Raw genomic sequence first — 115,343 nt, 5'->3', positions numbered from 1 at the left:
CGCGCTGGTGAAAAAGGATGACTGGCTGCCGGAGGAGTACACCCTGCCGCATCCCCACCACTATCAGCAGTATCTGCTGCATGCCGATTCCGGACAGCGTTTTTCCATTGTCAGCTTCGTCTGGGGGCCGGGGCAATCGACGCCGATTCACGATCATCGGGTGTGGGGCGCCATCGGCATGCTGCGGGGCGCGGAGGAGAATCAGCGCTACCGCCTGGACGAGCGCGGCCAGCCGGTGCTCAGCGGCGTTGCTGAACGCCTTTCCCCTGGCGAAGTGGAAAAAGTCTCTTCCCGCGACGGCGATATTCACCGGGTGAGCAACGCCCTCGCGGATAGCGTCTCGATCAGTATTCACGTTTACGGCGGCAATATCGGCGGCGTCAGGCGAGCGGTTTATACCCCGGAAGGCCTCGTCAAACCTTTTGTCTCCGGCTACTCCAACCGCCACTTACCCAATATCTGGGATCTCTCAAAGGATAATTAATATGCCCACCTGTTCTTATCGCCCGGCCGCCCAGCTGCACCAGGCGCTGCTGGACGGCGCCGAGCTGGCGCTGATCGACGTTCGCGAAGAGGCCGACTTTGCCCGCAGCCATCCGCTGTTTGCCGCTAATCTGCCGCTCAGCAAGCTGGAGCTGGATATTTTTCGGCGCGTGCCGCGCCTGACGACGCCGATTACCGTCTATGACGGCGGCGAAGGTCTGGCGGAGCGGGCCGTCGAGCGCCTGCAGAGCTGGGGCTACGAAGATGTCGCCCTGCTGGAAGGCGGCCTGCCGGGGTGGCAGCGCAGCGGCGGAGAGCTGTTCCAGGATGTGAATTCGCCGAGCAAAGCGTTCGGCGAGCTGGTGGAGAGCGAGCGGCATACCCCCTCGCTGAGCGCCGGGGAAGTGCAGGCGCTGCTCGATGGTCAACAGGAGGTGGTTGTCGTCGACGCGCGCCGTTTCGATGAGTATCACACCATGAATATTCCCGGCAGCATCAGCGTGCCCGGCGGGGAGCTGGCGCTGCGCATTGAGGGCCTGATTCCGTCATCGCAGGCGACGGTGATCGTCAACTGCGCGGGGCGCACGCGCAGTATTATCGGCACGCAGTCGCTGCGCAATGCCGGTTTGCCCAATCCGGTCTACGCGCTGCGCAACGGCACCATCGGCTGGACCTTAGCCGGGTTTGACCTTGAGCGCGGCCAGCAGCGGCGTTATGACGCCGATTTTCGCGCCCCAGCCGAACGCGCGGCGGCGGTGAGGCAGCTGGCGGAGCGCGCCGGCGTCGCCTTTATAGACAGCCCAACCCTTCAGCGCTGGCTGCGGCAGCCCGCCCGCACCACTTACCTGTTCGACGTCCGCAGCCCGGAGGAGTACGCCGCAGGCCATCTGCCGCTGAGCGTTAGCGCGCCCGGCGGGCAGCTGGTGCAGGAAACCGACCATTTCGCCAGCGTGCGCGGGGCGCGCATTGTGCTGATTGCCGATGACGAGATACGAGCGCCGATAACGGCGTCCTGGCTGGCGCAGATGGGGTGGGAAGTGGCGGTATTACGCGATGCGCGCGCGGAAGATTTTAGCGAGCGCGGTACCCCCGCAGGCCGCGTACCGCCGGGTCCGCAGGCGGAGGAGATTGCCCCGCATCAGCTGGCGGCACAGCTGAGGGAGCCGGGAACCGTGGTGCTGGACTTTACCACCAGCGCCAACTACGTCGCCCGGCATATTCCCGGCGCTTACTGGCTGGTACGTTCACAGCTGCGCCAGGCGCTGGAGGTGCTGCCTTCCGCCAAGCGTTACGTTGTCACCTGCGGCAGCAGCCTGCTGGCCCGCTACGCGGTGCCTGAGGTTGCAGCGTTAACCGGTAAACCGGTGCAGCTGCTGAGCGGCGGCACGCTGGCGTGGATTGACGCCGGGCTGGCGCTGGAGCATGGCGAGACGCATCTGGCGACACCGCGCAGCGATCGCTATCAGCGCCCGTATGAAGGTACCGATAACTCACCCGCGGCAATGCAGGCCTACCTCGACTGGGAGTTCGGCCTGGTTGAACAGCTGAAGCGGGATGGCACGCACGGGTTTAAAGTATTGTGATGTCCCCCGCTCGCGCTGCGCTTAGCGGGGCTACGGGCTCACCGCCGTCTGCCATACCGTCGCCCGGACAGATGCGCAGCATCGCCTCCGGGGAATTATGACGCACTGCGCTCTGCTCCCGGGGGCGGCGCAAGCGCCTGCCCGGGCTACAGGTCCACCGCCGTCTGCCATCCGGTAGCCCGGACAGATGCGCAGCATCGCCTCCGGGAAATTATGCCGCACTGCGCTTTGCTCCCGGGGGCGGCGCAAAGCGCCTGCCCGGGCTACAGGTCCACCGCCGTCTGCGAACCCGTCGCCCGGGGAAGGGCCGCAATCAGATCTCCGGGGTATTTTTAAAGCCCATCAGCATCAGCATCGGCTCCTGCTGTGAGCCCGCCGGGTCGAAATGATAGCGATTGCCCTGACGGTCGCCGCCGATATACCACGAGATCTCGGTTTTGCCTTCCGCCAGCGCCTTGCGCACCGCTTTATCGACATCCACCATCCGGTATTCGCGTTTGGAATTGAGGTACAGCGACGCCTCCGAGCTGTAGTTGCAGGGCGGGCGATGATTCCAGGTCACGCTGTTCGCGCTCCAGTCGTTGCTCGCCGGATAGAAAAAGATCTGATCCGCGCCGTTGGTTTCCACTTTTCCGCCGTAGATCCGCAGCTGATATTTAAACAGCGAGGCGTCCTGATCCTGCGGCAGCGGCGGGATAGGGAATTTCACCAGCGTCATGGTTTCCGGATTGTGCGTGCGCCCGCCGTTTTGCCAGTTATCGCTGACCACCAGGTTTTCCGGCGCGGGATGGGCAACCGTCGGCGCGGTGCTGTCCACCAGCGCATTCTCCTTCACCGTCGTGAAGCGATACGGCACCGCGCTGCCGCAGTCGATTCCCTTGTTCATGCAGCGCTCGGTCATATAGTGCGCCCCTTCCACCGTCCAGCCGTTCATAAAATCCGCGTGCGCCGTATAGATACTGCCCCAGCGCTCTTCGCGCTTCTCACCGTCCATGATCGGATCCAGGGAGAGCTGAATCTTCGCGGTATCCAGGGATGTAATCTGCGGCAGAACGTAGGCCACATTCATATTCACCGTCGGGATTTTCACCGGATAGTCGCTCGGACAGGCGCCGTTGACGTCGTATGCCGCGTTACTGTGTCCATGAGCCGGTTTGAGGTTGACCCCATCCCAGCAGTTGGGGAACTGAATACCGATATTAAACTGTACCGCATCGCCACCTTTACGCAGCCCACAGACTTCCCCGGCCTGGTTGCTGTAGCCTTTGCCGTTAGCGCACAAAAAGGTGATGCGCGAGCTGGGCGCCGAACCGTGGTGATCGCCCGCCAGCAGTTCGAGACCCGCCGGGAACGGGTGCAGCGGATACTGTTCCACTTTGGTGGTCTGATAGTAGGTTTTTTGATACGCCGGCGTCACCACCTGACCATCCGGCAGCTTCATCGACGGCACCCAGTAGGCGGAACCGTCGGCCTTGTTATCGCAGGTGGTTTCCGGCTGGTCGCGCAGCGTCTGATAGGTGGAAACCGCATCGGTATGGGTATTACCAAAAAAATCATGCCACATGGCCTGATTCGGTTTGCCGAACATCATGATGGCGTCATCGCCCAACGTATGGTGATAAGCGCAGACCACGTGGGCCTGCGGGCCGGCATGAGCGGAAAACGCGCCGGCAACCAGCAGCGGCGCGAGAGTTAAAGTGAACGCGTTCAATTTCATTTTGCAATCCTCCTTGTTTGAAGGAGTGCAGAGATAGCAAACGCCCGCCGATGTTACACATCATCAAACATCATTTCGTCTCATCGGCCCGCCCCATCAGGCTCGCGCATGATCCATGAGTACTGAAATGACTTCGGCGCCGGGAAATGCGTGCGCCGACGAAACGACCCCAGCCGCTGCGGCGTGCAGTAGGTGCAGCTCCCCAGCCACTCCATGTTTTCCTCCGGCACGCCCGCGCTGCGCAGCAGGAGGTGGGCAAAGGCCCGCAGATCGAACCACGCATTGTCGCCCGCGGTCGCTTTCGCCTGCTCCCCCTCCGACGCCGCCTGATGGGACAGGAAGAGCTGCTCCCGATGGCGTTTTGCCAGCTCGCCGGCGGGCATCGCCAGCAGCGCCTGGTAGAAGTCGCCGGTGACTTCATAGCAGCAGGGGTGAATATGCGGCCCGCTCACCACCACCAGATCTTGCGGGTCGACGTGATAACGCTGAAACAGCGCAAGGCTATTTTCGATAATCCCGCTGGCCGCGCCGCGCCAGCCTGCGTGCACGCTGCAGACATAGCGCCCATCGCGCGACGCCATCAGCAGCGGCAGACAGTCGGCGGTCACCACGCCCATCTTTTGCCCGCTGACGGCGGTAAACATCGCATCGGCGTGGGGGCGCTCCGCCTGCGGCGCCCGATACTCATGTACGATATTGCTGTGAACCAGTTTAACCGGCGCCATTTCGCTATAGGGAAAGGCGGCGGTTTCATGAACGTCGAGAAAGGCGTAGCGGATACCGGGGATATCGCTCAGTAAGCGGGATGTAAAAGACATGATGCTCGGAAGAATCAATGGATGATGATTTAACCTATGCCAAAGTAGAGAGATGCGCAAGGCGGATTCCCGGGCTACCAGTCCGGTAGCCCGGGCAAGGCGCGGCTTTACCGCGCCGCCCCCGGGAATCAGCGAAAATGCTCAGGCCAGCGCCGTGCGCTTTTGTCGGCTCATCAGCCAGAACACCGCCGCGCCCGCCAGCAGAATGCCGGGAGCGGACGCGGCCATCACCCCGACGGTGCCGGTGCCCAGCGCCAGCATTTTGCCCGCCAGCAGCGGACCGCTCATCGCGCCGAGACGGCCAATCGCCACCGCCGTCCCTACGCCGGTGGCGCGGATTTCGGTGCGATAGAACAGCGGAGCCAGCGCGTAAAGCACGCTCTGGCCGCCGGTGGCAAACAGTCCGGCGACAAAGCCGGAGAAGAGCATTGCGGTCAGCGAGGACGCGGTCCCCAGCGCCAGCAGCGACGCCAGCATGCCGGTATAGATCAGCAGCGACATCCACAGCGGGCTGAGCTTATCCATCAGCGCCCCCAGCAGCAGCGTGCCGCAGGCGGCGCCGAACTGCAGGACAAACATCACCCCCGCCGCCTCGCTGGGGCTGAACCCCTGGCCGACTAACAGCATCGGCAGCCAGTTGATCAGCATATAGACCACCAGCAGCGTGAAAAAATAGCACAGCCACAGCAGCAGCGTGGCGGTAGCGTTGCCCGGCGCGAGGAGCGTGCGCAGCGGCACGCCCCGCGCGCTGCGCTGAAACACCGGCGATTCCGGCAGCCAGCGCAGCAGCAGCGGCACCAGCAGCAGCGGAACGATACCGCCGATCCAGAACACCGTTTGCCAGGCCGCGGCAAGGCCGAAAAAGCCCAGCGCCGCCGCCAGCGCCGCGCCGATGGGGACGCCGCAGTACATCAGGCTGACCGCCCTTCCGCGAAAGCGGGGGCCGGCGGCCTCGGAGGTTAAGGCAATCAGATTCGGCAGCGCCGCGCCCAGGCCGACGCCGGTCAGCAGCCGGGCCAGCAGCAGCGTGGGATAATTCCACGCCAGCGCGGTAGCGATTGAGAACAGGCCAAAGAGCAGCACCGAGCCCAGCAGAATTCGCTTGCGGCCATAGCGATCCGCCAGCATGCCGCCCACCAGCGCGCCGGGCAGCAGGCCGAGGATCCCGGCGCTGAAAATCCAGCCCATCTGCATTTTATCCAGCGCGAACGCCTGCGCCATGCCTACGGCGGCGATGCCTGCCGCCTGCAGATCCAGCCCTTCCATCAGGGCCACCATAAAACAGAGCCCGACGGTTAACATCAGGCGCGAATTGCTTGCAGTCGTTGTTTGGGTCATAGGGTACCTTTGCGATATCCGGACAAGCGGAGCAGGTGAATGGCGGCTGATACGTTGCCAGCCGCGCGTTGCTTTTATTTGCTGCGGTTAAGCAGATCCAGCGCGACGTCGACGATCATATCCTCCTGACCGCCCACCATCCGCCGCTTGCCGAGCTCGACGAGGATATCCACCGCGCTCAGGCCGTAGCGCCCGGCGGCCGCTTCGCTGTGGCGCAGAAAGCTGGAGTAAACCCCGGCATAGCCCAGCGCCAGCGTTTCGCGGTCAACCCGCACCGGGCGATCCTGCAGCGGGCGCACCAGCTCATCGGCGGCGTTCATCAGAGCATACAGATCGGTACCGTGATTCCAGCCGAGCTTATCGGCGGCGGCGATAAACACCTCCAGCGGCGCGTTGCCCGCCCCGGCCCCCATCCCCGCCAGGCTGGCATCGATACGGTCGCAGCCCTCTTCCACCGCGGCGATGGAGTTGGCCACGCCGAGACTGAGGTTATGGTGCGCGTGCATCCCGGTGGCGGTTTCCGGCTTCAGCACCGCCTTGAGGGCGCGGAAGCGATCGCGAATATCGTTCATGTTCATCGCCCCGCCGGAATCCACCACGTAAATACAGGTGGCGCCGTAGGATTCCATCTTCAGCGCCTGCTGCGCCAGCTGTTCCGGGGAGGTCATATGGCTCATCATCAGGAAGCCGACGGTGTCCATGCCCAGCTCGCGGGCGAAGGCGATATGCTGCGCGGAAACATCCGCCTCGGTGCAGTGGGTCGCCACGCGCACCACCCGCGCCCCGGCCTGATACGCGTTTTTCAGGTCGTGCAGAGTGCCAATGCCGGGTAGCAATAAAGTGGCGATCTTCGCCTGGCTGACCGACTCCGCCGCCGCCTCAATCCACTGCAGGTCGCTGTACGCGCCGAAGCCGTAGTTAAAGCTGGAACCCTGCAGACCGTCGCCGTGGGCCACCTCTATCGAATCGACGCCCGCGCAATCCAGCGCCCGGGCAATCTGGCGCACATTGTCGAGCGAGTATTGATGACGAATCGCGTGCATCCCGTCGCGCAGGGTCACGTCTGAAATATAGAGTTTTTTGCCGTTCATGCTGCTTCTCCCGCCGCGTCGTTCATCGCCTGGGCCATTTTTTCCGCCGTCGCCAGCGCCGCCGACGTCATAATATCGAGGTTACCCGCGTAGGCTGGCAGATAGTGCGCCGCCCCTTCGACCTCGAGATAAACCGCCGTTTTCAGGCCGGAGAAGCGGCCGACGCCCGGCAGGTTTACCGGTTTATCTTCCGGGATGACCTCAAACTGTACCTGCTGCTTCAGGCGATATCCCGGCACGTAGGCCTGCACCGCCGCCGCCATCTCGGCGATCGAAGCGGCAATCGCCTGCTGCGATGCCGCTTCGCTCAGGACATAAACGGTGTCGCGCATCATCAGCGGCGGCTCCGCCGGATTCAGCACGATAATCGCTTTGCCTTTCGCCGCGCCGCCCACTTTCTCAATGGCCTGCGAGGTGGTTTCGGTAAATTCATCAATGTTGGCGCGCGTCCCCAGCCCGGCGGATTTGCTGGCAATTGAGGCGACGATCTCCGCATAGTGCACTTTTGCCACCCGAGAGACCGCCGCCACCATCGGGATGGTGGCCTGGCCGCCGCAGGTCACCATATTGACGTTGCCTTCGGCCAGATTGGCCTCGAGATTGACCACCGGCACGCAGTACGGGCCGATGGCCGCCGGGGTCAGGTCGATCACCCGGATCCCCGGCCTGGCTTCCCGCAGCGCGGCGTCGTTTTTCACGTGCGCTCCGGCGCTGGTGGCGTCAAAAACCACATCGATATCGGCGAATTCCGCCATCTGCATCAGGCCGCCAACGCCCTCGTGCGTGGTGGCGACGCCCATGCGCCGGGCGCGGGCCAGGCCGTCGGACTCGGGGTCGATGCCGACCATCACCGCCATCTCCAGGTGCTGCCCGTGGCGCAGAATTTTGATCATTAAATCGGTGCCGATATTGCCGGAGCCGATAATGGCGACTTTACGTTTACTCATCACTCTCTTCCTCTTTGGCGACAAAGGTCGCCGCCACTGAACCTAAACCGTCGATATGGGCGGCAAAACGATCGCCGGCGGTAATCGCCACCATCGGGCCTAACGCCCCGGTCAGCACGATATCCCCCGCCCGCAGCGGCTCGCCGAGGCTGGCCATTTTGCGCGCCAGCCACACCGCCGCGTTCAGCGGATGGCCAAGACATTCGCTGCCGCGCCCGCTGGAGACCTCTTCCTCGTTACGGGTCATGCGCATCGCGCAGTTTTTCAGATCCAGCCCATCCGGGCGCCGCGCCGGGCTACCCAGCACGTAAACGCCGCAGGAGGCGTTATCGGCGACCGTATCGACAAAGCCAATCGACCAGTCGCGAATACGGCTGCCGACCACCTCCAGCGCGGGAAGCACCCAGTCGATGGCGGCGTACAGTTCATCAAAGGTGGTATCGGCATGCGGCAGATCGCGTTTCAGCACCAGGGCGACTTCGGCCTCCACTTTCGGCTGCAGCACCCGGGAGAACGGCACATCGGCGTTATCGCCGTAGCACATGTCGGCAAACAGGGTGCCGAAGTCCGGCTGGTCAACGCCCAGCTGCTGCTGCACTTTAGGATGGGTCAGCCCCACCTTGCGTCCCGCCACCCGGCGGCCGTTCGCCACGTGGTGCTGCACGTTCATCCGCTGGATGGCGTAGGCCGCTTCCGCGTTGTCAACGCCGAGCGCATCGCGCAGCGGTTCAATCGCCTGGCCGCGGCTTTCCGCCTCACGCAGACGCTGCGCCAGTTGTTCAAGAGATAAGGTTGTCATCAGCACTCCTCAGGTACGCGCCAGAAAATCGAGCACCAGCTGGTTAAAGCTCTCCGCGTGCTCCCACTGCGCCCAGTGGCCGCAGTCGCGATAGATATGCAGTTCGGAACCGTTAATACCCGCCAGCAGGCGCAGCCCGGCGTCCATCGGTACAAAGCGATCGTTACGCCCCCAGACGATCAGGGTCTGCGCGCGGATTTCGCCGAGACGCGGGCTAAAATCCGGGAACTGCTTCGGGTTGGCTTCCAGGCTTTGGACGAAATTATCCAGATGCTCCCGGCGCGACAGCATATTATTGAGGCGCGCTTCAAATAGCGCGTCGGTCAAATCGCGGGTATCGAAGACAAAGATGTTCATCATCTTTTTCAGGTTTTCGATGGTCGGCTCACGGTACAGGCCGTTCAGCAGCTTGATGCCTTCCGTCGGCATCGGCGTAAACAGGCTCATGCCGCCGGTTCCGCCGCCCATCAGCACCAGTTTGCCGACGCGCTCCGGCCAGCTGAGGGTAAAGGCCACCGCGCTGTGTCCGCCCATCGAATTGCCCAGCAGATGCACTTTGCTGATATCCAGCTGGTCAATCACGCTTTTCAGCACCCTGGCGTTCAGGTCGGAACGGGAGCCGCGGTTGACGATAGAATCGCTTTTTCCCCAGCCGGGGCAGTCCAGCAGAATGACCCGGTAGCCCGCCTCGACCAGCGGGTCGATATTGCGGCTAAAGTTGGCCCAGCCGGTAGCCCCGGGGCCAGAGCCGTGCAGCAGGACCACGGTTTCGTCGCCCTCGCCGCAGTCATTAAAATGGATGCGTAATGTTTCTCCGCCCTCTTCCACGTTGAGGAAACGGCTGGTGGCGACTTCGGTTTGCGGTTGGTAGCTCATCATATTCTCCCGTTAATTCAGTTCTGCGCGGCGGCGCTCAGCGAGCCAAATCCGGCAATCCACTCGGGGATTGGTCGGTAATAGCGGCCTTCGCAGCGCCAGCGGCCAAATGCGGATAGCGCGGCAAAGGCGGCCACCCAGGTTTTAATTTCGTGCGTCGATTTCCCGGCCATTGCCGACAGCTCTTCGTTACTGACGGCATCCAGCTCCGCCAGCCGCCCCTGCTCAAGAAGGCTCATAAAGCGGGTATCCCAGACGGGGTTGAGCGGATAGAGCGAGTTCTGGTCCTCGATAAACTGCTTCGCCGCGCTAATGACCCGCTGCTGGCGCAGTTCACGCTCGTCCGGAGGCAGCTGCCTGCCGCTGCCCAGCAGCCGGTCGCGCATATGGGCATCGGCCTTCGCCAGCTCCGGTACCGGCGGCTGATGCGACAGGCCGCCGGAGCCAAGGATTAATACCCGTTTATTGAGGGTGGTCAGGAAGCGGCCAATGGCTTCGCCCAGCATGCGGGTGCGCTGAAAGCCCGGCAGCGGCGACGCCACGCCGTTAATAAACACCGGCAGAACCGGCAGGGTATCCAGCCCGCCGAGCAGGAACTCCAGCGGTTGCGCAAAGCCGTGATCCACCTGCATGCAGTAGGAGACCGCCAGATCGATGCCCTCTTTCATCACCGCGTGGGCGCAGGCCTCCGCCAGCGCCGTCGGCACCGGCAGAACGCCGCTGGCGCTGCTGAAGTCGCCGATAGCGGTCGCCCCGATGCCTAAACAGAACGGCGGCATCACATCGTAGAAAAAGCCGTTGTAGTGATCGGGAGCAAACAGCACCACCAGCTCCGGGTCGAAGGCGGCAATGCGCGCCCGCGCGTCGGCGATGGTGCCGTTCACTTCGTCCAGTACCGCCTGTTCCGGGTCAACGTAGCCCACCAGCGGGGTATGGGAGAGGCAATGAAGATACGCGTTCATATCAGGCCACCTGTTCAATCGTTGTTGCCGCCTGCGCGGAAGCCAGCTGCATCTTGCTCGCCAGCGCGTCGAGCTTTTTGCTCAGGGTTTGCGGGATGGCCACGGTGGCGACGAAGCGGTCCGGACGCACCACGGCAATGGCGGTATCGTGCTGCGCGAACCAGCTTTTCAGGCGGTTTTGCGTATCGCCGATGCGGATAACGCCGGGCACGTTGTCCTGATCGCAATGAATCTGCACCTCCGGCACCACCTGGATAAAGCGCACCCCGACCGCGCGCCAGCGGGCTATTTGTTCATCGTTGAGCCCCCACTGCGGATTACAACCCCAGGCGATAATGGCGAATCTGGCGCCAATCACCTCATCGAGCAGCGTCACCTGCCCGTTTTCCAGCGTCACCTTCGGCTGGATAAACATTTTGCCGACCGGGGACGTTTTGCTTTCGCCTTCCGCCAGCAGCGCGCCGTCGCGATACTGCGGCATTGGCTTGAAACGCATTTCAAGGAAGTAGCGTTTAACCGGCGGCAGATAGTTGAGCAGCCACGAAACGCCGTCGCGCACCGCGCCGTGCCAGCGTTTCGGCGGCGCCAGGACGTTGCCGGCGGTGACCGACAGGTCGATCATCGCTTTGGCGTGATCGCGCCGCTCCTGCTGGTAGCTGTCCAGCAGCGCCTCTCCGGCTTTGCCGTTCACCACCAGCGCCAGCTTCCAGGCCAGGTTAAAGGCGTCACGCATACCGCTGTTGTAGCCCTGCCCCTGCCACACCGGCATGATGTGCGCCGCGTCGCCCGCCAGCAGTACGCGATCGACGCGAAAGCGTTCGGCGATGCGCGCGTTGTGGGTGTAGACGCGCTGGCGAATCAGCTCGACGTTATCCGGGTCCGGCAGCACCTTGCTCAATAGCTGGCGCATCTTGTGCGGCTCGCTGAGCTGGGCTTCGGTTTCACCGGGCATGACCATAAATTCGAAACGCCGTACCCCGTGCGGCAGCGCGGCGGAGACGTACGGGCGCACCGGGTCGCAGCACAGGTAGACGTGCGGCGTCGCCAGCGGATCGTTGGCGATATCAATAACAATCCATTGATTCGGCGCGGTTTTGCCTTCGAAGGGAATATTCAGCGCGCGACGAATGAAGCTGGCTCCGCCGTCGCAGGCCACCAGCCAGTCGGCGCGCACGGTTTCCCGCTCGCCGTCGCTGCCTTTGACGTTCAGGGTGACACCGTCACTATTCTGGCTAAAGGCCTCTACTTCGCGGGAAAACAGGCAGCGCACGTGGGGGAAACGGCTGAGGCCGTCGTACAGCACCGCGTCCACCTGCGGCTGAATAAACGCATTGCGGCGCGACCAGCCAAACTCGTCGGTCATCGGCTGAATATCGGCAAAGCAGCGCCCTTTCGGGGTGAGAAAGCGCATCGCGTGCCACGGCGTAGTATGCGGCAGCACGTTGTCGACCAGCCCCACCGCCTGCATCGCCCGCAGCGCCTCATCGTCGATACCGATGGCGCGGGGATAATCGATCAGCGACTCGAGCTTCTCAATCAGCACGACGCTGACGCCCATCTGCCCGAGGTAGTTGGCGATGGTCAGGCCAACCGGACCGGCGCCGGCAATAGCGACCTGCGCGCTGTGCTGTACCGCGGGTTGGATATCAGGATTGGATGTTGTCATTTTCAAAACCTCACGCTTCGGACAAATTGCCGTCACCGCACAACCTTCAGCAGGGCAATTTGTTAATTAAATGTGAATTTATTTTTATTGTGAGGTCAGTATAGGGTCGGTAATTTGCGCTACAATCAAAACATTACCGGATGTGCACCAGGTGCACATGATTGTTTATAATGATTTTTATTGAGGACGCATGAACGAAAACGCTTCGGCAGATTACAAAACGGTGCGCGGATTGAGCCGCGGATTATTGTTATTAAATTTGTTAAATAAATTCGACGGAGGCGCGACGGTCGGCACCCTGGCCGAGTTTAGCGGCCTGCATCGCACGACCGTCAGGCGGCTGCTGGAAACGCTACAGGACGAGGGTTACGTGCGCCGCAGCCGCTCCGATGACAGCTTTCGCCTGACGATTAAAGTGCGTCAGTTAAGTGAGGGATTTCGTGACGAACATTGGATTTCTGCCCTCGCCACGCCGCTGCTTGGCGAACTGCTGCGCGAGGTTTTATGGCCGACCGACATCACCACCCTGGACGTCGATGCGATGGTGGTGCGCGAAACCACCCACCGCTTCAGCCGCCTCTCCTTCCACCGGGCGATGGTCGGCCGCCGCCTGCCGCTGCTGCTGACCGCTTCGGGATTAACCTGGCTGGCCTTCGCGCCGGAACACGAACGAAGCCCGATTGTTGAGATGCTGGCCGCCCGACCGGAAGCGGAGTATCAGCTGGCGCGCGAGCCGGAAAAACTGGCCGCCATCCTCGCACGCACCCGGCAAAACGGCTACGGCGAAAACTTTCGCGGCTGGCAGCAGGAGGAGAAAATCGCTTCCATTGCCGTCCCCATTCGCCGCCAGCAGCGGGTTATCGGCTGCCTGAACCTGGTCTATATGGCTAAAGCCATGACCATTGACCAGGCGGCGCAAAAGTACCTCGCCCCGCTGCAGAAGGTCGCTACCCGCATAGAAGAACGGATGTCCGATGAAGAGGTGTTTTACCAATAACCTTGTCCATAGGGGTAAATCGCCCGCCAGCCATTGCGCCCGGCTTCGTTATATATTTTAATATACAGCGATTCTTCCTTTGCCGCTGAGCCCATCATGTCCAGACATCCGCGCGTTTTCTTTGCTATGGCGCTGTTAAGCGCCAGCCTGTTCACCGGTCAGGCCTTTGCCGACCGCAACCTCACCGACCAGCTGGGTCGTGAAGTCACCCTCCCCGACCACGTCACCCGCGCCGTGGTGCTCCAGCATCAGACCTTAAACCTGCTGGTGCAGCTTAACGCCGCTGACGACGTTGTCGGCGTCATGAGCAGCTGGAAAAAGCAGCTTGGCCCGCAGTTTGCGCGCTTTATGCCGGCTATTGAGACACTACCGATGCCGGGCGATCTGACGCAGGTCAATATCGAGAGCCTGCTGGCGCTGCATCCCCAGGTGGTGTTCGTTGCCAACTACGCGCCGCCGGCGATGATCCAGCAGATCCAGGGCGCCGGGATCCCGGTGGTGGCGGTCTCTCTGCGCCAGGATGCCGCGGGTGAGAAAAACAAAATGAACCCGACGATGGCCGATGAAGAGCAGGCCTATAACGAGGGGCTGAAACAGGGGATCCGCCTGATTGGCGAAGTGGTCGGGCGTCAGGCTCAGGCCGAAGCGCTGATTCAATACACCTTCAGCGCGCGCAGGCTGGCTAACGCGCCGGTTGCCGATATTCCGCAAAACGAGCGGGTGCGGGTATATATGGCCAATCCGGACCTCAACACCTACGGCTCGGGCAAATATACCGGCCTGATGATGAAGCACGCCGGGGCGCTGAACGTTGCCGCCGCCAGCGTAAAGGGCGCGCGCCAGGTCTCGCTGGAGCAGGTGCTGCAGTGGGATCCGCAGGTGATTTTCGTGCAGGACCGCTACCCGGAGGTGGTCAAACAGATACAAAACGACCCGCAGTGGCAGAGCATTGACGCGGTCAAAAATCACCACGTGTGGCTGATGCCGGAATACGCCAAGGCCTGGGGCTACCCGATGCCGGAGGCGCTGGCGATCGGCGAGCTGTGGATGGCGAAAAAACTCTACCCCTCACGCTACAACAGCGTCGATGTCGAGGCGAAGGCGCGGGAGTACTATCAGCGTTTCTACCGCGTGAAGTGGACGCCGGATGCGTAGTCATCGTCATCCGGCCCTGCTGCAATGTACCCTCGCGCTGGTGACGATCGTGATTGCAATCGCTTCACTCTGCCTCGGGCAGTATCCGTTAAGCCTGGCGGAAGTTTTTCGCCAGCTGGCGCATCTTTCTCCCCTCGACGGCGTCGCCGGCCAGGTGGTGTGGTCGGTGCGGCTGCCGAGGATCGTGATGGCGCTGCTGGCCGGCGGCGCGCTGGGGCTGTGCGGGGCCACCTTACAGGGCGTGTTCCAGAATCCGCTGGTGGACCCGCATATCATCGGCGTCACCTCCGGTTCCGCCTTCGGCGGGACGCTGGCGATTCTGCTGGGGCTGAACGCCGCGCTGATGATGGCCTCGACCTTTCTCTTCGGCCTTGCCGCGCTGATGCTGGTCTATCTGATAGCCGCGCTGCAGGGGCGCGAAAGCACCCTGGTGCTGATCCTCTCAGGCATTATCCTCAGCGGCTTTTTTGCCGCCCTGGTGAGCCTGATGCAGTACCTGGCCGATAGCGAAGAGACGCTGCCGAATATTGTTTTCTGGCTACTCGGCAGCTTCGCCACCGCCAGCTGGCACAAAGTCCTGCTGATGGCGCTACCGGTAGCCTGCGCCGCGATGGTGCTGTTTAAGCTCCGCTGGCGGATTAACCTGCTGGCGCTGGAGGAGAAAGATGCCCGCGGTCTCGGGGTTGCGGTGACCGGGCTGCGTCGCGGGGTACTGGTGTGCTGCGCGGTGCTGGTCGCCGCTCAGGTGGCGGTCAGCGGCAGCATCGCGTGGGTCGGGCTGGTGATCCCGCATCTGGCGCGGCTGCTGGCCGGCGCCGACCACCGGCGTCTTCTCCCTACCGCCTTCTGGCTCGGCGGCGGTTTTATGATCGTCGTCGATGACCTCGCCCGCACGCTGATCCAGGCCGAAATCCCCATTGGAATCATCACCGCGCTGCTTGGCGCGCCGCTGTTCACCTGGCTGCTGGTGCAGTCGCGACGCACAGGCGCGCGCTGATGACCCTTTCCCTACAGTTAAGCAACCTGCTCTACGGCCATAGCCGACCGCTTTTCGCCCCGCTGAACCTGCAGTGCCGTTCCGGCGATATCTGGGCGGTGCTCGGCGCTAACGGCCGCGGCAAAAGCACTCTGCTCGATACCCTGACCGGGGTACTGACGCCGATCGGCGGTGGGTTTACCTGCACGGGCGGTCTCGCCATCGTGCCGCAGCATTTTCGCCCGGCTTTTGGCTGGCAGGTGCGCGACGTGGTGCTGATGGGACGGGCGCGCCACGTTAATCTGTTCGCTCAGCCAACAGCGGAAGACGAACGTGAGGTGCAGAAGGCGCTGGCGCAGCTGGGGATCGCGGTGCTGGCCGACAAGGCGTTTTGCGCGCTGTCCGGTGGCCAGCAGCAGCTGGTGCTTATCGCCAGGGCGCTGGTGGGCGCCAGCCAGAATATCCTGCTGGATGAACCCTGCTCGGCGCTGGATCTGGCCAACCAGCAGCTGGTGCTGCAGCTCATCAGCGACCTGGCCCATCGCCAGAAGCGGACGGTGCTGTTTACCACGCACGATCCGACCCACGCCCTGCAGGTGGCGAACCAGACTTTGCTGCTGCTGCCCGACGGTGAATGGCTGGCGGGAGAATCAGCCGCCGTGCTGACGGAAGCGAATCTTCAGCGCGCGTATGGTTTAGCGGTACGCAAAGTCCATCCCCCCGGGTCGGCGCTGCCGCTGCTGGCTCCGCAGTTTACGATTCGTCGTTGATAGGCAAAAAACCGGCGTCTTTCAGTAAGCGCTGCCCCTCCGCGCCGAGGATAAAGCGGCACAGCCGCTGCGCCCCGGCGCTCTGTTCAATCTGCGCCAGCAGGTAGTCGCAGCGAACATTCCACGCCGGCGGAATAAGCTGCGTGCGCAGATCGCTGCACGCCGCCATCTGCGCGGCATAGTGCGCATAGCCGATAAACAGGTCGGTTAAGTTTTCACGGATCAGCCACGCCCCGGCGATTTCTCCCGCCGGCACCGGCAGCGAGTCGCGGCCGCCTACCAGCGGCCGCGCGCGCGCCATGATGGCGGCACCGACGCCGGGACAGCGCTCTTCAATGTGGGAGAAAAGCTGCCAGGTGTAGTCGCCTGAAGGGTCGCAGCCCGGCGTTGAGGTTGCCAGGCGTAAGTCCGGGTCGCTGAGCAGCGCCAGCCACTCCCGCGTCTCGGTTGTTGCGCCGCGGCGGGCGGTCAGCATCAGCTGATTCCGGGCGAACAGATAGCACGCCCCGGCCAGCCCGGCCTGACGCAGCGCCTGCGGATGTTGGCTATTGGCCGAGGCGAACACCGAGCACGGCTCTCCGCCCTCAATGCGCTCGCGCAGCAGCCCTGCCGGACCAAAATGGACCTCGACCGGGATGCCGGTCTGTTGCTGAAAGCGCGCCAGCAGCGGAATGAAAGCGCTTTTCAGGCTTCCCGCCGCCAGCAGCGTTAGGGAGGGAGTCATAAGAACCATCGCTATATAGTCATAAATACAGCGCTATAATAACGCAGGTTCAGGCCATTTCAGTAGCGAATTTCCGCCAGTTCGCGCAGCTGTTCCGGCGTTGCCACCGGCAGGTTAAAGAACCGCAGATAGGCCGGGATCATTTCAAACAGCATGTCGGTGCCGCGCTGAATGGGGCAGCCCGCCGCCTGCGCCGCCTGCAGTAGCGGAGTGAACTCCTGGGCCATAACCACTTCACCGACAAAGGTGCCCGGCGTCAGGCGCTGCGGGTCCAGCGGCAGCGGATCGCCCTCTTTCATCCCCAGCGGCGTGGCGTTAACCACCAGATCGTGCCCCTGCGGATCGCGCTGCATCAGCGTAATGTCCAGCCGAGGATAGTGCTCAAGCAGACGCCTGGCCAGCGCTTCCGCCGTCTGCGAACAGATATCGTACAGCGTCAGGGCGCTGACGCCCGCCGCCGCCAGCGATGCGGCAATGGCCGAGCCGACGCCGCCGCTGCCCACCACCAGCGCCCGCGCCCCTCGCGTCTGGAAACCTTTACGCGTGATACCGAGGACAAAGCCTTCGCCATCAAACATATCGCCGCTCAGCGTGCCGTCGGCTTCGGGACGGATCGCGTTACAGGCGCCCGCTATCGCCGCCGTTGGGCTAAGATGCTGCACCAGCCCGCAGGTGGCGATTTTGTGCGGCATGGTGACCAGCGCGCCAATAATATTGGTCATCTTAAACAGCATCGGCACAAAGGCGGCGTAATCCTCAGGCTTGACGCCCATCGGCACCACTTTGGCGTCAACCTGCTGATGAACCAACCACGGGTTGTAAATCATCGGCGCTTTAAACTTCGCGGTCGGATAGCCAAGATGCGCTATCAGCCGCGTATTTCCACTAATCACCATTCCCTGCTCCTTTAACAACGACTGCATCACGTTACTGCGAAAGTTCGATACGCTTGACATCGCCCAGGATAAAGACATAAGCCGCCACGCCCAGCAGCGCTGCACCGCCGATATAAATCAGCGCGTAAAAGAAGTTGCCGGAGGCGGCAACAATGAAACCGATAATCAGCGGCGTCAGGATCCCGGCGAGGTTAGCGCAGAAGTTAAACAGGCCGCCGGTCAGACCGCCAAGGCCTTTCGGCGCGATGTCGGAGATCAACGTCCAGCCCAGCCCGACCATCCCCTGACCAAAAAAGGCGAACGACATCACCAGAATTACCGCCAGATCGCTGGTCAGCCAGTTGGCGGAGATAATGGTGCTCGCCATCAGTAGACCGGCAATGATCGGTAGCTTACGCCCGAGGTTCGCCGAGCCGGTGGCCTTCAGCAGCTTATCGGAGACCCAGCCGCCGAACATCACGCCGCCCGCCGCCGCCAGAAACGGCATGATGGCGAAGAAGCCGACCTTAATCCACGGCATATGGCGCTCAGTGGCCAGATAGGTTGGAAACCAGGTCAGGAAGAAGACCAGCACCGTATTACCGGCAAACTGCCCGATGCTGGCGCCGAGAATCTGCCGTTTCGCCAGCAGCTGGCGGATCAGCGGCCAGCTAAAGGCGGTATGCTGCTCTGCGCCGGTGGACATTCCGCCGCCGTTGACGATGTGCTCGCGCTCCAGCTGATTGAGGTGTTTATCCTCATGCGGCTCGCGATAGCAGCGCCACCACACCAGCGCGAACATCACGCCGGCGGCGCCGACGCTAATAAACAGCGCGCGCCAGCCAAAGCTGCCCATTATCCAGAACAGCAGCGGCGCAAAACAGGCCAGCCCGAGATATTCGCCGACGGTATAGACCGCCGTCGCCTTGGCGCGCTCCTGCTGCGGGAACCAGGCGCTCACCACCCGGCTGTTCACCGGGAAACAGGGGGCTTCGCTGACGCCGAGGCCAAAACGGCACAGCAGCAGGGTTTTCAGGCCGACCGCCAGGCCGTGGAACAGGGTGAATAGCGACCACAGGGTCAGCGCCAGAAAATAGGTGACTTTATTACCGAAGCGGTCAAGGAAGATGCCGCCGGGGATCTGCGCCAGCGCGTAGGTCCAGGCAAAGGCGGAGAATACGATGCCCATCATCGCGGCATCAATGCCCAGCTCTGCGGTCAGCTGCGGCGCGGCAATCCCCAGCACCGTGCGGTCGAGATAGTTGATCATGGTGCCGACCGCCAGCAGCGCAAGGATACCGATACGCCGCCGGGAAGGCCGCGCGCCGGACGCGGCGGCGGCCGTCGTGTGATTATGGCTATAAGAGTTCATAGTCGTTTCCTGTCATAGGGTACAGCCGGATGTTGTTATTGTGTTTGCGACGTTGGGTTGTGAACCATTTGCTACATTACTAGGTGTACTGCATTGCTGACAAGCGTACAGCTGCATTTACAGCACCATAAAGTGCGTAACCGTTGCGCCGCTCGGTCAGTTCAAAGAAAAAGCGTCCGGCAGAAAACGGGCGGGTATATAGGTGCAGGAATTCACCGCCGCTTCCGTCACGATCGTAAAGAATTTGATGATTCTTCAGCAGGTTGACCGGAACATCCTCGCCAAAACGGGCCAACAGATCTTCATAGTAGTTCGCCGGGATCGGCAGCGCGTTGACCGCAACCGGAGCCAGGCTGGCGAGCGTGGAGGGTAAATCGTGGCAGGCAAACGCCGCGTGCTGTAAACCTGCTCCCTGATAACAGGCTACCGAACGGGCAATTTGCGTGGCGCGGCTTTACGAAATATTGAGCGCGAGACGAATGTCGCCCTGCGGACTGCGCACCGCCAGGCTACGCACCAGCCCGTAAGGATCGGGCAGGGTCTGCTCATGTTCGAGCGTAAAGCCGAATACGGTGCGGAAAAAGATGATCCAGTTATCGCGGCTGTCCGCTTCCATGCCGAGTGCCAGGTGATCGATACCCCGATAATCGTCGCGCGGCGTGACGTCCGTGCGCAGATGAAAATCGCGGGTGTAGATATCGTCCCCCATCTCAATCAGATAAATAAGGCTGCCGTCCGGGGCGCAAACCGCCGGGATGGGGCTTTCGTTCGGCCCGGCATCGCCCTGCCAGGTGGCGTAGCCTAAGGCGCGGGCGCGTTCCACGATCGCCGCGCTCTGGCTGACGCGCAGCGCCATGGCGCAGAGGGAAACCCCGTGACGCTGGTGAAAATGATCGGCCCAGCTATGCGGCTGGGCGTTAACCACCACCCTCGCCCCGCCGTTGCGCCAGAGGGCGACGCGTTTTGAGCGATGCGTCCCCTCTTCGGCAAAGCCGAGCTGCGTCAGCCTGTGTCCGAGTTCGCCCGCCTGCGCCGGCGTGGCGGCAAACTCGATAAACTCAAGCCCGGCGTAGAGGGGCTGTTCAGCGGGGGAAAACAGCGGCGCCCGGCTTTCCGGCAGCCGCTGACGGACCTGCTCTTCCAGCCACAGCAGCGAGCGATAGCCATCTTTCGCCGTCGCGCCGTTGGGCGATGCGCGGAAGCTGTCGTTAAAGATCTCCAGCGACCAGGGGCCGCAGTAGCCGCGGCGGGTAAGATCGCAGGCAAACTCCACCAGCGGCAGCTGCCCCTGGCCGGGAAAACAGCGGAAGTGACGGCTCCATTCGAGGATATCCATTTTCATCAGCGGCGCGTCGGCCATCTGTACAAAGGTGATTTTTTCCAGCGGCACATCCGCCAGCTGCGCCAGCGTATCGCCGCGCGCCAGCACGTGGAAACTGTCGAGCACGATGCCCAGCGCCGGACTATCGACGCTTTTGACCCGCGCCCACGCCTGATGCCAGCGGTTGACGTGGGTGCCCCAGGCCAGCGCCTCGTAGCCAATCGTGATGCGTTCCCGCTCCGCCAGCGCAGCAAGGGCGCGTAAGTCGGCGACCTGCAGCTCGACGTCGGCGGAACAGTCCGGCTGAACGTTGCTGCACAGCAGCAGGGTGTCGCAGCCCAGCTCGTGCATAAGCGCAAATTTGCGCCTGGCGCGTTCCATGTTGGCGGCGAACTGGGCGCGGCTGGCGCCTTCAAAATCACGAAATGGTTGAAAAAGCGTGATTTTTAGCCCTAAATCTGCCGCCAGGTGGCGGATATCGGCCGGCGTACCGGTATAATAGAGCAGATCGTTTTCGAAGATTTCGACGCCCTGATAGCCCGCCGCTGCGATGGCATGGAGCTTTTCGGGTAAGGTACCGGAGATCGAGACGGTGGCGATGGAACGCAACATAGAGTCCTCGGGTCATTAGCTGACTTAGTGACCTGAATATGTATCATTTGGTTCAAATGCGCCATGATTGGTTGCAAAATTGTGATCAATATGTGTATTTTTTGCATCTCAAGAAAAGGAGCCGTTATGTCCGTCGTTGCTCATGATGAAGCGCAGTCTCTGAAAGAGCGGATCTTCGCCGCCGCCATTACCGTTTTCGCCGAGCATGGACTGTCGGGCGCGCGGATGGAGCAAATCGCCACCGAAGCGCAGACTACCAAACGCATGGTGGTCTACTACTTCAAGACCAAAGAGCTGCTTTATCAGGCCGTGCTGCAGCACGTCTACGCGAGGATCCGCGAAACCGAGCAGCAGCTCGGGCTGGAAAACGTACCGCCGGTAGAGGCGCTGGTGCAGCTGGTGAAGTGGAGCGTGCGCTATCACGCCACGCACGCTGACTATATGCGGGTGATCTGTATGGAAAACATGCAGCGCGGGAAATGGCTGAAAAGTTCAGGTCAGCTGAAACCGCTGAACCGCACCGCCCTGTCGATCCTGGAAGATATTCTTCAGCGCGGGCAGCAGCAAGGGGTGTTTCAGGCAGGGCTGGAAGCGCGCGATGTGCATCGATTGATCAGCAGCTTTAGCTTCTACCAGGTATCAAACTTTTATACGTTCAGCAGCCTCTACCTGGACGATCCGATGCCGGCTATTGATGATGAAGCGATGGTCGCCCACCACTGCGATATTGCCGTCAAGGCGGTTATTCGCTTTGTGATTTCCTGAAGCGCGCGGGAAGCGCCCGGCGGCGGCTAGTTTCCGGAAAGCGCATGGACCACCTTCTCCATCGCTTCCTGCGTCAGCGCGGAACGTTTGATTTTCGGGTTCGCCAGGGCGGTACGCACCACGCCGGCGATAACGATATGCTTTGGTTCCTGACCCAGGTCGCGCATCTCCAGCACGACTTTGCCCACTACGCGGCACATTTCCTGATACAGCGCCTCATCTTTGGCTGTGTTTCCCATTCTATTTCACTCTCAATTTTTCATTATCAATCAAATCATTATTGATATATTTCCTGAGTAAATCAAACCAGCTCCGCGTTTGCGCCTCAGAGACTGCTTTTCCCTGGCAAACTTGTGAATAAACCCGCGTTTCCGCCCTCTTTATCTTGTCAGGTGATGAAAAAATGTGTTGCGCATAAGCGTAGGATTAGTTTGCATTTTGTTAAGTATATAACTATAGAAATGAAACATGGTTTTCATTTTCTTTTTTGGATTTGGCAACGTATAATGCCCAACAAATTCTTATTGAATGGTTTCAGCGCATTGGATTGCATGACTAAACGCATAACACGTTGCCTCTTTTCATGGGCTGAACCGCCAGCACACATTCTTCTGCACGCTCTTTTGTTGTCACCTATCCTTAGAGCGTGGCATAGCAACTTTCGTAATACAGGTTTAACTCTGCGGCAGTGCGCCCACGGAGTCAGATTCCCCATCCCTATCCTTCACAACTTAAAGATTAAACTGTCATGAAAAAGACCAAAATTGTTTGCACCATCGGTCCGAAAACCGAATCCGAAGAGATGTTGACCAAAATGCTGGACGCTGGCATGAACGTTATGCGTCTGAACTTCTCTCACGGTGATTACGCGGAACACGGTCAGCGCATCCAGAACCTGCGCAATGTGATGAGTAAAACCGGTAAGAAAGCGGCAATCCTTCTGGATACCAAAGGTCCGGAAATCCGTACCATTAAGCTGGAAGGCGGCAACGACGTTTCTCTGAAAGCGGGCCAGACCTTTACCTTCACCACCGACAAATCCGTTGTCGGTAATAACGAAATCGTTGCGGTGACCTATGAAGGTTTCACCAGCGACCTGAGCGTCGGCAACACCGTACTGGTTGACGATGGTCTGATCGGTATGGAAGTCACCGCTATCGAAGGCAACAAAGTTGTTTGTAAAGTACTGAACAACGGCGACCTTGGCGAGAACAAAGGCGTTAACCTGCCGGGCGTGTCTATCGCTCTGCCAGCGCTGGCCGAAAAAGACAAGCAGGACCTGATCTTCGGTTGCGAACAGGGCGTTGACTTTGTTGCGGCCTCCTTTATCCGTAAGCGTTCTGACGTCGTTGAAATCCGTGAACACCTGAAAGCCCACGGCGGCGAGAAGATCCAGATCATCTCCAAAATTGAAAACCAGGAAGGCCTGAACAACTTCGACGAGATCCTCGAAGCCTCTGACGGCATCATGGTTGCGCGTGGCGACCTGGGCGTTGAAATCCCGGTTGAAGAAGTGATCTTCGCGCAGAAGATGATGATCGAAAAATGTATCCGCGCGCGTAAAGTCGTTATCACCGCGACTCAGATGCTGGATTCTATGATCAAAAACCCGCGTCCGACCCGTGCGGAAGCAGGCGACGTGGCTAACGCCATCCTCGACGGCACCGACGCAGTTATGCTGTCCGGCGAATCCGCAAAAGGTAAATACCCGCTGGAAGCGGTCACCATCATGGCGACCATCTGCGAGCGTACCGACCGCGTGATGACCAGCCGTCTTGAATACAACAACGACAACCGTAAGCTGCGCATCACCGAAGCGGTTTGCCGCGGTGCGGTTGAAACGGCTGAAAAACTGGAAGCGCCGCTGATCGTTGTGGCAACCCAGGGCGGTAAATCCGCGCGCGCCGTACGTAAATACTTCCCGGATGCCACCATCCTGGCGCTGACCACCAATGAAACGACCGCGCGTCAGCTGGTGCTGAGCAAAGGCGTTGTGGCGCAGCTGGTTGAAGATATCTCTTCTACCGATGCCTTCTATATCCAGGGTAAAGAGCTGGCGCTGCAGAGCGGCCTGGCGCGTAAAGGCGACGTGGTTGTTATGGTCTCCGGCGCGTTGGTCCCGAGCGGAACCACCAATACCGCTTCCGTGCACGTGCTGTAATAATTTACAGGTTAATTAGTATTTCCTTTAAAAGCGCCTCTTCGGGGCGCTTTTTTTTATTCTGGCACTAGCCGCTATTAATAAAAATGCAAATCGGAATTTACTATTTAATGCGAGATTATCTAAGATGAATCCGATGGAAGCGCGCTGTTTTCACTCGCCTTTTTAAAGTTACGTGATGATTTCGATGCTTCTTTGAGCGAACGATCAAAAATAAGTGCATTCAGGTAAAAAAATATTCTCATCACAAAAAAGTTTGTGTAATACTTGTAACGCTACATGGAGATTAACTCAATCTAGAGGGTATTAATAATGAATCGTACTAAACTGGTACTGGGCGCGGTAATCCTGGGTTCTACTCTGCTGGCTGGTTGCTCCAGCAATGCTAAAATCGATCAGCTGTCTTCTGACGTTCAGACTCTGAACGCTAAAGTTGACCAGCTGAGCAACGACGTGAACGCAATGCGTTCCGACGTTCAGGCTGCTAAAGATGACGCAGCTCGCGCTAACCAGCGTCTGGACAACGCAGCTACTAAATACCGCAAGTAATAGTATCTGTGTAATAAAAATGGCGCACATTGTGCGCCATTTTTTTTGCCTTACCTTTTCCCGCCTACTGCACCCTTTTCGCTTCATCTACCGGCGTATTATTCTGTACCGACAGGCTCGACGCGGTGCTTCCGCTAGCCGATACCACCACCGGATATCCTGCCCGCCGGGTCAGCGCGCGTTTAAGCTGCGCCTCATCAACCGCTTTATCCCCCGAGAATTGATGAAACTCCGCCGGAAGCGTATAGGCCATGGTCTGCGCATTGCTGGCCTCATCCGGCGTCAACGGGCGATGAACTTCAACATAGCGCTTACCGTCCGGCTCCACGGCGAACTTGACCGGCTGGTTGATAATCCGTACCGGCGTCCCGCTTTTCACCTGATTGAATAAAGACTGGATATCCGCCGCGTTCATGCGCATACAGCCGGAGCTGACGCGCAGACCCACGCTGTCCGGCGCGCTGGTGCCATGAATCAGATATTCACCGTTACCGTACGCCAGACGGAGCGCATAGCGGCCTAGCGGGTTATTCGGCCCTGCGGGCACGACCGGCGGCAGTTTAATCCCCTTCTCCAGCGAACGGGCGCGGATGCCCGCCGTCGGCGTCCAGGTGGGGTTCGGGATTTTCTGCCCTATGCGGGTCGTCATTTCCGGCGTCTCCAGCCCCTGCTGACCAATCCCCAGGGGATAGACCTGCACCTGATTGACGCCCGGCGGGAAGTAGTACAGACGCAGCTCGGCCAGGTTGACGACGATGCCCTCACGCGGCACGTCCGGCAGCAGCATCTGCGAAGGTATCAGCACCTGAGTACCCGGTTTAGGCTGCACCGGCGCAATGGTATCGTTCGCTTCAAGGATCAGCATCGCCGCCGTATCAAAACGACGGGCAATCGCCTGCAGGTTGCGGTCACCCTCCTGTACCGTCCAGAACTGGTTCTCACCAATCAGACGACTGTTGGCAGGAGGAAGGGGATAATCAACGGCCCAGGCGGCGTGGGACGCGCTGAGGGCGCTCAGAAGGGCAATGGTGATAAGAGAAGCGCGTTTCATACTGAGATTCCTTCTTTCGCTGATAAAACGCCAGGCCTGTTATGCACGACGGGAGGCGAGCCTCCCGTCGTGCATAACAGAATGAAATCTACTGTTTTATTCTAGCTAAGATTTGCTGCTTTCGCGCGAATTGCGCGGATCATGGCTTCCAGTCCTTGCGACCGCGAGGGGGTAAGGTGCTGCGTCAGGGCCATTTTTTCAAACCACGGACGCACGTCAAACGCGGTGATATCTTTGGCCGTCATCTGGTCATAGAGGATAAACACCACCGCGATAAGGCCTTTGACGATGGCCGCATCGCTGTCGCCGCGAAGCGCAATCGCGCCGCTCTGCTCCTGCGTCATCACGATCCACACCTGGCTCTGGCAGCCCTGAATGATGTTCTGCGCGGTGTGTTCCTCCGGGCTCAGCGGCGCCAGGCGCTGACCCAGTTCAATAATATAGAGATACTTCTCTTCCCAGTTCGCACAACGGCTAAAGTTGCGCAGCAGTTTGTCTCTGTCCGGTAACGCCGCCATAGTTGCTTCCTTTAGCTTAATAATTTGTGGATCCGCTGTAGCCCCGCTACCAGTCGGTCCACCTCCTCCGTCGTATTGTACATCGCCAGCGATGCCCGACACATGGCCGGCACGCCGTAGAACGCCATCAGCGGCATGGCGCAGTGGTGCCCGGTCCGCACCGCAATACCGTAGTTATCGAGGAAGCTGCCGACATCATAAGCATGATGTTTGCCGAGATTAAAGGCGATCGCTCCCAGGCGATCTTGCGGGCCGTAAAGGGTTAAATCCGCCACGCTCTCCAGCGCCTGCAGCGCGTAGCGCATCAGGGTCTGTTCATATTCCGCGATGTGCGTCAGCCCCAGCGCGCTGACGTAATCCAGCGCCGCGCCCAGCCCGATGATGCCGCCGGTATTCGGCGTTCCCGCCTCGAAGCGCCACGGCGCTTTTGCCCAGGTCGTGCCTTCCGTCAGGCTGACCGTGGCGATCATCGACCCGCCCCCTTCCCACGGCGCCATCTCCTGCAAAATGTCCTGCTTGACGTAGAGCACGCCGATGCCGGTGGGACCGTACAGCTTGTGGGCGGAGAAGGCGTAAAAGTCGCACTCCAGCGCCTGCACGTCCACCGGATGGTGCATCACCGCCTGCGCGCCGTCCACCAGCACTTTGGCGCCGTGCTGATGGGCCAACGCCGTCAGAGCGGCGATGGGATTTTCGGTTCCCAGCACGTTCGATACCTGGGTAATGGCCAGCAGGCGGGTGCGCTCGTCAAACAGGCCGGGGATCGCATCCAGCTGCAGCGTACCGTCCTGATTCAGCGGGATCACCCGCAGCTGCGCCCCCACTCTGGCGCACAGCATCTGCCACGGCACGATATTGGCGTGATGCTCCATCGCGCTGACGATGATGTTGTCGCCCGCGCCGACGTTGGCGTTTCCCCAGCTGTTCGCTACGAGGTTAATGCCTTCCGTGGTGCCGCGAACAAACACCAGTTCCTCCGCCGAGCGGGCGTTGAGGAACGTCGCCGCCCGCTGGCGCACCTGCTCCATTCTCGCCGTAGCTTCCGCGCTGAGGGTATGAATGCCGCGATGCACCGCCGCATAGCCGTGGCGGTAAAATTCCGCCTCGGCGTTAATCACCGCTTCCGGCTTCTGCGCGCTGGCGGCGCTGTCGAGGTAGGCCAGCGGCTGGCCATTAACCTCGCGATTGAGAAGCGGGAAATCCGCGCGCACGCGTTCCACAGAAAATGTCATGCCTTACCTCCCGGCAAACGCTGGCCAATACGCGCCAGTATCTGCTGCCTGAGCGCCTCATCGTCGATCGCTTCCGTGAGCTCCGCGGCAAAGGCGTAAAGAATCATCTGCTGCGCCGCCTGCTGCGTAATGCCGCGCGAGCGCAGATAAAACAGCTGTTCGTCATCAATACGCCCGATGGTCGCCCCGTGGCTGCACTTCACGTCGTCAGCGTAAATCTCCAGCTGCGGTTTGGTATCCACTTCGGATAAGCGGCCCAGCAGCAGGTTGTTGTTGGTCATCTGGCCGTCGGTTTTGATCGCATGCTGCGCGACGTTAATCAGGCCATTAAACACCGCCCGCCCTTTATCGTTGACGATGGTTTTATGCAGCTGGCGGCTGTTACAGTACCCGACCTGATGATCGAGCCAGGTGCGACTGTCGCAGACTTCGCCGTTGACCGGCATCGCCAGCGAGTTAATCCGCAGGGTGCTGTTTTCCCCCTTCAACTGCGTGCTGGTGTGGTGGCGCAGCACCGAGCTACCGAGCAGAAAACTGCTGCTAAAAGCGGAGGCGTCGCGCCCGAGCGCCAGGTCGTTATGGGCAAAGTGGTAGCTTTGCGCGTTCTCAAACGCCAGCTTGATATGCTGCAGGTGGGCGTTATCCGCCACGGTCATCGTCAGCCTTGCGCCGGTAAAGTGGCGCTCATCGTTAAGGCTCAGATAGTGTTCGATGATGGTCGCCTGCGCGCCGCTCTCCAGCGCCAGATGGTGGCGATAGTGGGCGGTGTTCATTTCATCGCTCGCCAGCCCGCGCGTCAGGTGCATAATCAGCAGCGGTTTATCCGGGCGCTGGTTGCGCCTGACCCGAATATGGGTAACGGTGGTCGCCAGGCTTTCGGTCAAATGCAGAAACACTTCGGGCTGAACGGCGTCAGGCAGCTGCTGACGCTCGTTATCCACCTGCACTTCATAGCCGCTGGCGGCCAGATCGTCGCTCAGGCTCGCGCTAAACTGACCGTCGACAAACACCAGCCGCCATGCCTCTACCGTTAGCGCCAGTTCGTCGCGCCGGGCCGCCGTCAGCGTCTGCGGCTGAGCGGCGACAAAGGTCTGATTCAGTAGCGCGTCCAGCGGGGTATATTTCCAGTTTTCGTGTTTACGCGTTGGCAACCCCAGGCGCAGCAGCTGTTGCAGGTGCTGATGCGCCTGCGGGCTGCGCTGCCCGCTTTGGGACTCAAACAGATGGTGCCACTGCTGCAGCGCGTTACTGCTGTTCGGTAAGCCAGCCATAGCCCTGCTCCTCCAGTTGTTTGACCAGAGTAAAATCGCCGGATTTGACGATTCGCCCCTGGTACAGCACGTGGACGTAATCCGGCTTGATATAATCGAGAATGCGCTGATAGTGGGTGACGATAATAAAAGAGCGCTTGCCGTCGCGCAGGGAGTTGACGCCGTCAGAGACAATCTTCAGCGCGTCGATATCCAGCCCGGAATCGGACTCGTCCAGGATGCACAGCTCCGGTTCCAGCACCGCCATCTGCAGGATATCGTTGCGCTTTTTCTCGCCGCCGGAGAAGCCGACGTTAACCGAGCGGGTCAGCAGATCCTCCGGCATCTTCAGCAGCTTTATTTTGTCTTCCATCAGGTCCTGGAAGTCAAAACGGTCAAGCTGCTCCTGGCCACGATAGCTGCGCACGGCGTTGAGCGCGGTTTGCAGGAAAAACTGATTGCTGACGCCGGGTATTTCCACCGGATACTGGAAGGCCATGAAGATGCCTTCACCGGCGCGATCTTCAGGGGAGAGTTCCAGTAAATCTTTGCCTTTAAACGCCACGCTGCCGCCGGTCACTTCATAGTCTTCACGCCCGGCCAGCGTAGCGGAGAGCGTACTTTTCCCGGAGCCGTTCGGGCCCATAATGGCGTGCACTTCGCCGGGGCGAACCTCCAGATCCAGCCCGCGCAGAATCGCTTTGTCTTCAACGGCGACCTGCAAATTTTTTATACTTAACATCTTATTTCCTTTGTTATCAGCCGACGCTGTGTTCAAAGCTAATCGCCAGTAATTTTTGCGCTTCTACGGCAAACTCCAGCGGCAGCTCTGAGAAGACGTCTTTACAGAAACCGTTGACGATCATCGAAATCGCATCGTCTTCGCTGATTCCGCGCTGCAGGCAGTAGAACAGCTGATCTTCGCCGATACGGGAGGTGGTCGCTTCGTGCTCCAGCTGCGCGCTGTTGTTGCGGCATTCCACGTACGGGAAGGTATGCGCCCCGCTGTCCGGGCCAATCAGCATGGAGTCACACTGGGTGAAGTTGCGCGCGTTGGTCGCCGTCGGCATGATTTTGACCAGACCGCGATAGCTGTTCTGGCTGTGGCCGGCGGAAATGCCCTTCGAGATAATCGTCGAACGGGTGTTTTTGCCGATATGGATCATCTTGGTGCCGGTGTCCGCCTGCTGATGGCCGCTGGTCAGCGCCACCGAGAAGAACTCGCCGATGGAGTTATCCCCGCGCAGAATGCAGCTCGGATACTTCCAGGTGATCGCCGAGCCGGTTTCCGACTGGGTCCACGACATTTTGCTGTTCTCGCCTTCGCACAGGGCGCGCTTGGTGACGAAGTTGAGGATCCCGCCGGTATTGTTGTCGCCGGGGAACCAGTTTTGCACCGTGGAGTACTTCACCTCGGCGTCTTTATGAATAATCACCTCGACCACCGCCGCGTGCAGCTGGTAGCTATCGCGTACCGGCGCCGAACAGCCTTCGATATAGCTCACGTAGCTGCCTTCGTCGGCCACCAGAATGGTGCGTTCGAACTGGCCGGTTTTTTCCGCGTTGATGCGGAAATAGGTCGACAGCTCCATCGGGCAGCGTACGCCTTTGGGCACATAGATAAAGGTGCCGTCGGACGCCACCGCCGCGTTGAGGGCGGCAAAGAAGTTGTCGTTGCCCGGCACCACGGTGCCGAGGTATTTCTTCACCAGTTCCGGGTGATCGTGGATCGCTTCGCCGAAGGAACAGAAAATAATCCCCTGTTCCGCCAGCTTTTCGCGATAGGTGGTCGCCACCGAAACCGAGTCAAAAATGGCGTCGACGGCCACTTCCCGTCCTTCCCGCACCGGCACGCCGAGAAGGTTAAACGCCTCTTCGACTTCGCTGGTCAGAAACGCGCTGGACCCCGTTTGCTGCAGCGCGCCGGGCTCAGAGGCGCAGGCGTCATCGCAGTTGCCGCAGGAGGGGGCTGAATAATAGCTGTAATCCTGATAGTTCAGCTTGTCGTAGTGCGCCTTCAGCCAGTGCGGCTCTTCCATCGCCTGCCAGGCCTTAAACGCGTTCAGACGAAACTCCAGCATCCATTCTGGCTCATTGCGGCGCGCAGAAATCGCCCTGACCACCTCTTCATTTATGCCTTTCGCCAGCTCATCGGTCCGTAGCTGAGTGAAAAAGCCCTCTTTATAGTTGAGTGGCCCGCCGCTCCAGGTTTTGACATCGTCAGTTGCTTCAGTATTACGAGACATAGTTACTCCGCCTGAACGCCAAAACTTTCGCCGCAGCCGCATTCGTGCTGGGCTTTAGGGTTATGAAATTTGAAGATTTGATTTAAGCCTTCGCGAACGTAATCAAGCTCGGTGCCATCGATAAACGGCATCGCCTGCAGCGGCGCCCACAGCTTCGCGCCATCGCGCTCAAATAACAGATCGTCTTTCGCCGGTTCAGCAATTAGCTCGAGAACGTAGCCAAAACCGGCGCAGCCGCTGGTTTTAACGCCAAGCCGCAGCCCCTGCATATCCGGCTGTTTGCGGACCAGATCGCGAATATGGGCGGCGGCGGCTGGGGTCATGACCAGCCCACGCCAGCTAAAATCTTCGGGATTGAAAGTTCCTGCATGTGAATTCATCGCTCTACCTCATAGGTTGACGCCATCGGGCCATATCGCTATGTTAGTGATAATGATTATCACTTCAACCCATCCAGAGAAGGGGTATTTCCCCATTCAGTGCTTTTTATAAGCATAGACCCTGACAGAAGAGATATCGGAGATGGAATAAATTGTTCAATGCATTGATTAATAATGCATTTCAGTGACAGAAAGACAGAAATTGCAGGAAAGTTAAAATATGCATCGGAAATACCTATTTTTGAGATAGCGAATTTGCGTTGCACAGAACCCGCCGTGAAGGGCAAAAGAGTCACAATCACGTACTGCGGGTAAAAAGGAGAAATGGCGGACGTTATTTTTCCCGGTCATGAGGCAAAAAGACCGCGATAACCACGAAAATCAAAAGGGCAGCGCCATGGCGGCGATCAAGGCGCTACCGCGTATCGCTAAACGGATGCCCGTTTAATTGTACTGCAGCGTCATGACCACAACGGCACTCACGCTTCCGGGCGTCGCACCGCCTGACACCGATTTTACCGAGGCCTGCATAGCCAGGGTTGCGGTTCTGTCAGCCGCGATATTGTGGGTGATGCTCGAACCCGTTCCCTTTAGCGCGCCGCTGCCCGCTTCACTCATCGCTACCGCCACGTTGGTTGCCGTACCGCTATTCAGATAATAGTCAGGACCGGCAAGCGGATCGGGAGTGCCGGTGAAGGAGGCCGTTACGCTGCGCGTTCCCGCCGGACAGTTGGTAAACAGCAAATTAAAGGCCACAGGGTCGGAGGATGACCCGGGCGTGGCCATGTTGGTTGCCTGAATATCGCCCAGATTGACATCGAGGTTGCTGTTTCCCCCATTGAATATACAGGGCGAGGCGACAATATTTCCCGTCACCCCCATCGTCACGCTGTCGGCAGAAAAAACGTTCCAGCACAGCAGCGTCAGAATAAGCAATTTTTTATGGCGTATTTTCATTTTTTCACCCGTTACTGGTACGTCAAATTAAGCGTGGCGGTCGCATTTGCCGAGCCGGACTCAACGGAAGTTAAGGTCTGATAATAACGGGCCGTCAGCGGCAGCGTTTCTTGCCCGCCCGATGACCGTTTTAATAACAGCGGGCTATTGATGGACAGCGGCGCGCCATTATATAAAAGCTGCACGCCGACGCCTTTTGCCGTCCCGGCGCTGCCCTGCCCCGTTAATGCCATTACGCTGGGGTTGGCGCTATCGGGATTTTGTACGCCGCTCAGCGAAACGGTGATATTGGTGCCGGCGCTGCAGCTTAACCCCAGATTTTGCGTATTCTGCGCGCCAGCGGGCGTGGTGCCTACCGTCGAGCCGAACGTTGAAGCGGGAATATCGCCAATGATGAAGTTCAACTGAGGCGTAGTGATACTGCAGGCCAGGGCGTTGATTGTCCCATCGGTCAGCGTTGCGGTCAGGCCATCACGGTAGACGCCGTCGCTGCCCTGGAGCGTCACCACCCCGATCGTTCCCGGCGTTAATGCGCCTGATGATACCGGCCCGGTCACCACCAGCTGTATGTTACCGCCGTACCAGTCGACATAAGAGGTCTGTGCGTTATAGGAGAATGTATTACTCGGACTTTCAAAATAAGCGTTTGATGAAAAACGAATACCAATACCGCTAATATTAGTGTTGTAAACGTGATTACCGTAGCTACTCAGCGTCGCATTATTATATCGCATGCTGAAACCCAGCATGAGTGGGTTAGTACAGCCGGAAAGGTAAGAGCCCGTATATGTCCCGCCCCCCGAAAAAATAACGGTCCCGACCGGCGCATCACGCGGTACGGTAATCGTTCCCACGGACAGAGTGGAGATCTGCGGGGTAATGGTGGTGCAGGTTCCGGCACGCGCGTTATTCCATCCGGCTATCAAGCCGAGCAAAATAACAGAGTAAATCAATCTCATGTTTAATGTTCCTGGTGGCAACTGGCGCTAACTTCTGTTATTCCAGCGTAGGTTGATTGTTTCGGCAGGCTGAAATCAGCACGGCACTGTTGACTGGACTGGCGGCCCCACGTAACGACGATCGCCCCCTGCTCGCGCATTCCGCTTAAAAAAACCTGGCCGCGATCGCCAACGATAAAGCTGCTCTTATTATCATCCGCAAGCGTCACCACCGCCCCGAACGGCACGAAGCGGTTATTGTCGGTTACGGTCATCAGGACCCTGCGCCCCACTTTGGAAAGATAATCGGCGCGCACCACCGCGCCTCGCGTCGGGGTAACCGTGTCGGTGTTTATCTCCAGCTCTACATCCTCAGGCATATTTTGCGGATCGAGCGTCAGGTCGTTTTTTCGATAGACGGAAATATTGCTGACTACCGTATATCCCCGGTAGTCCGTGCGCGCGCCGGGTTGGTTGCGAATATTCACGCCGTGTGCGCCGGGGGCTTTTATCAGGGCATTGGTTTCACCGAGCGGTTGGGAAAGCGTGATGCCATCGGCGTGGGCGATAACGCCCCCCTGCAGACCATAATTAAGCCGCTCGCTGTTTTTGTCGTAGCTATACCCCGCCGTCACTTCGCCGTACGTCCCTTTATAGTCACCGTTCATATTGCCGGTGTAACCCACGCCATCCGTACCGTAACCCTGCTGGACGTTCCAGTTCAGCGAGTTGTTCTCCAGCGCGACGCCGTTCATGCCGATATTATGCGTCGTTCCACCATTCTTGCTGGCGTTCATGCCATAGCTGGCCCACGTTTGCGGGAGGAATTTATCCAACGGTACGCTGACGTTAAACGCCAGCAGCTGGTCGTGGGCGCTGTTATTCGCGCTGTCGTTTGACGTCGCGCTGCCATTTTTGCTGTATGTCCAGGTCAGGCCGTAGCTGATATTGCGCCAGTAGTTGTTGTATCCGACGCTCCAGGAAGCCATCGACCTGGCGGAGTTCCAGTAATCTTCCCTCGCCGCGCTGAGGGTTAGCGATCCCAGTTCGCGGCTCAGCGTCTGGCTCATCGTCAGCTCCGCGCGGTTACGCCTGCGGTCCTGCAGCGCGCTGCTGTCTCCATATGAGTCCAGAACTTCCTGCATCCCGTAATAGCCGCTGGTGGAATAGCGGTATCCCGCAATGGAAAAGTTGGTCCCGGTATCGATGAAGTTTTTGCTGTATCGCGCTCGCCAGGATTGGCCGCGCGATTTATCCGTTTTATCCGGCGTTGACCAGGCCTGCGTGACATCCGTGGAGATAGCGCCTAACGCCCCCATATTTTTACCCACACCGAATGCCAACGACTGATATTTGCTTGACTCCTGCAGGCCGCCATAGAGGGTAAAGCCATGCTGCAGGCCATAAATTGCCGTTGCCTGCCCGAAAGGGGTTTTATCCACGCTGCTGTTATATGAACGATACTGCCCGCCGGTGATGGCGTATTTGAACCGGCCTTCCCGCTGCAGTACAGGCAGCGAGGCGTAGGGCAGCGTGAAGTGCTGTTCGCTGCCATCGGCTTCCTTAATCGTCACGTCGAGATCGCCTGCCCCGCCGGTAGGATACATATCCGTGATTTCAAAGGCGCCCGGCGCAACGTAGCTTTGGTAGATCTGGTAGCCGTTCTGGCGCACCACGACCTGCGCATTGGTTCGGGCGATGCCGCGTACTACGGGCGCATAGCCCTTAAGAGAATCCGGCAGCATGTCGTCATCGGATGCCAGCTGGCCGCCGCGAAACGGCATACTGTCGAACACGTCGGCAGGCGCGGAGCTGTCACCAACGGTAAGCTGGGCTTTCAGAGGAATAATAGCCCGCTGCGCGTAGGTATAAACGGTATCCCATTTATCCTGGCCGGAGGACTCCCGTGACCAGGTGGTATAGTTGCGAAAACGCCACGGCCCGATATTGATCCCCGGACGCAGGTTCGCATACTGGCTGTCGCTTCTGCCGCCCTGGCCCGTTTTCGCTCGAGTGTTCGCTCCGCTCAGGCTGTAATTGAGCAATGCCGCAGTAATCCCCTCATCCCACATTTCCGGCGGTACATAGCCCCTGGCCGGCAGGTCGATCGCCGCCTGGGGAATGCTGATAACCAGCCGCTGGGCGCCAAACTGAAAATCAGCGCTGGCTTGCGGAATAGCCTGGAGATTGGCGCAATTACTATTTTCTACCGACAGCTGGGGAAAAAGTTCGGTTTTCACTCCCCACTGTTTTAATTGTTCCACGCTCAGACAGGGCTGCAATACCTCATTACCGCCCCCGGTCTTTGCCATCGAAAAAGGAATATCCCGGGTGTCCATTAACTGGTCATCAAGAATAATATCCACATGGTATGTTCCCGGCGCCTGAGAGCCCGATTCAAAAGCCGATAAATCCGCTTTGCCCACGCCGGGATTATCCAGCTCTACCAGGGCCGTATTAAACGAATCACTGGCATACAGTTCCGGAGAGAAACCGCTCAACACTATAGCGATAAGCGTAGCCAGACGAGCAGGTCGCAACTTATTATTTTTTATTGTCATCGCTATTACCTATTTAACGCTGGGCTTGCCATTTGTTCAGGGATTACAAACTGGCTTGATGTGACGGACCGGGGCTGCCGTAGTCATTAATAACTTTAAATGTCAGGGCATTGCCGGAGGCCCCGTCCGGCAAGCGGAACCGGGTGGTCGAACCCGGCATGACGTAGGTCACCTGGGCAAGCATTTTTCCGCCCACGGTAATTTCATTGAAATTAATGACGTAAGGCGTTGGGTTATTAACCTGAAGTTCATTGCCGCTTCTTTGCCAGGTGAGTTTATTTGCCTGTTCCTCCGGCGTTGAGGCGCGAAGCGTAACGGGACGATAAATCAGCTTGATACGCGTTTTTACGGCAATTTGCAGGGAGTTCATCTGCTTTGATGCCGAGGGAATCGCTTTAATATTTATCCAGAATAAACTTTCTTTGGCCTGAGGCAGTGAACCTGTCGCGACAATTCGCTCAATATTTTTTTGTCCGCTGTCGAGGCGATACATCGGCGGTGTAATAATAAAAGGCGCTTTACCAGAACCACCTTCCTGCTCATCTATCCATGACTGAATTAAATAAGGCGTCGCATCAGGATTATTAACGCTGATTGACGCTTCTTTTTTTGCACCATCGAAAATGATCCGCGTGCCGCCAATAATTACCCCGGCAGTGGCGGTTGCCTGCACCAGCGTTAACATTGTTATCGCCAGGCCAATTGTTCTGATAAAACGCATTTAATACCTCTTAAAACAAAGGGGCCGGGCCGGCCCCCTACTGATTACTGCAGAAACTTAGTTGTAAACCACTGAGAAGTTCGCGACCGAGTTAGCTGGGCCGGCAACCACCGTCGCAGTGGTCGACACATACTGAGCATAGAAATTCAGCGTATTATCAGCGGTGCTGGTGAGCGGGTAGGAGTAACCGTTGCTGCCGTGCAGAGGCAGATCGGCTTTATCCGCCGTCATCAGATTAATCGCGACACCGGAGGCTGCGCCAGCGACCGACGAGTCAATAGCCAGCAGGCTGGAGTTACTTAAATCAGGCGTGCCATCAAAGCGGACTTTTGCATTGTTAACCGTCACCGGACAGTTCTTCAAAATAATATCGAATTTCGTCGCGGCGGTTCTCGAACCGGCTACCGGAAATTCAGTTTTATAATAATCGCCCAAAACAACCACCTGGTCCTTTGACGCGACATCGATGTCGCAGGCGGCATCCAAAATATTGCCATTAAAATTAACGGTACCCGCTGCTGAGAAAGCCTGAGTCATTGATAATGCAGAACCTGCTGCAAGTATCGCAATAACAATTTTCTTTTTCATAACGACATATCCTGTTTTACTTTATGTACATTCAGGCAAAACACTTAATGAGCGTATCTTGCCATTGCTTTAATATATTGCCGGGACCCAATGGTATATAGATCACCACTGTTTCATTTTATTAAAACCGGATTACCCCTGCCGACGCGACAAAATTTATACAACAATTTTTCGGCGCACAATCTATTTCGCGGTCTAAATGTAGACTCGAAATTAACAAAAATAAAACATTCAAATTAAGAAATTACTTAATCACACTGACCCCGGTCTACTTTTGGACTGGCGAGATAAAATCAATAAAATCAACTAATTATAACCATAATCCACCCGAGTCTATTATTAGACCCGGCGCCAATATTCCCTGAGATGCTGTTTTTTAAGATAATTCCCAACATCGATCAAAAAACGATCGCATAAGTTAGTGAGGTATCTTATGAACACGAGAATTATTCCTGAATTCGGCAACGAGCCAGCGGAAGTACTTGAGATAAAACCCTTTAAGCACATTGAGAAATTAATTGATAATGTCCTGCCGTACGCCGAGAGACGAATAGTCTCGAAAGGGGAGATCGTCCATTATTACGATAATAACGTTCGTCAGTGTTTTTTACTTATCCAGGGCAGCGTCGCTCTGCATCGTCGCGGAGACGGGATTGTTTTAAATTCTGAGTCATCGCCATTTCTTCTCGGCGTGTGTAGCCAGTTTTCCTCTGAACGACTTTACGTCAGGGTACTGGAAACATCGGAAATTGCGGCCGTTTCGCTGGAAACGTTTAATCGCGTAGTGGCGCAACAGAACTTATGGGAGCATTTTTCAAAGCTGCTGATCTATACCGCATCAAGAGTTTATGAGCACTGCGCGCAAATATCGCAAATGTCAGCCTATGACATCATCCGTTTTCAACTTGTTGAATTAATGCAAGAGCCCGAAGCTATCCGGCAAAGTATCACCGCGGCGGCCTATATCAAAAGTCGAACCTATCTTTCCCGCAGCGGCGTTATGCGCATCCTCGCAGAGCTACGAACGGGTAAATACATTACCATGGAGCGCGGAGTGCTGATTGACATCCACCACCTGCCGCGAAAGTATTGATTGCTCATGTATCTTCGGAGTGGCAAGAGATACGCGCGAGGTTATAATAAGTCCGATCTCCTTCAGGATTTTCTGACTATGCCATCTGCAAATCAACCCTTCCGCGGCTCCCCTTACGCACAGGAATTTATTTCTCATTTGCAGCCCTACTGCACGACGTACCGAACGGGCCGCGGCGAGCAGTTTGATCTTCAGGTTAACGGTCAGGGGATGTGTTATCTCCTTCTGGAGGGGACGATAGCGATATACCGAAGAAGTGACAATATGATGCTTTCCACGGCGCTCAGTCCCGCCCTTTTCGGCCTCGCTAACCTGACGGACATTTACTTTGATGACTATTTTAAAACCGTCACGCCGTGCCAGATTGGCGTACTCACAACCCGTCGCGTCGAGGAAATCATTAGAGAGAAGGCGCTATGGGGACTGCTCTCTAAACAGCTGATGTTTGTCTATAACCGCCTCTATCATAACGTTATGCCCCAGGGCACGCCAACGGCGTACGAGATGATTCGCCAGCAGCTGATCAAGCTCATGGAGGAAGAGGAGGGTTATCGCTACAGCGTGACGGCTGAAAGATATATCAGAGAGAAAACCCGGCTTTCCCGCAGCGGCGTAATGCGCATTCTGGCGGCGCTGAAAACCGGTGGTTTTATCGAAATGGAAGAGGGGAAACTCATAAAAATCAACAAACTTCCTGCTAAGTACTGATTATGCGGATTGGGCGTTCGGCCCTCTCGCGATCCGGCCTGCGCGCCGAAATGCATTCATGCAACAAATTCTATTCGTTTTCATTATAAGTATTGTCATTTCACAGAAATAAAGATTTATTCACTGCTGACTGGCTCATGTAGAATGCGCTGCTAAATTTCCTTCATCTTTTACGCAATGTCGCCCTGGCGACCGTTCGGGAACCTGTGTAGTACTGAATTATGGATATAGAAACAGATGTCATGTCGATGTGTATGGTCGTGTTGTTAATTATTAGCGTGTTGCTCGATTAACCTCTTCCCCCCCGTAAAATCAGTACGCCTCGCCGTCGCCGGACAGGCCAGTCTATTCGCTACGTATCCGATCCAAATCGAAATCGTACCGTTCCCCCGCGCGGCCTGACCTGCCAGCGTATTCCGGGATAAGCGTTCAGAGAGGGGATATTGCCCTGTCGGACATGGTGCGAATATTAAAAAGGCTGCCAACGATGGTGGCAGCCTCTTCACTTTATGGCGTTACTGATACGAAGAGCGAATTAGCTCTTGATCTTCCTGTAGATAAACAGGACAACCAGCGCACCAATCACCGCCACGACAAAGCTGCCGAAATTAAAACCATCTACACGGCCAAAGCCGAAGAAAGTACTAATCCAACCCCCGACAACTGCACCGATGACACCCAGAATTACGGTAACGATAAATCCGCCGCCGTCTTTCCCCGGCATAATCCACTTGGCTAAAATACCGGCAATAAGCCCAAAAATGATCCATGAAATGATACCCATAGCTAACTCCGTCCTCTTGTTACCTTGTAAATCTCTGGTATAGAAAGATTAGCATAAATATTAATGATGTTTCATAAAATTATATTTAGCATACATAGACTTGTCAGCACGGGGATAATGGTCTACGCCCTGAACGCGTACGGACAAATAATCAGCAAGCGGAAGTATCGCGTCGCGGATAATTAAAACCTCGGGAGAGGCAGCGATAAGCCAGGATTTTTCTTATTAAAAGTGAAACTGGAAGCGGAATAAAAAAGCAGCAAGGGGGACATTTCCCCCTTGCTAACTTAGATGACTGCGGTTGTCAGCCGCGACGAACAGCAAAGGCGCCCTTGTTCATCAGAGATGTCGATTTGCCACACCTGATGACGGGAGCCGACGTGCAGCGCGCGGCACACGCCGCGAACCCTCCCGCTGCGCACCGAACGGATATGGTTGGCATTGACCTCCAGCCCCACCACCTTCTGCTCGCCTTCGCTGCACAGATAGCCGGCCACCGAGCCTAAAGTTTCCGCTAATACCACCGACGCGCCGCCGTGCAGCAGCCCAAACGGCTGATGGGTGCGGCTATCTACCGGCATGGTGGCCTCGATGGCGTCATCGGTAAGGGCCTCGAAGCGAATATCCAGCAGGCCGACCATATTCCCGTCGCCCATGGCGTTCAGCTGTTCCAGGGTGCTCTGACGTTTCCAAATCATCCCATTATCTCCAGTAGCGCCTGCAGCGGATGGCGTACGCCGCTGCCTTCAATACGCTTCACCTGGCTACGACAGGAGTAGCCGGTGACCAGACAACGATTACGCGGCAGGCGCTGCATCGCCTGCTGCCAGGAGAGCGCGTAGATAGCCAGCGAATTGGCGTGGTTCTTCACTTCATGACCGTAGGTACCGGCCATGCCGCAGCAGCCCACGTTAACGTTTTCCAGCTTCGCGCCAAAACGCGCGAAGATATCCGCCCACTGTTTGGTGGAAGCGGGAAGCGCCGTGACCTCGGTACAGTGGCCAAACAGATACCACGACTCGCCGCCCTGCTCCTGCGCAGCGGTTGCCGACAGCGCCTGCGGCAGCCACTCATGCACCAGCATCACGCGGAAATCGCCGCGCTTGTCGCCGAGCATCTGGTTGTATTCATCGCGATAGCAGAGCACCAGCGCCGGATCGACCCCCACCATCGGCATGCCGAGCTGGGCCACCCGGTTCAGGAAATCGGCGGTTTTCTGCGCGGTGCGCGCGAATCGCGTCAGGAAGCCCTTAATATGCTGGGCTTTACCGTTTGGCGAAAACGGCAGCAGCACCGGCTGGTAGCCTAGCTTTTCGACCAGTTGAACAAAATCGGCAACCACCTGCGCATCGTAATAGCTGGTAAACGGATCCTGAACCACCAGCACCCTTTTCGCTTTCTGCTCTGCGCTCAGCGCTTCCAGCTGCTCCAGCGTGGTATTCGCCGAACGATGACCGACCATCTGCTGCTTCAGCGACGGGACGGAGAGCAGCGGGAGATCGACCATACCGATATGCTTTTCCGATAGCTTGCGCATCCACGGCTGATTAATAAAGAAGTTGAACGTCTTCGGCGCATGCGCCATCAGCGGCGCGTAGGATTCAACCGCCGCCACCAGATGATCGCGGACCGGCCGCAGGTAGCGGCTGTGGTAAAGCTGGAGGAAACGCGACCGGAACTCCGGAACGTCGATCTTAATCGGGCACTGGGTCGAGCAGGCTTTACAGGCCAGACAGCCGGACATCGCCTCCTTGACCTCATGCGAGAAATCGTACTCTCCCTTACGCGCGTGCCAGCTATTGCGGGTGCGCTCCACCAGGGTACGCAGGCTGGCGCGTTTTTCCGGCAGATCTTTTTCCAGTTGATTGGGGTCGATGCCGCGATCCGCCAGCAGGCGCAGCCATTCTCGCACCAGCGTGGCCCGCCCCTTCGGCGAGTGAATACGGTGGTTGCTGACCTTCATCGACGGACACATCGGGCTTTTAGCATCAAAGTTGAAGCACAGACCGTTGCCATTACACTCCATCGCGCCGCGCCACGAACTGCGCACGGCAATGGGGATCTGCCGATCGAAGGTCCCGCGCTTAACCGCATCCACCTTCATCATCGGCGCATCCACGCCTTCCGGCGGGCATATTTTACCGGGGTTCAGACGGTTATCCGGGTCAAACGCGGCTTTAATCTTGCGCAGCTCGCCAAACAGTTCTGCCCCAAAGAACGCCGGGCTATATTCGGCGCGGAAGCCTTTCCCGTGTTCCCCCCACAGAAGGCCGCCATACTTGGCGGTTAAGGCTACGACGTCATCGGAGATGCGCTTCATCAGCATCTCTTGCTGCGGATCGCACATATCCAGCGCCGGCCGCACGTGCAGCACGCCGGCATCCACATGGCCAAACATGCCGTAGCTCAGGCCATGACCGTCAAGCAGCGCGCGAAATTCCACAATATAGTCGGCCAGATGCTCCGGCGGCACGCAGGTATCTTCGGCGAAGGGTATCGGTTTAGCGGCTCCTTTGGCATTCCCCAGCAGGCCAACGGCTTTTTTCCGCATCGCGTAGATGCGCTCAACGCCGTCCAGATCGTGGCAAACCTGCCAGCCGATAACGCCCGCTTCGCCGCGCGCCATCAGCTCATCCAGGCGCTGGCACAGGGTTGTCACCTGGCCGTCGATCAGTTCGGCGTCATCACCGGCGAACTCAACGATATTCAGCCCCAGCATCTCTTTATCCGCAACGTCGGTAATGAGCTCGCTGACCGAATGCCAGACAATATCTTCTCGCGCCAGATTCAGCACTTTTGAGTCGACGGTTTCGACCGACAGCGCCTTCGCTTCGACCATAAACGGCGCGTTGCGCAGCGCGGAGTTAAAGGAATCGTACTTAACGTTAACCAGGCGGCGTACTTTCGGTAAGCGGGTAATATCCAGCCGCGCTTCGGTAATAAACGCCAGCGTCCCTTCTGAACCGGTCAGTATGCGGGTCAGATCGAATTCGCTCATCTCGTCATTAAAGACGTGGCGTAAATCGTAGCCCGTCAGGAAGCGGTTAAGTTTGGGGAATTTATCGATAACCAGCTGCCGCTGCGCTTTGCAGCGCTGATAGACCGTGCGGTAAATACGCCCGATCGCCGACTGTTCTGCGCCCAGCGTTTCCGCCAGCGCCGCCGGAATCGGCTGCGTATCCAGAATGTCGCCGCCGATCAGCACCGAGCGCACGCCGAGCACGTGATCGGAGGTTTTCCCGTAGACCAGCGAGCCCTGCCCGGAAGCATCGGTGTTGATCATCCCGCCAAGCGTGGCGCGGTTGCTGGTCGACAGTTCCGGCGCAAAAAAGTAGCCGTACGGTTTAAGGAACTGATTGAGCTGATCTTTAATGACCCCGGCTTCCACCCGCACCCACCCTTCTTCGGGGTTGATTTCAATAATGCGGTTCATATAGCGGGACATATCGACGATGATCCCGGCGTTGAGCGCCTGACCGTTGGTGCCGGTACCGCCCCCGCGCGGGGTAAAGATCAGTGATTTAAAACGTTCTTCCGCCGCCAGTCTTGCCAGCAGAGCGACGTCTGCCGTGGAGCGGGGGAATAAAATCGCATCCGGCAACAGTTGATATACACTGTTATCAGTCGCCATCGTTAGCCTGTCGGCGTAGCTGGTGGCGGTATCGCCGGTAAAACCTTGTTGCTCCAGTACCTGCAAAAAATTCAGCACCAGCTGAACGACACCTGGCGCTTGAGAAATCTGTGGGATCATGACGCTCGACCCTGCCTGACTATGTTGTGTTGTAAGTGATTAAACGTTTGCGTAGTGCACACAACTTTTTATCACATTTTTTTCATATGCGCCCGCCAGAATTAAGGGCAAAATCAGGCGCGCGAAGATATTGATATTATTATCAGTACATGGAATTACGCTGCGTCAGCCTTGTGACGCGACTGCAAAGGTAAAACTTTATCATGATTAACCCCAATCAGCCCCGGGACATACCGCAAGTTCTGCTGTCGGTGCTGTTTTTGTCCCTGATTATTATTTCCTGCCTGTGGGTCGTTCAGCCATTTATCCTGTCATTTGCCTGGGCCGGTACCGTGGTTATCGCCACCTGGCCGGTGCTTTTGCGCCTGCAGCGCCTGCTGTTCGGCAAGCGCGCGCTGGCAGTGCTGGTGATGACGCTGCTGCTCTTTTTACTGTTCGTTATCCCTATTGCGCTGCTGGTCAACAGCCTGGTGGATAACAGCACGCCATTAATAAAAGTGATTACCAGCGGTAACTTTACGCCGCCGGATCTGGCGTGGCTAAATAGCGTTCCGCTGATTGGCGATAAGCTGTATACCGGCTGGCACAATTTACTGGAGATGGGGGGAACGGCGATTATGGTCAAAATTCGCCCCTATCTCGGCACCACCACCACATGGTTTGTTGGCCAGGCGGCGCACATCGGCAAGCTGCTGGTCTACTGCGGACTCATGCTGCTGTTTAGCGCCCTGCTGTACTGGCGAGGCGAACAGGTTGCGTATGGGTTCCGCCACTTTGCCACCCGTCTGGCGGCCAAACGCGGCGATGCGGCGGTGATCCTCGCCGGCCAGGCGATTCGCGCCGTGGCGCTGGGGGTGGTCGTCACCGCCCTGGCCCAGGCGGTGCTTGGCGGTATTGGCCTTGCGGTCAGCGGCGTGCCTTACGCCGCGCTGCTCACCGTGGTGATGATCTTTACCTGCCTTGTGCAGCTGGGGCCTTTGCTGGTTCTGGTACCGTCAATTATCTGGCTGTACTGGAGCGGTGATACCACATGGGGCACCGTACTGCTGGTCTGGAGCTGCGTTGTCGGCACCATGGATAACTTTATCCGTCCGCTGTTGATTCGTATGGGCGCCGACCTGCCGATGATTCTGATCCTTTCCGGCGTTATCGGCGGCCTGGTGGCGTTCGGCATGATTGGGCTGTTTATCGGTCCGGTGCTGCTGGCGGTCTCCTGGCGACTGTACGATGCGTGGGTTAACGAAGCGCCGCCGCCGCCGAAGGACCCCGACCTGGTGCTTGAGGAGCTGAGCGAGCTCAATACCCGAGCCGCTCAGGATAAGTAAGTGAAAAGGCGGGGAAACCCGCCTTTTGCCCCTCTGTCCCTATCAATGTCGGGCACGACAGCCTTAAAGCTTAAGAAATCCTAATCTATCTTTCACGTCATTCCACTACCCGCTGCCTGCTAACCGCATTTGCTTCGCAGATTCTTTACCTTAATTTAACTATTGAGAGGAATCCGATCGACGCAAAAAGCCTCAGTGCCTAGTATTAGCTCACGGTTATAAATCAACGCATTGATTTATAAGCATGGAAATCCCCTGAGTGAAACAACGAATTGCTGTGTGTAGTCTTTGCCCATCTCCCACGATGGGCTTTTTTTTGTCCGCTTTCTGTTCCCCAAAAACAAAAAATCCCCGCCACTGCTGAGCTGACGGGGAGTATCCAGTTGCCTGTTTTAGCGAGAACTTACTTATTCAGCTCCGCCAGGCCGAGCCAGGTTTGCACGACCGTGTCCGGGTTCAGGGAAAGGCTATCGATCCCCTCTTCCATCAGCCAGGCGGCAAAATCTTCATGGTCAGACGGACCCTGTCCGCAGATACCGACGTACTTGCCCTGCTTCTTCGCCGCGCGGATGGCCATCGACAGCAGCGCTTTCACCGCGTCGTTACGCTCATCGAACAGCTCGGAGACCACGCCGGAGTCGCGATCCAGCCCCAGCGCCAGCTGCGTCATGTCGTTAGAACCAATAGAGAAGCCGTCGAAGTATTCGAGGAACTGTTCAGCCAGCAGCGCATTCGATGGGATTTCACACATCATAATCAGCTTCAGGCCGTTTTCGCCGCGCTTGAGGCCCTGGCGTTCCAGCTCTTCAACCACCGCTTTTGCCTGCGCGACGGTCCGGACAAACGGCACCATGATTTCGACGTTGGTCAGGCCCATGTCGTTACGCACCCGCTTAACCGCTTCACACTCCAGCGCGAAGCAGTCGCGGAAGCTTTCTGACACATAGCGGCCGGCCCCGCGGAAGCCCAGCATCGGGTTCTCTTCTTCCGGCTCATAACGTTCGCCGCCGACCAGGTTGGCGTATTCGTTAGACTTAAAGTCGGAAAGACGCACAATCACCCGTTTCGGGAAAAATGCCGCGCCAAGGGTGGAGATCCCTTCGGTCAGGCGACCGACGTAGAACTCTTTCGGCGAGTCGTAGCCTTTCATCAGCTCGCGGATTTCATTCTGCAGCCCCGGCTCCTGATCGTCGAACTCCAGCAGCGCGCGCGGGTGGACGCCAATCATACGGTTGATAATGAACTCCAGACGCGCCAGGCCCACGCCTTCGTTCGGCAGGCAGGCAAAGTCGAAGGCGCGGTCCGGGTTACCGACGTTCATCATGATCTTCAGCGGCAGATCCGGCATATCGCCAACGGTGGAGCTCTTGACGCTGAAGTCGAGGATTTCGGCATACACGTAGCCGGTATCGCCCTCGGCGCAGGAGACGGTCACGTTCTGGTTTTCCTGGATGCGATCGGTGGCGTTACCGCAGCCCACTACCGCCGGGATCCCCAGCTCACGCGCGATAATCGCCGCATGACAGGTACGCCCGCCGCGGTTGGTGACGATCGCCGCCGCCTTTTTCATGATCGGCTCCCAGTCCGGGTCGGTCATGTCGGTCACCAGCACGTCGCCGGGCTCGATGCGGTTCATTTCGCTGATATCGTGAATGACCTTCACCGGACCCGCGCCGATACGATGGCCGATCGCGCGCCCTTCCGAAATAATCTGTCCTTGCGCATGGAGGGTATAGCGCTCCATCACCTGGCCGCGGGAACGGACGGTCTCCGGACGTGCCTGCACGATAAACAGCTTACCGGTATGGCCGTCTTTCGCCCATTCGATATCCATCGGACGGTTGTAGTGCTTCTCGATTTGAACCGCTTGCTGCGCCAGCTCCTGCACTTCCGCATCGGTTAACGAGAAGACGTCGCGCTGCGCCTGCGGCACGTCTTCGATACGCACCTGCTTGCCGTGCTCCTGGGTAGGGGCGTAAACCATGCGGATCTTTTTCGACCCCATGGTGCGGCGTACGATTGCCGGCCGGCCCGCTTCCAGCGTGGGTTTATGGACGTAGAACTCATCGGGGTTCACCGCCCCCTGCACCACCATCTCGCCGAGCCCCCAGGCGGAGGTGATAAACACCACCTGATCAAAACCGGATTCGGTATCGATGGAGAACATCACGCCGGACGAGGCCAGATCGGAGCGCACCATCCTCTGCACCCCGGCGGAGAGCGCCACCCCGCGGTGATCGTATCCCTGATGCACGCGGTAGGAAATGGCGCGATCGTTAAACAGCGAAGCAAACACGTGCTTCACCGCGACGAGCACGGCGTCAAAGCCCTGCACGTTAAGGAATGTCTCCTGCTGACCGGCGAAGGAGGCGTCCGGCATATCTTCCGCCGTCGCGGAGGAGCGCACGGCAAAGGAGGCCTCAGCGTCATCGGCGGACAGCTGGGTATAGGCATCGCGAATCGCATTTTCCAGTTCGCTCTGGAACGGCGTATCAATGATCCACTGACGGATCTGTGCGCCCGCTTTCGCTAATGCGGAAACGTCGTCAATGTCGGTTTCATCCAGCAGTTCATAAATGCGCTGGTTAACACCGCTTTGGTCCAAAAACTGATTAAAGGCATCAGCGGTGGTGGCAAACCCGTTCGGTACGGACACGCCCATACCCGACAGATTTGTAATCATTTCACCAAGGGAGGCATTTTTGCCCCCAACCCTGTCTACATCATTCATGCCGAGTTGGTTATACCAAAGCACCAGCGGTGACGAGCCATTGTTGGACATCGAGACAATCCTTTTGTGATTTAATACCAGTGATAAATAATTCACGATCGACTACGAGATTTATCCTGACATATTTATCCAGCTGAAAGAAACGGTGAATCGTTCAAGCAAATTATTTTTTCGTTTTTAGGATTCTTTGCCAGATATAGCTAAGCTAATGATTCTTCAGAAATCTGATGAAATTTGATACAAAAGATACGCAGTTGCGAAAAATGAACTCACCTTTTCATTAAAAATAAAAATAGCGTTTCATTTTTTAAATATGAGACAAAGCCTGGAGCGTTATGCTTAAATTTAATATCAGCTTTCAGACAATTAAACTCATTATACCGGATGGTCAAAATGGAAAGTGCTGTAGATCGCCACGTATTTTATATTTCCGACGGTACCGCTATTACAGCGGAAGTTCTGGGTCATGCGGTCATGTCGCAATTCCCGGTCGCCACCAGCAGCGTAACCCTGCCGTTTGTCGAAAATATTAGCCGCGCGCGCGCCGTGAAGGAGCAAATTGACGCGATTTTCCAGCAGACCGGCATTCGACCGCTGGTGTTCTACTCCATCGTGCTGCCGGAAATTCGCGACATCATCCTACAAAGCGAAGGCTTTTGTCAGGATATCGTCCAGGCGCTGGTGGCCCCCCTGCAGCAGGAGCTGCGCCTCGATCCGACGCCAATCGCTCACCGCACCCACGGCCTGACGCCCGGTAACCTGAACAAATACGACGCGCGTATCGCCGCTATCGACTACACCCTTGCCCACGATGACGGAATTTCTCTGCGTAATCTCGATCAGGCCCAGGTGATCCTCCTCGGCGTTTCGCGCTGCGGGAAAACCCCCACCAGCCTGTATCTGGCGATGCAGTACGGTATCCGCGCCGCCAACTACCCGTTTATCGCCGATGATATGGACAATCTGATTCTTCCGGCTTCGCTTAAGCCGCTACAGCACAAACTCTTCGGCTTAACGATCAATCCGGAGCGCCTGGCGGCCATCCGCGAAGAGCGGCGGGAAAACAGCCGCTATGCTTCCATGCGCCAGTGCCGGATGGAAGTGACCGAAGTCGAGGCGCTTTACCGCAAAAACAAGATACCTTGCCTGAACAGTACCAACTATTCCGTGGAAGAGATCGCTACCAAAATCATGGATATTATGGGGTTAAGCCGCAGAATGTACTAACACACTAGTACATTATTAAAAATTTGTTTATGCTATCACCTGAGCCCTATACAGGATCATGCCCTGCTCTTGCAATAAGCGGGGATTGGTTTATCGTGATGCGCATCACTTCCCGGCATTTTCGCCGCGGAAGAAACAGATTTTGAGACCCCAATGAATAAAACAGACGAATTGCGTACCGCGCGCATTGAAAGCCTGGTAACGCCTGCGGAACTGGCTCAGCGGCATCCAGTGTCTGCCGACGTTGCCGCACACGTTTCCGCCTCACGCCGCCGAATCGAGAAAATCCTCAACGGTGAAGATCGCCGCCTGCTGGTGGTGATCGGCCCCTGTTCCATTCACGATATTGATGCGGCGATGGAGTATGCGCGCCGCCTGCAGGGTATGCGCGAACGTTACCAGCCGCAGCTGGAAATCGTGATGCGTACCTATTTTGAGAAGCCGCGTACGGTGGTTGGCTGGAAGGGGCTGATCTCCGACCCCGACCTGAACGGCAGCTATCGGGTGAATCACGGCCTTGAGCTGGCGCGTAGCCTGCTGCTGCAGGTCAATGAACTGGGCGTGCCGACCGCCACCGAGTTTCTCGATATGGTGACCGGGCAGTTTATTGCCGACCTGATAAGCTGGGGCGCTATCGGCGCGCGTACGACCGAGAGCCAGATCCACCGCGAAATGGCCTCGGCGCTCTCGTGCCCGGTAGGCTTTAAGAACGGTACCGATGGCAATACCTGTATCGCCGTTGATGCGATCCGCGCTTCCCGCGCCAGCCATATGTTCCTGTCGCCGGATAAGCAGGGACAGATGACCATCTACCAGACCAGCGGCAATCCGTACGGCCATATCATTATGCGCGGCGGTAAAAAGCCGAATTACCACGCCGCCGATATCGCCGCCGCCGGGGAAGCGCTGGCGGAGTTCGACCTGCCGGAACAGCTGGTGGTGGATTTTAGCCACGGCAATTGCCAGAAACAGCACCGCCGTCAGCTGGACGTTTGCGCCGATATCTGCCAGCAGATCCGCGCCGGCTCGACCGCCATCGCCGGGATCATGGCCGAGAGTTTCCTTCAGGAAGGCACGCAGAAGGTCGTCGCGGGCCAGCCGCTGACCTGGGGACAATCGATTACCGATCCCTGCCTGAGCTGGGACGATAGCGAACGGCTGCTGGATGAATTAGCCGCCGCCACCGCCACCCGCCTGTAGTTCCCCTCCCCACCGTACGCGCGGTGGGGAGCGATTTTCCGCCATCGACCGGCCCGACACCTGCTAAATCTGGTATTCCGCTAAATAAAGCTTGCGTGAAAAACAACATTATTGATAATGATTATCATTGTTGCCTTGATTTTTATTTTTAGTGCTATGACGCGTATGGATAACACTGCCACTGCAGAAAAAACAACAGACAATGCCCCGTATCCGGTTCCGACGGACAAAGAGATAAGCAGCCGGACATTATTAGGCAGCGAGGGACGGGTGGTGATTGAACATCGCGGTCAGCGCTACCTGCTGCGTCAGACCCATTCGGGTAAGCTGATCCTGACCAAATAATTATCCCCGCCGATAAAGGCAGGGATAACGATCGCTAGCTGGAACAGCTTACTTCCAGACGCCTTCCCCAGTCCGGTGGACGCTGAATATACTCATCCGTCCGATCGGCAAAGGGGTGAGAGAGTGCGCTATGCAGGCGCTCCAGCTCGCTCATATCCCCCTGCTCCGCCTGTTCAATGGCCCGCTGGGCCAGCCAGTTACGCAGCACGATCGCCGGGTTCACGCTGCGCATCCGCGCCTGCCTTTGCGCATCGTCAACCTGTTCATCACGCAGGCGCGCGCGATAAGCGGTAAACCAGCTATCGAACGTCTCGCGGTCGATAAACTCATCGCGTAGCGGCGAGGCGGCGCTCTCCTGCTCGCTGGCGCTGAGCATCCGGAAGGTCCGCGTATAGTCGCTGCCCTCGCGTTCCATCAGCGCAAACAGGCCGTCCAGCAGCTCGTTATCCCCTTTTTGCTGGGTAAACAATCCGAGCTTGTCGCGCATGCGGCGGCCATACGCCGTCAGCAGCGCTTGCTGGTAACTATCCAGCGCGCCGTTCAGCGCCTCAGCGCTGATAAACGGCGAGAGCGTCTGCGCCAGCCGTTGCAGGTTCCATAGCCCTACCGCCGGCTGATTATCAAAGCTGTAGCGCCCCTGATAATCGGAGTGGTTACAGATAAAGCCAGGCTGGAAATCATCAAGGAAACCGTACGGACCGTAGTCCATCGTCAGGCCGAGAATCGACATATTGTCGGTATTCATCACCCCGTGGGCAAAGCCCACCGTTTGCCAGCAGGCAATCATCTCCGCGGTTCGGGTGACAACGTCACTGAACCACAGAAGGTACTTATCCGCTTCATTTTGCAGATGCGGCCAGTGGTGACGAATCACGTAATCCGCCAGCTGCTGCACTTTCAGAGGCTCGCGACGGTAGTAAAAATGCTCAAAATGGCCGAAACGAACGTGGCTTTCCGCCAGCCGCATCAGCATTGCCCCGCGCTCGACGGTTTCGCGGTATACCGGCGTATCGCTGGCCACTATCGCCAGCGCGCGGGTGGTTGGAATTCCCAACGCATGCATCGCTTCCGAGGCCAGCGCCTCGCGGATCGTCGAGCGCAGCACCGCCCGCCCGTCGCCCATTCGCGAATAGGGAGTGAGCCCGGCGCCTTTAAGGTGCCAGTCAAAGCGACGACCATCAGCGAGCTGCTGTTCGCCGAGCAGAATACCGCGCCCGTCGCCGAGCTGCCCGGCCCAGGCGCCGAACTGGTGGCCGCTGTAAACCTGCGCCAGCGGCGACATTCCCGGCAGCAGCGTTTCGCCGCCCCATACGCCAGCGCCCTTCTGCGGGCTGAATAACGACGCGTCAACGCCCAGCGTTCGCGCCAGCGGAGCGTTGTGCCAGACAAGCCGCGCATTCTCCAGCGGCGTAGGGGCTAAAGCGGTGTAAAAATCCGGCAGTTCATCACGCCAGTGGGTAGTAAAAGACAGGGTCATGGTTCCTCCTGTCTTCAGTGTAGTGCTTTCAACAAATTATTAACACGGAGGATTGGATGGGTTATTGCGATAAAAGACAAGACGGGCGTTGTGGCGCTGCCCGGTAAGGCGTTACCGCCGCCGGGCAAGAAAACGCCACGCTACGCTTTGACGTATCGAGGCTAGATCCTTCGCGCCTGCCAGAATTTTTTATGCCAGTAGACATTATCCAGCGACGATCGCGTCACGCCCTGGCTGGTGGAGGCGTGGATAAACTGGTTATCCGTGTCGTAAATACCGACGTGCAGACCGCTCTCTCCGGAACCGGTCTTGAAGAAGACCAGATCGCCGGGCAGCAGTTCGCTCTTATCGATTTTCGTGCCGATCTCCGCCTGCTCACGCGTTTCACGCGGCAGCTGCAACGCGAACTTATCGCGGAAGGTCATCAGCACAAACCCGGAGCAATCAACGCCGCGCGGCGACATGCCGCCGTAGCGATACGGCGCTCCCCGCCAGTTCCTTAGCTGCTCATTCAGGTTAGCAACAACGGTAATCGAATCAGCAAGCCGTGGATTGGGCGGCGGCGCCCGGTGGCTGCTACAACCCGCCAGAAATAACGCAACACACAAAACGAGCCAAAAACGCATCTCAGACGAATCCTCTGTTCCCTATCCTGATAGCAGGATAATTTACCTTGTTTATCAATTCGCTGGCAAGCTGACTGCGTGCTACTGTGACGCAACGAGCATAAGATGACCCGCCACCTCGACCCGCTGGAAGTCCATGGCATACGCGGCGGTTAAATTCTCTTCGCTTAATACCTCGGCGGTGCTGCCGCAGGCGATCGTCTCCCCCCGGCAGATAAGCCAGGAGCGATGGGCGTGTCGGAGGGTATGATTCAGGTCATGGCTGCTCATCACGACGGCAATCCCCGAGGCGCAGAGTTCGCTTAACAGTCGGTCGAGCGCGGCCTGCTGCGCCACGTCCAGGCTGTTCATCGGTTCATCCAGCAATAGCAACTGTCCGGACGCGTTAGCCTGACGATGAATCTGCAGTATTACCGCCGCCAGGCGCACGCGCTGCCACTCCCCGCCGGAGATGTGATTCACCTGGCGCCCAAGCTTGTCGCCTAAGCCCAGCTTCTCCGCGATGGTCGTCAGTAGCCCGTTGTGCGCGTCGTCCTGGAGATGCAGCGACAGATAATGCCAAACCGGCATGGCGAAAGGCGGCATCTGGTGTTGGCTTAAATAGGCCCGATGACGTGCCAGCTCCGGCGCCAGCCAGTCATTCAGCGGGCGTCCATTCAGTTTTACCTGACCCGGGCCGGTAGAGAGCCCCGCCATACGCGCCAGCAGCGTGCTTTTCCCCGCCCCGTTTGGCCCCACCAGATGAACGATCTCTCCCGGCCGGATATCGGCTGAAAACGGCGCCAGGCGCCCCGCCTCTTCTACATCCTGTAGCTGCATCAAAAACGGCATTATTTGGCTAAAGCTCCTTTAATAGCGGCCACCAGCTGAGGATCATCCGGCGTCATATCCGGTGAGAAACGGCCGATGACCTGACCATCGCGGCCGATGAGGAATTTTTCAAAATTCCACAGAATATCATCCACGTACAGCGGCGCTCTGCCTTTGCTGGCCATGCGCTCATAAAAACCGCTGCCTTCCGGGGCGATAGCCTGCGGGGCGGCCTCAACCAGCTTCTGGTACAGAGGCGCGCGATGTTCGCCGTTGACGTCAATTTTGCTGAACATCGGGAAAGTCACGCCGTAAGTCGTGCTACAGAACGTTTTAATCTCTTCTTCGCTACCCGGCTCCTGACCCAGAAACTGGTTGCACGGAAAGCCCAGTACGCTAAAACCTTCGCTTTCTAAATCTTTTTGCAGCGCTTCCAGCTGCTCATACTGCGGCGTCAGGCCGCATTTTGACGCGACGTTGACAATCAACAGGACTTTGCCTGCCCACGGGGTGAGCGTTGTTTTCTCACCATCAATGGTGGTGACTTCAGTATTGAGAATATCGTGTTGCATAGCCTTCCCTCAGTGAATATACCGGTTACTGCTTCAGGTGATCCCTATCTACTGTAGCGGATTCAGACTGGGTCATTCTACTTTGAATCCCCCGGGAGTGTCTCTTGATGTAACAGGCAGCACAACATGAATTCATCTCAACACCGGGAGCCCGCAATTCAGTGTACAGTGGTGGATGGATGTAATAGCATTTCGTTAATTGTTAATTTAAGAGAGTTTTATTGATGAAGAAGATGTTTAGCGCGGTGTTAATCGCGGCCTCCGTTACGCTGCTTTCGGCCTGCTCGCCGGATGAAGATAATAAGATTAAAGTCGCCATTAATACCGGGCCGGATGAGGCTATCTGGAAAGTCGTAGAACAGGTGGCCAAAGAGAAATACAACCTCGACGTCGAGGTAATCTCATTTAATGATTACGTTCTGCCGAACGAAGCCCTGAACAATAAAGACGTCGATGCTAACGCCTTCCAGACGCTGCCTTACCTTGAGGCACAATCAAAAGAGCGCGGCTATAAGTTTGCCATTGTCGGTAAAACCTTCGTCTTCCCGATCGCCGCCTACTCGAAGAAAATCAAAAATATCAGCGAACTGCCTTACGGCGCGACGATTTCCATCTCTAACGAAACCACAACCCTGGGCCGCAGCCTGCTGCTGCTGCAGGCGCAAGGTTTAATCAAGCTGAAAGAGGGTACAGGCTACCTGCCGACGACGCTGGATATTATCGACAATCCTAAGCAGCTGAAAATCGTGGAAGTCGACACGCCGCAGCTGACCCGTACGCTTGATGACCCGAACGTCGCCCTGTCGATCATCAACACCAACTTCTCCGCTCAGGCCGGTCTCTCGGCTGCCCGCGATGGGCTATTTATGGAAGGCCCGGACTCGCCGTACGTCAACGCCATCGTTGCGCGCGAAGATAATAAAGACAGCAAAAAAGTCCAGGAACTGAAAGAGGCCTTCCAGACTCAGCAGGTTGCCGACAAGGCAGCGGAAGTCTACAAAGGCGATGCGATTAAGGGCTGGTAATAGTATCAACCGATTACGGCCGCCCCTCACTGCGGGCGGCCTGATTTCAGCAATAACCAGATAAACACCGGCGCGCCCAAGGTGGCGGTGACCACGCCAATCGGCAATTCCGCCGCCGAAAGCGCCAGACGCGCGATAATATCCGCGCCCAGCAGCGCGCTGGCCCCCGCTAACAAACAGGCCGGAAGCAGCGCGCGGTGATCGCTTAAACCACATAAGCGCAGGATATGCGGGATAACCAGACCAATAAAGCCGATCGCGCCGGCCAGCGCCACGCTGACGCCCACCAGCCAGCCGGTGGCCACCACCAGCACTTTACGCCATAGCCACAGCGGCAGCCCCAGCTGGCGTGCGGAAACCTCCCCCAGCGCTAACAGATTAAGAGGCTGCGATTGCAGGCACACCCAGGCCAGCACAGGCAGCAGGGCCAGCATCAGCCACAGCTGCTGCCAGTCCACGCCGCCAAAGCCGCCCATCATCCAGTACATCAGCTGGCGGAGATCGAAAGAGGTTGAGAAGTAGACCGCCCAGGTCATCAGCGCGCTGCATATGATACCGAGCGCCACGCCCGCCAGCAGCAGACGGCTGGTCGAGAGATGCCGCCTGGCAAAACGCAGCAAAATAAAGGTAATGACCAGCGCGCCAGCGATGGCGCACAGCCCCAGCGCCCAGCCCGGAAGCAGCCCTTTTCCCAGCAACACGGCGGCTATCAGGCCAACCCCAGCGCCGTTTGATACCCCCAGCAGCCCGGGCTCCGCCAGCGGGTTTTCAAACAGCGCCTGCATAATCGCGCCGGACAGGGCCAGCGCCGCGCCCACCAGCAGGACGGCCAGGGTGCGCGGCAAACGAATCTGCCAGATAAACAGCTCGCCTTTGGCGCTAAACCATTCACCGGGGCCAATCCACTGGTCGCCCGCGCACAGGCTGATGGTCGACGTAACCAGCAGCAGCAACGTTAATACCGCAAGCCAGCGCCGGTTGCGGCGCCGTTGAGTTTGAGCAAAGGTCAGCATAGATTTCTGAGTTGAGAAAAAGGATGTGATTGATTTTACGGTATTCGGCCAGGAAAAGAAAAAAGGCCGCATAGCGGCCTTTTTGATTAGTCAGTCCAGATCATTTCTCTCTGGGTGAAGCGTTTTCGACACGGCTTTTTAACTTCTGTCCGGGTCTGAAGGTCACCACACGCCGGGCTGTAATAGGAATATCCTCTCCCGTTTTCGGGTTACGGCCCGGGCGTTGGTTCTTATCTCGCAAATCGAAGTTGCCGAACCCGGAGAGTTTTACCTGCTCTCCGTTTTCCAGAGCGCGACGGACTTCTTCGAAAAACAACTCTACCAGCTCTTTGGCATCCCGCTTGCTAAGCCCAAGCTTATCAAACAGATATTCTGACATTTCAGCTTTTGTAAGCGCCATAGGTTCAATCCCTCAATGATGCCTGGAATCGCTCTTTCAATGCCTCTACACATTTGGCGACGGTAGCGGCAATCTCCTCTTCTTCGAGTGTACGGCTGGTATCCTGGAGGATAAGGCTGATAGCGAGGCTTTTGAAACCTTCCGCTACGCCCTTGCCGCGGTACACGTCAAATAAGTTTACGCCAACTACCTGATTTACGCCAACTTTCTTACACTCGGCTAAAACATCGGCTGCGGGAACGTTTTCTGCCACAACGACAGCGATGTCGCGACGGTTCGCCGGGAAGCGAGAAACTTCACGCGCCTGAGGCACCACGCGGTCTGCAAGCTTGTTCCACTCCAGCTCGAACACCAACGTGCGGCCGTTCAGATCCAGTTTACGTTCCAGCTCGGGATGAACAACCCCAATAAAACCAATACGTTCACCTTTCAGATAAATCGCCGCCGACTGGCCCGGATGAAGCGCATTATTGGCTTCGATGCGGAATTCGATGTCGGACAGTTTACCCGTGAGGTCGAGAACGGACTCCAGATCGCCTTTTAAATCATAGAAATCGACGGTTTCTTTTGCCAGGTTCCAGTGTTCTTCATAGCGGTTACCGCAGATGACGCCAGCCAGCATCACGTCCTGGCGAATACCCAGCGGGGCCTGCGTATCGGGAACAAAGCGTAAGCCGCTCTCAAAGATGCGGACGCGGCTCTGCTGGCGATTCTGGTTGTAGACCACCGTCCCGAGCAGACCGGTCCACAATGACAGACGCATCGCCGACATTTCGCTGGAGATCGGGCTCGGCAGAATCAGCGCTTCTTCACCGGCGTGGATCCACTGCTGTACTTTCGGGTCAACAAAGCTGTAGGTAATCACTTCCTGATAGCCTTTGTCGTTGAGCAGCGTTTTCACGCGCTTAAGCGACAGATCCGCTTCGCGGTGGCTGCCCATGATCAGGCCCGCTTGCACCGGTTCGTCAGGAATATTGTTATAGCCATAGACGCGGGCAACCTCTTCGACCAGGTCTTCTTCGATCTCCATGTCGAAACGCCAGCTCGGCGCCACGGCATGCCACTCATCCTGGCCTTCGGTAACTTCACAGCCCAGACGACACAGAATGTCGCTAACCTGCTCATCTTCAATGTGATGGCCAATCAGACGATCCAGTTTGCTGCGGCGAAGGCGGATGGTCGCAGGCTTCGGCAGAGTCGCTTCATTGGTCACGTCAATAATCGGGCCCGCTTCACCGCCGCAAATATCCATCAGCAGGCGGGTTGCGCGCTCCATTGCCTGATACTGCAGCGCGGAGTCCACGCCGCGCTCGTAGCGGTGGGAAGCATCGGTATGCAGACCATGGCGGCGGGCGCGACCGGTAATGGACAGCGGGCTGAAGAACGCGCATTCCAGCAGAACGTTTTGCGTTTCATCGTTTACGCCGGAGTGCTCGCCGCCGAAAATTCCGCCCATAGCCAGGGCTTTCTGGTGGTCAGCAATAACCAGAGTATCGGTATCCAGCTTAGCCTCGGAGCCGTCGAGCAGGACCAGGGTTTCGCCTTCATGCGCCATACGCACGATAATTCCGCCTTCAATGCGGTCTTTATCGAAGGCGTGCATCGGCTGGCCGAGCTCGAGCAGAACGTAGTTGGTCACGTCAACCACGGCATCGATGGAGCGAATGCCGCAGCGGCGCAGCTTCTCTTTCATCCATAACGGCGTCGGCGCTTTGACATTAATGCCTTTTACCACACGGCCCAGGTAGCGCGGGCATGCTTCCGGCGCATCGACCTGAATTGGCAGAACGTCGTCGATGGTCGCGGCAACCGGGGCCATTTCCGGGACATTCAATGGCGCCTTGTTGAGCACGGCGACATCGCGGGCAATGCCGATAATACCCAGGCAGTCGGCACGGTTCGGCGTGACGCTGATTTCGATAGTGTTATCGTCGAGCTTCAGGTATTCGCGGATATCGGTACCCAGCGGCGCGTCGGCGGGCAGTTCAATAATACCGCTGTGATCGTCGGAGATCCCCAGCTCGGAGAAGGAGCACAGCATGCCTTCCGACGGCTCGCCGCGCAGCTTTGCCGCTTTAATTTTAAAATCGCCCGGCAGTACGGCACCGATGGTTGCAACGGCAACCTTCAGGCCCTGACGGCAGTTTGGCGCGCCGCAGACGATGTCCAGCAGGCGTTCGCCGCCGACGTTAATTTTTGTGACGCGCAGTTTGTCAGCATTAGGGTGCTGAGCGCACTCAACCACTTCCCCAACGACAACGCCGTTGAAGCTGCCCGCAACCGGCTCAACGCCGTCAACCTCAAGGCCGGCCATCGTTATCTGGTCCGACAGCGCTTCGCTATCGATAGCTGGGTTAACCCACTCGCGTAACCACAGTTCACTGAATTTCATTGTTCTGTCCTGCCCTTATTTAAACTGTTTGAGGAAACGCAGATCGTTTTCGAAGAACGCGCGTAAGTCGGTCACGCCGTAGCGCAGCATGGTCAGACGCTCCATACCCATGCCGAAGGCAAAGCCGGAATAGATTTCCGGATCGATACCCACGTTACGCAGTACGTTTGGATGCACCATCCCGCAGCCGAGCACTTCCAGCCATTTCCCGTTTTTCCCCATAACGTCGACTTCGGCCGACGGCTCGGTGAACGGGAAATAGGACGGACGAAAACGAATCTGCAGATCTTCTTCAAAGAAGTTACGCAGGAAATCGTGCAGCGTTCCCTTCAGGTTGGTAAAGCTGATGTTGGTATCAACGATCAGGCCTTCCATCTGATGGAACATTGGGGTATGGGTCTGATCGTAGTCGTTACGATAGACGCGGCCTGGCGCAATAATGCGGATCGGCGGCTGCTGGTTAGCCATGGTGCGGATCTGCACGCCTGAGGTTTGCGTACGCAGCAGGCGCGTGGCATCAAACCAGAAAGTGTCGTGGTCAGCGCGTGCCGGATGGTGGCCAGGAATATTCAGCGCATCGAAGTTGTGGTAGTCATCTTCGATTTCCGGGCCAGTCGCGACGGTAAAGCCGAGCTCACCGAAGAAACTTTCAATACGATCGATGGTACGGGTCACCGGATGCAGGCCACCGTTCTCAATACGACGCCCCGGCAGAGAGACATCGATGGTCTCCGAGGCCAGGCGCGCGTTAAGAGCGGCGCTTTCAAGATCTGACTTACGCGCGTTAAGCGCCTGCTGGACCTGCTCTTTCGCTTCGTTGATAACCGCGCCGGCTGCCGGGCGCTCTTCAGCAGGCAGCTCACGCAGGGTCGTCATCTGAAGGGTCAGGAGCCCTTTTTTACCCAGGTATTCCACGCGGACGTTGTCCAGCGCAGCAACATCTGATGCCTCGTTAATGGCTGCCTTCGCACTGGCAACCAGCTCTGCGAGATGTGACATGGTTTTCCTCATTATGTCGGTGCAGACACCGGTTATGGTTATTATTTTGCTTTCACTATTTCGAGCCGCAGACGGCGGGTCATTCGCCATTTGCCCGAATGACCCGGTCAATCCACACGTCTGGAGCTTGAAATAGAACAAGCCAGTTCAGATACAAAAAAAGCCTCCACAGTGGGAGGCTTTTTGGCGCTGTTTTCCGTTTCTTCTTTCACGCGCTAGCCTCCTGAGTTCAGGTGCTAAAGTAAAAAAAGAAGCGGAAAATAGCAGCATTCATGCTTGCATTACCTTGTCTGGTAAAAAACGTAAGATCGATATTGAAAAGCTTACGCGGATAAAAGTCAATGTATTGATAGTCTTGAAACGAAAAGAGGGAGACAAGCTCCCTCTTTCAACTGGCTTATGCCAGAGCTGCTTTCGCTTTTTCGACCAGCGCGGTGAACGCTAATTTGTCGAATACGGCGATGTCAGCCAGGATCTTACGGTCGATTTCAACAGAGGCTTTTTTCAGGCCGTTGATGAATTTGCTGTAAGAAATACCGTTCTGACGTGCTGCTGCGTTGATACGCGCAATCCACAGTTGACGGAACTGACGCTTTTTCTGACGACGGTCACGATAAGCGTACTGACCAGCTTTGATAACAGCCTGGAAGGCAACGCGGTATACGCGAGAACGCGCACCGTAGTAGCCTTTAGCTTGTTTCAAAATTTTCTTGTGACGTGCACGGGCAACTACACCACGTTTTACGCGAGCCATATGTGCTCTCCTGTATCTATTCTAATTAAAAAGTTAAAAGGGTTAACGACTTATGCGTACGGCAGGCACGCGATGACCAGGCCCAGATCGCCTTTAGAAACCATGGCTTTCGGACGCAGGTGACGTTTACGCTTGGTAGCTTTTTTGGTCAGAATGTGACGCAGGTTAGCGTGCTTGTGCTTAAAACCACCTTTACCGGTTTTTTTGAAGCGCTTAGCAGCACCGCGTACGGTCTTAATTTTTGGCATTTTAATAACTTCCACTTCGCATTGTTAATAAACGAAACATAGGCGAACAACGGCTGCGGAACCCGCAGGCTCCACAGACATTGCTACTTGAAGGCCTTACTGTTTCTTCTTAGGAGCGAGCACCATGATCATCTGGCGGCCTTCGATCTTCGTTGGGAAGGATTCGACTACTGCCAGTTCACTCAGATCGTCACGGACGCGGGTAAGCACTTCCATACCGATCTGTTGGTGGGCCATCTCACGGCCGCGAAAACGCAGCGTGATCTTGGCCTTATCGCCATCTTCCAGAAAGCGAATCAGGCTGCGGAGTTTTACCTGATAATCGCCATCGTCGGTGCCAGGACGGAACTTAATTTCCTTAACCTGGATAACTTTTTGCTTTTTCTTCTGTTCCTTAGAAGACTTGCTCTTTTCATAAAGGAACTTGCCGTAGTCCATGATACGACAAACTGGCGGTTCGGCGTTAGGGCTGATTTCAACTAAATCTACTCCAGCTTCTTCAGCTTTTTCGATCGCTTCTCTCAGACTCACAATACCCAAAGCTTCGCCTTCCAGACCAGTTAAGCGAACTTCCAGGGCGCGAATCTCGCCATTAATACGATTCGGACGTGCCGTTTGAACTCGTTTTCCGCCTTTAATACCTTATTCCTCCAGTTGTTTTAGACTGCGGCTGCGAATCTCTTGTTGCAGCTTCTCGATAACTTCATTTACGTCCAGGCTGCCCAAGTCTTTGCCACGACGGGTACGCACGGCAACTTTGCCGGCTTCTACCTCTTTGTCGCCACAGACCAACATGTAAGGGACACGACGTAAAGTGTGCTCGCGGATTTTAAAGCCTATCTTCTCATTTCTCAAGTCTGCTTTTACGCGAATGCCCGCATTTTGTAGTTTACGCGTCAATTCGTTAACGTATTCAGCCTGAGAATCAGTAATATTCATGACCACAACCTGCACCGGCGCCAGCCAGCTCGGGAAGAAGCCCGCAAACTCTTCGGTCAGGATGCCAATAAAGCGCTCCAGCGAACCAAGAATCGCGCGGTGAATCATTACCGGTACCTGTCGTTCGTTATTTTCACCCACATAAGAGGCGCTTAAACGCTGCGGCAGGGAGAAGTCCAGCTGTACAGTACCGCACTGCCATGCACGATCGAGGCAGTCATACAGGGTAAATTCAATTTTCGGACCGTAGAACGCGCCTTCACCCAGCTGATACTCAAACGGGATGTTGTTCTCTTCCAGCGCCACGGCCAGATCCGCTTCAGCACGATCCCATGTCTCATCGCTACCGATGCGTTTTTCCGGGCGAGTCGACAGTTTGACGACGATTTTCTCGAAGCCAAAGGTGCTGTACATATCGTAGACCATGCGAATACAGGCGTTTACTTCATCGCGAACCTGATCTTCAGTACAGAAGATATGGGCGTCGTCCTGAGTAAAGCCACGTACGCGCATCAGGCCATGCAGCGCGCCTGACGGCTCATTACGATGGCAGCTACCGAATTCAGCCATACGCAGCGGCAGATCGCGGTAGGATTTCAGCCCCTGGTTGAAGATCTGCACGTGGCCCGGGCAGTTCATCGGCTTGATGCAGTATTCACGGTTCTCGGAAGAGGTGGTGAACATCGCATCTTTATAGTTGTCCCAGTGGCCGGTTTTTTCCCACAGCACGCGGTCCATCATAAACGGGCCTTTAACTTCCTGATACTGGTACTCTTTCAGCTTAGAACGCACAAAAGTTTCCAGTTCGCGGAAGATAGTCCAGCCGTCGTTATGCCAGAACACCATGCCCGGCGCCTCTTCCTGCATATGATACAGGTCGAGCTGCTTACCGATTTTACGGTGATCGCGCTTAGCGGCTTCTTCCAGACGCTGCAGATAGGCATTTAAGGCTTTTTTATCTGCCCATGCGGTTCCGTAGATGCGCTGCAGCATTTTATTGTTGCTATCGCCGCGCCAGTAGGCGCCAGCGGTCTTCATCAGTTTGAAATGATGACAGAAACGCATATTCGGCACGTGCGGCCCACGGCACATGTCGACATACTCTTCATGATGATACAAACCGGGTTTGTCATCATGCGCAATGTTTTCATCAAGAATGGAGACTTTATAGCTCTCGCCGCGCTTCACGAAGGTTTCACGCGCTTCGTGCCAGCTGACTTTCTTCTTAATGACGTCGTAGTTTTTCTCGGCGAGCTCGTGCATACGTTTTTCGAGCGCGTCGATATCTTCCTGGGTCAGGGTATGGTCCAGATCGACATCATAGTAGAAACCGTTGTCGACAACCGGGCCGATCGCCATCTTGGTATTTGGCCACAGCTGTTTAATCGCGTGCCCCAAAAGGTGCGCACAGGAGTGACGAATAATCTCAAGTCCATCTTCATCTTTCGCGGTGATGATAGAGAGCGTCGCGTCGTTTTCAATTAAGTCGCAGGCGTCAACCAGTTCGCCGTTGACGCGGCCGGCGATGGTGGCTTTCGCCAGACCGGGGCCAATATCCAGAGCGACGTCCATCGGGCTCACAGCGTGATCAAAATGGCGTTGGCTGCCATCAGGAAGCGTAATTACAGGCATTTCATGTCCTTATTTGCAGTGGTGCCCCACACGAAAGAGCACATACAAAACAATATAATCATAATTATCAACACGTTCAGGCCCAGTTCCCGCTTCACTCTGCGAAAATATGTGCACGCTCGTTCACCGACGCGTACCCACCTGCAGCCGCCTGTTGATAACACCGACGGTTAGTTTACACATCATTAGTGCGTGATAAAAGTCACATGAGACTAAATGGTTATTGCTGATGGAAAAAAAAGGTCGCGGCGCAACAAACCCAGCGTAATTGCTGCGGAACCGTGCGGCAAAAGAGCGCGGCAGGACGATATGACGCATAAAGAATATTTATGCTTTCACATCAATTATGCATGTTTAACACAAAGTGCGGAAAGCAAAACCGGTACGGCATTACCCGGTTTGCTGCTTCACGAAATAATTAAAGGATGATATTCAAGTACAATGAAATATCAGGACCATTCGCCGGCGACAAGTTTATGAACATCAAAAGCATCATTCATTGACTGCCCGGTAGACTGTGAGCCCGGCGCTATGTTGGAGCCTGCTTCGACATCGGTAGCTTTGGCAATGCCAACTTGGGTATGCTCGTTATTACCCGGCTGCGGTGCGGGAGCGGCGGCAAATGCGCCAAAAGACAGCGTGCACAGCATCACGGCCGCGAGTGCGATTTTGCTATTTCTCATGATAGTCATTCTCTTATTTGTTTCAGATAAATAGAACGGCGTCGTTATCGCCGCCTGTGTGCAACAGTATAGATCCAGATCACATTTTTGTCCGACCCAATATTTATCTTTTCGTGTCAAATTAACTGCATATTTGTCAGCAAAATAGCAATTGTGGGGAAATTATGAAGACGATTTCTTTTTATAAAAAACAAAACGAGAGACCAAAAATAATAATGCCACTTATTGCCAAATTTAAAACAATCAGGCCAGAATATCTGGCCTGAAATATTACATTTTATAACCGAGCGATAGCGTGGTACGGCGATCGGTGTGTTCCGGCGCCGATGACGGCGGCTCAGAGTTCCACGTCAGGTTATAGGCGACCTTGAGGGCAAAGTGAGCATTAATGGCAACGTTCAGCGCGCTTTCGGAGTTCAGCGTCGTATCTTCAGCGCCGAATACCGAAACACCTTGCGTAAATTTGGCGTTATCGGTCATCTGCCAGGCGTAAGTGCCGGAAGCATAGCCCAACGGCTGAGTATCAGTATCGCCGTCGGTATACTCGTCGTAGCGTACGCCAGGACCAAATTCAAAACGCAGGCTGTGTACCGGTCCGTTCATAATCTGTCGACCATAACCTGCGGTAAACACATCCCGCTGCTGATAACCATTGTAACGATCCGTCAGCCAGCTGGCCTGGCCAAATATATAGTTCTGGTCAGTCAGGTTGTAACGACTACGTCCCCCCACCGCGTACCTTTCCGAAGAGCGCTGATCGTTTGACGACGTATTGCTGGCATTCCCCCACAGCGACCATGCGGTGGTATTGCCATACCAGGTCAACGTGGAGTCGGCGGTCATTGAGGAACTTTTCGTATTGCCGGACTGCGCCAGATAACCGGCGTTAACAGTACCTTCGAAAGGTTTTTTAGCAGAAGATGGGTCATCCATGACAGTAAAAACGGAATCATCGGCCATTGCGCACGCAGACGCAAAAAGCCCTCCCGCGAGCAACGCCGCTGCGGGTACTGTCTTCAAAAGCTTCATTTAATTTTAAGTCCGTACAACCTATAAGGAGACCTGGATGGTCCCGGGAGCTTTCGCGAGGATCGCGGATAGCCGGTCCTAAGAAAGGGAGTAAATTATAAAAAAGCACGATTAACTTAGCAATCAATTACTCTTTCATTTTTTGTATAAGACGCTTCTCAAAACAATTTTTATTTCATAAAGATAAAAAGAGGTTGCGTTGTATAAGTGGCGCGTCGCTTCCCCTTCCCTCCTTTAAGTGCCATGCTTAAAACCAGAGCAGCTAAATTCGTATTATGGAGGAAACTGGATGACCAAAATCTATACGCTCACGTTAGCCCCCTCGCTCGATAGCGCAACCCAGACCCCGCAAATTTACCCGGAAGGCAAACTGCGCTGTAGCGCTCCCGTGTTTGAACCCGGCGGCGGCGGAATTAACGTTGCGCGAGCCATCACTTTTCTTGGCGGCAGCGCCACAGCCATCTTTCCCGTCGGCGGGGCGACAGGCGAACACCTGACGGCGCTGCTGACGGATGAACATGTTCCCGTCGATACGGTAGAGACCCATGACTGGACGCGGCAGAATCTTCACGTGCATGTGAACGCCAGCGGCGAGCAATATCGTTTCGTGATGCCGGGCGCAGCGTTAACTAAGGAGGAGCTCCAGCTCCTTGAGGAAAAAGTCCTCGCCATCGCCCCGGGTTCCCTGCTGGTGATTAGCGGAAGTCTCCCGCCCGGCATCAGCGTCGATAACCTGACGCAGCTGGTCAAAAACGCTCAGCAGCATGGATTGCGCTGTATTGTTGATAGTTCCGGTGACGCGCTCGCCGCAGCGCTTGATGTCGGCAATATCGAGCTGGTTAAGCCGAACCAGAAAGAGCTTAGCGCGCTGGTACAGCGGGATCTGAGCCAGCCTGATGATGTGCGTCTTGCGGCGCAGGAGCTCATTCGGTCGGGCAAAGTCCAGCGCGTCGTCGTCTCCCTCGGCGCCCAGGGTGCGCTCGGCGTTGATGCCCAGGGTAGCGTTCAGGTAGTACCGCCGCCGATGAAAAGCCAGAGCACCGTCGGCGCCGGTGACAGTATGGTCGGCGCAATGACCTTAAGGCTGGCGGAAAACGCCTCGCTTGAAGATATGGTTCGCTTTGGCGTTGCGGCGGGTAGTGCGGCAACCATCAATCAGGGCACCCGCCTTTGCTCGCTGGATAATACGCAAAAAATCTACAACTATCTGCGCGGTTGATAACGCCTTCGCTCCCTCTGGGAAGACAGAGGGAGTCGCCAAATCAGCATGATGGTCTATGCTAAAAATGCCATGGATAACAACGGGGTGAAAAATGAGTAGCGAAATTATTGCCTGGGTCGTCACGGTTCGTTTTCACGAAGAGACGTTAACCGAAATTAACGAACTCAGTAATCACCTCACCCGCGCCGGATTTACCCTCGTCTTAAACGATGATGAAGGGAACGTCCACGAGCTCGGCACCAACACCTTCGGCCTGCTTTCTATGCAGAATGCCGAGGAAGTCAACGCCTTAAGCGCAGGTTTAGCCGAAACCGCGCTGGGAAGACCCGTCGATGTCACCGTGGTCACATTCAGCGAGTGGTTAAAAGCTCAATAAGTGCGATTGACGCAACGGAAAACGTCCAGTTGTGCGTCAGTTCGAGTTTTACGCCGGGTTTATGCGCTAACCTTATGAAATGTTGGAAAACATGGGGAGAGACGGCATGTGGCAAGCTATCACCAATTTGTTACGCGATTTGCATACCGAAGCAGCTGAAATCGAACTGCGAAACGAACTACCCGGTGGAGAGATACACGCTGCCTGGCATTTACGCTATGGCGGGCGAGATTACTTCGTAAAATGCGACGAACGCGAGCTTTTACCCATCTTCACGGCCGAGGCAGACCAGCTTGAACTACTGTCGCGCAGTAAAACGGTGAACGTACCGCAGGTTTTTGCCGTGGGCAGCGATCGAGATTACAGCTTTCTGGTGATGGAATACCTCCCTCCTCGCCCGCTGGATGCGCACAACGCTTTCCTGTTAGGCCAGCAAATTGCCCATTTACATCAGTGGAGCGACCAACCTCAGTTTGGTCTGGATTTTGACAACGACCTCTCCACCACCCCCCAGCCGAACGCCTGGCAGCGTCGCTGGTCAACTTTCTTTGCCGAACAGCGCATCGGCTGGCAGCTGGAACTCGCCGCCGAGAAAGGCCTGCATTTTGGTGATATCGATCATCTTGTTGATATTGTTCAGCAACGGCTGAGTAGTCATCAGCCGCAGCCGTCGCTGCTTCACGGTGACTTATGGTCCGGTAACTGCGCGCTCGGGCCAAACGGGCCCTATATTTTCGACCCCGCCTGCTACTGGGGCGATCGCGAATGCGATTTGGCGATGCTCCCGCTGCATCCGGAACAGCCGCCGCAAATCTATGACGGCTATCAGTCCGTATCGCCGCTGCCGTCCGGCTTTATCGAGCGGCAACCCATCTACCAGCTCTATACGCTGCTGAATCGGGCGATTCTGTTTGGCGGACAGCATCTGGTGACGGCGCAGAAAGCGCTTGATGAGGTGTTCATGGATAAGGCCCCTTAAGGGGCCTTGTTTTTGAGGATTAGCTAATTTGTACGCCTTTCAGACGGAACTGAATGGTCATGGTAATGCCGGTTCCCGGTTTACCCGGTTCATAGCGCCATTTACGTAAAGCGTTTTTCACTTCACGCTCAAACATATTGGCAGGCTGGGCGGAGAGGATCTGCACGTTGTCCACGCGCCCGTCCGGCGTGACGTCAAACTTAACCCGCACGTTTCCTTCAATACGCAGCGCCTGGGCACGAGCCGGATAGCTCGGCTCTCCGCGGCTTAGCGCCCGCGGCCCGGAAGGCGCCGTCACGGTGGGTTTAGCGGTCGCGGTTGAGGTGCTCGGCGCGGTGCGCGCCGGCGCCGTATTTGTATTTTCAAACGGCGAGGCCGGGCGCGTTTCCGCCGGTTTTACATCACGCTTCGGTTGTTCGACCTTTTTTTCCGGCTTCGGTTTAGGCTTTGGCTTCGGTTTTGGCTTTGGTTTATGGATAACAACCGGCGCCTCTTTTGGCGGTTCAGGCATCACTTCCGGTTCCGGTTCTGGCTCCGGTTCAACAACGGGCTCAACGACCGGCTGAGCCGCCTGAGGCGGTTCCAGATCTGCCGGGGCCACCATAGTGATTTCAATGGGCTGTGAGGGTGCCGGCCGTTCAATAACCTGATGTACCGAAGTATAGAGCAACCCCGCGATAACACTGCCGTGGATAACCACAGACAGTAGCGTAGGCCACGGAAAGCGGCGAGGTAAATCAAAGGTCATTGCGCTCATAGTCGTTTCTGTTGAAAAATGATGCCCCGATTTTAAATGCAAATAGCAATCATATTCAACTAGGGTTGTTGGCTTGTATCAAAATTTGCCCTGTTTTCTGACAAAAAGCCCCCGGGACGTGGCATTCTGGGGATCGTGATCATCTTTGCATTGCAGTCAACGACGGTTTCACTTAACGTGATTCGCCAATTTATTGATAAGGAGCCATGCCGTGCTTTACGTTATCTACGCTGAAGATATCGCCGACTCTCTGGAAAAACGGACATCGGTACGTCCCGCCCATCTGGCGCGTTTGCAATTATTACATGATGAAGGTCGTTTACTGACCGCCGGCCCAATGCCTGCCGTAGACAGTAATGAACCCGGCGCGGCGGGCTTCACCGGCTCAACGGTCATTGCGGAATTTGAATCGCTGGAAGCGGCGCAATCATGGGCCAATGACGATCCCTATATCGCCGCAGGGGTTTATCAGAAAGTCTCGGTGAAACCGTATAAAAAGGTGTTTTAGCCTATAAAATGCTTAAGCAATAAGAACGCGTTAAAAATTTAATCTATGGCGATCGTTCATTAGAGGACGTTTCTAAGTACGCGAGTACGGAATGGTCGCCATCCTTATGTCTCTCCACTTCCCCGGTTCTGCATTCCGATCTCTTTAGGTCGCGCCCTGATGATAGCCATTTGCCGGCAGTGCATCAGCACCGCCGACTTTCTATGGTTAATTACCTGTTGGACTTCAGCGTTCCCTTAAGACCATGCGGTTCTGAGCGAAGATACTGCGGCGGAACGCTCACCTGAGCGCCCAGCGCTGCCGCGGCATGCCATGGCCAGTGCGGATTGTAGAGCACGGCGCGGGCAATGGCGATGAGGTCGGCGTCGCCATTTTGTAGCGCCTCTTCCGCCTGCTGCGCTTCCGTCACCAGACCCACACCGATTACCGGGATATTCACCTTCTCGCGGATTTCACGCGCGAACGGCAGCTGATAGCCGGGCCCCACCTGAATTGCCTGATGAGGCGACAGCCCGCCGCTGGAAACATGAATATAGTCGCAGCCAAGCGCCTCAAGCTGCTGGCTGAAGATAATCGATTGTGCGTTATCCCAGCCGCCATCCACCCAGTCTGTTGCTGAAAGTCGGACGCCCACCGCGATGTCCTGACTGACGGCCTCACGGATGGCCCGGAATATCTCGAGCGGAAAACGCAAACGGTTCTCCAGCGAGCCGCCGTATTCGTCGGTATGCTGGTTACTGAGCGGTGAAAGGAACTGGTGCAACAGGTAACCATGCGCGGCATGCAGTTCAATCAATTCAATACCCATCCGCTCAGCGCGTCTGGCGCTGTCTACGAATGACTGCTTGATGCGTTTCATGTGGTCCTGAGTAAGTTCAACCGGAGGTCGTTCACCTTCACCATAGGCCAGCGCTGATGGCGCAACCGTGTCCCATCCGCCAGAATCATGCGCCAGCTGGTGTCCCCCCAGCCAGGGGGCTGCGGAAGAGGCTTTTCGTCCGGCATGGCCCAGCTGGATACCGATGGGGATTGAAGCGTACTGGCGGATATCGTTCAGCACGGTGCGTAATGCGGCTTCCGTTTCGTCATTCCATAAGCCCAGATCAGCCGGGGTAATGCGTCCGGCGGGCTCTACAGCGCTGGCTTCGATAATCAGTAAGCCCGCGCCGGAAAAGGCCAGCTGTCCGAGATGAATACGATGCCATGCCGTCGCCTTGCCATTGTCGGCGGAGTACTGGCACATTGGCGCAATGACAATACGGTTCTCAAGTTCCAGCTTACCGATTCGCACCGGACTAAAAAGTTGACTCATAGATACCTCTCAATAATAGAAGCCTTAAGGACATTATAAGTAGCATGTGCTGATGCATGGCACTTCCCGTTTTTTGCGTTTATACGCGTTGGGCCAGTCTTATGAGGTATGGCGCGATGCGACTTCCTGCCCGCCGCTGCTGATGCAAACAATAACGCAGGAGCCTGTGAGAAACCGGGTTTCGCCGGCAGAAGAAAGAGAGATGACAGTCTAAGAATATATGCTAAGAACGAAACGCGGATAAAACAGAGGCACCGCGAGCGGTGCCTTTTGTTTCGACTCTCAACATTCAGAGAAAGTGAACAGCAGAGAGTGACGTTGCCGTTTAACCAGCTCCTTTCTGATGGAGAGGATGCGCATATTACGACGCGACTGGCCTTCCAGCCAGCGTGCTTTACGGCGACTCACCTGCCGAAGCATGCGCCAGCGCCCTACTTCCGTTCTACTACGCTTCATTGCAACTACTCTACAAGTAAAAACAGCCTGCATTATAGACCGATGAATCTGGCTAACCAACGATTTCGCTGCGTTTTTATTTGCCAGATGGATGATGATGCGTAAACTCATGTCATCAAGTCATTCAAAAGGATTTTTCATCTATGACAACCTTTTACACGGTGGTGAACTGGCTGGTTATACTCGGTTACTGGCTACTTATCGCCGGTGTAACATTACGGATATTAATGAAAAGGCGCGCGGTCCCGTCAGCGATGGCATGGCTGCTTGTCATTTATATTCTTCCCCTGGTGGGCATTATCGCCTATCTCTCTTTTGGCGAACTGCATCTGGGTAAACGCCGCGCCGAACGCGCGCGGGCCATGTGGCCCTCAACGGCCAAGTGGTTAAAGGACCTCAAAGCCTGCAAGCATATCTTTGCCGAGGAGAATAGTCCGGTCGCGGAATCCTTGTTCAAGCTCTGCGAACGTCGGCAGGGCATTGGCGGCGTCAAAGGCAATCAGCTCCAGTTGCTCACCGAATCCGATGACGTCATGCAGGCGCTCATCCGCGATATCCAGCTCGCTCGTCACAATATTGAGATGGTGTTCTATATCTGGCAGCCCGGCGGCATGGCCGATCAGGTCGCCGAATCATTGATGGCGGCGGCAAGGCGCGGCGTACACTGCCGGCTGATGCTCGACTCCGCCGGGAGCGTGGCGTTTTTCCGTAGTCCCTGGGCCGCCATGATGCGTAATGCCGGCATTGAAGTCGTCGAAGCCCTGAAGGTCAACCTGATGCGCGTCTTTCTGCGCCGTATGGACCTGCGTCAGCATCGTAAAATGGTCATGATCGATAACTATATTGCCTATACCGGCAGTATGAATCTGGTCGACCCGCGTTTCTTTAAGCAGGACTCCGGCGTTGGCCAGTGGATCGATCTGATGGCGCGAATGGAAGGTCCGGTAGCGACAGCGATGGGCATTGTCTACTCCTGCGACTGGGAGATTGAAACCGGCAAACGTATTTTGCCTCCGCCGCCGGACGCGAACATTATGCCGTTCGAAGAGGCCAGCGGGCACACGATTCACACTATCGCCTCGGGCCCGGGCTTTCCGGAAGATTTGATCCATCAGGCTCTGCTCACGGCCGCCTACGCGGCCAAAGAGCATTTGATCATGACGACCCCCTACTTTGTGCCCAGCGACGACCTTTTGCATGCCATCTGTACCGCCGCCCAGCGCGGCGTCGATGTCAGCATCATCCTGCCGCGCAAGAACGATTCTCTGCTGGTGGGCTGGGCCAGCCGCGCCTTCTTTACCGAGCTGCTGGCTGCCGGGGTAAAGATTTACCAGTTTGAAGGCGGTCTGCTGCATACTAAGAGCGTGCTGGTTGACGGCGAACTTAGCCTTGTGGGCACCGTTAACCTCGATATGCGCAGCCTGTGGCTCAACTTCGAGATTACGCTGGTGATTGACGATGCCGGATTTGGCAGCGATCTGGCCGCGGTGCAGGACGATTACATCTCCCGCTCGCGCCTGCTGGACGCCAGGCTGTGGTTAAAACGTCCGCTGTGGCAGCGGATCGCCGAGCGACTGTTTTACTTCTTCAGTCCGTTGCTGTAAAACGTGCCAATCAGATGTTTAATGGGTAGCAATCATGGATATGGATTTAAACAATCGCCTGACCGAAGACGAAACGCTTGAACAGGCTTACGACATTTTCCTCGAACTGGCCGTCGACAACCTCGATCCGGCGGATGTCATTCTGTTCAACCTGCAGTTTGAAGAACGCGGCGGCGCCGAGCTCTTCGATCCGGCGCCTGACTGGGAAGAGCACGTCGATTTTGACCTCAACCCTGACTTCTTTGCTGAAGTGGTCATTGGTCTGGCCGATGAAGATGGCGGCGAAATTAACGATATTTTTGCGCGCGTGCTGCTGTGCCGTGAAAAAGACCACAAGCTCTGTCATATCCTGTGGCGCGAATAAGCTCTTTCTTAAGCAAATAGCTTATATATAAAAGAAGAAGCCTGCCTGAGTTAACCAGGGCAGGCTTTTTTAGTTATTCAGGCAGTTCGCTGCCGCAAGCGTTGCAGTAGCGAGCGTCTTTTTCATGAACGTTATGCTGACAATGCGGACACTGGCGCTGAGTCCGGCGATTCTGAAATGCGGTGGTCATATGGCTGGTAATTAAGCCGGTGGGGATCGCAATAATCGAGTAGCCAATCAAGATAAGAATGGAGGCCAAAATTCGCCCCAGCGGCGTATGCGGCGTAATATCGCCATACCCTACCGTGGTTATCGTCACTATCGCCCAGTAAACCGACGCGTTCAGCGTAGTGAAACCGTATCGCGGCCCCTCAACCAGATACATCAGGGAGCCAAAGATCACCATGACGATGGCAATAAAAGAATAGAACAGGATCAGCTGGTGGCGAGCGCTGACGATAGCAGCCCAGAAAATATTCAACGACGGCATAAAGCGCAGCAGCTTAAGGATACGCAACGCGCGAATAGCGCGCATGGCCCGCCAGGCAAACACGTACTCAATACTGATCTCGGGCCATAGCCACATAACGTAAAGCGGTAAAATGGTGGCCAGGTCAATAATGCCCCAGAAGCTGAAAATATACTTTAGCGGATTCGGCCAGCTGATAATGCGCAGAAAATACTCAAAGGTAAAAACCGCCGTCACGACAAGTTCGAGCCAGACGAAAATATGCCATTCGTCTAAGGTCAGATGATATTGCGTTCCGAGCCCGGACTCGATAAATATCACCAGCACGCTAAGCAGGGCAAATACGCCGCAAAGTCCCTCGAAATGCCGACCGGATCGTCGGTTTTGATCGAAGAGTAAATGATACAGCCGCAGACGAGCGGCATGAATATGAAAAGCCACGTTAACCTCGCTAAAAAAAGGGCTGACTAACGTCAGCCCCTGAGATTATAACGGGTCCACCTTCAGGCAGGAAACCGCATGGCGGAAACTGCCCTCCAGCACCGGTCGCGTCTTAGCGCACTCCGGCCCGGCAATCGGGCATCTGGTGCGGAATACGCATCCCGACGGCGGGTTAATCGGCGATGGCAATTCCCCCTCCAGAAGCTGGATCGTTTTATTCTTTTCCTTATCAGGGTCCGGAACCGGCACCGCCGACATCAGCGCTTTGGTATAGGGATGCAGCGGATTATGATACACCTCATCATAGGTGCCGAGCTCCACGGCATGGCCAAGATACATCACCAGCACGCGATCGGAGATATGCTTCACGACCGCCAGATCGTGGGCGATAAAAATCAGCGACAGTCCCATTTCCCGCTGCAGCTGCTGCAGCAGATTCACTACCTGCGCCTGAATCGACACGTCCAGCGCTGACACCGGCTCATCGCAGATAATGAGCTTCGGTTCAAGAATTAGCGCGCGGGCGATACCGATACGCTGGCATTGGCCGCCGGAGAATTCATGCGGATAGCGGTTAATCAGGTTCGGCAGCAGCCCCACTTTCATCATCATCGCCTTAACGCGATCGCGAACTTCCTGACGCGGCATTTTGGGATGATAGGTGCGCAGCGGCTCGGCGATGATTTCCCCGATAGTCATGCGCGGGTTTAGCGACGCCAGCGGATCCTGAAAGATCATCTGAATATCGCTGCGTACGTCGCGCCACTCGTCGGCCTTCATCCCCAGCAAATCTCTACCTAACCAGGCGACTTTACCGTCGGTGGCCTTCACCAGACCGATGATGGCGCGCGCGAAGGTCGATTTTCCGCATCCGGACTCCCCGACCACGCCCAGCGTTTCCCCTTCATACAGACGCAGCGTTACGCCATCTACCGCTTTCAGCGTTTTCGACGGCTGCCAGAACCACTGTTTGCCGTCTTTAATATCAAAGTGTACTTTCAGATCGGCGATTTCGAGCAGGACTTTTCTTTGTTCCGTTACGGCGTTCATAGCAAATCCCCCACCGGTTGAAAGCAGGCGCGCAGGCGGCCCGGCGCAAACTCCTCCAGAGGCGGAGCGCTGTTGCAAATCTCCATCGCGTGCGGGCAACGCGGCTGGAATGGACAGCCTTTCGGCAGACGCAGCAGATTCGGCGGGTTGCCCGGAATCGTTAACAGGGCGTCGCCTTCTGCGTCCAGGCGCGGGACCGCATTGAGCAGGCCAATAGAATAAGGATGAGAGGGATGGTAGAAGACGTCGCGCGCCTGACCATATTCCATCGTGCGTCCGGCGTACATCACCAGCACCTTATCGCAGATCCCGGCGACGACGCCGAGATCGTGGGTAATCATAATGATCGCCGTATTGAACTCGCGCTTGAGCTCATTAAGCAATGTCATTATTTGCGCCTGCACGGTTACGTCCAGCGCCGTTGTCGGCTCATCGGCAATCAGCAGCTTAGGCCGGCACAGCAGCGCCATCGCAATCATGACGCGCTGGCGCATCCCGCCGGAAAACTCGTGCGGATACATTTTCATCCGTTTGCGCGCCTCGGGCATTTTGACCGCATCCAGCATTTTCACCGACTCTTCAAAGGCTTCGGCTTTGCTCAGCGCTTTATGCAGCATCAGGACTTCCATCAGCTGTTCGCCTACCCGCATATACGGATTAAGCGACGTCATCGGGTCCTGAAAAATCATTGAGATCTGCTCGGCGCGCAGCTTATTCAGCTCGCGCTCCGGGAGGTTAAGGATCTGCTTCCCGTTAAAGGTCGCTGACCCCCCGATACGGCCGTTGGCGGCCAGCAGGCCCATCAGCGCAAAAGCGGTTTGCGACTTACCGGAACCGGACTCGCCTACGATGCCTAAGGTTTCCCCCGCCCGTAGATTAAAATTGAGATCGTTGACCGCAGTCACATCACCATCGGGAGTCGCAAAGGTGACGCGGAGATCTTTCACATCCAGAAGCAATCCGGATTGTTGTGCTGCCTGCGGCGCTTTCGCCGTTTCCATCGTACTCATGTCGGCGCTCCTTAGCGGTCTTTCGGGTCGAGGGCATCACGCAGGCCATCGCCGATAAAGTTAAAACAAAACAGCGTTACCACCAGAAAACCGGCAGGAAACAGCAGCAGCCACGGCGACACTTCCATTGAGTTCGCGCCATCGCTGAGCAGCGCGCCCCAGCTACTTAACGGCTCCTGGGTACCCAGGCCGAGGAAGCTTAAGAAGGATTCAAACAGAATCATGCTCGGGACCAGCAGGGAGGCGTACACCACGACCACGCCAAGCACGTTAGGCACGATATGGCGGATAACGATATTGCCGGTTGAAACGCCGCCGACCTGCGCGGCTTCAATAAACTCTTTTCGCTTCAGGCTTAGGGTCTGACCGCGAACGATACGCGCCATATCCAGCCAGGAGACCATCCCAATGGCAACGAAAATCAGCAGGATATTCTGGCCAAAGAAGGTCACCAGCAGGATGACGAAGAACATAAACGGAAAGGAGTTGAGGATTTCCAGCAGGCGCATCATCACTGAATCCACCTTGCCGCCCAGATAGCCGGAAAGCGACCCGTAAAGCGTCCCCAGAATCACCGCCACCAGCGCTGCAGCCACGCCGACCATCAGCGAGATACGTCCGCCGATCGCCACCCGCACCAGCAGGTCGCGACCCGAAGAGTCGGTCCCAAAGTAGTGTCCGGACTCCATATCGGGGGCGCTGGACATCATGCCCCAGTCGGTATCGTAATAGGAAAACTGCGATACCATCGGTGCGATAGTGACAAAGAGCGCAATGATCACCAGCACAATCAGGCTGGCAACCGCGGCACGGTTATGCATAAAGCGGCGGCGGGCGTCCTGCCAGAGGCTGCGCCCCTCGACTTCCAGCTTTTCACTGAAGTTTTCCAGCGCCTCGTTGTTTTTCTTACTTAACATCATGGCGAACCCCAGCGTTAGTAACGGATCTTCGGATCGATAACGGCATACAGCACGTCAACAATCGCATTAAACAGGATGGTCAATGCGCCAACCAGAATGGTCAGACTGAGTACCAGCGAGTAGTCGCGGTTCAGCGCGCCGTTGACGAACAGTTGACCAATTCCCGGCAGGCCATAAATGGTTTCAATGACCATCGAGCCGGTAATAATGCCGACAAACGCGGGCCCCATATAGGAGAGCACCGGCAGCAGCGCGGGCTTTAACGCGTGACGCAGAATAATGCGGCGCATCGGTAAGCCTTTTGCCCGGGCGGTGCGAATGAAGTTAGAGTGCAGCACTTCGATCATCGAGCCGCGGGTAATACGCGCGATACTGGCGATATAGGCCAGGGAGAGGGCCACCATAGGCAAAATCATATATTGCAGCGCCCCGCCGTTCCATCCGCCGCCCGGCAGCCAGTGCAGCGTAATGGCAAATATCATGACCAGTAAGGGCGCGACCACGAAACTCGGTATCACAACCCCGGTCATTGCCACCCCCATGACGGCAAAGTCCCATTTCGTATTTTGCTTCAATGCCGCAATCACCCCGGCACTCACGCCAAGCACCACCGCGAGAAAAAATGCGGCGAAGCCTAATTTAGCGGACACCGGGAAGCTGGACGCCACCAGATCGTTGACCGAGTAATCTTTATATTTAAAGGAAGGACCGAAATCACCGTGCGCCAGCTGCTTCAGATAATTGAAGTACTGGGTCATGATGGGGTCATTTAAATGGTATTTTGCTTCAATATTCGCCATGACTTCTGGCGGCAGCGTACGTTCACCGGTAAAGGGGCTTCCCGGCGCAAGACGCATCATGAAGAAAGAGATAGTAATAAGAATAAATAGCGTCGGAATCGCTTCCAGACAGCGACGTAAGATAAATTTTAACATTGCCCGTACCTTCTGGCGTGTGCCTTCAATAGTGCGATGAAATAAGACACCGTGAGGCAAGCGGTAACGCCTGCCCCACGTATTGCCATTAGTGCTTCACAATGTACATATTTCTTGTATACGTATTATCCAGCGGATCTTTGCCGGTATAGCCACCGACCCACGGTTTAACCAAACGGGCGTTGACGTAATAGAAGACCGGTACGATGACGGAGTCTTTATCCAGCTGCTGCTCAGATTGCGCGTAAAGGTCCGCGCGTTTCGCGTCATCGCTGGTTTTCAGCGTTTCAGCGATAATCTTGTCGAAAGCCGGGCTCTTATAATGCGAGGTATTGTTTGAGCTGTCGCTCAGCATCGTATTAAGGAAGGAGGTCGGTTCGTTGTAGTCCGCACACCAGCCGGCGCGCGCAACATCAAAGGTGCCCTGATGGCGATTATCGAGGAAGGTTTTCCATTCCTGATTTTCCAGCTTCACGTTTACGCCGAGGTTTTTCTTCCAGATAGACGCCACCGCGATAGCCAGTTTTTTGTGCAGATCGGACGTGTTATAGAGCAGATTGAAAGTCAGCGGCTTATCAGCGCTATAGCCAGCTTCGGTCAGCAATTTTTTCGCTTCTTCATTACGTTTTTCCTGCGACCACTTGAACCATTCAGGCTCAATCAGCTTCATGCCATCGGTGTACGGCGGCGTATAGCTGTAGGCTGGCAGGTCGCCCTGATTCTTCACTTTATTGACAATAATGTCGCGATCCAGCGCCATCTTCAGCGCAGTACGCACGCGAACGTCGGTAAACGGCGCTTTCTGGTTATTGATTTCGTAATAATAAGTGCACAGATACGGATCGACGTGAACTTCTTTCGGGATCTCTTTTTTCAGTTTCTGGAACAGTTCGATCGGCATGTTGTTATAGGTCATATCGATTTCGCCGCTGCGGTAGCGGTTGACGTCGGTGACTTCAGAAGAAATCGGCAGGAAGGTGACCTGATTAATCACGGTTTTGGCGTTATCCCAGTAGTTGGTATTACGCTCCAGAACAATGCGTTCGTTAACAACCCAATCTTTTAATTTATACGCACCATTGCTGACGATATTGGCCGGCTGGGTCCATTTGTCACCAAATTTCTCAATAGCGGATTTAGGTACGGGTGAAACGGATGGGTGAACGAGCAGTTTGTAGAAATACGGCACCGGCTCGCTGAGGGTCACTTCAAAGGTATGATCGTCCAGCGCTTTTACGCCCAGATCGGTCGCGGGTTTTTTCCCGGCGATAATGTCATCAACGTTGGCTAAATGGCCATACTGCAGATAGCTTGCATAAGGAGACGCGGTTTTCGGATCCGCCAGACGCTGCCAGCTATAAACGAAATCTTGTGCCGTGACCGGCGTGCCGTCGGACCACTTTGCATCTTTACGCAGATGGAAGGTCCAGACTTTAAAATCTTTGTTGTCCCATTTTTCCGCAACGCCCGCGACCGGATGGCCGTCCAGGTCGCTCACCAGCAGCCCTTCAAACAAATCGCGGTTAATATTGGACTCCGGCACGCCTTCAATTTTGTGCGGATCGAGAGACTGCACTTCGGAGCCATTGTTACGTACCAGCGTTTGTTTGTCCGCCAGCTGTACCCCTGCCGGTACATCTGCCGCAACGGCGGCGTTGATGGTCATTAACGCAGAGAGGACTCCTGCGGCAACCAGGCTTTTTTTCGTGATGATGGTCATGTGTTTGTTACTCCAATCATTATAATTACTGGCTATTTAACCAGCCTGTTTTCTCTTTTCTGGATTCTGAACAGTGCAGGAGTTTATGCTGCTGTCAGAGAGTACTGCTTGCTATCACCGACTTATTTATTACGACCGCTCAAACGGCAGTCTTGACGTCGATTCTTGCCCCCCTGTCCGGGGGCGATGTAGTCCCGATGGGCTATATAATAAAAATTCTCATTTGCGTACATATTCCGCTAAAGATCACGCCGGAAAGTACCAAAACGCTTTATTGTCCGCCAATGCAATTTGCAAATATGTTACCGGATTCTCTTTTGTGGCCTTCTGGCGGCGAAGATTTATCACCCCTCGCGCATGCCAGAAATGATTAATATTCTATTTATCAATCAATTAGTATAAATGTCTCGCACTATGTGCCCTGCATCGCCGAATAGATGCTTTTTTGTACGAAAAATTAACAATCGCTTATTATTTAGCACATTCATCTGCTTCATGAGTGAAATTACTAATATCATTTCGATTATCAGACGGCAAGCACCAGAGAATGGTGTGAGGAAAATAACAGTGATTAATGTGGGTAAAAGGCCGCACTCGTGGCAAATGAAATGGATAACTTATTGATAATAAATAACAATATCAAAACATTAGAAAATAGTATTGCAGGTCGATAAATCACTTTTTTTGATATGTTTTGCTGATAATGCGCAAACGCGGAACACGTTGTTCCGCGCGGCAACACAGGTTAATTCACAAGGCCAGGAAAGAGCGCCTTTATTCCGGTAACGATGAACTCGATGCCGAGAGCCATCAGCAACAGCCCCATAATACGGGTAATCACGTTAATGCCGGTTTGCCCAAGCAGGCGAACCAGCCAGGGGGCCATACGGAAAATGCCCCAGCAGCACAGCGCGAAAAGCGCAATCGCAACTGAAAATCCCACAAAATGGGCGATGCTATGGTAACGCGTGCCCCAGACAATGGTTGAACTGATGGCCCCGGGTCCCGCCATCAGGGGCAGCGCCAGCGGCACGACGCCGATACTTTCACGAATGGCCGTTTCTGATTTTTCTTGCTTGTTCTGTTTATCCTCGCCGAGCTTGCCGCTGATCATCGACATGGCGATGGTGACCACCAGAATCCCACCCGCAATACGAAAGGAGTCAATGGAAATACCGAAGATCTGGAGGATCGCATCGCCTAAAAACAGCGACGTGAGCAAGATGATGGCGACCGACAGGTTGGCTGTCAGATTGGTTTTATTACGCACCGCCGCCGTCTGGTAGCTGGTCATACTGATAAAAACCGGGATAATGCCAACCGGGTTTACCAGCGCAAATAGCCCAATGAAAAATTTAAAGTAGGCTGAAAAATCAAACAATGATTGAATCACAGGGTGCTCCGCAGCATCATTAAAAATGGCTGTTGACAGTTACCAGCATAAAATATCCGCGAGAAGATACGCTGTTTGAAAGCATAATTCATCCCTGTTGACGCATAAGTGCATAATTTAAGCTCGGATGTTAGTTATTTGTTTCTGCAATGCTATTTAAGTCTTTAATTAGCATACCGTATCATTACACTTGATCAAACAGGTCAAAAAATGAACTGCTGAAAGGTATCAGCTTGGCTGATTATTGATTTAGATCACATAAATTGTACTCAGAAGTGAGTAACCTTGTTTACACACAGAAGAGGAGGCAAAGCAGCGGTACCTGAAAGAAAAAACAAAAGCTTTTTTAGTCAATCGGTGAAGTCAGAAGCACAAAATTCTTTACGTTAACATTTAAATGCAAGCCGTTAACACACTGTCTATACTGTCGAATCGAGCTACTGATTCACTAAAAAAGTTTAACATTATCAGGAGAGCATTATGGCTGTTACTAATGTCGCTGAACTTAACGCACTCGTCGAGCGCGTAAAAAAAGCCCAGCGTGAATATGCCAGTTTCACTCAAGAACAAGTAGACAAAATCTTCCGCGCCGCCGCTCTGGCCGCTGCAGATGCTCGAATCCCTCTCGCCAAGATGGCCGTTGCCGAATCCGGCATGGGCATCGTCGAAGATAAAGTGATCAAAAACCACTTTGCTTCCGAATACATTTATAACGCCTATAAAGATGAAAAGACCTGCGGTGTCCTGTCTGAAGATGACACCTTCGGTACCATCACCATCGCTGAGCCGATTGGTATTATCTGCGGTATCGTCCCGACCACTAACCCAACTTCAACCGCTATCTTTAAATCTCTGATTAGCCTGAAGACCCGTAACGCCATCATCTTCTCTCCGCATCCGCGTGCTAAAGATGCGACCAACAAAGCGGCTGATATCGTACTGCAGGCAGCTATCGCAGCCGGTGCGCCGAAAGATCTGATTGGTTGGATTGACCAGCCTTCCGTTGAACTGTCAAATGCGCTGATGCACCATCCGGATATCAACCTGATCCTTGCGACCGGCGGTCCGGGCATGGTTAAAGCGGCGTACAGCTCCGGTAAACCTGCCATCGGCGTAGGCGCAGGTAACACGCCTGTTGTTATCGACGAAACGGCTGATATCAAGCGTGCCGTTGCTTCCGTCCTGATGTCTAAAACCTTCGATAACGGCGTTATCTGTGCTTCTGAGCAATCCGTTGTGGTTGTGGATTCCGTATACGATGCCGTTCGCGAACGTTTCTCCAGCCACGGCGGCTATCTGCTGCAGGGCCAGGAGCTGAAGGCTGTTCAGAATATCATCCTGAAAAACGGCGCCCTGAACGCCGCGATCGTAGGTCAACCGGCGTATAAAATCGCTGAACTGGCTGGCTTCACCGTCCCTGTTTCCACCAAAATTCTGATTGGTGAAGTCACCGACGTTGATGAAAGCGAACCGTTTGCCCACGAAAAACTGTCTCCGACGCTGGCAATGTACCGTGCGAAGAACTTCGAAGACGCGGTTGATAAAGCTGAAAAACTGGTGGCAATGGGCGGTATCGGTCATACCTCTTGCCTGTATACCGACCAGGACAACCAGCCAGAACGCGTTGCTTACTTCGGTCAGCTGATGAAAACCGCACGTATCCTGATCAACACCCCTGCTTCTCAGGGTGGTATCGGTGACCTGTATAACTTCAAACTCGCACCTTCCCTGACTCTGGGTTGTGGTTCATGGGGTGGTAACTCCATCTCTGAAAACGTTGGTCCTAAGCACCTGATCAACAAGAAAACCGTTGCTAAGCGAGCTGAAAACATGTTGTGGCACAAACTTCCGAAATCTATCTACTTCCGTCGTGGCTCACTGCCAATCGCGCTGGATGAAGTGATTACTGATGGTCACAAACGCGCGCTGATCGTGACCGACCGCTTCCTGTTCAATAACGGCTATGCTGACCAGATCACCTCTGTGCTGAAAGCGGCTGGCGTTGAAACTGAAGTATTCTTTGAAGTAGAAGCTGACCCGACGCTGACCATCGTCCGTAAAGGCGCTGAGCTGGCGAACTCGTTCAAACCAGACGTGATTATCGCGCTGGGCGGCGGTTCCCCGATGGATGCGGCGAAAATCATGTGGGTTATGTACGAGCACCCGGAAACCCACTTCGAAGAACTGGCGCTGCGCTTTATGGATATCCGTAAACGTATCTACAAGTTCCCGAAAATGGGCGTGAAAGCCAAGATGGTCGCCATCACCACGACTTCCGGTACCGGTTCTGAAGTTACGCCGTTCGCCGTTGTTACCGATGACGCAACCGGTCAGAAATACCCGCTGGCAGACTATGCCCTGACTCCGGATATGGCGATTGTTGATGCCAACCTGGTCATGGAAATGCCGAAGTCACTGTGTGCTTTCGGTGGTCTGGATGCGGTGACTCATGCCCTGGAAGCTTACGTTTCCGTACTGGCTTCCGAGTTCTCTGACGGCCAGGCGCTGCAGGCTCTGAAACTGCTGAAAGAAAACCTGCCAGCGTCCTACCACGAAGGTTCTAAGAACCCGGTAGCGCGTGAGCGTGTGCACAGTGCTGCGACCATCGCCGGTATCGCGTTTGCGAACGCCTTCCTCGGGGTATGTCACTCAATGGCGCACAAGCTGGGCTCTCAGTTCCACATTCCTCACGGTCTGGCGAACGCCCTGCTGATCAGCAACGTTATTCGCTATAACGCGAACGACAACCCGACTAAACAGACAGCATTCAGCCAGTACGACCGCCCGCAGGCACGTCGTCGCTACGCTGAAATCGCGGACCATCTGGGTCTGACTGCACCGGGTGACCGCACCGCAGCGAAAATCGAAAAACTGCTTGGCTGGTTGGACGAAATCAAAGCTGAGCTGGGTATTCCTAAGTCTATCCGCGAAGCTGGCGTGCAGGAAGCCGACTTCCTGGCCCATGTTGACAAGCTGTCTGAAGACGCATTTGACGACCAGTGCACCGGCGCTAACCCGCGCTACCCGCTGATCGCCGAGCTGAAGCAGATTCTGCTGGATACCTTCTACGGACGTAATTACGTTGAAGGCGGCGTGGAAGAGAAAAAAGAAGCCGCGCCGGCTAAAGCTGAGAAGAAAGCGAAAAAATCCGCTTAATTCCACAGCCGTAAAGTCAGTAACGCTGAGCCCCATCTTTTGATGGGGCTTTTTTGTCTCTGTCGTTCAGCAGCCGACAAAACGCCTCAGACAGCCGAAACGTATAATCATGTGCCAAAGGCTTAGTAAATGAAAAAAGGCGCTGTAAAAGCGCCTGAGACGATTTAAAGGGTGGGTATTAGCAGCTGCGCTGTTTGTTCTGCACCGCGGTCAGAGAGCCTTCGCTCAGCGCCTCTTTATAATGTTTACGGCATACGGATACATAGCGCTCATTGCCGCCAATCACCACCTGTTCCCCCTCATTGTACGGCCTACCTTCCTGATCGAGGCGCAAAACCATACTCGCCTTACGGCCGCAGAAACAGATAGTTTTTAATTCAACCAGCTTATCGGACCACGCGAGCAAATATTGACTGCCCGTAAAAAGTTCGCCGCGAAAATCTGTCCGCAATCCATAGCACAATACGGGAATATCGAGCTGGTCCACCACCTCGGACAGCTCGCGCACCTGCTCCCGGGTTAAGAACTGGCTCTCATCAACTAATACGCAGTGGATGGGTTGACGCTTATGTTCGTCTGCAATGTCGGCAAATAACGCAGTTTGGGTATTATACAACCGCGCCGGCGATGAGAGACCGATCCTCGAACTCACTTTCCCGGAACCAAAGCGGTCATCAATCTCTGCCGTATAAACCACCGTGCGCATCCCTCGCTCCTGGTAATTGTATGATGACTGCAACAGAGCGGTGGACTTGCCTGCGTTCATTGCTGAATAGTAGAAATAAAGTTGTGCCATCGGCCGCGTAACCCCAATCAATGTGTTTTTTAGCAGTAAAATTGTATCATATATTCACACGCTATCAGCCCTCGCCGTGTGGGTATTGCCGGGAACGTTCACTCGGCGGAGACCTGAAAGATTAAGCCTGTTAATTGAATGGTAATGCCTGCTATTCGTACGACCCAGGCGGCCACGCAGACGTCACTATTGCCCTTTTGTGCTTATCAGCCATTTTCGGATAGCTATAACCGCGCTGGACAAGTGTTTTATATTAAACATCATCGTCGCTGCTGCGCTAATACCCACAATGATATTTATCCATGCAAAGTATAATTTTTCCCACTGCGCATCGGAAAAAGCATACTATCTCAGGGTTTTAGCTTATCCTCTCCATCATCCTATAAGCGAAAAAGATGTGAACCCGCACATAAAATTTAAGTTAAATGAATTAATTCCCGAGACAAATAACAAGTTATTTTGACTTCCTTACATTCTCCCCTATTGCACATCTGAATTTATCGCTCTATTATTAGTCCAACAAACCACCCCACAATATAAGTTTGAGATTACTACAATGAGCGAAGCACTTAAAATTTTGAACAACATCCGTACTCTTCGTGCGCAGGCAAGAGAATGCACCCTTGAAACGCTCGAAGAAATGCTGGAAAAATTAGAAGTTGTCGTTAACGAACGTCGTGAAGAAGAAAGCGCTGCGGCTGCGGAAATTGAAGAACGCACTCGTAAACTGCAGCAATACCGTGAAATGCTGATCGCTGACGGTATTGATCCTAATGAACTGCTGAGCACCATGGCGGCAGTTAAAGCGGGAACTAAAACCAAGCGCGCTGCACGTCCGGCTAAATACAGCTACGTTGACGAAAATGGCGAAACTAAAACCTGGACTGGTCAGGGTCGTACTCCGGCAGTGATCAAGAAAGCGATGGATGAGCAAGGTAAATCCCTGGACGATTTCCTGCTGTAATAAGCCATCCTGTTCGTTTAAAAATCCCGCTGCGGCGGGATTTTTTTTATCCGTTATTCGGGACCGGTTCCGGGCGGGCATAAAAAAACCGGGAAACGAATCTCGCTCCCGGTTTCGCATTCTGCCGCGAACGATTACTTCGCTACGGCTTTATCCAGCCAGGCTTTAAATTCAGCGCCCAGGGACTTGTGGCGTACGCCATATTCAACAAAAGCCTGCATATAACCCAGCTTATTACCGCAGTCGTGGCTCTTGCCTTTCATATGATAGGCTTCTACCGTTTCTTTTTCGATCAGCATATCGATGGCGTCGGTCAGCTGAATCTCATCGCCGGCTCCCGGAGGGGTTTTCGCCAGCAGTGGCCAAATATCCGCGCTCAGCACGTAACGACCGACAACCGCCAGATTAGAAGGCGCTACGTCCGCTTTCGGTTTCTCGACGACACCAACCATCGGTACGCTCTCACCCGGCTGCAGGGCCAGGCCCTTGCAATCGACAACGCCGTATGCGGTAACGTCAGCAACCGGTTCAACCATGATCTGGCTTGCGCCGGTCTCATCGAAACGAGCGATCATTTCGGCCAGGTTGTCGCGAGACAGATCGGATTCATATTCATCAAGGATAACGTCCGGTAAAATAACCGCGACCGGCTCATCACCCACTACCGGGTGCGCGCAAAGCACAGCGTGGCCCAGACCTTTAGCCAGCCCCTGACGGACTTGCATAATAGTCACGTGCGGCGGACAAATAGATTGGACTTCTTCCAGCAGCTGGCGTTTTACGCGTTTTTCCAGCATCGCTTCCAGTTCAAAACTGGTATCGAAATGGTTTTCAATCGAGTTTTTCGAAGAGTGCGTAACCAGAACAATCTCGGTAATCCCGGCGGCAATACATTCGTTAACAACATATTGAATTAATGGCTTATCTACCAGCGGCAGCATTTCTTTCGGAATAGCCTTAGTAGCGGGCAACATCCTGGTGCCTAATCCCGCAACCGGGATGACAGCTTTTCTTACTTTTGAATTAAGCGCAGCCATTGAAATCTCCTGGACTGTTCGTTTTTTAAACTTCTCGTTAATAATATGGTATCGAGTATATCAGCCTGCTCAGTCAAAGCTGTTCCGACAAGGATTAGATATCTTCGAATTAGGAATTTTACGCATTAAACCCGGCGATAGTACCACCACAAAAGATCGCGTGGTAATCCCACGAGCCTAAAAATAAGCACAATTGTTCACTCCGTGGTCAACATCAGGCGTAAACGTCCGCCAGCCCCCCAAATTTGGCACTGCCATGATGCGCAGCGTTGACTAATTTGGTTGAGGTATGCATTACCTAAAGTGCCTAACGGAACGCCATTACTAATCTGAATTTGATGTTCTCCCGTATTCAAGGTGCCATTCAAACCCGCGGAGACTAAAATTAAATTCTTCAAGCCGCTGTGGTAATACCCTACCAATAATGGGAATTGCCCGGGTAAGTTTGCCTGCCGCAGCAGTTGGTTAACCTGTTTTAGCAGGCTACCCATCTCCGGCAAACGCTGCCCCTGATGAGCGAGCTGCTCCTGCAGTAACCCATTAAACAGCGCGCGCAGCAATAGGGCCGCCAGAACGCCATTATCACCTGCTCGTGTGACATCCAGACAATAAAACGCCAGATCGTTTTCTGATAGCGGCGCAATATCGAGCACGAGCCCTGGCTTATCGACAGAGACAAGCTGGCGATAGTGAATACGGCAACGCGACATCTCCTGCTGCACCGGCGGCTGGAGCTCCTGAAGCAGCCTCGACGCCGCGCTAGGATCGCTTACCAGCGCATCCCAGTCCTCAAACAGGCGCTCTTCTTCTTCGACACGCGAATTAAACATATTGGGATAGAGGCAGGCATACACGGTTTCTCGCAGGCGATCGAAATCTTTAACCGGTTTGAGCAGGATATCCTGAACGCCCAGGCGCAACGCTTTGGCGATGTCCGCCATGTTTTCCGTCGCTGAAATCATCAGAATCGGCAACTGCTCGCCCTGGTTACGTACATGTTCTACCAGCTGCAGGCCGTTCATTCGCGGCATGGAGATATCGCAAATCATCAAATCAGGTTTTGACTCCGCCATTTTTTGCAGTGCATCTATACCATCTTCCGCCTGTACGATGGTCGCACCAAGTGAAGCTAACCAGGTGTGCATAAGAGAGCGGAAAACGGGTTCGTCTTCAACTATCAGAATCTGTTTTCCCGCCAATGGCTGCGTCATGATCTCTCCCCTGACTGACGATAATTTAATAGTGGCATGATATTCACGCTACCGCCTGTCAGAATTTACTTAAGTATGCATCAAATGCGCTCCACGGGGGTACGCACTAAAGGTAATAGTTCATCCATTTTCTTTTCCACTGCCAGATGTCCGGCGGCGATAGCTTCGCCGGCCCGGTGGAAATCAAGCGTGGAGATTTGCGGGCAAAAGGGCTGAATCAGGATATCAGGCGGGTCGCCCGCCATACGATTTCGCTTGAGGCGATTCTCCAGAACCTGAATTGACGTCGACATGATTTCCATCGCCGTTGGCGCCCTCGTCGCCCGACGTGACGTCATACGCGCCAGGCGCGTGCGCAGCCGTGAATGCCACGAAAAATCTTCCTCGCTCTCCGGACGAGGCACCTCCATTGACAGCAAATCCTGCTGCATCAGATGCGCATCGTGCTGCAAATCAACGGCAATGACGATATCTGCGCCCATGGCGCGAGCCAGAGACACCGGCACGGGGTTAACCACCGCGCCATCCACCAGCCAGTAGCCATTATGCATCACCGGCGCCATCAAACCCGGCATACTGCAGGACGCACGGATCGCCAGATGCAGATCCCCTTCCGTAAACCACAGTTCACGACCGGTGCTTAAATTCGTTGTGACCGCCGCGAAAGGACGTTCGCAGCGCTCGATCTCGCTGACGGGCATGAGTTTGCGGTATTGACTAAACACGCGCTCGCCCCGCAGCAGGCCACCCCGTTGCCAGGAGAGATCCATTAACTTCAGTACGTCCCAGTTGCTAAAGGAGCATACCCATTTCTCCAGGGCCGGAAGCCGATTGCAGGCGTACGCCGCTCCGACCAGCGAGCCAATGGAGCACCCTGCGATAACATCGACGTCGATACCCGTCCGCCGTAAGGCATTAATCACGCCGATATGCGACCACCCGCGAGCGGCGCCAGCCCCTAACGCCAGGCCAATTTTAAGCTTTCTCATGAGTACCGAAACATATCCTTCCACTCCGGGCATGGCATCATCGCCATACCTCAGTTAACATAATGCGCTTTGGCGGCGTAGCGCCGTCTTTCTTTTTCCTGTGGAGGCCGTTTTGTCGCCATTATGCCCCTGTGGCAGCGCTCTGGAGTATAGCTCATGTTGTCAGCCTTATCTGGCTGGCGCGCAGCTGGCGCCAGATCCGTCACAGCTGATGCGCTCCCGCTATAGCGCGTTTGTTATGAAAGACGCCGACTATCTGATTAAAACCTGGCACCCCTCCTGTCAAGCGCAGCAGTTTCGCGCAGACCTGGAAAACGGTTTTACCCGCACACAGTGGCAGGGTCTCACCGTCTTTGCCGCCGAGACGGGCAAGAACCCGGATGAAGGCTTTGTCAGCTTTATCGCTCGTTACGCTGACGATAACCGCTCCGGAGCCATTATTGAACGATCCCGATTCTTAAAAGAAAACGGACAGTGGTATTATATTGACGGCACGCGACCGCTAATCGGTCGTAACGATCCCTGCCCTTGCGGTTCAGGTAAAAAATTTAAAAAATGCTGCGGTCAGTAAACCAGCAGCAGAAATAGCAAACACTACAGGATTTTCCCCGCGATGCATTCACAACAACGTAAAGTACTGCGCACTATTTGCCCTGATCAGAAAGGCCTCATCGCGCGTATCACTAATATCTGCTACAAGCACGAACTGAATATCGTGCAGAACAATGAGTTTGTTGACCACCGAACCGGCCGCTTCTTTATGCGCACCGAGCTCGAGGGTATTTTCAATGATTCAATCCTGCTGGCAGACCTCGACAGCGCGCTGCCGGAAGGTTCAATTCGTGAACTCAATCCAGCAGGGCGCCGCAGGGTCGTCATTCTGGTCACCAAAGAGGCGCACTGCCTCGGCGATCTGCTGATGAAAGCTAACTACGGCGGCCTGGACGTAGAAATCGCCGCCGTCATCGGCAATCACGAAACGCTGCGCTCGCTGGTTGAACGGTTTGATATCCCCTTCCAGCTGGTGAGCCATGAGGGTTTAACTCGCGAAGAGCATGATAAACAGATGGGCGACGCGATCGCCGCCCTTGAGCCGGATTACGTTGTGCTGGCGAAATACATGCGGGTCTTGACCCCAGAGTTTGTCTCTCGTTTCCCGAATAAAATTATTAATATTCATCACTCATTCCTGCCGGCTTTTATCGGCGCGCGTCCGTATCACCAGGCCTATGACCGCGGGGTGAAGATTATTGGCGCCACCGCACACTACGTGAACGATAATCTGGATGAAGGCCCAATCATTATGCAGGACGTCATTCATGTCGATCATACCTACACCGCGGAAGATATGATGCGCGCTGGCCGCGACGTCGAGAAAAACGTTCTGAGCCGCGCGCTGTATCAGGTTCTTGCTCAGCGGGTATTTGTTTACGGTAACCGGACGATTATTCTTTAATCTCAGGGAAATGAATTGATTAGCTTTGCACCTTTACGGATAAAAAGCAGGCAAACAGCTTCATTTCCCTAAAGGAATGCTTTACAGGGGCGTCTCATTTGATATGATGCGCCCCGCTTCCAGCAGGAAGCAGGCCAGTAAATAGCATTACCCCGTGGTGGGGTTCCCGAGCGGCCAAAGGGAGCAGACTGTAAATCTGCCGTCATCGACTTCGAAGGTTCGAATCCTTCCCCCACCACCATCACTTCCAGAACACACCGACTCTCATATAGGTACATTGCCTTATATTCTTCCGATGCAGGGAAGGATGAGAAGCTTCGACTAAGGTTCGATTCGAGCGGAGCGAGAAAGCGTTGCCGCAGGCAACGACCCGAAGGGCGAGGCGCAACGCGCCGAATAATCCTTCCCCCACCACCATCACTTCCCTGCAGTACCTCAGCAAAATCAAATTATCAAAACCGTCTTAGTTAGCTCTTTTATTTCTCCAGAACTGATTCTGTATTTCTGCCATATGTGCCCCGCCGGGAGCAGACCGCACAAATGAAAAACCCTGCCGCAGCAGGGTTTAGCTTTACTCGAAATAGAATTAGCGACGGGCGCGTACAATCTGGTATTTGCGCGTCAGGTACTCCACCGGCGCGCTCCAGATATGCACCAGACGGGAGAACGGGAACAGCACAAACAGCGTCATGCCCAGCACCAGGTGCACGCGGAAAATAAACGCCACGCCGTCCAGGTGCGAAGATGCTCCGCCGTGGAAGGTCACCACCGACTGCGCCCAGCCGACCAGCTTCATCATTTCGCTACCGTCCATATGCTGAGCGGAGAACGGAATAGTCAGCAGGCCCAGGGCGCACTGCACCATCAGCAGGGAGAGGATCAGAATATCCGCTCCGGTGGTGGTGGCGCGCACGCGCGGGCTCAGCAGACGACGTTTCAGCAGCAGCAGACCGCCCACCAGCGTCATCACGCCGCAGGCGCCGCCCGCAATCATCGCCATCTTCTGCTTCACGTCGACCGGCAGGAAGGATTCGTACATCCAGTGCGGCGTCAGCATACCGAGAAAGTGACCGGCAAAGATCCCCAGAATCCCGATATGAAACAGGTTCGAAGCCAGATTCATCCCTTTACGGTCCAGCATCTGGCTGGAGGCCGCACGCCAGGTATACTGCCCGTAGTCATAACGCAGCCAGCTTCCCACCAGGAACACCGTACCGGCGATATACGGATAGATGTCAAAGAAGAACATATTCAGGAAGTGCATTATTGCTGTCCTCCGTTAGAGATATTCAAATATTGCGGGGCAACGGCTCCGGCAAAACGACGCTGGTGAGCGGAGATCTCCGACTCGCCGCAGCCCTGATCGGCAAAGAATTTCACCTGTTCTTCTTCCCAGACGGCGTCCAGCGCCTGCGGCGTATCGTCGCGGGCTTCATCGGCGATTTTTTCCGCCACTTTCTGGCTATCGACCTGCGCGTTAGCCAGCTTGAGCAGCAGCTCAAACAGCGCCGCGTAGCCGCTCTCGCGCTGCTGCAGGCGAGCGCTGAGCAGGCCGAGAATCGGTGCGACGTCCTGCAATCCGCCGAGCGCTTCCGCTTCCGGCAGCTGCGCCAGATACTCCAGGTACAGCGGGAGATGATCCGGCAATTCGCGGCTATCCAGCTGCAGACCGTGGCGCTCATACTGCGCCATCAGGTCAACCATCGCCTGGCCGCGATCGCGGGATTCGCCGTGCACGTGCTCAAACAGCAGCAGCGAGGTCGCGCGGCCGCGATCGAACAGTTCGCTGTAGCGAGACTGCGCGTCCAGCACATCCTGAGCGGTCAGGTCACGCAGGAAAACGCTCAGCTTATGGGCATCCTCCGGCGCGAGCTTTTCCGAAGCGGCGATAGCGTCAAACAGCTCCTGCTGATGCTGCCATAAGGCAGCGTCAGGGTACTCGAGAAGGCGCGACACAATGACGAGTTCAATCATGGGTGCGGCTCCGTTTTGCTGGTGACGTCGATAGCATCGATACGGCGGCTGTTAAACAGATTGAACTGGCTGTCAGAACCGTGGCAGCCGTCGCCGAAGGTAAAGCCGCAACCGTTTTTCTCAGGGAAGGCGTCGCGGGCCTGCTCGCGGTGGCTGCTCGGCACCACGAAACGGTCTTCGTAGTTAGCGATAGCCAGATAGCGATACATCTCCTGCGCCTGGGCTTCAGTGAGGCCTACCTCTTCCAGCGCCCGGGTATCCAGTACGCCATCGACGGTTTCCGCGCGTTTGAAGTGGCGCATCGCCAGCATGCGTTTCAGCGCCAGCAGCACCGGCTGGGTATCGCCCGCGGTCAGCAGGTTGGCCAGATACTGAACCGGGATACGCAGGCTTTCCACGTCCGGCAGAATACCGTTGCTGCCCAGTTCCCCCGCGTCGGCGGCCGACTGAATCGGCGACAGAGGCGGCACATACCAGACCATCGGCAGGGTGCGATATTCCGGATGCAGCGGCAGCGCCAGCTTCCAGTCCATCGCCATTTTGTACACCGGCGACTGCTGGGCAGCGTCGATAACGCCCTGCGGCACGCCGTCTTTCAGCGCTTGCTCAATCACTTTCGGGTCGTTCGGGTTGAGGAACACGTCCAGCTGACGCTGATACAGGTCTTTCTCATTCTCCGTGCTGGCGGCATTTTCAATGGCGTCCGCGTCGTACAGCAGCACGCCGAGGTAGCGAATACGCCCCACGCAGGTTTCCGAGCAAACGGTCGGCATCCCGGATTCGATACGCGGGTAGCAGAAGATGCACTTCTCCGATTTCCCGCTCTTCCAGTTGAAGTAGATTTTCTTGTACGGACAGCCGGTGATGCACATACGCCAGCCGCGGCACTTGTCCTGGTCGATCAGTACGATGCCGTCTTCTTCACGTTTGTAGATGGCGCCGCTCGGGCAGGTCGCCACGCACGCCGGGTTCAGGCAGTGCTCGCACAGACGCGGTAGATACATCATGAAGGTGTTTTCGAACTGGCCGTACATCGCCTTCTGCATGTTCTCAAAGTTCTGGTCTTTGGCGCGTTTCTCGAACTCGCCGCCCAGAATTTCTTCCCAGTTTGGACCGCTGGTGATTTTATCCATCCGCTGGCCGGTGATCAGCGAGCGCGGGCGGGCGATCGGCTGGTGTTTGCTTTCCGGCGCGTTGTGCAGGTTCTGGTAGTCGTAGTCAAACGGCTCGTAGTAGTCGTCGATGCCCGGCAGATGCGGGTTAGCAAAGATTTTACCGAGCAGCATCGCGCGGTTGCCCATGCGCGGCTGTAGCTTGCCGTTGATCTTACGGATCCAGCCGCCCTTCCACTTCTCCTGATTCTCCCAGTCGTTCGGGAAACCGACGCCCGGCTTACTTTCAACGTTGTTGAACCACGCGTACTCCATACCCTCGCGGCTGGTCCAGACGTTTTTACAGGTGACCGAGCAGGTATGACAGCCGATGCACTTATCGAGATTCAGCACCATGCCGACTTGTGAACGAATTTTCATTTTACGCTCTCCTGTACCTGGTCGTTACCTTCGCCATCTAACCAGTTAATATTCTTCATCTTACGTACCACCACGAACTCATCGCGGTTCGACCCTACCGTGCCGTAGTAGTTAAAGCCGTAGGCCAGCTGGGCATAGCCGCCGATCATATGGGTCGGCTTCGGCGTAATACGGGTCACGGAGTTGTGGATCCCGCCGCGCTGCTCGGTTACCTCTGAACCCGGCAGGTTTACGATACGCTCCTGGGCGTGGTACATCATGGTCATCCCGGCCGGCACGCGCTGGCTGACCACCGCGCGGGCGGTCAGCGCGCCGTTGCTGTTGAACACCTCGATCCAGTCGTTATCCTCAATCCCCAGATCTTTGGCGTCCGCTTCGCTCATCCACACAATCGGCCCGCCGCGCGACAGCGTCAGCATCAGCAGGTTGTCGCTGTAGGTGGAGTGGATACCCCACTTCTGGTGCGGCGTCAGGAAGTTCAACGCCTTCTCCGGGTTGCCGTTGGATTTCGCCCCCATCACCGTTTTCACCGAACGGGTATCAATTGGCGGACGATAGACCAGCAGGCTTTCGCCGAAATCACGCATCCACTGGTGATCCTGATACAGCTGCTGGCGGCCGGAAAGCGTACGCCACGGGATCAGTTCGTGAACGTTGGTGTAGCCGGCGTTATAGGAAACGTGCTCATCTTCGAGTCCGGACCAGGTCGGGCTGGAGATAATTTTGCGCGGCTGGGCCTGAATATCGCGGAAGCGGATTTTTTCCTCTTCTTTATTCGTCGCCAGATGCGTATGGTCGCGACCGGTAAATTCGCTGAGCGCCGCCCAGGCTTTCACCGCCACGTGGCCGTTGGTCTCCGGCGCCAGGGTCAGGATCATCTCTGCCGCATCAATTGCGGTGTTAAGCATCGGCTGGCCTTTCGCCGGGCCGTCCGCTTTGGTGTAGTTGAGCTTGCGCAGCAGATCCATTTCGCTCTGGGTATTCCAGGCGATGCCTTTCCCGCCGTTGCCGATTTTCTCCATCAGCGGGCCGATAGAAGTGAAGCGTTCGTATGTCGCCGGATAATCGCGCTCGACGGTCAGAATATGGGGCGCGGTTTTCCCAGGAATCAGGTCACATTCGCCTTTTTTCCAGTCCTTAACGTCCAGCGGCTGCGCCAGTTCGGCGGCGGAGTCGTGCTGGATAGGCAGCGTCACCACGTCGGTCTCTTTGCCGAGGTGCCCCACGCAGACTTCAGAGAATTTCTTCGCGATATCTTTGTAGATATCCCAGTCGCTTTTCGATTCCCAGGCCGGGTCGACGGCGGCTGATAGCGGATGAATAAACGGATGCATATCCGAGGTATTCATGTCGTCTTTTTCATACCAGGTGGCGGTCGGCAGCACGATGTCGGAATAGAGGCAGGTGCTCGACAGACGGAAATCGAGTGTCACCACCAGATCCAGCTTGCCGTCGAGACCGTTGTCTTTCCACTCCACTTCTTCCGGCTTCACGCCGCCCTGCTTACCGAGATCTTTGCCCTGAATACCGTTTTCCGTACCCAGCAGGTACTTCAGCATGTACTCGTGGCCCTTACCGGAAGAGCCCAGCAGGTTAGAACGCCAGATAAACAGGTTGCGCGGATGGTTTTTACCGTTTTCCGGCTGCTCTGCGGCAAAGCGAATGGAACCCTCTTTCAGGGATTTGACGGTGTAATCGACCGGCGTCATGCCCGCTTTCTTCGCCTCTTCCGCGATGCGCAGCGGGTTGGTGCCCAGCTGCGGCGCCGACGGCAGCCAGCCCATACGTTCAGCGCGCACGTTGAAGTCAATCAGGTGGCCGCTGTAGCGGGATTTATCCGCTAACGGCGACAGCAGTTCCTGTGCGGTCACGGTTTCGTAGCGCCACTGGCTGGAGTGGTTATAGAAGTACGACGTGCTGTTCATATGACGCGCCGGACGCTGCCAGTCGAGAGCAAACGCCAGCGGCTGCCATCCGGTCTGCGGACGCAGTTTTTCCTGGCCGACATAGTGCGCCCAGCCGCCGCCGCTCTGACCGACGCAGCCGCAGAAGATCAGCATATTGATAAGACCGCGATAGTTCATATCGAGGTGGAACCAGTGGTTCAGACCGGCGCCGACAATGATCATCGAACGGCCGTGGGTCTTATCGGCGTTATCGGCAAACTCCCGCGCGGTACGGATAATGTGCGCCCGGGAAACGCCGGTGATTTTCTCCGCCCATGCCGGGGTATACGCTTTGACGTCGTCGTAGCTGCTGGCGCAGTTTTCATCGCCAAGACCGCGATCCAGACCGTAGTTCGCCATGGTCAGGTCGTAGACGGTGGTGACCAGCACGCTAGAGCCATCGGCCTTCTGCAGGCGTTTGACCGGCAGTTTGTGCAGCAGCACATTTTCCAGCTCGACTTTATTAAAGTGCTCGGTACCTTCGCCGCCAAAATACGGGAAGCCGACGTTGGCGATATCGTCGTGGCCGCCCAGCAGGCTCAGGCGCAGCTCAACGTCTTCACCGGTTTTGCCGTCGCGCTGTTCCAGATTCCACTTGCCTTTGTCGCCCCAGCGGAAGCCGATAGAGCCGTTCGGTACGGTGATTTCGCCCTTCTCATCAAAGGCGACGGTTTTCCATTCCGGATTCGTTTCCTGACCTAATGCGTCCACCAGATCAGCCGCGCGCAGCATGCGGCCCGCGGCGTAATAGCCGTCGCGCTCTTCGAGCATCACCAGCATCGGCATGTCGGTGTAGCGGCGCACGTAATCGGTGAAATACTGGCTCGGTTTGTCGAGATGGAACTCGCGCAGCATGACGTGGCCCATCGCCAGCGCCATCGCCGCATCGGTACCCTGCTTCGGCGCCAGCCACAGATCGCAGAGCTTGGCGATTTCGGCGTAGTCAGGGGTGATGGCAACGGTTTTGGTACCTTTGTAGCGCACTTCGGTAAAGAAGTGGGCATCCGGGGTACGGGTCTGCGGAACGTTGGAACCCCAGGCGATAATATAGCTGGAGTTATACCAGTCGGCGGATTCCGGCACGTCGGTCTGCTCGCCCCAGGTCTGCGGTGACGCAGGCGGCAGGTCGCAGTACCAGTCGTAGAAGCTCAGGCAGGTGCCGCCGATCAGCGACAGATAGCGCGCGCCGGAGGCATAGGAGACCATCGACATCGCCGGAATAGGCGAGAAGCCCGCCACGCGGTCCGGGCCGTAGGTTTTGACGGTGTAGACGTTAGAGGCGGCAATCAGCTCGTTCACTTCCTGCCAGGACGAACGCACGAAACCGCCGCGGCCGCGCGCCTGCTTAAAGCTTTTCGCTTTGTCGGCGTCTTCAATAATAGAGGCCCAGGCATCCACCGGATCGCTGTGCTGAACTTTCGCTTCACGCCACATTTTCATCAGGCGTTTGCGCATCAGCGGATACTTCAGGCGGTTGGCGCTGTAAAGATACCAGGAGTAGCTGGCGCCGCGCGGGCAGCCGCGAGGCTCGTGGTTTGGCATATCCGGACGGGTGCGCGGATAGTCGGTCTGCTGGGTTTCCCAGGTAACCAGACCATTTTTGACATAAATCTTCCAGCTGCACGAACCGGTGCAGTTGACACCGTGGGTGGAGCGCACAACTTTATCGTGCTGCCAACGTTGACGGTATCCATCCTCCCAGTCCCGGTTGGTTTTTAGAAGCTGGCCGTGCCCATCGGCAAAGGTTTCACCCTTCTGTTTGAAGTAGCGAAACCGGTCCAGGAATTTACTCATCGGGTCTCTCCTGTGTGGAGCCTGACGGCTCTCTGATAAATCGACATTGCTGGATTTGCAGCGAAGGTAACGCTATGAAAGAGGGAGAGAATTGATAACGATCAAGACGATATGGCTTATAAAAACGGGTTAACACAGTAATTACCACCAAAGTGGTATTTATTTCTATTTTTTATTTTATTGATTAACAAAGATATTTTGCATAAAAGCCTGCAGAAAATAAGGATTAGCGATTCGCCATGGTATTAAGGGGTAGATACCCCTTAAGTCATTTTTTCTGTGACTTCAGGCGGCTTTTAAAATTACCCCACACCATTAGTATGTTGTAACTAAAAAATAAACGCTAAAAAGGGCGCAAATACCGTTGCGCCCTTTGCAGAAACTCAGAAAGAAATATTATTTCTGCTTGCGTCCGTAGACTGCCCAGGTAATCACCACGCAGGCGATATAGAACACCAGGAAGACCTTCATGGCGCCGGCCGGTGAGCCGGTTAAATCCAGCGAAATACCAAACGCTTTTGGAATAAAGAAGCCGCCAATCGCGCCAATCGCCGAAATAAAGCCCAGCGCCGCCGCCGTATCGGTCGCCGCTTCACGCATGGCCTGCGCTTCGCTGCCGCCCTGCGCCTTAACGCGATCCATGGTCATTTTGCGGAAGATAACCGAGATCATCTGGAAGGTAGACGCGCTGCCCAGACCGGCGGTCAGGAACAGCACCATAAATACCGCGAAGAAGGCAATAAAGTTGCCGCCCTCGCTGTGGGTCGGCAGCGTCAGGAACAGCAGGCCGCAGAAGATAGCCATAACCACGAAGTTCACCAGCGTCACGCGAGTCCCGCCGAGGCGGTCGGAGATCGCCCCGCCGGTCGAGCGCGCCAGGGCGCCGATAAACGGCCCGAAGAACGCATAGTGCAGAATCTGCACATCCGGAAACTGGGTCTTCGACAGCATGGCGAAGCCCGCCGAGAAGCCGATAAACGAGCCGAAGGTGGCAAGATAGAGCAGCGCCATAATCCACAGATGGGCGCGCTTCAGTACCGGTAGCTGCTCGCTCAGCGACGCCTTCGACGCCGACAGATCGTTCATAAAGAACCACGCCGCCAGGGTGAAGATAATCAGGAACGGCACCCAGATCCACGCCGCGTTTTCCAGATACAGCATGGAACCGTCCGGCTGCTCGCTGCCGGTACCGCCAAAGACGGCGAAGATCGACAGCGAAACCACCAGAGGGGCAACCAGCTGCATTACGCTGACGCCCATGTTCCCGAGGCCGCCGTTGATGCCCAGCGCGCCGCCCTGCTTCTGCTTCGGAAAGAAGAAGCTGATGTTAGCCATACTGGAAGCAAAGTTCGCCCCCGCAAAACCGCAGAGCAGAGAAATAATCACGAAAACGCTGAAGGGCGTAGAGGTATCCTGTACCGCGAAGCCTAACCAGACGCAGGGCACGATCATGATCCCGGTACTGAACGCGGTCCAGCGACGTCCGCCGAACAGCGGTACCATAAACGCGTAAGGCACGCGCAGCAGCGCGCCGGAGAGCGCCGGGAGCGCGGTCAGCATAAACAACTGGTCGGTGGTAAACTGAAAGCCGACTTTATTCAGGTTGACGGCAACGGCGCTGAACAACATCCAGACGCAGAATGCCAGCAAAAGACACGGAACGGAGATCCACAGATTGCGGCTGGCGACGCGATGACCGCGCTGCTGCCAGAATTCAGGATCTTCGGGACGCCAGTCGCTAATGACTGAACTGTTAGTCTTCTCCGGGATTGAAGAGTGACTCATAGACACCTCTAATAATTCATATTAACCCTGGCTACCTTATGGGTTACAGGCGGCGGTAAGTTGATATAAATCAAAGGAAAAGTTGGCGCTAATTTGGCTAAAAAAAACGCATCACCCGAAGTGAGTAGCTATTTCTGCGTAAAAAAGTGTGGTTTTTCACGTCAGTGCTGGTATTGCCCGAACGTCTGCCACCAATCCATCACACCCTGACAATTAAGGGGTAATCCTTTAGGGGTATGGGTATACTCCAGGGGATGTCCGAGAATAAGCGCCACTCCCGGATGATTTGCCGGTCAGGAGCCTCATACCCCATGTTGAAACGTCTTTTTACGCCGCTAACGCTGGTTAATCAACTCGCGTTAATCGTTCTGTTAGCCACGGTCATCGGCGTCGCCGGAATGGCGATCTCTTCTCGCCTGGTGCACGGCGTTCAGGGCAGCGCGCATGCGATTAACAAAGCCGGCTCGCTGCGCATGCAGAGCTACCGCCTGCTGGCGGCAGTACCGCTGGGCGAAAGCGATCAAAAGCTGCTCGATGAAATGACGGCAACCGTTTTTAGCCCGGAACTGCAGTACGCCGCTCGCCATGACGATCAGCAGCGCCAGCTTCAGGCGTTACAGCACTACTGGCAGCTGGAGCTGGCGCCGGGGATGCGCAGGGCGCAAAATCAGGCCTCGGTCGCGACGGATGTCGCCGGCTTTGTCGATCGCATCGACCAGCTGGTGACCGCTTTCGATCACACCACTGAGGAGCGGATTAAACACGTGGTCTGGATCCAGCGCATCATGGCCGTGGGGATGGCGCTGCTGCTGGTGTTTACCATCGTCTGGCTGCGCGCCCGCCTGCTACGCCCGTGGAAACAGCTGCTCGGCATGGCCCGAGCGGTGAGCCGTCGCGATTTTACCCAGCGCGCGCAGATTAGCGGACGCAACGAGATGGCGACGCTCGGTATGGCGCTGAACAATATGTCTGAAGAGCTGGCGGAGAGCTATTCGGTGCTTGAACGCCGGGTGCAGGAAAAAACCGCCGGTCTGGAGCAGAAAAACGAGATCCTCGCCTTCCTGTGGCAGGCCAACCGCCGACTGCACTCGAACGCGCCGCTCTGCGAGCGCATTTCGCCCGTTCTTAACGGGTTACAGGGGCTAACCCTGCTGCGCGATATTGAAGTTCGCGTTTACGATATGGAAGATGAAGACAACCATCAGGAGTTTTCCTGCCACTCCGATATTCAGTGCGACGACAGAGGCTGCTATCTGTGTCCGCGCGATCTGCCGCCGCTGCCGGATACCGGCACCACCTTAAAATGGCGGCTGTCGGATGCCCATAATCAGTACGGTATTTTGCTGGCCACCCTGCCCGCCGGGCGGCATCTGAGCCACGATCAGCAGCAGCTGGTGGATACGCTGGTTGAACAACTCACCGGCACCCTCGCCCTCGATCGCCATCAGGAGCGCCAGCAGCAGCTTATCGTGATGGAGGAGCGCGCCACTATCGCCCGCGAGCTCCACGACTCCATCGCCCAGTCGCTCTCCTGTATGAAAATGCAGGTTAGCTGCCTGCAGATGCAGGGCGACGATCTGCCGGAAGCGAGCCGCCAGCTGCTGGGGCAAATCCGTAATGAACTCAATACCTCCTGGGCCCAGCTGCGCGAACTGCTGACAACCTTCCGGCTACAGCTCACCGAACCGGGGCTGCGCCCGGCGCTGGAGGCCAGCTGCCGGGAATACAGCGCCCACTTCGGTTTCACGGTACGCCTGGATTATCAGCTGCCGCCGCGTTTTGTTCCATCGCATCAGGCCATTCATCTGCTGCAAATCGCCCGGGAAGCGCTCAGCAACGCGCTGAAGCACGCCAATGCCACCGAGGTCAGCGTTACCGTGGCGTTGCGGGACAATCAGGTCCGGCTGACGGTGGCCGATAACGGTCGCGGCGTGCCGGATCACGCGGAGCGCAGCAACCACTACGGCCTGATTATCATGCGCGATCGCGCGCAGAGCCTGCGCGGGGACTGTCAGGTTCGGCGTCGGGAAACCGGCGGTACCGAAGTGGTGGTCACTTTTATCCCTGAAAAATCGTTTTCAATCCAATAAGGAGAACTTCATGAGTCAACAGGAACGGGCAACCATCCTTCTCATCGACGATCACCCGATGCTGCGCACCGGCGTCAAACAGCTGATCAGCATGGCCCCGGACATCCAGGTTATCGGCGAAGCCAGCAACGGCGAGCAAGGGATTGCGATGGCGGAATCATTAGATCCCGATTTGATTCTGCTGGATCTCAATATGCCGGGCATGAACGGTCTGGAAACCCTCGACAAGCTGCGCGAAAAGTCGCTTTCCGGCCGCGTGGTGGTATTTAGCGTTTCCAATCATGAAGAAGATGTGGTGACCGCTCTGAAACGCGGCGCCGACGGCTATCTGCTGAAGGATATGGAACCGGAAGATCTGCTGAAGGCGCTGCAGCAGGCCGCGGCAGGCGAAATGGTGCTCAGCGAAGCGTTAACCCCGGTGCTGGCTGCCAGCCTGCGCGCTAATCGCGCCACCTCGGACCGCGACATCAGCCAGCTGACCCCGCGCGAGCGCGATATTCTCAAGCTGATTGCCCAGGGCCTGCCGAACAAAATGATCGCCCGCCGTCTGGACATCACCGAAAGCACGGTCAAAGTCCACGTCAAGCATATGCTCAAGAAAATGAAGCTGAAATCGCGCGTGGAAGCGGCGGTTTGGGTCCATCAGGAGCGCGTATTCTAGGGCAGATGCTGCCACGACACGCCCTCGGCCGGTACCCGTACCAACGGCTCAGTCAGCGCCAGTGCGATCTCATTGGATGAGACGCGCTGACCCGTTTTATCCTCCACCACCAGCGAAAGATGCCAGCGGTTGCTCGCCCCGGCTTCGCTGCTCCAGCGCGGCATAATCACGGTCCAGCCGTCCGTACTGTTCGCCTCAATTGGCGATGTCAGGCTTAGCGCCTGGGTGTCCCCCTGCCAGCTCAGCGACTTAATGCCGTGCAGGCTGCGAATCTGCAGTTTCAGCTGCACCGTCTCCCCCGGCTGAAGATCCCAGGGCGGCGTCGCCAGATAAACCGACAGCGTTTTACGCTGGCGATATTCAACGACCGGCAGGTTATCCCGTTCCGGGCTGTCGTAGCGGCTGCCGCGAAGCGATCGGCTAACGGCGACTTCATCGGCCGCCAGCTGCTGCTTCAGCGGGACGCCGAAACGATAGTTCAGCTTCAGCCCGACATCATTTTGGCTGACGCCGCTCTCGCCCTGCTTATGCTTAGCCGTGACCGTCACCAGCGGAACGGGAGTGTAATTCAGCCCCACCGACACCGCGACCGGGTTATGGTAGCCGTTACCCGAATGGAACAGATCGACGCTATCGCCAAAATACTGCTCCACGCTGACGCTGGTATTAATGTGCTGATAAAACGGCAGCCGCGCCTGGGCGGTCACATCGTAGCCGCTCGCCATACGCTGCTGCTGGGTCAGGCTACTCCCCTGCTGCCAGCCGCCGAGCGGCTGGTAGTAGTTCGCCGACAGGCGCAGCGACTCACCCCAGGCTTCGGCCCCGACGCTGCCGCGCGCCATCCGATCGTCCAGGGCTTTATCGTAGAAAGAGTTGTAGCCCAGCAGCCAGGAGCCCATCCGCCAGCGCTGGCCGAGACCAATATTGCCGACCAGACCCGTATCCCGCTGGGTGACCGAGTACTGATTCCAGGTAAGGTAGTCGCCGTTATCCTGCAGAGGGACAAACCAGCTCCCTTTGCTGCCGGTAAAATGGCCCTCTTTATCCACCAGCAGATCGACGTTGGCGTTGCCCCACGGCGAAAGCCAGTTCTCCAGCTGGTGGCTGACCTCGTTCCCCAGTTTACCGATGGCAAATACTCGCGCCTGTTCGCTGGTTGTCAGCCCGTTATCGCTCATACTGGCTTCGCCAAATTTCTTCGCCATCTCGGCAAAGTGCTTTGCATCGTCGTCGACCTGCGGCGCCAGGCCGAGGTCGGGTAAGCTCTCAGGCGCGCCGGAGAACGCCTGATTGTCCTGCAACGCGCGGGCGGGCGCGCCTGCCAGCAGCAGGAGAAGCGGTAAATACGGGGTTATGCGGAACGACAAGGAGCTCAAATCGGTTACGTCTACTCACGAAGTGGTGGCGGCAAAACCTAAGTTTATCGTTTTTTGCCCGCCCTCGCAGCCTCTCGCGCGATTCCAGGAATATGCTGAATCTCAGGCCTGAACCCGCTTCGCCGCCAGCAGCGCCTTAAGCTCCGGGAGACAGGAACCGCAGCTGGTGCCGCATTTGAGTTTCGCCCCCAGCGCGGCAGGCGTACGGCAGCCGCTGGCAATCGCTTCGCCTATCGCCCGTTCGCCCACGCTAAAGCAGCTGCAGATAATGCGCCCGCGCGGCATCTCATCGCCGCCTTTTCTGCCGCTCAATAGTGCGTGGCGCCGGGCGGCGTTCTGCGGCGGGGTGCGAAACGCGGCGTGAATCCACTCGGCATCAATAGCCGGCTCGCTGGCGTCGCTCCACCAGCCGAGCATCAGCTCTCCCCCCTGCCACGCCAGCAGGTTCCAGACGTTGCCGCCTTCGGCTACCTGCATCTGCCATCCCTGCCGCTGACACCAGCCCACAAGCCAGTCGCGGGAGCGGATATCCCCCGCCAGCGAAAGATGGATAACGCCCTGCGCCGCCCGCCGCCGCCAGTGCAGCGAGGCGGGGAGCGGAACCGGCTGGCGAGCAAAAAGCTCGCCTTTCCACGCCGGCAGCCAGGCGGCTATCGCTACCGCCGCCTGTTTACTCTCCGGCTGCCCGGAGTGCGGGTCGGTGACCGCCCTCAGCAGGTTATTCACCCGTCCCTGGCGAGCATACTGATCATTCCAGTGCATCGGCACAAACAGCGACCCGGGACGCTGGCCAGCGCTGATTGTCACTTTTGCTACCATCACCCCATTCGGTGAGCGGACCCGCGCCAGTTCACCTTCCAGCAGCTGATAGCGCGTCACGTCCGCTGGCGCGACTTCCACCACCGGTTCGCTAATATGCTGCATCAGACGCGGCACCGAGCCGGTGCGGGTCATGGTGTGCCACTGATCGCGGATCCGCCCGCTGTTGAGGATCAGCGGATAGAACGCATCGGTGAACGCCCGAGTGGGCTGTGGGGTCACCGGGACCATGCGCAGTTTGCCGCTGCGGTGCCACCCCTTGAGCAAACCCCAGCTTGCATGGCTGCGGCTCACCGGCCAGCGCACCGGTTCCAGCGCATCCCACGCTTCGCGGCTGAGATCCGCCAGTCCGCCGATGTCAAACGCCCGCTGGCCATCGTTTTCATATCCTGAAAGCGCGGCGTGTTCGCTGAACACCTCGTGCGGATGCTGCCAGGCAAAGGCGGAGCCGAAGCCCAGCGCCTGGGCCACGCGGGCGACGATCCACCAGTCGGCTCTGGCCTCCCCCGGCGGCGGCATGAAAGCGCGCTGGCGTGAGATCCGCCGTTCGGAGTTGGTTACCGTGCCGCTCTTCTCTCCCCACGCCAGCGCGGGAAAGCGGATATGGGCAAAGCGTCCGGTATCGGTAGCGGCGGCGACGTCGGAAACGATGACCAGCGGACAGGCCGCCAGCGCTTCGCTTACCGCATGGCTGTCCGGCAGCGACACCACCGGATTGGTGCCCATAATCCACACCGCTTTCACCTCGCCGCGGCCAATGGCGGCGAACAGATCCACCGCCGTCAGCCCCGGCGTTTGCGCCAGACGTTCGGTCCCCCAGAAGCGCGCCAGACGCCGTAAATCATCGGTTTCAAAATTCATATGCGCCGCCAGCATGGTCGCCAGCCCGCCAACCTCGCGCCCGCCCATGGCGTTAGGTTGTCCGGTCAGCGAAAAAGGCCCGCAGCCCGGGCGGCCGAATTTCCCGCTCGCCAGGTGAACGTTGATGATAGCGTTGCATTTATCGCTGCCGCTGGCGGATTGGTTAATCCCCATGGTATAGAGCGTGATGGCGCGCGGAGCGGCGATAAACTCGCTGTAGAAATCGGCGACCTGCTGTCGCGGCAGGCCGCAGAACTGCGCTACTTTGTCGAGGTCCCAGTTCCGGGCGATAGCCAGCGCCTGCGGCGCATCGCTGAAATCGCCGCTGATGGCGCCGCTGGCGGCAATGGCGTTCAGCAGGCCGACAAACAGCCCGCCGTCGCTGCCGGGAGCCAGCGCCAGATGCCGGTCCGCGATATCGCAGGTGGCGGTCCGACGCGGATCAATGACCACCACCCGCATCTGCGGATTGTCGCGCTTCGCCTGCGCCAGCCGCTGATAGAGTACCGGATGCGCCCAGGCGGCGTTCGACCCGACCAGCACCACCAGATCGCTGTTTTCCACGTCCTCATAGCTGCACGGCACCACATCAGCGCCCAGCGCCCGTTTGTAGCCGGTGACCGCTGAAGACATGCACAGCCGCGAATTGGTATCGATATTTGCCGCGCCGATAAACCCCTTCATCAGCTTATTCGCCGCGTAGTAGTCTTCGGTCAGCAGCTGGCCGGAGGCATAAAACGCCACCGCCTGCGGCCCGTGACGGTCGATAACCTCCCGCAGGCGCGAACCCGCCGCCGCCAGCGCCTGAGTCCAGGTTGCGCGCTCGCCGTCGACTTCCGGGAAGAGCAATCTTCCCGCCAGGCCGACGGTTTCGCCCAGCGCCGCCCCCTTCACGCACAGGCGGCCAACGTTTGCCGGGTGCTGCTCATCCCCGCGTACGGTAACCTGGCCATCGGCATTCAGGCTGGCGATAACGCCGCAGCCGACTCCGCAATAGGGACACGTGGTCCTGGTTTCCGTCATCAGGAGGCCTCCGCGCGCGCCAGCAGCTGCTGGTTGCCAACCCACACTTTACCGTTCTCCACTTTAACCGGCCAGGCGCGTACCGCCAGTTCGCCGCCGTCGCACTGGCGGCCATCGCGCAGGCGGATACGCTGCTTATACAGAGGCGAAATCACGATCGGTTCGCCGCCCGCATCGCCAAGCAGGCCGCGCGACAAAACGTTGGCCTCGCTGCCCGGTTCAAGGTTATCGAGGGCATACACCTGGTCGCCGAAGCGGAACAGCGCAATCTGCCGCTCGCCGAGCCGCGCGCCAATCCCCGCCTGCTGTGGAATGGCGTCGAGATCGCAAATGGCCTGCCACGGGCGGGACGGCAGCGCCGGTTCGGCCTGCGCCGCGAACGGGGCCAGCTGTGGCTGGCCGCGCAGGGTTTGCCGCTGTACGCTTTCGTCCGGCTCATCGCTGTTCACGTAGGAGCGGAACAGCGCCAGCCGCTGCGGATCGTTAAGGGTGGTTTGCCATTCGCACTGGTAGCTCTCGACCACCCGCGCCATCTCCTGCTCCAGCTCTTCGCCGATGCCGAGGCTGTCTTCGAGGATCACCTCGCGCAGATAGTCGACCCCGCCTTCAAGGTTGTCCATCCAGGTACTGGTGCGCTGCAGGCGATCCGCGGTACGAATGTAGAACATCAGCAGCCGATCAATACTGCGAATAAGGGTGGCCTCATCAAGATCGCTGGCGAACAGGTCGGCATGGCGCGGCTTCATGCCGCCGTTGCCGCAAACGTACAGGTTCCAGCCCTTCTCCGTGGCGATAACCCCAATATCTTTCCCTTGGGCTTCCGCGCATTCGCGGGTACAGCCGGAGACGGCCATTTTAATTTTGTGCGGCGCGCGCAGCCCCTTGTAGCGATGTTCGAGGGTGACCGCCAGGCCGGTGGAATCCTGGACGCCGTAGCGGCACCAGGTCGAACCGACGCAGGATTTCACCGTCCGCAGGGATTTGCCGTAGGCGTGGCCGGTTTCAAATCCCGCCTCGGCCAGCTCGCGCCAGATTGCCGGGAGCTGCTCCAGGCGCGCGCCGAACAGGTCGATACGCTGGCCGCCGGTCACTTTACTGTATAGCTGATAGCGTTTGGCGATCTGGCCGATCGCAATCAGCCCGTCCGGCGTCACCTCTCCCGCCGCCATGCGCGGCACCACCGAATAGGTGCCGTCTTTCTGAATATTGGCGAAGTAGCGATCGTTGGTGTCCTGAAGCGGCAGATGCGCCGGCTTCAGCAGATATTCATTCCAGCAGGAGGCCAGCACCGAGGCCACCAGAGGTTTACAGACTTCACAGCCGTGGCCGTGTCCATAGCGGGCAATCAGCTGTTCGAAGGTGCGGATATGGTTGACGCGTACCAGGTGATAGATCTCCTGCCGCGACCACGGAAAGTGCTCGCAGATATCCTTTTTAACTTCGACGCCCTGCCCGGCAAGCTGGTACTCCATCACCTGTTTCACCAGCGCGCTACAGCCGCCGCAGCCGGTCGCCGCTTTAGTGCAGCTTTTTATCGCCGCCATATCGCCCGCGCCGCCGCTCACCGCCTGGCAGATATCGCCTTTGCTGACGTTGTGACAGGAGCAAATCTGCGCGCTGTCCGGCAGCGCCGCTACCCCGAGCGCTTTTGGCGCGCTGCCCTCACGCGCCGGAAGGATCAGGCTTTCCGGGTGTTTGGGTAAAGCCATCCCGTTAAGCATCATCTGTAGCAGCGTGGCATAGTCGCTGGCATCCCCGACCAGCACCCCGCCGAGCAGTTTTTTGCCCTCCGCGCTGACCACGATTTTTTTGTAGATCTGCTGCGGCCCATCAGTCCACTGATAGCTCTGACAGCCCGGCGTGCGCCCCTGGGCGTCGCCGAACGAGGCGACATCGACGCCCAGCAGCTTTAGCTTAGTGCTCATATCCGCGCCGCTAAAGCAGCCCGCCTCGCCCGCAAGGGTGGCCGCCGCGGCGCGCGCCATCTGATAGCCGGGCGCCACCAGACCATAAATTTTGTTTTCCCACAGGGCGCATTCGCCGATCGCCAGTACGTCCGGGTCGGAGGTACGGCACTGGTTGTCGATGCATATGCCGCCACGTTCGCCTACGTTCAGTCCGCCGCTGCGCGCCAGCGCGTCCTGGGGGCGAATACCGGCGGAGAACACCAGCATATCGGTCGCCAGCGAGCTGCCGTCGGCGAAGTTCAGCTGCAGCCCCTGCTCATTGCGCACAATTTCCGTCGTCGCCTTGCTGGTATGCACCCCGACGCCCAGTTGGCTGATTTTTTCCCGCAGCATCGCCGCGCCGCCGTTGTCCAGCTGCACCGCCATCAGGTTCGGCGCAAACTCGACAACGTGAGTTTCCAGCCCCAGCTGCTTCAGCGCGTTGGCCGCTTCCAGCCCGAGCAGGCCGCCGCCGATAACCACACCCCGTCGGGCGGTTGCGGCGCGGGCGGCAATCTGGTCGAGGTCGTCTAGCGTACGATAAACAAAGCAGCCCTCGAGATTATGACCCGGCACCGGCGGAACAAACGGGTAAGACCCCGTCGCCAGCACCAGCTTATCCCAGTGGGTTTCGTGGCCGAAGGCATCGCGCACCACCCGCGCTTCGCGGTCGATGCTGGCGACCGATTCGCTGAGGCGCAGCTCAATACCGTGCTGAGCGAAAAAATCGCCCTCAACCAGCGACAGCGATTCCGCGCTGCGTCCGGCGAAATATTCAGTCAGATGAACCCGGTCGTAAGCGGCATAGCGCTCCTCGCAGAACACCACAATCCGGTACTGTTGATGAAGGTGACGGTCGACGCATTGCTCAAGAAAATGGTGGCCGACCATACCGTGTCCGACCAGCACTAATACAGGTTTTGTCATCGTAGTTTGTCCCGCAGCGCGCGGCTGCATCGTTGAAGAGGGATCGAAGAGCCACTCTGCCGGCGCCGGCGCATGCGCCCCCAGCAGAGCGGTGAGGGGCGCGGCGCTGCTGCAATCGCCCAGCAGCAGTACGCCGCGCAGCTTGCCGTCGCGCAGCAGCAGGCGACGGTAGTGGCGGTCCAGCGGATCCCAGCTGGTATATACGTCATCCTGTTCGGCGGCCCGCAGCTCGCCGGCGCTGAAGAGCTCAATGCCGGTGACCTTCAGGCGGGTGCCGCTGTCCTGCCAGCTGAAATCCTCGCCAGGGGTCGCGCACAGGCGGTCCGCCAACACCTCCGCCTGGCGCAGACACGGTGCCACCAGCCCCCAGGTCTGACCGTCGATTTCACAGCACTCGCCGATGGCGCTGACGCCCGGCTGCGCGGTTGCCAGCTGGCGGTCAACGAGGATTCCGCGGGCGCAGGCCAGCCCGCTGCGCTCGGCCAGCCGTTTGTTCGGCTGCACGCCGGTCGCCAGCACCACCCGCGAGGCGGCAAACGCGCGGCCGTCCTCCAGCCGCACCTGATGTTCATCAATAGCGGCGATACGGCTCTCCATCACGCAGCGAATCCCGCGCTCGGCAAGCAGCATTTGCAGCTGCTCGCCGGCAAAAGCATCGATTTGCTGCTCCATCAGCCCGCTTCCGCGATGGAGTAAAGTGACACTGTCACAATGACGCCGCAGCGCCGCGGCGGCCTCTACGCCGAGTACGCCGCCGCCGATGACCACCGCCGGGCCGTCGATGGCCAGGATGCCCTCAACGTCCGCCAGGGTGCGGAAAGCAAAAACGTGCGGCTGGGTGATGCCCGGCAGCGGCGGCAGAAACGGCAGCGAGCCGGTGGCGAACACCAGCTCATCCCAGCCCAGTTCGCCTGCGGTGGTTTGCAGCGTACGGGCCGCAATATCCACCGCCGTAACCGTTTCACCGGCGCGTACCGTCACGTTATGCCGCGGATACCACGACGCGGGCAGCAGCAGCGTCTCGCTTGCCGCTTTTTCGGCGCCAAGCACCGGCGACAGCTGAATGCGGTTATAGGCCTGGCACGGCTCATCGCCGATGAGGGTGATGCTAAACCGCTGCGCATCGCGCTCCACCAGCGCCTGCGCCAGGCGCGTGGCCGCCATACCGTTGCCAATAATCACCAGTTGCCGCCTCATCGCCGCCCCCTATGCCGCTTTCGGCTGTTTTTCATAGAGGAAGTGCAGGATCTGCTGGCGCAGATGGTGATAGCGGCTATCGTCCGCCAGCTGCACGCGATGGCGCGGTCGCGGCAGATTGACGTCGAGGATCTCCCCGACCGTCGCCGCCGGACCGTTGGTCATCATCAGCACCCGGTCGGAAAGCAGCACCGCTTCATCAACGTCATGGGTAATCATGACGATGGTGGTATTCAGCGACTGCTGGATCTGCATCACCGCGTCCTGTAAATGCGCCCGCGTCAGGGCATCAAGGGCGCCAAAGGGCTCATCCAGCAGCAGCACTTTCGGTTTCATCGCCAGCGCCCGGGCAATGCCAACGCGCTGCTTCATGCCGCCGGAGATTTCTCCCGGGCGCTTGTGCAGGGCGTGTCCCATCTGTACCCGCTCGAGGTTGTGCTCAATCCACTCTTTACGCTCGCCTTTGCTCATGCTGCGGCGAAAGACCTGATCCACCGCCAGCGCCACGTTGTCAAAGCAGGTCAGCCACGGCAGCAGAGAGTGGTTCTGAAACACCACCGCGCGTTCCGGCCCAGGCCCGGCGATTTCACGGTTGTCGCACAGCAGGCCGCCTTCCGTCGGCAGGGCTATCCCGGCTATCAGATTCAGCAGGGTTGATTTACCGCAGCCGGAGTGGCCAATCAGGCTGATGGTTTCCCCTTCGTAGATGTCGAAGGAGACGTTCTGCAATGCCAGGAATTCGCCGCTGGCGGTGTTAAAACGCTGGCTGACGCCCTGGACCTGAATTAATGGTTTCATCTGCGACTCCCTATTTTTCCTGCCAGCTAAAACGACGGGCGAGCAGCATCAGCCCCTGTTCCAGCAGCAGCCCGACCACGCCGATAATGACGATGGCGATGATGATGTTTTCGACGTTGAGGTTGTTCCACTCGTTCCAGATCCAGAAGCCGATCCCTAAGCCGCCGGTGAGCATTTCGGCGGCGACAATCACCAGCCAGGCGATACCGATGGAGAGACGAACCCCGGTCAGCACCGCGGGCAATACCGCCGGAAAGAGGATCTTGCGCATCACCGTCCACTCCGACAGCTGCAGCACCCGGGCGACGTTGAGGTAATCTTCCGGAATGCGCCGCACGCCCTCGGCGGTGTTAATGACCATCGGCCAGATCGAGCAGATAAAAATGGTCCAGCTGGAGGCGGGTTCCGCTTTCTGGAACAGCAGCAGGCCGATGGGCAGCCAGGCCAGCGGGCTGACCGGGCGCAGCAGCGCGATCAGCGGGTTAAACATGCGGGCGAAAAACAGCGAGCGGCCAATCAGGAAGCCGAGCGGAATTCCCGCCAGCGCGGCAAGGCCAAATCCCACCGCCACCCGCTGCAGCGACGCCAGCACGTTCCAGCCGATGCCCATATCGTTCGGCCCGTCCTGATAAAACGGGTCGGCGAAAAGGGTTAGCGCGGAATCCAGCGTGCTGAGCGGCGTCGGAAAGCCTTTGCTGTTCATCGCCGCCAGCTGCCAGCCCAGCAGCAGCAATCCAAGCCCGAGCAGCGGCGGCAGAAGACGTTGGGTGACATCCCGCAGCCAGCGGCTGAGCGGAGGCGTGGTTTTGCGCACCTGCAGCGGCGGCAGGGTAATGACTTCGCCGGGCGCGCTGTCGGCGCCGGCCTGCGGTTGCGGTTTATATGCGTGTTTCATCTCATGCCCCCTTACGTTGAATCGCGAAACTGCGGGCGTAGCCTTCCGGATCGGCCCCATTCCAGACCTTGCCATCGATCAGCGTGCTGCTGCGCATCGCCTGCGTCGGCGCGCTGATGCCGCCGACCGCCTGCGCGGCCTCTTTCCAGACGTCAATCCGGTTAATGCGCTGGGCCACCGCCAGATAATCCGGCGCCGACTTCAGCAATCCCCAACGGCGGAACTGGGTCAAAAACCACATGCCGTCCGAGAGCCACGGAAAACTCACTTCTCCCCGTTCGTAGAAGCGCATCGGGTGCGCGTCCTGCCAGCGGCGGCCGATACCGTTGTCGTATTCGCCGAGCATGCGCCCGCTGAGGTACTGCTCTTTGGTGTTCAGCCACGCGCGTCTGGCGAGAAGGCGCGCCGTTTCGCGGGTGTTCTCGGCGGATGCGTCAATCCAGCGCTGGGCCTCTATCAGCGCCGCCACCAGCGCGCGCGCGGTGTTGGGATGACGCTCAACCCATTCGCTGCGGGTGCCGAGAATTTTTTCCGGATGCTCCGGCCAGATATCCTGCGAAGTGGCGGCGGTGAAGCCGATACGATCGTTAATCGCGCGCGCGTTCCACGGTTCGCCAACGCAAAAGCCGCTCATATTGCCGATGCGCATGTTCATTACCATCTGCGGCGGCGGCACAACGACGGTGCGAATATCGTCAAAGGGATGAATTCCACCGCTCGCCAGCCAGTAGTAGAGCCACATCGCGTGGGTGCCGGTTGGAAAGGTGTGGGCGAAGGTGTAGCTACCCGGCGCCTGCTGGCCGATCAGTTTTTTCAGCCCGCCCAGGTCGGTGACGCCCTTCTCCTGCAGCTCGCTGGAGAGCGTTATCGCCTGACCGTTGCGGTTAAGGGTCATCAGATTGGCCATCGCCTGCGGTTTACTGGCGATCCCCAGCTCAAGGCCGTAGAGCATGCCGTACAGAATGTGCGCGGCGTCCAGCTCCCCGGCAACCAGCTTGTCGCGCACCGCCGCCCAGCTGGCCTCCTTGCTCGGGACGAGGGTGATGCCGTACTTTTTATCGAATCCCTTCAGGGAAGCGATAGCTAAGGGAGCGCAGTCGGTTAGCGGAATAAACCCCACCCGCACGGTGGTCTGTTCCGGCTTATCCGACCCAGCCGCCCACGCCGCCTGCATTATGCCGGGGAGCAGCATCGCGCCGCCCAGCGCCGCCCCCGCCTGTAATAAACGCCGCCGTGAAATTGAAAACGTATCGCCCATACCCGCTCCAGAAACGCGCAAAAAAAAAGCGCCCGGCGGTGCTTACGCACCGCTGGACGCCTTTATCCTTAGACATACGTGCCGCCGTTGGCCCGCTGCCCTAAACCTTTATTCACTCGTTTTATTTAATGCAAAGCCAATGCCAGATTTGCGGAGGCCCGGTTCACGCGCGTTGGCTCACTTGCCGGGGGCGTTTGAGGCAAAAACTGCACCGTCGGCTGGCAACATATGCCCACTAATTGTGCATCTACTCCTTAGGTGGTACTTGCCATAGCGACTTCACCGTCAGCAGCGCGCGGGCTATCTCAACCATGCGCTGATTTTTGTCCATCGCCATTTTACGCAGCGCCTGCCAGGCCTGCTCCTCCTGCATTCCCTGGTGGGTCATCAGCACGCTTTTGGCTTTTTCAATCAGCTTGCGCTCTTCAAGCGCATCTTTTAACGACGCGAGCTGGGCGGAGAGCTGCTGTAGCTCATGGGCCTGCTGGCGCACCAGCGGTAACAGCTGCTTATCCAGCCGCAGGGCTATACCGTCCTCCTGCCAGTCGGCGGGCGGCACCTGGACCTCCCGATCGTCTCCCTCCAGCAGCGCATCGGCCGCGTTAAGCAGGTCTGCGATCAGCCGCTCTTCCACGCCGCGCAGCTGCTCAAGACGCTGGGTCTGAACGCAAAACCAGCGCAGCGCCGTTTCTCCCTCGTCCGGCGGCGGTTGGCGGGTGCAGGCGACCCGCCGCAGCTGTTCAATTTCCAGGCCGGCCTGGCACTGCTCAACAAACAGAACGGTTTGCGGCGAACTGGCTAAAGCCTGAAAAGTGTCAAAACAGGGCTGCTGGCCGTCAATGCGGTCCACCAGCTGCTGGCGCAGCTCATCGCTGAACAATCCGCGGGCAAAGCCCAGCGCGCCCAGCGCGCGCTCCTGTCCGACCAGCTCTTTCCCCTGCATAAAGCTGTAAAGCGCGACCATCCGCCCGGCGATTTGCGGATCGTCGATACTGTCGTTGAGCTGCGGAACGATATTCAACAGGTGGCGGATAATGCGGCTAAACTGCCCGGTGGCCTCTTCGGCGGCAATCTCCAGGCCGCGCACGCGTTTACGCAACGCGACAAGCTGCGTCAGATACCACACCGCGCAGGCAATGCGCCAGCAGAGCGCGCTGCTGGCGGCATCGCGGGCAGGTTCCAGCGCCGCATAAAACCGCGTGAGCTGCTCATCAACCAGCGCCGCGCCCGCCCGGCACTCCGCCGCGTATAGTCTGCCGCCCGAGCATAGCCAGATATTTGACGCGCCGCGCTCGCACTGCAGCATATGCACCAGCGCGCTTATCTGGCCTGCCAGCGCCCCCTGCTGCGCCAGCTGGTGCAGCTGCCGCTTCTGTAAGCGACGCGCGCGCGCAAACCAGTCGACCACCTCAGGCGTATTACCCGCCACATTATTCATACCCTTCCCCCGGGTTAACGCTTTATACTTCAGCCAAGCAATAACCGTGCCTTATAGAAGGAGTCCTTATGCAACGTATTGTGATTATCGCTAACGGTGCCGCCTACGGCAGCGAATCCCTGTTCAATAGCCTGCGTCTGGCTATCGCCCTGCGCGAGCAGCAGTCTGACCTCGAACTGAAATTATTTTTAATGTCTGATGCGGTGACCGCCGGCCTGCGCGGACAGAAGCCAGCGGAAGGCTACAACATTCAGCAGATGCTGGAGATCCTCACCGCGCAAAACGTGCCGGTGAAGCTGTGTAAAACCTGCGCTGACGGCCGGGGGATCGGCGCGCTGCCGCTGATTGATGGCGTGGAGATTGGCACCCTCGTCGAGCTGGCGCAGTGGACGCTGGCGGCGGATAAAGTCCTGACCTTCTAAAAATCCGCCATTGAACGGGATTAAATATTAAGCTGGCGGCGTTTGTTAACCGAAAACAATGTCAGCTGAATGCTTTCAGGCACAACGTCATTTTTGTTTAATCTTTATTCCTTTTTTTGATCAAAATCAGCATCTGTCCCCCTCCCCTTTGGTGTTATGCACAGAGCAAAGTGTGAACAATATCACGCGGGTTAATGGGCTGGCAGGATGCTGTAGACAGAAACGGGGTCGAGATTAAATGGCAATGGTAAAAGCAAGTTTAACGTTGTTTGGCGGTGATACGTTGGTGGTGCGTTGTTCCGAACGCTGCCACATTCACCTGATGAGCGCCAAAGTGCCTGGCGATAGTCATGCGGATATTCTGAGTGTGCAGGACAGAGATAGCGCGTATCTGACCGTGCCTTACAGCGGCACCTGGAACGTTCTCATCGACAGCCACAGCCAGTCGCTGGAGCACTCCATCAGCTACGTTCCCGCCTGATAGCAAACGCCCGGGGAAACCCGGGCGATATACTCTTAAGCCAGCCCGGGCTGGCTGCTTTCCCCCAGCAGATGACGCACCTTGCCGACTAAATCGTCGAGGCAGGCATCGTACATCCCGAGTTTCCGCAGCTCCTGATCGAGCGAGAACAGATACTGAGCGTTGGTGCCAAGCGGGCCGCTGGCGCGCGCTATCAACGGCGCAATCACCTGCGCGCTGGTGTCCGCCTCAAA

General features: G+C 56.8%; 102 protein-coding genes, 1 tRNA gene, 2 other RNA genes, 1 pseudogene and 1 other annotated feature (2 of these 107 cut by a window edge). Of the genes and pseudogenes, 34 read left to right on the top strand and 72 right to left on the bottom strand.

Annotated features, from left to right (window positions below):
* On the top strand, nt 1-484 hold the 3' portion of the coding sequence (locus SIK97_RS08875; RefSeq protein WP_057174154.1) for a cysteine dioxygenase. The gene continues 113 nt to the left of window position 1, outside the view; only the last 484 of its 597 coding nucleotides appear in the window; the start codon falls outside the window, past its left edge; the stop codon is at nt 482-484.
* Between the two features lies 1 nt (nt 485).
* Nucleotides 486-2,066 carry a rhodanese homology domain-containing protein gene (locus SIK97_RS08870; RefSeq protein ID WP_057174153.1) on the top strand — a complete coding sequence of 527 codons (1,581 nt, stop codon included), beginning with the start codon at nt 486-488 and terminating at the stop codon, nt 2,064-2,066.
* 313 nt (nt 2,067-2,379) lie between these two features.
* Here the strand turns inward: SIK97_RS08870 and SIK97_RS08865 are convergent, their stop codons facing one another.
* The 9 genes from SIK97_RS08865 to SIK97_RS08825 form a co-directional block, all read right to left on the bottom strand.
* Entirely contained in the window at nt 2,380-3,783 is a 1,404-nt protein-coding gene (locus tag SIK97_RS08865; RefSeq protein WP_049082455.1) for a DUF1996 domain-containing protein, read from the bottom strand.
* A gap of 80 nt (nt 3,784-3,863) precedes the next feature.
* On the bottom strand, nt 3,864-4,601 hold the full coding sequence (locus SIK97_RS08860; protein ID WP_014229693.1) for a polyphenol oxidase family protein: 738 nt from the start codon (nt 4,599-4,601) through the stop codon (nt 3,864-3,866).
* 141 nt (nt 4,602-4,742) lie between these two features.
* A complete protein-coding gene (gene mhpT / locus SIK97_RS08855) occupies nt 4,743-5,939 on the bottom strand; it encodes a 3-(3-hydroxy-phenyl)propionate transporter MhpT (protein ID WP_025108197.1) in 1,197 nt (398 codons plus the stop codon).
* A 74-nt stretch (nt 5,940-6,013) separates the two neighbouring features.
* Nucleotides 6,014-7,030, bottom strand: coding sequence for a 4-hydroxy-2-oxovalerate aldolase (gene mhpE / locus SIK97_RS08850; RefSeq protein WP_004851699.1), 1,017 nt, complete (start codon nt 7,028-7,030; stop codon nt 6,014-6,016).
* Entirely contained in the window at nt 7,027-7,977 is a 951-nt protein-coding gene (gene mhpF, locus SIK97_RS08845; protein WP_057174041.1) for an acetaldehyde dehydrogenase, read from the bottom strand. Before mhpF ends, mhpE begins: the two co-directional genes overlap by 4 nt.
* Nucleotides 7,970-8,776: a 2-keto-4-pentenoate hydratase gene (mhpD, locus tag SIK97_RS08840; RefSeq protein ID WP_057174042.1), complete on the bottom strand. Its 807-nt coding sequence runs from the start codon at nt 8,774-8,776 to the stop codon at nt 7,970-7,972. Before mhpD ends, mhpF begins: the two co-directional genes overlap by 8 nt.
* Before the next feature lie 9 nt (nt 8,777-8,785).
* Entirely contained in the window at nt 8,786-9,652 is an 867-nt protein-coding gene (mhpC, locus tag SIK97_RS08835) for a 2-hydroxy-6-oxonona-2,4-dienedioate hydrolase (RefSeq protein ID WP_048262456.1), read from the bottom strand.
* Between the two features lie 17 nt (nt 9,653-9,669).
* A complete protein-coding gene (gene mhpB / locus SIK97_RS08830) occupies nt 9,670-10,614 on the bottom strand; it encodes a 2,3-dihydroxyphenylpropionate/2,3-dihydroxicinnamic acid 1,2-dioxygenase (RefSeq protein WP_004851708.1) in 945 nt (314 codons plus the stop codon).
* A 1-nt stretch (nt 10,615) separates the two neighbouring features.
* Nucleotides 10,616-12,280, bottom strand: coding sequence for a bifunctional 3-(3-hydroxy-phenyl)propionate/3-hydroxycinnamic acid hydroxylase (locus tag SIK97_RS08825; RefSeq protein WP_032749864.1), 1,665 nt, complete (start codon nt 12,278-12,280; stop codon nt 10,616-10,618).
* 190 nt (nt 12,281-12,470) lie between these two features.
* Here SIK97_RS08825 and SIK97_RS08820 point away from each other — a divergent pair, with 190 nt between their 5' ends.
* The 4 genes from SIK97_RS08820 to SIK97_RS08805 all read left to right on the top strand — a co-directional run bounded on the left by SIK97_RS08820 (nt 12,471) and on the right by SIK97_RS08805 (nt 16,178).
* Complete coding sequence (locus SIK97_RS08820) at nt 12,471-13,277, top strand: DNA-binding transcriptional regulator (RefSeq protein ID WP_057174043.1); 807 nt, start codon at nt 12,471-12,473, stop codon at nt 13,275-13,277.
* A gap of 96 nt (nt 13,278-13,373) precedes the next feature.
* Entirely contained in the window at nt 13,374-14,432 is a 1,059-nt protein-coding gene (locus tag SIK97_RS08815) for an ABC transporter substrate-binding protein (protein WP_057174044.1), read from the top strand.
* Nucleotides 14,425-15,429 (top strand): FecCD family ABC transporter permease, encoded by a 1,005-nt coding sequence (locus SIK97_RS08810; protein WP_014229702.1) that lies wholly within the window; start codon nt 14,425-14,427, stop codon nt 15,427-15,429. Before SIK97_RS08815 ends, SIK97_RS08810 begins: the two co-directional genes overlap by 8 nt.
* Nucleotides 15,429-16,178: an ABC transporter ATP-binding protein gene (locus SIK97_RS08805; RefSeq protein WP_057174045.1), complete on the top strand. Its 750-nt coding sequence runs from the start codon at nt 15,429-15,431 to the stop codon at nt 16,176-16,178. The genes SIK97_RS08810 and SIK97_RS08805 overlap by 1 nt, the downstream gene beginning before the upstream one ends.
* On the opposite strand, the gene SIK97_RS08800 is transcribed toward SIK97_RS08805, so the two are convergent.
* From SIK97_RS08800 to SIK97_RS08785, 4 genes and pseudogenes are all read right to left on the bottom strand, one after another.
* Nucleotides 16,162-16,902, bottom strand: coding sequence for a substrate-binding domain-containing protein (locus SIK97_RS08800; RefSeq protein ID WP_048262465.1), 741 nt, complete (start codon nt 16,900-16,902; stop codon nt 16,162-16,164). The genes SIK97_RS08805 and SIK97_RS08800 overlap by 17 nt on opposite strands.
* Before the next feature lie 59 nt (nt 16,903-16,961).
* The gene (locus SIK97_RS08795) at nt 16,962-17,798 is read right to left on the bottom strand and encodes a shikimate dehydrogenase family protein (protein WP_077270596.1); all 837 of its coding nucleotides are present in this window, start codon (nt 17,796-17,798) and stop codon (nt 16,962-16,964) included.
* Nucleotides 17,799-17,829: 31 nt separating this feature from the next.
* The gene (locus SIK97_RS08790) at nt 17,830-19,149 is read right to left on the bottom strand and encodes an MFS transporter (RefSeq protein ID WP_048262468.1); all 1,320 of its coding nucleotides are present in this window, start codon (nt 19,147-19,149) and stop codon (nt 17,830-17,832) included.
* A gap of 79 nt (nt 19,150-19,228) precedes the next feature.
* Nucleotides 19,229-21,082: pseudogene (locus tag SIK97_RS08785) on the bottom strand (bifunctional sugar phosphate isomerase/epimerase/4-hydroxyphenylpyruvate dioxygenase family protein).
* 126 nt (nt 21,083-21,208) lie between these two features.
* On the opposite strand from SIK97_RS08785, the gene SIK97_RS08780 reads away from it, so the two are divergent.
* Nucleotides 21,209-21,847: a TetR/AcrR family transcriptional regulator gene (locus SIK97_RS08780; RefSeq protein WP_014229708.1), complete on the top strand. Its 639-nt coding sequence runs from the start codon at nt 21,209-21,211 to the stop codon at nt 21,845-21,847.
* Nucleotides 21,848-21,873: 26 nt separating this feature from the next.
* On the opposite strand, the gene fumD is transcribed toward SIK97_RS08780, so the two are convergent.
* Nucleotides 21,874-22,086, bottom strand: coding sequence for a fumarate hydratase FumD (gene fumD / locus SIK97_RS08775; protein ID WP_004851729.1), 213 nt, complete (start codon nt 22,084-22,086; stop codon nt 21,874-21,876).
* A gap of 509 nt (nt 22,087-22,595) precedes the next feature.
* Here fumD and pykF point away from each other — a divergent pair.
* Both pykF and lpp read left to right on the top strand, forming a co-directional pair.
* Complete coding sequence (pykF, locus tag SIK97_RS08770) at nt 22,596-24,008, top strand: pyruvate kinase PykF (RefSeq protein ID WP_004119183.1); 1,413 nt, start codon at nt 22,596-22,598, stop codon at nt 24,006-24,008.
* A 312-nt stretch (nt 24,009-24,320) separates the two neighbouring features.
* A complete protein-coding gene (gene lpp / locus SIK97_RS08765; RefSeq protein ID WP_003029373.1) occupies nt 24,321-24,557 on the top strand; it encodes a murein lipoprotein Lpp in 237 nt (78 codons plus the stop codon).
* 64 nt (nt 24,558-24,621) lie between these two features.
* Here the strand turns inward: lpp and ldtE are convergent, their stop codons facing one another.
* The 12 genes from ldtE to SIK97_RS08705 all read right to left on the bottom strand — a co-directional run bounded on the left by ldtE (nt 24,622) and on the right by SIK97_RS08705 (nt 36,999).
* Nucleotides 24,622-25,608, bottom strand: coding sequence for a L,D-transpeptidase LdtE (ldtE, locus tag SIK97_RS08760; RefSeq protein WP_004851735.1), 987 nt, complete (start codon nt 25,606-25,608; stop codon nt 24,622-24,624).
* 101 nt (nt 25,609-25,709) lie between these two features.
* Nucleotides 25,710-26,126: a cysteine desulfuration protein SufE gene (gene sufE, locus SIK97_RS08755; RefSeq protein WP_004851737.1), complete on the bottom strand. Its 417-nt coding sequence runs from the start codon at nt 26,124-26,126 to the stop codon at nt 25,710-25,712.
* An 11-nt stretch (nt 26,127-26,137) separates the two neighbouring features.
* Nucleotides 26,138-27,358 (bottom strand): cysteine desulfurase SufS, encoded by a 1,221-nt coding sequence (sufS, locus tag SIK97_RS08750; RefSeq protein ID WP_057174047.1) that lies wholly within the window; start codon nt 27,356-27,358, stop codon nt 26,138-26,140.
* Nucleotides 27,355-28,629 carry a Fe-S cluster assembly protein SufD gene (sufD, locus tag SIK97_RS08745; RefSeq protein WP_025108211.1) on the bottom strand — a complete coding sequence of 425 codons (1,275 nt, stop codon included), beginning with the start codon at nt 28,627-28,629 and terminating at the stop codon, nt 27,355-27,357. The genes sufS and sufD overlap by 4 nt, the downstream gene beginning before the upstream one ends.
* On the bottom strand, nt 28,604-29,350 hold the full coding sequence (gene sufC, locus SIK97_RS08740; protein WP_004851743.1) for a Fe-S cluster assembly ATPase SufC: 747 nt from the start codon (nt 29,348-29,350) through the stop codon (nt 28,604-28,606). Before sufC ends, sufD begins: the two co-directional genes overlap by 26 nt.
* Nucleotides 29,351-29,366: 16 nt before the next feature.
* Nucleotides 29,367-30,854 carry a Fe-S cluster assembly protein SufB gene (sufB, locus tag SIK97_RS08735; RefSeq protein WP_057174048.1) on the bottom strand — a complete coding sequence of 496 codons (1,488 nt, stop codon included), beginning with the start codon at nt 30,852-30,854 and terminating at the stop codon, nt 29,367-29,369.
* Between the two features lie 2 nt (nt 30,855-30,856).
* Nucleotides 30,857-31,234: a Fe-S cluster assembly scaffold SufA gene (gene sufA, locus SIK97_RS08730; protein WP_004119171.1), complete on the bottom strand. Its 378-nt coding sequence runs from the start codon at nt 31,232-31,234 to the stop codon at nt 30,857-30,859.
* A 444-nt stretch (nt 31,235-31,678) separates the two neighbouring features.
* A complete protein-coding gene (locus tag SIK97_RS08725) occupies nt 31,679-32,191 on the bottom strand; it encodes a fimbrial protein (protein WP_025108212.1) in 513 nt (170 codons plus the stop codon).
* Between the two features lie 11 nt (nt 32,192-32,202).
* Nucleotides 32,203-33,150, bottom strand: coding sequence for a fimbrial protein (locus tag SIK97_RS08720; RefSeq protein WP_057174049.1), 948 nt, complete (start codon nt 33,148-33,150; stop codon nt 32,203-32,205).
* Between the two features lie 2 nt (nt 33,151-33,152).
* Nucleotides 33,153-35,690 carry a fimbria/pilus outer membrane usher protein gene (locus SIK97_RS08715; protein ID WP_057174050.1) on the bottom strand — a complete coding sequence of 846 codons (2,538 nt, stop codon included), beginning with the start codon at nt 35,688-35,690 and terminating at the stop codon, nt 33,153-33,155.
* Nucleotides 35,691-35,733: 43 nt separating this feature from the next.
* Complete coding sequence (locus SIK97_RS08710; RefSeq protein ID WP_025108215.1) at nt 35,734-36,411, bottom strand: molecular chaperone; 678 nt, start codon at nt 36,409-36,411, stop codon at nt 35,734-35,736.
* Between the two features lie 57 nt (nt 36,412-36,468).
* On the bottom strand, nt 36,469-36,999 hold the full coding sequence (locus SIK97_RS08705) for a fimbrial protein (protein WP_057174051.1): 531 nt from the start codon (nt 36,997-36,999) through the stop codon (nt 36,469-36,471).
* A gap of 433 nt (nt 37,000-37,432) precedes the next feature.
* Between SIK97_RS08705 and SIK97_RS08700 the strand changes: the two genes are divergently transcribed.
* A complete protein-coding gene (locus SIK97_RS08700) occupies nt 37,433-38,092 on the top strand; it encodes a winged helix-turn-helix transcriptional regulator (RefSeq protein ID WP_025108217.1) in 660 nt (219 codons plus the stop codon).
* Between the two features lie 78 nt (nt 38,093-38,170).
* Entirely contained in the window at nt 38,171-38,800 is a 630-nt protein-coding gene (locus tag SIK97_RS08695) for a helix-turn-helix domain-containing protein (RefSeq protein ID WP_025108218.1), read from the top strand.
* A 535-nt stretch (nt 38,801-39,335) separates the two neighbouring features.
* On the opposite strand, the gene SIK97_RS08690 is transcribed toward SIK97_RS08695, so the two are convergent.
* The 3 genes from SIK97_RS08690 to SIK97_RS08680 all read right to left on the bottom strand — a co-directional run bounded on the left by SIK97_RS08690 (nt 39,336) and on the right by SIK97_RS08680 (nt 43,335).
* Nucleotides 39,336-39,584, bottom strand: coding sequence for a GlsB/YeaQ/YmgE family stress response membrane protein (locus tag SIK97_RS08690; RefSeq protein ID WP_004851762.1), 249 nt, complete (start codon nt 39,582-39,584; stop codon nt 39,336-39,338).
* Nucleotides 39,585-39,871: 287 nt separating this feature from the next.
* Nucleotides 39,872-40,282 (bottom strand): 1,4-dihydroxy-2-naphthoyl-CoA hydrolase, encoded by a 411-nt coding sequence (gene menI / locus SIK97_RS08685; protein WP_032749885.1) that lies wholly within the window; start codon nt 40,280-40,282, stop codon nt 39,872-39,874.
* Nucleotides 40,279-43,335 carry an FAD-binding and (Fe-S)-binding domain-containing protein gene (locus SIK97_RS08680; RefSeq protein ID WP_057174052.1) on the bottom strand — a complete coding sequence of 1,019 codons (3,057 nt, stop codon included), beginning with the start codon at nt 43,333-43,335 and terminating at the stop codon, nt 40,279-40,281. Before SIK97_RS08680 ends, menI begins: the two co-directional genes overlap by 4 nt.
* Nucleotides 43,336-43,538: 203 nt before the next feature.
* On the opposite strand from SIK97_RS08680, the gene ydiK reads away from it, so the two are divergent.
* Together ydiK and rprA are read left to right on the top strand one after the other, a co-directional pair.
* Nucleotides 43,539-44,660: an AI-2E family transporter YdiK gene (gene ydiK / locus SIK97_RS08675; protein ID WP_032749896.1), complete on the top strand. Its 1,122-nt coding sequence runs from the start codon at nt 43,539-43,541 to the stop codon at nt 44,658-44,660.
* Nucleotides 44,661-44,872: 212 nt separating this feature from the next.
* Nucleotides 44,873-44,980, top strand: an RNA gene (gene rprA / locus SIK97_RS08670) — antisense sRNA RprA.
* An 83-nt stretch (nt 44,981-45,063) separates the two neighbouring features.
* Here rprA and ppsA read toward each other — a convergent pair.
* A complete protein-coding gene (gene ppsA / locus SIK97_RS08665) occupies nt 45,064-47,442 on the bottom strand; it encodes a phosphoenolpyruvate synthase (RefSeq protein ID WP_014229722.1) in 2,379 nt (792 codons plus the stop codon).
* A 342-nt stretch (nt 47,443-47,784) separates the two neighbouring features.
* Between ppsA and SIK97_RS08660 the strand changes: the two genes are divergently transcribed.
* The 3 genes from SIK97_RS08660 (at nt 47,785) to hemP (ending at nt 50,163) form a co-directional block, all read left to right on the top strand.
* Nucleotides 47,785-48,618 carry a pyruvate, water dikinase regulatory protein gene (locus SIK97_RS08660; RefSeq protein ID WP_004851771.1) on the top strand — a complete coding sequence of 278 codons (834 nt, stop codon included), beginning with the start codon at nt 47,785-47,787 and terminating at the stop codon, nt 48,616-48,618.
* A gap of 153 nt (nt 48,619-48,771) precedes the next feature.
* Entirely contained in the window at nt 48,772-49,818 is a 1,047-nt protein-coding gene (gene aroH / locus SIK97_RS08655) for a 3-deoxy-7-phosphoheptulonate synthase AroH (protein ID WP_032749898.1), read from the top strand.
* Nucleotides 49,819-49,983: 165 nt separating this feature from the next.
* Nucleotides 49,984-50,163, top strand: coding sequence for a hemin uptake protein HemP (gene hemP, locus SIK97_RS08650; protein WP_160741222.1), 180 nt, complete (start codon nt 49,984-49,986; stop codon nt 50,161-50,163).
* A gap of 34 nt (nt 50,164-50,197) precedes the next feature.
* On the opposite strand, the gene selO is transcribed toward hemP, so the two are convergent.
* The 4 genes from selO to SIK97_RS08630 form a co-directional block, all read right to left on the bottom strand.
* A complete protein-coding gene (gene selO, locus SIK97_RS08645; protein WP_057174053.1) occupies nt 50,198-51,640 on the bottom strand; it encodes a protein adenylyltransferase SelO in 1,443 nt (480 codons plus the stop codon).
* A 161-nt stretch (nt 51,641-51,801) separates the two neighbouring features.
* The gene (locus tag SIK97_RS08640; protein WP_004134084.1) at nt 51,802-52,266 is read right to left on the bottom strand and encodes an NlpC/P60 family protein; all 465 of its coding nucleotides are present in this window, start codon (nt 52,264-52,266) and stop codon (nt 51,802-51,804) included.
* An 81-nt stretch (nt 52,267-52,347) separates the two neighbouring features.
* Complete coding sequence (gene btuD, locus SIK97_RS08635) at nt 52,348-53,097, bottom strand: vitamin B12 ABC transporter ATP-binding protein BtuD (protein WP_025108224.1); 750 nt, start codon at nt 53,095-53,097, stop codon at nt 52,348-52,350.
* Nucleotides 53,097-53,648: a glutathione peroxidase gene (locus SIK97_RS08630; RefSeq protein WP_025108225.1), complete on the bottom strand. Its 552-nt coding sequence runs from the start codon at nt 53,646-53,648 to the stop codon at nt 53,097-53,099. Before SIK97_RS08630 ends, btuD begins: the two co-directional genes overlap by 1 nt.
* 224 nt (nt 53,649-53,872) lie before the next feature.
* On the opposite strand from SIK97_RS08630, the gene SIK97_RS08625 reads away from it, so the two are divergent.
* Nucleotides 53,873-54,673: a MetQ/NlpA family ABC transporter substrate-binding protein gene (locus SIK97_RS08625; protein ID WP_057174054.1), complete on the top strand. Its 801-nt coding sequence runs from the start codon at nt 53,873-53,875 to the stop codon at nt 54,671-54,673.
* A gap of 26 nt (nt 54,674-54,699) precedes the next feature.
* On the opposite strand, the gene btuC is transcribed toward SIK97_RS08625, so the two are convergent.
* The 9 genes from btuC to thrS all read right to left on the bottom strand — a co-directional run bounded on the left by btuC (nt 54,700) and on the right by thrS (nt 63,050).
* The gene (gene btuC / locus SIK97_RS08620; RefSeq protein ID WP_009653750.1) at nt 54,700-55,686 is read right to left on the bottom strand and encodes a vitamin B12 ABC transporter permease BtuC; all 987 of its coding nucleotides are present in this window, start codon (nt 55,684-55,686) and stop codon (nt 54,700-54,702) included.
* 100 nt (nt 55,687-55,786) lie between these two features.
* On the bottom strand, nt 55,787-56,086 hold the full coding sequence (ihfA, locus tag SIK97_RS08615; RefSeq protein WP_004851790.1) for an integration host factor subunit alpha: 300 nt from the start codon (nt 56,084-56,086) through the stop codon (nt 55,787-55,789).
* Between the two features lie 4 nt (nt 56,087-56,090).
* On the bottom strand, nt 56,091-58,478 hold the full coding sequence (gene pheT / locus SIK97_RS08610) for a phenylalanine--tRNA ligase subunit beta (RefSeq protein ID WP_057174055.1): 2,388 nt from the start codon (nt 58,476-58,478) through the stop codon (nt 56,091-56,093).
* Nucleotides 58,479-58,493: 15 nt separating this feature from the next.
* On the bottom strand, nt 58,494-59,477 hold the full coding sequence (gene pheS / locus SIK97_RS08605; protein ID WP_004851795.1) for a phenylalanine--tRNA ligase subunit alpha: 984 nt from the start codon (nt 59,475-59,477) through the stop codon (nt 58,494-58,496).
* 153 nt (nt 59,478-59,630) lie between these two features.
* Nucleotides 59,631-59,756: a sequence feature (Phe leader region), on the bottom strand.
* Nucleotides 59,707-59,751: a pheST operon leader peptide PheM gene (pheM, locus tag SIK97_RS08600; protein ID WP_001386830.1), complete on the bottom strand. Its 45-nt coding sequence runs from the start codon at nt 59,749-59,751 to the stop codon at nt 59,707-59,709. It overlaps the preceding feature by 45 nt.
* Nucleotides 59,757-59,874: 118 nt before the next feature.
* Nucleotides 59,875-60,231, bottom strand: a complete 357-nt coding sequence (rplT, locus tag SIK97_RS08595) for a 50S ribosomal protein L20 (RefSeq protein WP_004102963.1) — start codon at nt 60,229-60,231, stop codon at nt 59,875-59,877.
* 50 nt (nt 60,232-60,281) lie between these two features.
* Nucleotides 60,282-60,479: a 50S ribosomal protein L35 gene (rpmI, locus tag SIK97_RS08590; protein WP_001124225.1), complete on the bottom strand. Its 198-nt coding sequence runs from the start codon at nt 60,477-60,479 to the stop codon at nt 60,282-60,284.
* A gap of 96 nt (nt 60,480-60,575) precedes the next feature.
* A complete protein-coding gene (gene infC, locus SIK97_RS08585; protein WP_052746887.1) occupies nt 60,576-61,118 on the bottom strand; it encodes a translation initiation factor IF-3 in 543 nt (180 codons plus the stop codon).
* 3 nt (nt 61,119-61,121) lie between these two features.
* Complete coding sequence (gene thrS / locus SIK97_RS08580; RefSeq protein WP_004102966.1) at nt 61,122-63,050, bottom strand: threonine--tRNA ligase; 1,929 nt, start codon at nt 63,048-63,050, stop codon at nt 61,122-61,124.
* A 216-nt stretch (nt 63,051-63,266) separates the two neighbouring features.
* On the opposite strand from thrS, the gene SIK97_RS08575 reads away from it, so the two are divergent.
* The gene (locus tag SIK97_RS08575) at nt 63,267-63,479 is read left to right on the top strand and encodes a hypothetical protein (protein WP_071881738.1); all 213 of its coding nucleotides are present in this window, start codon (nt 63,267-63,269) and stop codon (nt 63,477-63,479) included.
* A gap of 20 nt (nt 63,480-63,499) precedes the next feature.
* Here the strand turns inward: SIK97_RS08575 and SIK97_RS08570 are convergent, their stop codons facing one another.
* The gene (locus SIK97_RS08570) at nt 63,500-63,733 is read right to left on the bottom strand and encodes a hypothetical protein (protein WP_004851800.1); all 234 of its coding nucleotides are present in this window, start codon (nt 63,731-63,733) and stop codon (nt 63,500-63,502) included.
* Between the two features lie 270 nt (nt 63,734-64,003).
* On the bottom strand, nt 64,004-64,762 hold the full coding sequence (locus SIK97_RS08565) for a YdiY family protein (RefSeq protein WP_004851801.1): 759 nt from the start codon (nt 64,760-64,762) through the stop codon (nt 64,004-64,006).
* A 289-nt stretch (nt 64,763-65,051) separates the two neighbouring features.
* On the opposite strand from SIK97_RS08565, the gene pfkB reads away from it, so the two are divergent.
* The 3 genes from pfkB (at nt 65,052) to SIK97_RS08550 (ending at nt 67,339) form a co-directional block, all read left to right on the top strand.
* Entirely contained in the window at nt 65,052-65,981 is a 930-nt protein-coding gene (gene pfkB, locus SIK97_RS08560) for a 6-phosphofructokinase II (protein WP_032694070.1), read from the top strand.
* 94 nt (nt 65,982-66,075) lie between these two features.
* On the top strand, nt 66,076-66,360 hold the full coding sequence (gene ghoS / locus SIK97_RS08555; RefSeq protein WP_009653733.1) for a type V toxin-antitoxin system endoribonuclease antitoxin GhoS: 285 nt from the start codon (nt 66,076-66,078) through the stop codon (nt 66,358-66,360).
* Nucleotides 66,361-66,466: 106 nt separating this feature from the next.
* Complete coding sequence (locus SIK97_RS08550) at nt 66,467-67,339, top strand: fructosamine kinase family protein (RefSeq protein WP_057174056.1); 873 nt, start codon at nt 66,467-66,469, stop codon at nt 67,337-67,339.
* 19 nt (nt 67,340-67,358) lie between these two features.
* On the opposite strand, the gene tonB is transcribed toward SIK97_RS08550, so the two are convergent.
* Complete coding sequence (gene tonB / locus SIK97_RS08545) at nt 67,359-68,096, bottom strand: TonB system transport protein TonB (RefSeq protein WP_032749907.1); 738 nt, start codon at nt 68,094-68,096, stop codon at nt 67,359-67,361.
* A 211-nt stretch (nt 68,097-68,307) separates the two neighbouring features.
* Between tonB and SIK97_RS08540 the strand changes: the two genes are divergently transcribed.
* Complete coding sequence (locus SIK97_RS08540) at nt 68,308-68,604, top strand: YciI family protein (RefSeq protein WP_004103089.1); 297 nt, start codon at nt 68,308-68,310, stop codon at nt 68,602-68,604.
* A gap of 211 nt (nt 68,605-68,815) precedes the next feature.
* Here the strand turns inward: SIK97_RS08540 and SIK97_RS08535 are convergent, their stop codons facing one another.
* Nucleotides 68,816-69,916: an NADH:flavin oxidoreductase/NADH oxidase gene (locus SIK97_RS08535; RefSeq protein ID WP_057174057.1), complete on the bottom strand. Its 1,101-nt coding sequence runs from the start codon at nt 69,914-69,916 to the stop codon at nt 68,816-68,818.
* A gap of 282 nt (nt 69,917-70,198) precedes the next feature.
* The gene (locus SIK97_RS08530; RefSeq protein ID WP_004851815.1) at nt 70,199-70,372 is read right to left on the bottom strand and encodes a YciY family protein; all 174 of its coding nucleotides are present in this window, start codon (nt 70,370-70,372) and stop codon (nt 70,199-70,201) included.
* Between the two features lie 143 nt (nt 70,373-70,515).
* On the opposite strand from SIK97_RS08530, the gene cls reads away from it, so the two are divergent.
* A complete protein-coding gene (gene cls, locus SIK97_RS08525; RefSeq protein ID WP_009653730.1) occupies nt 70,516-71,976 on the top strand; it encodes a cardiolipin synthase in 1,461 nt (486 codons plus the stop codon).
* A gap of 34 nt (nt 71,977-72,010) precedes the next feature.
* Nucleotides 72,011-72,340 (top strand): HI1450 family dsDNA-mimic protein, encoded by a 330-nt coding sequence (locus SIK97_RS08520; RefSeq protein WP_004103097.1) that lies wholly within the window; start codon nt 72,011-72,013, stop codon nt 72,338-72,340.
* A 73-nt stretch (nt 72,341-72,413) separates the two neighbouring features.
* On the opposite strand, the gene SIK97_RS08515 is transcribed toward SIK97_RS08520, so the two are convergent.
* The 7 genes from SIK97_RS08515 to SIK97_RS08485 all read right to left on the bottom strand — a co-directional run bounded on the left by SIK97_RS08515 (nt 72,414) and on the right by SIK97_RS08485 (nt 80,278).
* On the bottom strand, nt 72,414-73,250 hold the full coding sequence (locus tag SIK97_RS08515) for an ion transporter (protein ID WP_029946974.1): 837 nt from the start codon (nt 73,248-73,250) through the stop codon (nt 72,414-72,416).
* 45 nt (nt 73,251-73,295) lie between these two features.
* Nucleotides 73,296-74,300 (bottom strand): murein tripeptide/oligopeptide ABC transporter ATP-binding protein OppF, encoded by a 1,005-nt coding sequence (gene oppF, locus SIK97_RS08510; protein ID WP_004851821.1) that lies wholly within the window; start codon nt 74,298-74,300, stop codon nt 73,296-73,298.
* Nucleotides 74,297-75,310 (bottom strand): ABC transporter ATP-binding protein, encoded by a 1,014-nt coding sequence (locus SIK97_RS08505; protein WP_004851823.1) that lies wholly within the window; start codon nt 75,308-75,310, stop codon nt 74,297-74,299. The genes oppF and SIK97_RS08505 overlap by 4 nt, the downstream gene beginning before the upstream one ends.
* A gap of 11 nt (nt 75,311-75,321) precedes the next feature.
* Entirely contained in the window at nt 75,322-76,230 is a 909-nt protein-coding gene (gene oppC / locus SIK97_RS08500; protein WP_004121697.1) for an oligopeptide ABC transporter permease OppC, read from the bottom strand.
* Between the two features lie 14 nt (nt 76,231-76,244).
* Nucleotides 76,245-77,165, bottom strand: a complete 921-nt coding sequence (oppB, locus tag SIK97_RS08495; protein WP_004851825.1) for an oligopeptide ABC transporter permease OppB — start codon at nt 77,163-77,165, stop codon at nt 76,245-76,247.
* A gap of 88 nt (nt 77,166-77,253) precedes the next feature.
* Complete coding sequence (oppA, locus tag SIK97_RS08490) at nt 77,254-78,885, bottom strand: oligopeptide ABC transporter substrate-binding protein OppA (RefSeq protein ID WP_025108232.1); 1,632 nt, start codon at nt 78,883-78,885, stop codon at nt 77,254-77,256.
* A 745-nt stretch (nt 78,886-79,630) separates the two neighbouring features.
* Entirely contained in the window at nt 79,631-80,278 is a 648-nt protein-coding gene (locus tag SIK97_RS08485) for a YchE family NAAT transporter (protein ID WP_004851832.1), read from the bottom strand.
* Between the two features lie 480 nt (nt 80,279-80,758).
* Between SIK97_RS08485 and adhE the strand changes: the two genes are divergently transcribed.
* Entirely contained in the window at nt 80,759-83,434 is a 2,676-nt protein-coding gene (adhE, locus tag SIK97_RS08480; protein ID WP_004132197.1) for a bifunctional acetaldehyde-CoA/alcohol dehydrogenase, read from the top strand.
* 178 nt (nt 83,435-83,612) lie between these two features.
* On the opposite strand, the gene tdk is transcribed toward adhE, so the two are convergent.
* A complete protein-coding gene (tdk, locus tag SIK97_RS08475) occupies nt 83,613-84,230 on the bottom strand; it encodes a thymidine kinase (protein WP_014229739.1) in 618 nt (205 codons plus the stop codon).
* Nucleotides 84,231-84,786: 556 nt separating this feature from the next.
* Between tdk and hns the strand changes: the two genes are divergently transcribed.
* Nucleotides 84,787-85,194 (top strand): histone-like nucleoid-structuring protein H-NS, encoded by a 408-nt coding sequence (hns, locus tag SIK97_RS08470; RefSeq protein WP_004121719.1) that lies wholly within the window; start codon nt 84,787-84,789, stop codon nt 85,192-85,194.
* Nucleotides 85,195-85,328: 134 nt separating this feature from the next.
* Here hns and galU read toward each other — a convergent pair whose 3' ends face one another.
* From galU to rssA, 3 genes are all read right to left on the bottom strand, one after another.
* On the bottom strand, nt 85,329-86,231 hold the full coding sequence (gene galU / locus SIK97_RS08465; RefSeq protein ID WP_004851836.1) for a UTP--glucose-1-phosphate uridylyltransferase GalU: 903 nt from the start codon (nt 86,229-86,231) through the stop codon (nt 85,329-85,331).
* Between the two features lie 197 nt (nt 86,232-86,428).
* A complete protein-coding gene (gene rssB / locus SIK97_RS08460) occupies nt 86,429-87,442 on the bottom strand; it encodes a two-component system response regulator RssB (protein ID WP_025108235.1) in 1,014 nt (337 codons plus the stop codon).
* Nucleotides 87,443-87,522: 80 nt separating this feature from the next.
* Nucleotides 87,523-88,431, bottom strand: a complete 909-nt coding sequence (gene rssA, locus SIK97_RS08455) for a patatin-like phospholipase RssA (protein ID WP_025108236.1) — start codon at nt 88,429-88,431, stop codon at nt 87,523-87,525.
* A gap of 112 nt (nt 88,432-88,543) precedes the next feature.
* Here rssA and SIK97_RS08450 point away from each other — a divergent pair, with 112 nt between their 5' ends.
* The 4 genes from SIK97_RS08450 (at nt 88,544) to SIK97_RS08435 (ending at nt 90,304) form a co-directional block, all read left to right on the top strand.
* Entirely contained in the window at nt 88,544-89,002 is a 459-nt protein-coding gene (locus SIK97_RS08450; protein WP_014229741.1) for a YchJ family protein, read from the top strand.
* Nucleotides 89,003-89,044: 42 nt separating this feature from the next.
* Complete coding sequence (gene purU / locus SIK97_RS08445; RefSeq protein ID WP_004121732.1) at nt 89,045-89,887, top strand: formyltetrahydrofolate deformylase; 843 nt, start codon at nt 89,045-89,047, stop codon at nt 89,885-89,887.
* Nucleotides 89,888-90,043: 156 nt separating this feature from the next.
* Nucleotides 90,044-90,128, top strand: a tRNA-Tyr gene (locus tag SIK97_RS08440).
* Between the two features lie 45 nt (nt 90,129-90,173).
* A non-coding RNA gene (locus SIK97_RS08435) (RtT sRNA) lies at nt 90,174-90,304 on the top strand.
* A gap of 169 nt (nt 90,305-90,473) precedes the next feature.
* On the opposite strand, the gene narI is transcribed toward SIK97_RS08435, so the two are convergent.
* The 5 genes from narI to SIK97_RS08410 form a co-directional block, all read right to left on the bottom strand.
* Complete coding sequence (gene narI, locus SIK97_RS08430; RefSeq protein WP_014229742.1) at nt 90,474-91,151, bottom strand: respiratory nitrate reductase subunit gamma; 678 nt, start codon at nt 91,149-91,151, stop codon at nt 90,474-90,476.
* On the bottom strand, nt 91,151-91,861 hold the full coding sequence (narJ, locus tag SIK97_RS08425; protein ID WP_014229743.1) for a nitrate reductase molybdenum cofactor assembly chaperone: 711 nt from the start codon (nt 91,859-91,861) through the stop codon (nt 91,151-91,153). Before narJ ends, narI begins: the two co-directional genes overlap by 1 nt.
* Nucleotides 91,858-93,393 carry a nitrate reductase subunit beta gene (narH, locus tag SIK97_RS08420; protein ID WP_014838755.1) on the bottom strand — a complete coding sequence of 512 codons (1,536 nt, stop codon included), beginning with the start codon at nt 93,391-93,393 and terminating at the stop codon, nt 91,858-91,860. The genes narJ and narH overlap by 4 nt, the downstream gene beginning before the upstream one ends.
* Nucleotides 93,390-97,133, bottom strand: a complete 3,744-nt coding sequence (locus tag SIK97_RS08415) for a nitrate reductase subunit alpha (protein ID WP_048262502.1) — start codon at nt 97,131-97,133, stop codon at nt 93,390-93,392. The genes narH and SIK97_RS08415 overlap by 4 nt, the downstream gene beginning before the upstream one ends.
* 396 nt (nt 97,134-97,529) lie before the next feature.
* On the bottom strand, nt 97,530-98,918 hold the full coding sequence (locus SIK97_RS08410) for a NarK family nitrate/nitrite MFS transporter (RefSeq protein WP_032749914.1): 1,389 nt from the start codon (nt 98,916-98,918) through the stop codon (nt 97,530-97,532).
* Between the two features lie 311 nt (nt 98,919-99,229).
* On the opposite strand from SIK97_RS08410, the gene narX reads away from it, so the two are divergent.
* Together narX and narL are read left to right on the top strand one after the other, a co-directional pair.
* Complete coding sequence (gene narX, locus SIK97_RS08405; RefSeq protein WP_049103428.1) at nt 99,230-101,008, top strand: nitrate/nitrite two-component system sensor histidine kinase NarX; 1,779 nt, start codon at nt 99,230-99,232, stop codon at nt 101,006-101,008.
* 10 nt (nt 101,009-101,018) lie between these two features.
* Nucleotides 101,019-101,669, top strand: a complete 651-nt coding sequence (gene narL, locus SIK97_RS08400; RefSeq protein ID WP_004103129.1) for a two-component system response regulator NarL — start codon at nt 101,019-101,021, stop codon at nt 101,667-101,669.
* On the opposite strand, the gene SIK97_RS08395 is transcribed toward narL, so the two are convergent.
* The 7 genes from SIK97_RS08395 to nasR form a co-directional block, all read right to left on the bottom strand.
* Nucleotides 101,666-103,045: a YchO/YchP family invasin gene (locus SIK97_RS08395; RefSeq protein ID WP_057173989.1), complete on the bottom strand. Its 1,380-nt coding sequence runs from the start codon at nt 103,043-103,045 to the stop codon at nt 101,666-101,668. The genes narL and SIK97_RS08395 overlap by 4 nt on opposite strands.
* A 102-nt stretch (nt 103,046-103,147) precedes the next feature.
* On the bottom strand, nt 103,148-105,748 hold the full coding sequence (locus SIK97_RS08390; protein WP_057173988.1) for a nitrate reductase: 2,601 nt from the start codon (nt 105,746-105,748) through the stop codon (nt 103,148-103,150).
* Nucleotides 105,748-109,818, bottom strand: coding sequence for a nitrite reductase large subunit NirB (nirB, locus tag SIK97_RS08385; protein WP_074463565.1), 4,071 nt, complete (start codon nt 109,816-109,818; stop codon nt 105,748-105,750). The genes SIK97_RS08390 and nirB overlap by 1 nt, the downstream gene beginning before the upstream one ends.
* 9 nt (nt 109,819-109,827) lie before the next feature.
* On the bottom strand, nt 109,828-110,616 hold the full coding sequence (locus SIK97_RS08380) for an ABC transporter ATP-binding protein (protein WP_014838761.1): 789 nt from the start codon (nt 110,614-110,616) through the stop codon (nt 109,828-109,830).
* 10 nt (nt 110,617-110,626) lie between these two features.
* Entirely contained in the window at nt 110,627-111,511 is an 885-nt protein-coding gene (gene ntrB / locus SIK97_RS08375; RefSeq protein WP_014229752.1) for a nitrate ABC transporter permease, read from the bottom strand.
* A 1-nt stretch (nt 111,512) separates the two neighbouring features.
* On the bottom strand, nt 111,513-112,769 hold the full coding sequence (locus tag SIK97_RS08370; protein ID WP_057173987.1) for a CmpA/NrtA family ABC transporter substrate-binding protein: 1,257 nt from the start codon (nt 112,767-112,769) through the stop codon (nt 111,513-111,515).
* Nucleotides 112,770-113,016: 247 nt separating this feature from the next.
* The gene (gene nasR, locus SIK97_RS08365; protein ID WP_057173986.1) at nt 113,017-114,207 is read right to left on the bottom strand and encodes a nitrate regulatory protein NasR; all 1,191 of its coding nucleotides are present in this window, start codon (nt 114,205-114,207) and stop codon (nt 113,017-113,019) included.
* Nucleotides 114,208-114,275: 68 nt separating this feature from the next.
* On the opposite strand from nasR, the gene SIK97_RS08360 reads away from it, so the two are divergent.
* Together SIK97_RS08360 and SIK97_RS08355 are read left to right on the top strand one after the other, a co-directional pair.
* On the top strand, nt 114,276-114,629 hold the full coding sequence (locus SIK97_RS08360) for a DsrE/DsrF/TusD sulfur relay family protein (RefSeq protein ID WP_014229754.1): 354 nt from the start codon (nt 114,276-114,278) through the stop codon (nt 114,627-114,629).
* 238 nt (nt 114,630-114,867) lie between these two features.
* Complete coding sequence (locus SIK97_RS08355) at nt 114,868-115,110, top strand: DUF1883 domain-containing protein (RefSeq protein WP_002910387.1); 243 nt, start codon at nt 114,868-114,870, stop codon at nt 115,108-115,110.
* Between the two features lie 35 nt (nt 115,111-115,145).
* Here the strand turns inward: SIK97_RS08355 and SIK97_RS08350 are convergent, their stop codons facing one another.
* Nucleotides 115,146-115,343, bottom strand: partial view of a gamma-glutamylcyclotransferase gene (locus SIK97_RS08350; RefSeq protein ID WP_004851874.1) — the end only. 483 nt of this gene lie beyond the right edge of the window; 198 of the gene's 681 nt are visible here — the last part of the coding sequence; its start codon lies off the right edge, out of view; the stop codon is at nt 115,146-115,148.

The sequence above is a fragment of the Klebsiella sp. JN_Kp126 genome, assembly GCF_033843325.1.
Taxonomy (GTDB): Bacteria; Pseudomonadota; Gammaproteobacteria; order Enterobacterales; family Enterobacteriaceae; genus Klebsiella; species Klebsiella michiganensis.
This window is presented reverse-complemented; position numbering and strand designations above follow the sequence as displayed.

What these genes read in the sequence shown, in the direction of transcription:
- tdk (WP_014229739.1), bottom strand. Translation starts at nt 84,230, where the DNA reads ATGGCACAACTTTATTTCTACTATTCAGCAATGAACGCAGGCAAGTCC.
- sufS (WP_057174047.1), bottom strand. Translation starts at nt 27,358, where the DNA reads ATGACATTTTCTGTGGAACGCGTGCGCGCGGATTTCCCGCTTCTCAAT.
- nirB (WP_074463565.1), bottom strand. Translation starts at nt 109,818, where the DNA reads ATGAGGCGGCAACTGGTGATTATTGGCAACGGTATGGCGGCCACGCGC.
- SIK97_RS08800 (WP_048262465.1), bottom strand. Translation starts at nt 16,902, where the DNA reads ATGACTCCCTCCCTAACGCTGCTGGCGGCGGGAAGCCTGAAAAGCGCT.
- SIK97_RS08780 (WP_014229708.1), top strand. Translation starts at nt 21,209, where the DNA reads ATGTCCGTCGTTGCTCATGATGAAGCGCAGTCTCTGAAAGAGCGGATC.
- sufD (WP_025108211.1), bottom strand. Translation starts at nt 28,629, where the DNA reads ATGGCTGGCTTACCGAACAGCAGTAACGCGCTGCAGCAGTGGCACCAT.
- SIK97_RS08380 (WP_014838761.1), bottom strand. Translation starts at nt 110,616, where the DNA reads ATGAAACCATTAATTCAGGTCCAGGGCGTCAGCCAGCGTTTTAACACC.
- SIK97_RS08820 (WP_057174043.1), top strand. Translation starts at nt 12,471, where the DNA reads ATGAACGAAAACGCTTCGGCAGATTACAAAACGGTGCGCGGATTGAGC.
- mhpE (WP_004851699.1), bottom strand. Translation starts at nt 7,030, where the DNA reads ATGAACGGCAAAAAACTCTATATTTCAGACGTGACCCTGCGCGACGGG.
- SIK97_RS08695 (WP_025108218.1), top strand. Translation starts at nt 38,171, where the DNA reads ATGCCATCTGCAAATCAACCCTTCCGCGGCTCCCCTTACGCACAGGAA.
- rssA (WP_025108236.1), bottom strand. Translation starts at nt 88,431, where the DNA reads ATGAGAAAGCTTAAAATTGGCCTGGCGTTAGGGGCTGGCGCCGCTCGC.
- SIK97_RS08690 (WP_004851762.1), bottom strand. Translation starts at nt 39,584, where the DNA reads ATGGGTATCATTTCATGGATCATTTTTGGGCTTATTGCCGGTATTTTA.
- narI (WP_014229742.1), bottom strand. Translation starts at nt 91,151, where the DNA reads ATGCACTTCCTGAATATGTTCTTCTTTGACATCTATCCGTATATCGCC.
- galU (WP_004851836.1), bottom strand. Translation starts at nt 86,231, where the DNA reads ATGGCTGCGCTTAATTCAAAAGTAAGAAAAGCTGTCATCCCGGTTGCG.
- SIK97_RS08790 (WP_048262468.1), bottom strand. Translation starts at nt 19,149, where the DNA reads ATGAACTCTTATAGCCATAATCACACGACGGCCGCCGCCGCGTCCGGC.
- SIK97_RS08810 (WP_014229702.1), top strand. Translation starts at nt 14,425, where the DNA reads ATGCGTAGTCATCGTCATCCGGCCCTGCTGCAATGTACCCTCGCGCTG.
- ihfA (WP_004851790.1), bottom strand. Translation starts at nt 56,086, where the DNA reads ATGGCGCTTACAAAAGCTGAAATGTCAGAATATCTGTTTGATAAGCTT.
- btuC (WP_009653750.1), bottom strand. Translation starts at nt 55,686, where the DNA reads ATGCTGACCTTTGCTCAAACTCAACGGCGCCGCAACCGGCGCTGGCTT.
- SIK97_RS08565 (WP_004851801.1), bottom strand. Translation starts at nt 64,762, where the DNA reads ATGAAGCTTTTGAAGACAGTACCCGCAGCGGCGTTGCTCGCGGGAGGG.
- pfkB (WP_032694070.1), top strand. Translation starts at nt 65,052, where the DNA reads ATGACCAAAATCTATACGCTCACGTTAGCCCCCTCGCTCGATAGCGCA.
- SIK97_RS08575 (WP_071881738.1), top strand. Translation starts at nt 63,267, where the DNA reads ATGGTTATTGCTGATGGAAAAAAAAGGTCGCGGCGCAACAAACCCAGC.
- thrS (WP_004102966.1), bottom strand. Translation starts at nt 63,050, where the DNA reads ATGCCTGTAATTACGCTTCCTGATGGCAGCCAACGCCATTTTGATCAC.
- SIK97_RS08720 (WP_057174049.1), bottom strand. Translation starts at nt 33,150, where the DNA reads ATGAGATTGATTTACTCTGTTATTTTGCTCGGCTTGATAGCCGGATGG.
- oppB (WP_004851825.1), bottom strand. Translation starts at nt 77,165, where the DNA reads ATGTTAAAATTTATCTTACGTCGCTGTCTGGAAGCGATTCCGACGCTA.
- rplT (WP_004102963.1), bottom strand. Translation starts at nt 60,231, where the DNA reads ATGGCTCGCGTAAAACGTGGTGTAGTTGCCCGTGCACGTCACAAGAAA.
- lpp (WP_003029373.1), top strand. Translation starts at nt 24,321, where the DNA reads ATGAATCGTACTAAACTGGTACTGGGCGCGGTAATCCTGGGTTCTACT.
- SIK97_RS08530 (WP_004851815.1), bottom strand. Translation starts at nt 70,372, where the DNA reads ATGAAGCGTAGTAGAACGGAAGTAGGGCGCTGGCGCATGCTTCGGCAG.
- SIK97_RS08505 (WP_004851823.1), bottom strand. Translation starts at nt 75,310, where the DNA reads ATGAGTACGATGGAAACGGCGAAAGCGCCGCAGGCAGCACAACAATCC.
- SIK97_RS08805 (WP_057174045.1), top strand. Translation starts at nt 15,429, where the DNA reads ATGACCCTTTCCCTACAGTTAAGCAACCTGCTCTACGGCCATAGCCGA.
- SIK97_RS08640 (WP_004134084.1), bottom strand. Translation starts at nt 52,266, where the DNA reads ATGCGTTTTTGGCTCGTTTTGTGTGTTGCGTTATTTCTGGCGGGTTGT.
- SIK97_RS08630 (WP_025108225.1), bottom strand. Translation starts at nt 53,648, where the DNA reads ATGCAACACGATATTCTCAATACTGAAGTCACCACCATTGATGGTGAG.
- SIK97_RS08705 (WP_057174051.1), bottom strand. Translation starts at nt 36,999, where the DNA reads ATGAAAAAGAAAATTGTTATTGCGATACTTGCAGCAGGTTCTGCATTA.
- narX (WP_049103428.1), top strand. Translation starts at nt 99,230, where the DNA reads ATGTTGAAACGTCTTTTTACGCCGCTAACGCTGGTTAATCAACTCGCG.
- SIK97_RS08795 (WP_077270596.1), bottom strand. Translation starts at nt 17,798, where the DNA reads ATGGTGATTAGTGGAAATACGCGGCTGATAGCGCATCTTGGCTATCCG.
- SIK97_RS08550 (WP_057174056.1), top strand. Translation starts at nt 66,467, where the DNA reads ATGTGGCAAGCTATCACCAATTTGTTACGCGATTTGCATACCGAAGCA.
- oppF (WP_004851821.1), bottom strand. Translation starts at nt 74,300, where the DNA reads ATGAACGCCGTAACGGAACAAAGAAAAGTCCTGCTCGAAATCGCCGAT.
- SIK97_RS08680 (WP_057174052.1), bottom strand. Translation starts at nt 43,335, where the DNA reads ATGATCCCACAGATTTCTCAAGCGCCAGGTGTCGTTCAGCTGGTGCTG.
- nasR (WP_057173986.1), bottom strand. Translation starts at nt 114,207, where the DNA reads ATGAATAATGTGGCGGGTAATACGCCTGAGGTGGTCGACTGGTTTGCG.
- hns (WP_004121719.1), top strand. Translation starts at nt 84,787, where the DNA reads ATGAGCGAAGCACTTAAAATTTTGAACAACATCCGTACTCTTCGTGCG.
- oppA (WP_025108232.1), bottom strand. Translation starts at nt 78,885, where the DNA reads ATGACCATCATCACGAAAAAAAGCCTGGTTGCCGCAGGAGTCCTCTCT.
- SIK97_RS08370 (WP_057173987.1), bottom strand. Translation starts at nt 112,769, where the DNA reads ATGGGCGATACGTTTTCAATTTCACGGCGGCGTTTATTACAGGCGGGG.
- SIK97_RS08865 (WP_049082455.1), bottom strand. Translation starts at nt 3,783, where the DNA reads ATGAAATTGAACGCGTTCACTTTAACTCTCGCGCCGCTGCTGGTTGCC.
- SIK97_RS08710 (WP_025108215.1), bottom strand. Translation starts at nt 36,411, where the DNA reads ATGCGTTTTATCAGAACAATTGGCCTGGCGATAACAATGTTAACGCTG.
- adhE (WP_004132197.1), top strand. Translation starts at nt 80,759, where the DNA reads ATGGCTGTTACTAATGTCGCTGAACTTAACGCACTCGTCGAGCGCGTA.
- ntrB (WP_014229752.1), bottom strand. Translation starts at nt 111,511, where the DNA reads ATGAAACACGCATATAAACCGCAACCGCAGGCCGGCGCCGACAGCGCG.
- aroH (WP_032749898.1), top strand. Translation starts at nt 48,772, where the DNA reads ATGAATAAAACAGACGAATTGCGTACCGCGCGCATTGAAAGCCTGGTA.
- SIK97_RS08355 (WP_002910387.1), top strand. Translation starts at nt 114,868, where the DNA reads ATGGCAATGGTAAAAGCAAGTTTAACGTTGTTTGGCGGTGATACGTTG.
- SIK97_RS08715 (WP_057174050.1), bottom strand. Translation starts at nt 35,690, where the DNA reads ATGACAATAAAAAATAATAAGTTGCGACCTGCTCGTCTGGCTACGCTT.
- pheT (WP_057174055.1), bottom strand. Translation starts at nt 58,478, where the DNA reads ATGAAATTCAGTGAACTGTGGTTACGCGAGTGGGTTAACCCAGCTATC.
- SIK97_RS08725 (WP_025108212.1), bottom strand. Translation starts at nt 32,191, where the DNA reads ATGAAAATACGCCATAAAAAATTGCTTATTCTGACGCTGCTGTGCTGG.
- pykF (WP_004119183.1), top strand. Translation starts at nt 22,596, where the DNA reads ATGAAAAAGACCAAAATTGTTTGCACCATCGGTCCGAAAACCGAATCC.
- mhpT (WP_025108197.1), bottom strand. Translation starts at nt 5,939, where the DNA reads ATGACCCAAACAACGACTGCAAGCAATTCGCGCCTGATGTTAACCGTC.
- btuD (WP_025108224.1), bottom strand. Translation starts at nt 53,097, where the DNA reads ATGCCGTTTTTGATGCAGCTACAGGATGTAGAAGAGGCGGGGCGCCTG.
- mhpF (WP_057174041.1), bottom strand. Translation starts at nt 7,977, where the DNA reads ATGAGTAAACGTAAAGTCGCCATTATCGGCTCCGGCAATATCGGCACC.
- ldtE (WP_004851735.1), bottom strand. Translation starts at nt 25,608, where the DNA reads ATGAAACGCGCTTCTCTTATCACCATTGCCCTTCTGAGCGCCCTCAGC.
- sufC (WP_004851743.1), bottom strand. Translation starts at nt 29,350, where the DNA reads ATGTTAAGTATAAAAAATTTGCAGGTCGCCGTTGAAGACAAAGCGATT.
- SIK97_RS08700 (WP_025108217.1), top strand. Translation starts at nt 37,433, where the DNA reads ATGAACACGAGAATTATTCCTGAATTCGGCAACGAGCCAGCGGAAGTA.
- oppC (WP_004121697.1), bottom strand. Translation starts at nt 76,230, where the DNA reads ATGATGTTAAGTAAGAAAAACAACGAGGCGCTGGAAAACTTCAGTGAA.
- fumD (WP_004851729.1), bottom strand. Translation starts at nt 22,086, where the DNA reads ATGGGAAACACAGCCAAAGATGAGGCGCTGTATCAGGAAATGTGCCGC.
- SIK97_RS08625 (WP_057174054.1), top strand. Translation starts at nt 53,873, where the DNA reads ATGAAGAAGATGTTTAGCGCGGTGTTAATCGCGGCCTCCGTTACGCTG.
- mhpC (WP_048262456.1), bottom strand. Translation starts at nt 9,652, where the DNA reads ATGAGCTACCAACCGCAAACCGAAGTCGCCACCAGCCGTTTCCTCAAC.
- sufB (WP_057174048.1), bottom strand. Translation starts at nt 30,854, where the DNA reads ATGTCTCGTAATACTGAAGCAACTGACGATGTCAAAACCTGGAGCGGC.
- rpmI (WP_001124225.1), bottom strand. Translation starts at nt 60,479, where the DNA reads ATGCCAAAAATTAAGACCGTACGCGGTGCTGCTAAGCGCTTCAAAAAA.
- SIK97_RS08860 (WP_014229693.1), bottom strand. Translation starts at nt 4,601, where the DNA reads ATGTCTTTTACATCCCGCTTACTGAGCGATATCCCCGGTATCCGCTAC.
- SIK97_RS08570 (WP_004851800.1), bottom strand. Translation starts at nt 63,733, where the DNA reads ATGAGAAATAGCAAAATCGCACTCGCGGCCGTGATGCTGTGCACGCTG.
- SIK97_RS08825 (WP_032749864.1), bottom strand. Translation starts at nt 12,280, where the DNA reads ATGACAACATCCAATCCTGATATCCAACCCGCGGTACAGCACAGCGCG.
- narL (WP_004103129.1), top strand. Translation starts at nt 101,019, where the DNA reads ATGAGTCAACAGGAACGGGCAACCATCCTTCTCATCGACGATCACCCG.
- purU (WP_004121732.1), top strand. Translation starts at nt 89,045, where the DNA reads ATGCATTCACAACAACGTAAAGTACTGCGCACTATTTGCCCTGATCAG.
- SIK97_RS08410 (WP_032749914.1), bottom strand. Translation starts at nt 98,918, where the DNA reads ATGAGTCACTCTTCAATCCCGGAGAAGACTAACAGTTCAGTCATTAGC.
- pheS (WP_004851795.1), bottom strand. Translation starts at nt 59,477, where the DNA reads ATGTCACATCTCGCAGAGCTGGTTGCCAGTGCGAAGGCAGCCATTAAC.
- ppsA (WP_014229722.1), bottom strand. Translation starts at nt 47,442, where the DNA reads ATGTCCAACAATGGCTCGTCACCGCTGGTGCTTTGGTATAACCAACTC.
- SIK97_RS08815 (WP_057174044.1), top strand. Translation starts at nt 13,374, where the DNA reads ATGTCCAGACATCCGCGCGTTTTCTTTGCTATGGCGCTGTTAAGCGCC.
- ydiK (WP_032749896.1), top strand. Translation starts at nt 43,539, where the DNA reads ATGATTAACCCCAATCAGCCCCGGGACATACCGCAAGTTCTGCTGTCG.
- SIK97_RS08870 (WP_057174153.1), top strand. Translation starts at nt 486, where the DNA reads ATGCCCACCTGTTCTTATCGCCCGGCCGCCCAGCTGCACCAGGCGCTG.
- SIK97_RS08660 (WP_004851771.1), top strand. Translation starts at nt 47,785, where the DNA reads ATGGAAAGTGCTGTAGATCGCCACGTATTTTATATTTCCGACGGTACC.
- narJ (WP_014229743.1), bottom strand. Translation starts at nt 91,861, where the DNA reads ATGATTGAACTCGTCATTGTGTCGCGCCTTCTCGAGTACCCTGACGCT.
- rssB (WP_025108235.1), bottom strand. Translation starts at nt 87,442, where the DNA reads ATGACGCAGCCATTGGCGGGAAAACAGATTCTGATAGTTGAAGACGAA.
- tonB (WP_032749907.1), bottom strand. Translation starts at nt 68,096, where the DNA reads ATGAGCGCAATGACCTTTGATTTACCTCGCCGCTTTCCGTGGCCTACG.
- sufA (WP_004119171.1), bottom strand. Translation starts at nt 31,234, where the DNA reads ATGAATTCACATGCAGGAACTTTCAATCCCGAAGATTTTAGCTGGCGT.
- SIK97_RS08415 (WP_048262502.1), bottom strand. Translation starts at nt 97,133, where the DNA reads ATGAGTAAATTCCTGGACCGGTTTCGCTACTTCAAACAGAAGGGTGAA.
- selO (WP_057174053.1), bottom strand. Translation starts at nt 51,640, where the DNA reads ATGACCCTGTCTTTTACTACCCACTGGCGTGATGAACTGCCGGATTTT.
- cls (WP_009653730.1), top strand. Translation starts at nt 70,516, where the DNA reads ATGACAACCTTTTACACGGTGGTGAACTGGCTGGTTATACTCGGTTAC.
- hemP (WP_160741222.1), top strand. Translation starts at nt 49,984, where the DNA reads ATGGATAACACTGCCACTGCAGAAAAAACAACAGACAATGCCCCGTAT.
- SIK97_RS08535 (WP_057174057.1), bottom strand. Translation starts at nt 69,916, where the DNA reads ATGAGTCAACTTTTTAGTCCGGTGCGAATCGGTAAGCTGGAACTTGAG.
- SIK97_RS08360 (WP_014229754.1), top strand. Translation starts at nt 114,276, where the DNA reads ATGCAACGTATTGTGATTATCGCTAACGGTGCCGCCTACGGCAGCGAA.
- SIK97_RS08520 (WP_004103097.1), top strand. Translation starts at nt 72,011, where the DNA reads ATGGATATGGATTTAAACAATCGCCTGACCGAAGACGAAACGCTTGAA.
- SIK97_RS08390 (WP_057173988.1), bottom strand. Translation starts at nt 105,748, where the DNA reads ATGACGGAAACCAGGACCACGTGTCCCTATTGCGGAGTCGGCTGCGGC.
- sufE (WP_004851737.1), bottom strand. Translation starts at nt 26,126, where the DNA reads ATGGCGGCGTTACCGGACAGAGACAAACTGCTGCGCAACTTTAGCCGT.
- ghoS (WP_009653733.1), top strand. Translation starts at nt 66,076, where the DNA reads ATGAGTAGCGAAATTATTGCCTGGGTCGTCACGGTTCGTTTTCACGAA.
- narH (WP_014838755.1), bottom strand. Translation starts at nt 93,393, where the DNA reads ATGAAAATTCGTTCACAAGTCGGCATGGTGCTGAATCTCGATAAGTGC.
- mhpB (WP_004851708.1), bottom strand. Translation starts at nt 10,614, where the DNA reads ATGAACGCGTATCTTCATTGCCTCTCCCATACCCCGCTGGTGGGCTAC.
- mhpD (WP_057174042.1), bottom strand. Translation starts at nt 8,776, where the DNA reads ATGACAACCTTATCTCTTGAACAACTGGCGCAGCGTCTGCGTGAGGCG.
- menI (WP_032749885.1), bottom strand. Translation starts at nt 40,282, where the DNA reads ATGATTTGGAAACGTCAGAGCACCCTGGAACAGCTGAACGCCATGGGC.